Source organism: Steroidobacter flavus, assembly GCF_042651805.1.
Lineage (GTDB): Bacteria > Pseudomonadota > Gammaproteobacteria > Steroidobacterales > Steroidobacteraceae > Steroidobacter > Steroidobacter flavus.
Genome location: NZ_JBHSDU010000003.1, coordinates 979,481 through 1,094,823 on the forward strand (window position 1 = coordinate 979,481; position 115,343 = coordinate 1,094,823).

The following is a 115,343-nucleotide window of genomic DNA, read 5'->3' on the forward strand; positions in this document are numbered from 1 at the left end:
CTCGCCATTCGTTTGAACATGGGCCGCCGCCTGCGATATGGAACATTACTAAACATCGTTAGTTCAACCTCGCAAGCAGCCTCCCGGTTCCGCCCTCCATGGTCATCCTTATCACCGGCGCCACAGGATTTATCGGACGCCGTCTGACGGCGGCTCTGCGTGCGCGTGGGCATCGGGTCATTACGGTCGGTCGACGCGCTACCGATGGCGACTCGATTGCCGCCGATTACACGCGCGATCTGGAGCCGTCGACATGGGCAGGTCGACTGGCAGGCGTCGACGCGGTCGTCAACGCGGTCGGCATCATTCGCGAGCACGGCAACCAGACCTTCGAGAACATTCACGTGCGCGCACCACAGGCTCTGTTCGCGGCATGCGCTGAGGCAGGCGTTGAGAAAGTCGTGCAAATCTCCGCGCTGGGTGCCGATCGCGGCAGCACTGGATATTTCACGAGCAAGCACGCGGCCGATCAATATCTAGCGTCGCTGCCGCTGCGCTGGACGATCGTTCAACCTTCGCTCGTGTTCGGCGCCGGCGGCGCGAGCGCCACGCTGTTCACGCTGCTCGCGAGCTTGCCAATCATTCCTCTGCCTGGCGGCGGCCATCAGCAGGTTCAGCCCATTCACGTCGACGATGCGATTGCCGCCATCGAAAAAATCATCGAAACCTCTGAAATGGAGCGCCGGCGCGTCGCGCTCGTCGGCCCCGAACCCATCGCCTTCAAAGATTTCCTGCAACGATTACGCGCGCGGCTACAATCGTCTCGTGCAAGGTTCGTGAATATTCCCGCCGGCATGATGTACTTATCGGCCTCGGTCGCCGAGCATTTGCCGGGTTCGCTCTTGGATCGAGAAACATTGTCCATGCTCAACGCCGGCAATACGGCTCCGCCCGACGATACGCAGCGACTGCTCGGCCACCCGCCACGAGCCACCGAACAATTGATCGGCGATGAGCAACGGGCAGCGATGCTGATCGCAGCTCAGCTGGCCTGGCTGTTACCGCTGCTCAGATACAGCATCGCGCTCGTTTGGATCTGGACCGGCATCGTGTCGCTGGGCTTGTACCCGATCCAGGACAGTTACGACTTGCTCGCCCGCGTCGGGATCGGCGGCGCGCTGGCGCCAGTGATGTTGTATGGCGCGGCCGTGCTCGATCTATTGGTCGGCGTTGGCACCTTGGTCCTGCGACAGCGCCGATGGCTATGGCTGCTGCAACTCGCGGTCATCGGCGGCTACACACTGATCATCACCTTCAAGCTGCCGGAGTTCTGGCTGCATCCTTATGGGCCGTTGAGCAAGAACCTGGTGATGCTCGCAGCCATCTATCTGCTGTACACGCTGGAAGCGCGTCGATGGAATACCTCGTCGTAAAGTGGCTGCACATCCTGTCGTCGACCATCTTGTTCGGCACGGGGCTGGGCTCGGCGTTCTACATGTTCTTTGCGAGCTTGACGCGCGATACCCGGGTCATCGCAACCGTCGTTCGCTATGTCGTGATCGCGGACTACGCCTTCACGACGCCCACCATCGTCATTCAACCGCTCACCGGCCTCTACTTGATTCACCTCGCCGGCTTCCCGCTATCGAGCACCTGGATCGTCGTGTCCATCGCTTTGTTCTTTCTCGCCGGCGCGGCCTGGCTGCCGGTGGTGTGGATGCAGATCAAGATGCGCGACATGGCAGTGACCGCTGCTGCTAACGGCACGGAGTTGCCACAGCGCTATTGGACCTTTCTCAAGGGATGGGTCGCGCTCGGCATCGTTGCATTCGCGGCGCTGGTCGTCGTGTTCTATTTAATGGTCGCGAAACCCGCCTGATACCGCAGCTGCTTGCGCTCGCCGCGATGTCGCAGCGTTCGCACCAGTTCCTCCAGGATGGGCACGCCGGCCAGGACGGTGAAGCTCGCCAACAACAACACGCGGCTTGAGTCCGGGCGCACCAGAGTGAGCGAGGCGCCACTCAACCCGGCACCGATCTGCTGCCAGTGCAACACCCCGAAGAGGGCGACGGCAACCAGCGGCAATACATCCATGAAGCCATGGATGAGCTGTTCGAATGGCGAGATGTAGCGCTGACCATCCGTGTAAGAAACATCCAGATGGGCCAGCACGGTATGCGCCACGACTGCCACGACCATCGCGCCGAACACGAGCGCATTCGGCTCGAGCAGTGAGCCAGCCGCGATCGCGATCAGCAGCGTCAGGAATTGCAGCAGGTGGAACCAGGACTCGACGCTGCCGGAGGTGTGCTCGATGTCGGTCTGCCGATGACACAGGTAATCGGCCCCGCCCGCCAGCAGCCACAGCGGATAGACGCCCCACCACAGTAGATTTTCCAGCAAGGCAGGCAGACTCATGCTGCTTGAAATTCCTGCCAGGTCAGCCGGGTTCCCCGGGCAAGGAACCATCACGCCGCTGCCACATTCTCTGCACATGCCCATCCGACACAAACCCGGCACAGCGCTGCTGATCCTGGACATGATCTCCGAGTTTCGCTACCCGGACGGCGGGCGCATCGTACGAAGCGCGCTCACGGCTGCTCCGAACATTGCGCGATTGAGAGAACGCGCGCACCGGGCAAAGGTGCCTGTGATCTATGTGAATGACACGGCCGGCAAGTGGGAGTCCGATCAGAAATCCTTTGTCGATCGTTGCATGCAGCCCGACTCCCGCGGGCGGAAGATAGTCCAGCTGCTGGCGCCCACGCCCGAGGACTATTTCATGTTCAAGCCGCGGCACTCGGCATTCTTCGGCACGCCGCTGCACACCCTGCTCGAGCGACTGAAGGTTCACAGGTTGATCGCCACCGGGATCACCAGTCATCAGTGCGTGTTGTTCACCGCCATGGATGCGCACGTTCGTGAGTACGAACTGGTCATCCCGGCGGACTGCGTCGGCGCCGGAGCGGCGGCCGACACTAAACACGCGTTATATATCTTTTCTCACGCACTGATGGCGAAGGTCAGCAGCTCGAGACAGGTGCGCTTCTAAGAGCCGGTCGCATCCGCGAGGAACTCCGCAAGGTAAGGCGCCGTTCGGCTCCGCTTTGACTGAGCGACCTGAGTGGGCAAACCGGTCACGACCACTGAGCCGCCTTCATCGCCCGCGCCCGGTCCCATATCGATCACCCAATCGCTGCCCGCGACTACGCGCATATCGTGCTCGACAACCACGACGGTGTTGCCCGCCTCGACCAGACGCTCGAGCTGGATAACCAATCGCTCGACGTCGGACGGATGCAAGCCGGTGGTCGGCTCATCCAGTACATATAAGGTGTCGCCCTTGGACAAGCGTTGCAGTTCCGTGGCCAGCTTGATGCGCTGAGCTTCGCCGCCGGACAGCTCCGTCGCCGCCTGCCCGAGCCGCAAATATCCCAGCCCGACTTCGCGCAGCACATCGAGCGAGCGATGGATGTGCGGCTCGTCCTCAAAGAACTTCCACGCCGCATCCACGGTCATCGCCAGCACGTCGGCGATGTTCTTGTCCCGATATCGAACCTCCAACGTCTGCGCGTTGTATCGGGCACCGTGACACGTCGGACAAGGCGCGTACACGCTCGGCAAGAACAAAAGCTCGACCATCACAAAGCCCTCGCCTTCGCAGGTCTCGCAACCGCCCTTCGCGACGTTGAAGGAAAATCGACCCGCATCGTAACGACGCGAGCGCGCGGTCTTCGTAGCTGCGAACAGCTTTCGGACGTAGTCGAACAGCCCGGTGTAGGTCGCGAGGTTGGAGCGCGGCGTGCGACCGATCGGTTTCTGGTCCACCCGCACCAATCGCTTGATTCGATCCATGCCGCTGACGATTTTCCCGCCGAGCGTATGCACGACAGTGCGTTCCAGCTCGCTGCCCTCCTCCTCGTCCGGAGCGACCGTTTGCCCGAGATGCGCGGAGACCAGCTCAACCAACACCTGGCTCACAAGCGTCGACTTACCCGAGCCCGACACGCCGGTGACGCTGGTCAACAAGCCCAGCGGGAACTGCGCGTCGAGCCGTTCCAAGTTGTTTCGTGTCACTCCACTCAACTTCAACCACTCACGCGGCGCTCTCGACTCACGCGGCGGCAGCTTGAACTCGGAGAACAGGAACCGCCGCGTATGCGACGTCTCGATCGACGCTAGACCTTTCGGCGGCCCGCTATACAAGATCTGACCGCCATGCTCGCCCGCGGCCGGGCCAACATCCACGATCCAATCGGCATGCCGAATCACATCGAGCTCGTGCTCGACAACGAACAACGAGTTGCCCGCTTGCTTCAACTGATCGAGCGCGGTCAGCAACGCCTTCGTGTCCGCGGGATGCAAGCCCGCCGACGGCTCGTCGAGCACATACACGACGCCGAACAGATTCGATCGCACTTGAGTCGCGAGCCGCAGACGCTGCAGCTCACCCGGCGACAGCGTGGGCGTACTCCGCTCCAGTGACAAATAGCCCAAGCCCAAGTCGAGCATCACCGCGACTCGCGCTTCCAAATCCTGCACGATGCGCTGTGTGACCATCGCCTTTTCCGGATGCTCCGCCTCGAGCTTGCGCCAGCGCGGCGTCGTGCCGGACGCGTACGGCTTCAACAACTTGGCCAGCTCCTTCAGCGGCAGGCCCGACATCTCCGCGATGTCCAACTCGGCAAACTTCACGGACAGCGCTTCGAGCTTCAACCGCTTGCCCTTGCAGAGCGGACAGTCGGTGCTGACCAGGTACTGCGACACCCGCTTCTTCATCAGCGCACTTTCGGTGTTCGCGAAGGTGTGCAGAACGTAGCGACGCGCGCCAGTAAACGTTCCCTGATAACTCGGCTCTTCCTTGCGCTTCAACGCCCGTCGCACCTCACTCGGCTCGTAGCCCGCATACACCGGCACCGTCGGCTGCTCCTCGGTGAACAGCAGCCAATCGCGATCTTTCTTCGACAATTCACGCCAGGGCTTGTCGATGTCGAAGCCGAGCGTCACCGCGATGTCTCGCAAATTCTGCCCATGCCACGCCGGCGGCCACGCGGCGATCGCTCGTTCCCGAATGCTGAGCGAAGGATCGGGCACCATCGATGCTTCGGTGGCATCGTAAATCCTGCCTAACCCATGACAGGTCGGGCACGCACCCTGCGGCGTGTTCGGCGAAAACGACTCGGCATAGAGCAGCGCTTGACCGCGCGGATAGTCGCCCGCCCGCGAATACAGCATGCGGAGCAGGTTCGACAGCATCGTTACGCTGCCTACCGATGAGCGCGTCGTCGGCGAACCCCGTTGCTGTTGAAGCGCGACGGCCGGCGGCAAGCCGTCGATCTCATCCACCTGCGGCACGCCCATCTGATGAAACAATCGCCGTGCATACGGAGATACCGATTCCAGATAGCGCCGCTGCGCCTCGGCGTACAACGTGCCGAACGCGAGCGAGGATTTTCCCGACCCCGACACGCCGGTGAACACCACCAACGCATCGCGTGGAATCTCCACATCGACATTTTTCAAATTGTGCTCACGCGCGCCACGGACGCGGACCCTGCCGTCCAGGCGTGAATCGGTCTTTTTCATTGCTGGATAACTGACTGTGGATGCGATTGGTTTCGCGGCACGGCGCGTCCTACGTCATAAGTAAGCGCCACCTGCGAGACCCGCGTGCATTCTCCCATGAACCGCCCATCTGCCGCGCTGCTCGGCGCGCTCGCGCTAGGGACGAGCGGTCTAGCCTGGGCGGAGCACGACATCGAGTACGTCCAGGAGCATCTGCCCGAAGTCATGATGGACAATCGGTACGCGACGCTGCCGATCTGGAATTTGGGCACCGGCGAGCAGCGCACCGCATTTCAGTTGCAGGCAGCCTATGCTTCCGCGGGCGCCGGCGATCTGAGCATTGCAGGGCCGTTACTCTCGATGTCCGCCACGCGATCGCTGAGTAGCAAGACACGGCTGGGCGCCTTCGGCTTTTACGATCCCTTGCGGCTGCAAGCCGACCACGACAGCCGGCCGTTGCAAACGTTGTTCGCCCCGGAGACACCGATCGAGCGACCGGTGGACGCGGAGTTCAGCAATCTCAATGGCACGGCGAAAGACTTCGGCGCCGGCTTGTTCTGGGCGCGACATCAAGAGGAAGGTCTGTTCGGCGAGCACAACTGGGTCGTCGGCGTGCTATGGCAACGGGTCGACCTGAAGGACTATCGCTTCGACTACGTGATCGCGAGCGGCCCGCAGTCAGGGCTGCAGGGCCAGATCGATTTCGATGCGCGTTACGATCACATCGCTCCGTTCGTCGGATTGGAAGTGCCGCGCGGCCGTGGCGATTGGGTGTTTACTCCGCATGCGTTGTTCGCCTATCCGACGCCCAGACGAGGCATTCAAGGCCACATCACCGGCCCTGATTTCGATATTCACGGCGACACCGCCAGCGCCGGTAACGGCAAACATTTCGGCGATCCGTCCCTGACCCTCGGTTTTACGATCACGTACCTGCCGGCGCATCTGTCCATCGACGCGGGCACGCTGCTCACGCAACAGTTCCTGGAACAGAAAATTCATCCCGGCATCGAGAGCAACTGGTTGCTGTCGGTGTCGTGGGCACCGGGTGCGGGCAAAGCTACTTTCTGAAAATCATCAGGATCAGCGAGATCACGACGCTGACGATGACCATGGTGGTCAGCGGAAAAAACAGTTTGAAGCCCGGCCGGTCGATCATGAAGTCGCCGGGAAGCCGGCCAATGGGCAGCTTCGAAATCCACGGCCAGGCGAGCCCGACCAGCGCGATGACCAGGCCCAGAACGATCAGTGAGCGTTGCATGCGACGTTCTCCGCAGCGCGCTCAGCGATACAGGCTGCTGATGCGCTGAAACCACGATGTGCGACGTGCGGCTTGATCATAGGCGATCGCGCCGGGCACGCGAAGTTGGACCTCGGTGCCCGCATCGCTGCGGCTCCAGATCTCGACGCGTCCGTGAATCTTGCGCGCTCGCTCGCGCATACCCGTCAGTCCCCAGCGGCCGTCCCGTCCGCCGGATTCGAGCACGTCGTCGGGAATTCCGCGACCGTCATCGCGAACATTGATTCGCAACTCGCGCGGCTCGTACTGAACTTCCACTTCGACGGCCTTCGCCTGTGCATGACGGAGCGCGTTGAGCAAGGCCTCGCGTCCGATCCAGTACGCTTCATCGCGCACGATGGGATGAAGCGGGCGCGCGGTGCCGATCTCGACAATCTGCAAATCGATCGTTGCACTCTCGGCCGCGACCTCTTGCGCGACTTGTTTGAACGCTTCCGCCAGGTCGCTCTCGGTCGCCTCGGACGAGCGCAGATCGCGCACTCGGTCGCGTCCGTCGACGAGCACCTGATCGGCTCGCTCCAACGCGCTCTCCATCATCTGTCGCGCCGGCTCCTGCGTCGGGATCCGATCAACCACCGATTGAAAGCGCAGAATCAATCCCTGGAATCCTTGCAGCAGCGTGTCGTGCAACTCGCGGGCAATACGCTCGCGCTCCGCGATCCGCTCGGCCAGTCGGTCGTGCATCTGCTTGGAAACTTGTCGCATGCGCAACTGATACAAGCCGGCCAACAACATCAGCGCCACGGCAATCGCGAGAATCCGGAACCAGTGCGTTTGATAGAACGCCGGCAGGATCGAAAACTCCAGCGACGCGCCCTCTTCGTTCCATACGCCATCGTTATTCGAGCCGACGACACGGAAGCGGTAGCCACCGGGCCCGAGGTTGGTGAAGCCCGCCTGCCGGCGCGAGCCCGCGTCACGCCAACTATCATCCATTCCTTCGAGTTGATAGCGCGCATGAGCGCGCTCCGGAATCGACAGACTGAGCACGGCGAAATCGATTTCAAGACTGCGCGTGCCCACCGGCAGCTGAATCCCAGGCTTGAGCGGCTGCGCGACGCCTTTGATATTCAATGACGTGATCGCGATCCTCGGCACCTGCGAATTGCGAACAATGTGCCGCGGATCGATCCAGACGACGCCATCGTCGGTCGCGAACCACAGCCGACCATCGTCGCCCTGAATCATCGTCGGCAACGGCCGAAGCAGCGTCGGACGTCCGACCAGCCCGTCCAGATAATCGAAGCGATCGAAGCTCACCGCGTACTTCGGATCTTGAACGGCTCGATCCAGCTCCGCCGCCGCGATGTGCAAGATGCCGCCCATCGTATGCAGCCAAAGATCGCCTTCCGCCGTTTCAACGACGCCGGAAATACCGTGCAGCGCTTTCGGATCCGTAGCGCTCACGGACTGAAAGCGATCCGAGTGCAACAGCTGCAAGCCCTTCTCGCCCGCGGCCCAGAGACCGTGCCGACCTTCGAACAGCGCCAGCACATCTCCCAGCGACAATCCCTCGTTTTGCGAGTAGAGATGCATGCCCGACGCATCGGATCTCACCAGCGCATTGTTGGCGTAAGCGATCCACAGCTGCCGGTGCGAATCGGTCAGTAACGTTCGAGGCGCACGGCGCGCTTCGACGCCCGGTGCGTTGGGCAGGTTCGTCCAGCGATTGTTCTCATATTTCCAGAGACCGCCGACGCCTTGGATCGCTGCCCACACCACGCCGGCATCGTCCACCGCCAGTGCTTGAACATCATCGACAACGACGCTGCTCGGCAAGGGCGAAACCAGCTTTGGCTCGCCGTCAATCACTCGCCAGATTCCCTGCGGGCCGCCAAACCACAACGTGCCGCGACGATCTCGATTCGTGGCAGTGACGCGCAGCTGAGGCCCGTGCTCTGACACTTCCTCGCCGCGTAAGCGCATCAACCGATGCGTGGTCGTGCCCGCCCAAACCTCACCATGCTCACCCGGCACCAATGCAAAATCATGCGCGCCATCCGGAAAGGGCGCCTGGATCAACGCGGAGTAGCGAAATCGATCCAGGCCGCCGCTGGTGCCTGCCCAAATGTTGCCCTCACGATCCTCGAACAGCGGCCACGCATAATCGGCACTCAATCCGTCCCTGCGCGTGAATGTTTCTATCGGCGCACCGGCCCGCGACTGTCGATGCATGCCACTGCCGAGCCCGGACATCCACAACACACCGTCGCGATCGAACAGAATGCCGGCCGACTGAATCTCGATCCGGGTCGCCGGCGCGGACTTCTCCCCCGGCCGGCGCAACGGATGAATTGCGCCATCCGCCTCCGCGACCCACACTCTCCCGTCCGGCGCCTGCGCGAAACGTCCTGCGAACCCGATGCGCTCGCCCGTTTCTTCGAACGCGTGCGAGCCCGCCCACAAATAAAACACACGATCCTTCATCGCGACCCACAGCGTGCCGTCGCGATCGAGGAACACCGCGCGTGTTTCTGCTTCCGGCTGAGCAGGATCGAGCGTCACCTTGTGCCAGCGCTTGCCGTCGAAGCGGGCCAGGCCCGTCGACGTGGTCACCCACAGGGTTCCTTCAGCGTCGGCTTGCAGTCCCATCGCCGTACCAAACGGCAAACCGTCCTGCTGGTCGTAGTGCCGGGCGCGGCCGTCCTTTAAAAAGCTGACGCCGTTTTTTTGATAGCCAACCCAAAGTCCGCCGTTCGCGGCGAACAGCGACTGGATGGTGGTCTGGGGAATGACGTCGTCGGGGATGGCTTCGAAGCGCACGCCATCGAAACGATACAAGGCATCGGGCGCGGCCAGCCACAAATAACCGTCATCGGTCTGGGCCAGCGCCGAGATCTGGCCGGGCGCACCTTCGTTGATTGTCCAACTGGTGTGATGAAACTGCTGCAGCGATCGATTCCGATCGAGCGCGCTGCAAGTCAAACTGAACAGGAAAAGAACTAAGGTACAGCTGACGCTGCGCCAGACACCCAACATCGCACAACCCGATGAACACCCGCGCCAAGTCGGGCGACGAGCATATCAGGCGCTCGATCAATAAGCAGACAATTCTGAATCAGGCCTGGCGGTAGGTCTCGGCGCCTTGGGGCTGGGCTGCCTGGCTCGGGGAATTTCGCGTCAGAACGCGTGTTTAGCCGCTTGGACGTGGCTCTATTCGCACCCGGCATCGTGATGGGCCTCTCAATTTGAGGTCTCTGCGCTCGGCATACTGCCGGCACCCATCAAGGAGTGATTCTATGCACAAGCGCGTGGCTGTGAATGGACTGGCTCTGCTCGGCTTGCTTGCGAGCACCAGCGTTTTTGCCGAAACCCACACGGGCTTCTATCTCGGTGCGGGCCTCGGCACTACATCGATCGAGGACGACGATACGGGGTTCGATGGCGACGACACCGGGTTCAAGCTGTTTCTCGGTTACAACGTCTACCCCAACTTCGCGCTCGAGGTCACTTACTTCGACGGCGCCAAGCCGGAGGAGCGCGTCAACAACTTTGCGATCCAGGTCGCCGCCACCGGGGTGAACTTCTCCGCACTTGGCCGCCTGCCGCTCGGCGATATCTTCACGGCGTACGGCAGAGTGGGCTTCGCAAAGTACGATACCGACATCTCTCTCCGCCTGGGCAACCTGCGCGGCTCGGATAGCGACAGCAGCACGGACCTATCCTATGGCATCGGCGGCGCCTTCAATGTCGGAGCGAAGATCGAAGTGCGTGGCGAGTATGAGGTCGTTGACGTTTCCGGCGGCGATTTCAACGTGCTGTCAGTGAGCGGGCTCTACAAGTTCTGATAGGGCTCGGTCAGAACGTCAGTACGATCTTGCCCATGAAGTTGCCGGCGGCCATCGCCTGCAAGGCTTCCTTGTACTGCTCGATGGGATAGACGCGGTCGATGAGCGGGCGCAGGTGGTGGCGGGCGATGAATTCGTTCATGCGGAGGTAATCCGCGCGCGAGCCCACGAAGATTCCTTTCGCGGTCGCTGATTTCTTCAACAGTCCCCATGCGGATAACGAGCCGTCGTAGCCCGTGATTCCTCCGATGATGGCGAGCGTACCCTCGTCCGCGAGGCTGTCCACCGATTGTCCGAGCGTGCTCTTGCCTACTACATCGATTACGAGATCCGCACCGCGTCCGTCTGTCACTCGCAGTACGGCCTTCGACCAGTCGGGTTCCTTGCGATAGTTGATGCCCTCTCGCGCGCCCAGCTTGTAAGCATGCGCCAGCTTTTCGTCCGAACTGCTCGTGACAATCGTTCGCGCACCTGCCGCCACCGCGAACTGAAGTGCGAACGTCGATACGCCACCGGTTCCTTGCACGAGCACCACGTCGCCCTTCTGTGTGTTTACGCGCCCGAGGACTCCGTTCCACGCGGTCAGCGCGGCGGTCGGTAGAGTTGAGGCTTCTTCGTAGCTGAAATCTTTTGCGATCGGCACGACGGCTCGCGCATCGAGCGCCACGTATTCGGCAGCGACACCCTCGATGCTCCAACCGTACACAGCGTCCAGATAGGCTTCTCGATACGGACCGTCGATCCAGTTTCTAAAGTACGTGCTAGTGACTCGCTCGCCCTTCCGGACATCCTTTACTGCGCGTCCGACTGCAACCACTTCTCCCGCGGCATCCGACACCGGCGTCTTCGCCGCCTCAGCGAAGTTTTGCCGCTCCAGACGTGAGAGCTCACCACGGTTCAGACTGATCGCATGCACGCGCACCAGAACTTGATCGTCGGCGATGGTCGGTAACGGAGCCTGAACCAGCGTCCATTCGTAACGCTCGCCGGTCTTCTCGATGACGATCTTGCGGCCCGTGGCTGGGAGCTCGGAGGAGTGAGCGATCGAGGACACCGCCATGCTCACGGTTAAGACTGCGACGCGGAGACCGGATGGTAGTGACAGCATGATGCGCACTGTCTCGTTTCGAGTGGCCCCGAAGAAGAGCCACTTCGAAGCAACCCCGCGGAGCCACTTCAGCGAGCGGCCACAGCCAGGTACTAAGGAACGAGCCACTTCAGCGACTACCTGTGCCGAGGAACAAGCAGCTACTTCAGCTATTGCACCGCTGCGCGGTACAACCAAGCAACCCAGCGATTACTCGGTGGCGAGGCACGAGCGAGCTGCTCCAGCGATTGCTCAGCGGCGCGGCTCAAACGAGCGAGCTCTCTCCGAACTCACCAACTATCTAGTGCCGAAGGCACGCGCGAGCCTGACTAGCCCCTCCGAGATGTCGCGTTCGGTCAGGCTGCTGTAGCCGAATACCAGGCCGCTCCGGCCGGTGCGGCCGACTTGGAAGCGGCTGAGGGAATAAACACCCGTCCCTTGTCGATTCGCGCGCTCAACGATCCGCTCGGCATCGACAGGTGACTGCGTGTACGCCGCGAGATGCAGGCCGGCGGCCGACGGGACCGGCACCAAGTGCTCGCTCAGATGTTTCTGAAGCCCATGAAGCAGCGCCTCCCGACGCCCGCTGTAAACCTGTCGCATGCGACGCACGTGCCGAGCCAACTGCCCCTCGCTGATGAAGCTCGCCAACGTTTCCTGTAACAACGGCGAGCACTGCCCATCGGCATAGTGTTTCGCCGCGAGCAGGGCCGGTTGCGCCCACGACGGCGCAGCGACGAAGCCTAAACGCAAGTCTGGAAACAAGCTCTTAGAGAACGTCCCAACATAGAACACCGACCCCGCCCGATCCAACGTCTGCAAAGCATCCAGCGGCCGCGAGCCGAAGCGGAACTCCGCGTCGTAGTCGTCCTCGATGATCGCGGCATCGTGAGCACCGGCAAACGCCAGCAACTCCGCGCGACGGCGCGGTGACATCACCGCTCCTGTGGGAAACTGATGAGACGGCGTCACGTAGATAACGCTGGCAGTAGTCGGCAACTTCTCGACGATCAATCCTTCCTCGTCCACCGGCACGGGCACGATCTTCGCACCCGCCGCCATGAACGCCATACGCGCACGTTGATAGCCCGGATCTTCCATAGCCACGACATTGCGCTTCGGCGCCAGCAGAATTCGGGCGAGTAAATCGAACGCCTGCTGCGCGCCGCTGGTCACAACAATATCGGCCGCATCGCAAGCCACCGCCCGGGCGAAGGAAACATGCTTCGCGATGGCCTCGCGCAACGAGGGCCGACCGGCGGCCGTCTCGGCGACGGGCGACTGACGAGCAAAGGTCCGCAACGAGCGGGCGGACAAACGACGCCAGGTCGCCATGGGAAACTTGGAAACATCGGGCAAGCCCAATCGAAACTGATAGCGCACCGGACCCGGCGACGGCGCGCCGTCGACGAGCGGGCGTTGCCAGAACTCGCCCAACTGGCGCACCCGTTTAGCATTCGACTTCTGCTGACCAACCCAGCGCGCCACGCGTGGCACAACATCAGCCACATAGGTCCCCGCGCCATGGCGAGTCGTGATGTAACCTTCGCTGAGCAGCAAATCGTAAGTTGCAATTGCAGTGTTTCGAGACACGCCATAGTTACTGGCAAGCACCCGCGTTGCCGGCAACCGCAGCCCAGGCCGCAACCGGCCTTCGAGGATGGCCGCTTTCAATTGCCCGTGCAGCGAACGCAACCGCTCGCCCGATTTGCGGGGCGGAATGCGGAGGGGCAGCTCGAAAACTGGTTCCATCGAAGTTGGCCTTTTTGGCTCTTTCAGGGAGCCGCGTCCAGGCGCATTCTGGCGCGTGTCACCAACCATCAACAAGCTACGTCATGAACAAACTCGCCATTGGCGCCGCAATCTGCGTGGCGCTGCTCGGATCAGCCTCCCAGGCCGCGGACCCCAAGCCCGCAGTAGTCCAACCTCTGCTGACAGAACCGCTGACCGGCATTCCCGGCAAGGAAGTCACGGTGCTGACCGTCGAATACCTGCCCGGCGGCACGTCCCTGCCGCATCGACACGACGCAGATGTGTTCGTCTACGTGCTGGAAGGCGCGGTCGTCATGCAGGTGGATGGCAAAGAGCCGGTCACCGTACGCAAAGGTGAAACATTCCGTGAAAAGCCCACGGACATTCATCGTCAGTCCATGAATGCGAGCAAGACCGAGCCCGCCAAGTTCGTGGTCTTCGTGGTGAAGGATCAAGGCAAGCCGGTGACGCGCCCGGTCGACGGAGCCTGAACACAACGACAGCATTCGCCGCGGCCAGGGACTGGCGCAATACAAACATTGTGATATTGTGCGGTCCGTCTTGGTTGTTATAGACGCTGGCCGTGGCACTGTCGTTCTTCACATCTCATCCTCATCGCCTGCAGCGACGCCTGAGCGTCGTGCTGTCGATGGTGATTTGCGTGTGGATGCTGGCGGCGGCGACCCACTTCCACACGCCGCTCGACGATGTCGATGCGCATCACAGTGCGAAAGAGCTGTGCGGATTCTGCGCTTCTCTTCCTGCCGGCGGCGCCGCCCCCACGGTGTGGACGTTCGTTCCCACCGCTCATCGTCAGCACTTCACGGCGCCCGCCGAGATTCTGCCGACCGTTCCCGCCGTTGCTGCTGCGTCTTATCGCAGCCGCGCGCCGCCTCTCGTTTAACCGTCGCTGATTCCAACTTGAATCCGCAGCTTGGCGTGCCTCCGGGCACCTGAGCCGCTTGGCATGCCATGGGCACGCGTCTCGAAGACGAACCAACGTCTTTGGGAACGCCGGCCCGTGGCCCGAAGACTCACAACGGTGCGACGTGCTCACTCATTCGTTACAAACAATCGTCGGCAGATCCCTGCTGCTGACACCCTTGGCCCTGGCCGGCCCCGCGCTGGCGCAGACAGTCCTGCAACCTGAAAGTCCCACCCAACTGGAGGAGATGCTGGTCACCGCCCGCAAGAGCGCGACCGCGGCGCTGCCGATCAATGTGGCGGCGGATTCGGTCGAGCGCAGTCAGATCGAGGCGATGAATGTCATCAACGCCGAAGATGCCTTGCGTTACGTCTCGAATGTCCAGATCCGCAAACGTTACATCGGCGACGCGAACGGAGCGCCGGCGTCCCGCGGCACGAGCGCTCCGCAAGCCGCGCGCAGCCAGGTTCTGATGGACGGCATTCCCATCTCGAACCTGCTCGGCTCCGGCTTCCTGTACGCGCCCAAGTGGGGGCTGCTCGCGCCGGACGAGATCGAATCCATCGACGTGATGTATGGCCCCTTCTCCGCGCTCTACAGCGGCAACACACTGGGCACGGGCATTTTCGTCACGACCCACATGCCCGAGAAGTTCGAGATGTCGCTCGGCGCGCTCGATGCGTATCAAAACTTCCGCGGCTATGAGACCGACCTGAGCCTCAACAATCGACGCTATGACGCGTCGATCGGCTCGCGCGCCGGCAATGTGTCCTGGGCGATTTACGCCAATCATCTGGAAGCCGAAGGCAACCCCGCCAACTTCCTCACGGTTCCGGTGAGCACAGGCACGCTCGTCACGGGGACGACGCCGGTCGATGCCATCGCGGCCAGCGGCGCGATCCGCGAAATCGACGCTGGCGGTATCGATCGCTATCTGTTCGGCACCTCGAGCACCTTCGACGACACCACCGACGTGGTGAAGGGCAAGGTCAAATGGGACATCGACGAGGACACGCGACTGTTCGCGACGCTGGCCTACCAGGAAGCCAGCTCCCAGCTGTTGAATCACCAATCGTATCTGCGTGACGCCAATGGCAATCAGATCATCCGAGGCCGCGTGCAGATCGGCGATCGCGTGTTCAACTTGAACAACTTGTCCATCCTGCAACTCAACGTCACCGCCAGTCGCAACCTGCTCGCCGGTGCGACGTTGCAAAAACGTTTCGACAATCGCTGGTTGATCGAGGCGTCGGCATCGGGGTTCGACGTGCTCGATGGCGACGTTCGCACCGCCACGATGGCCAATGCTCCGAACGGTCAGGTGAATGAGACCGACGATCAAGGTTGGCGCAACGGCGCGCTCCGCGCGATCTACACCCCCGACGCCGTACATTGGCTGGGCAAGACGCTCGTGCTCGGCACGGACTACGGGCGCTACTGGAATCAGAACAGCGCCTATCAATCGCCGAACTGGCGCGCCGGAATGCGCGGCACGCTCGCCGAACGCAATCGTGGCGAGACTCGCCAGACGGCGTTGTTCGGCGAAAATACCTGGGGCCTCGGTTCCGCCGTGGATGTGACATTGGGCCTGCGTTATGAAGACTGGCAAGCCCGCGACGGCTTGCGCACGCTCGGCGCGCTGTCCATCGATTATCCAGAACGCAGCGAGCAGAAGTGGTCGCCGAAGGCGACGCTGACCTGGCGCACGACACCCGAGCTTACCGTCCAAACGCGGGCGGCCAGGGCCTATCGCTTTCCGACGGTCACCGAGCTCTTTCAGTCGCGCACGACCGGCGGCTATCTCGTGCAGAGCGATCCAAACCTGAAACCCGAGGACGCGACGACATTCGATGTCTCGCTCACTCGTCGGTTCGATCTCGCCGGCGGTCGCGCCAAGGCCTCCGTCGCCGTTTTCTCCGAAGACGTGAAAGACGCGATCTTCAATCAGTACAACGTGTTTCAGCAGGCCACGTTCAACACCAGCATCGGCCGCGTGTTGACCCGGGGACTGGAGCTGAATCTCGCAACCTTCGGCATGTTTGCACAGCGCGTCGACCTCGACGCGAATCTGGTCTATCAGCAAAGCGAGATTCGTGACAATCCCAACAACCCCGCCACAGTCGGCAATGACTTCCCACGCATTCCGAACTGGCGCGGCAAGCTGCTAGCGACTTGGCGTCCGCTGGAGCTGCTTTCGGCGAGCATTGGCCTGGCTTACGAAGGCAAGCAATACAACCTCATCGACAACAGCGACGACCGCTCCGGTGGTTACGGCTACATGAGCGAGTACTTCCTGGTGGACTTGAAGGCGAGCTACCAGCTCACCGGCAATATCGAAGCCTCGCTCGGCATCGACAACGTCACCGACGAGCTCGTCTATTACTACCACCCGTATCCACGGCGCACGTACAGCGCCTCTCTGCGGTGGAGAATGCGATGAACGTACTCGCCATGACCAACGTGCAAAAGAGATTCGGCGCGCACACGGCGCTCGACGGTCTCGATCTGCAGCTGTCCGCGGGCGAAGTCTTCGCCTTGCTCGGCCCGAACGGGGCCGGCAAGACCACGACGATCAACCTGATCCTCGGCTTCCTGAAAGCGGATGCGGGCCTGGTGGATGTATGCGGCATCGATGCCGCACACGAACCGCTACGAGCCCGGCAACACATTGCTTACATTCCGGAACAGGTGGCGCTGTACGCGACGATGTCCGGCCTCGACAACTTGCGCTACTTCACGACGCTCGCCGGCTTGACGCTCGACGCTGGCCGCTCGAGCGAATTGCTCACTGAAGCGGGCCTGACAGTAGAAGCACAGCAGCGTCCTGCTCAGTCCTACTCCAAAGGCATGCGGCAGAAAGTTGGCATCGCCATTGCGATGGCACGCTCGGCGAAACTGTTATTGCTCGATGAGCCCACCTCCGGGCTGGACCCGAGCGCATCGGCCGAGTTCTCACAAGTGGTGAGAGCGGCGGCTGAACGAGGCACCGCCGTGTTGATGGCGACGCACGATCTGTATCGCATCAAGGAGCTGGCGGACCGCGTCGGCGTGCTACATCGAGGCCGCATTGCCGAGGACATCGATCCTTCAGTGCTCGATCACGTCGCGCTGGAGCAGCTGTATATGGAGCGGCTTTCCACATGATGCTGCCCCTGATTCGATTGGAATTTTCTCTGCTGCTCAAAGAGCCGCGAGTACGTTGGATCGCCGCAGCGCTGTGTGCATTGATGGCGCTGACCTTCAGCATCTCGTTCAAGGAAGCGACAAGCACGGCTGCCGAAGCGGCGCGCATGGCGACGGTCGAGCGCGAGCGTTGGCTCAATCAAGATCCGAAGAATCCACACAGCGCCGCACATTACGGCCTGTGGGTATTCAAACCCGCCTCACCCCTCGCGACGCTGGATCCCGGGATCGAGCCTTACGTCGGACGAATGATCCGCATCGAGGCGCATCGGTACAACGACGCGTTGTATCGATCGGCTCAGGAACGCTCGCCGCTATCGAGAGCCGGACTGTCGACCGTCGCGGATGTTACGCAGCTACTCGTGCCGTTGGCGGCACTGCTATTGAGCTTCGCGACCTTCGCCGCCGATCGAGAGCGCGGCACGTTGCGTCTCGCACTCGGCAACGGGATCGCCCCAGGTCGCTTGCTGCTCGCCCGCTTCGGCGCACTGGCAATGGCGACAACCTTGATCGTTGGCACGCCAGCGCTCGTGCTGGGCGCAGTATCTATTGCGGCTCTCGATGCTGAAGGCTGGCATGCGTGGCCACGTCTGGCACTGTGGACGCTGGCACAAGCGAGCTACGCCGTGTTCTTCCTGCTGATCGGATTGCTCGCATCGCTGGTGGCAAGGACGTCGCGTGCGGCGCTGACCATTGGGCTTCTTTGCTGGGTCGTCCTGTGCATCGTGATCCCGCGACTCACCACCGCAGCCATCGAGTCCGCCGCGCCGACCCCTTCGTACGCCGCGACGCGCGCGAAGATCGAAGAACAGATCAAACTTTATAACCGCGCCGATCTGCATCAGGAACGTCAGGAAGCCATCATCAAGCGCTATGGCGTGGCGAACGCCGCCGAGCTGCCCATCGATCTGCGGGGCGCGATGATGCACGATCGCGAGCAACACGATTACTCCGTGTTCGATCGCGAGCTCGGCGCGTTCTTCGCTCGCTTATCCCATCAGGACGACCTGCAAGGCTGGGCCGGACTCGCTTCGCCGTTACTCGCCGTCCAGGCGGCGTCGGCAGGCCTGGCCGGCAGTGACTTTCGTCGTCACAGCGATTTCCTGCGCGCAGCCGAAAACTATCGCCGCGTTTTGTCCGACACCATGAATCTGGACCTGGTCGATCATCCCACGCAAGGCGGGGTGGCCTATCTCGCCGCGCGCGATGTTTGGGAGAAGGTGCCGGCATTCGTGTATCGCCCCGCGCCGTTGTTTCAATCGTTGCGTGAGGTCGCGACTCCTCTCTCATTGTTGGCGATCTGGCTCGCGCTGGCCGCCGTCACCGTCAGCCTCGCCGCGCGAGGGGTGAAGCCATGAACCCGACCTTCCGACGACTATTGCAACTCGAGCTTCGAGAAACGCTGCGCCAGCCGCTGACCTGGGCCGTATTCGGCCCGCTGCTCATCGCAATGTTTATTGGCGCTGCGACAGGCACCGCTCACGTCAAACGGGAGCAGGCCATGCTTCAAACTCTCGCCGCCGAACGAGCCGCGGCGCTGAGCGAAGCAAAGGCCGCCGCGCAGCGTTATTCGATTCCATCGGATTTGAAGATCGAATATCACCGGGACCCTACCGACGCCTTCGGCTATATGAACTGGTTCCTGGTGACGCATGCCGTGAAGCCGCCATTGCCGTTGGGCGCGCTCGCGCTCGGCCAGTCGGATCTGTATCCGAGTCACGTGCGCATCGACTTCAACTCGATCTTTCCCGATGCTGCTTACGATCCGGGCAATCCTCACGAGCTCAAGCTCGGCGCATTCGATCTGGCGTTCGTGCTCATCTATCTGGCACCGCTCGCCTTGATCGCTGTGACAGCGACTCGCCTGACGGGCGAGCAGGACAGCGGGATTCTGCGTCTGATCGCGGCACAGCCCATTGCGCCGTGGACCGTCGCGGCCGCGAAGTACGGCGCCATCGCAATCGTCTCGCTGGCCGTCATCGTCGGCGGCACGGCACTGTCATTAGCAGCACAGAAACAACTCGTGCTCGACCCGTTGATCGGCTTGATCGCGCTGGCGATCTGCTTGTGGGTGTTGTTGTGGATTTCGCTGTCAGCGTGGGTCGCCTCGCTTTGGCGCGGAGCCATTGGATCGATCGTCACGCTGATGTTGATATGGACGACGATGGCCGTGCTGCTGCCAGCCGGCGCCGCGCTGCTGGTCGATATCATTCATCCCGCGCCCTCGCGCATCAGTTATATCGATTCGAGTCGACAGGCCATGGATGGATTTTACGGCGACGAAGCCGAGGTGCATGCGGCGTGGCTCGCTCGCTTCCCTGAGTTTGCACCGGAGGTGGTGAAGAGCGCGGAGGTCAAACGTTTCGCACGAGACGACTACTATCGACGCACGCTATTGCCTCAACGCGATCGATTCGACTCACGCACACTCGCCGTGCAGACCACCAGCGACTGGTTACGACTGCTCTCGCCGGCAATGATGCTGGATAACATGCTGCAAACCGCGGCGGGCACGGACATGCGCCGGCACACGAACTTCCTTGCAGCGGCCGACGCGTACAGTGAACGACTACGGCGATTTTTCGAGCCGTTGGCATTGGCCAATGCGGCTCATCCGCAACGTAGTTGCGAGGACTGCCCAGGGCGACTCAACTTTACCCGTTACGACGACGTGCCTTCGTTCGAAGCGGACGTCGGCGTGAGCGCCGGCCTGCGATGGAGCGCGTGGACCTGCCTGTATCTCGGCATCCTGCTCGTAATTTTTAGCGCCATTGCGAGCCGGCGCCTGCGGGACTGGCCTTTGTGAGAACAGCGATGAGTCTGATCTAGGTCAAGGTGGCGGGCGGGAGGCGGGGCTACGGTAGCGCCATGATGAGCCAATGCCTAACGTGCGATGTCGACCTGCTCCGCCGCTACGATCAACCCGGGCCGCGGTACACGTCATATCCGACGGCGCCTCAGTTCGGGCCGCATTTCAAGGAGGAAATGCTTCGGGAATATATCCGCCGCAGTAACGAGGAGCTGATTCCGCGGCGCCTGTCGTTATATGTTCACGTGCCCTATTGCTCGAGCCCGTGTTTGTATTGCGGTTGCAATCGAGTCATCACGCGGGACCGTAGCGCCGGCACGCGCTACGTCGAACGGTTGATTCGCGAGATCTCGCTCGCCGGTCCGCTGTTCGATCATGACCGCGAGGTCATCCAGGTCCACTTCGGCGGCGGCACACCGAATTTCCTGAGGCATGAAGAGATCGGCGACGTCATGCGCAGCCTGCGCCAGCAGTTCCAGCTCAGCAGCGCCGCGATCCGCGATTTCTCAATCGAGATCGATCCGCGCTTCATCGACACCTCGGATGTCGCGGCTTATGCGCAGATGGGATTGAACCGCGCCAGCCTCGGTGTGCAGGATTTCGATCCGACCGTGCAGCGGGCGGTCAATCGCATCCAAAGCGCGGAGCTTACCGAGAACGTCATCAAAGCCTGTCGCCGTAGCGGCTTCCGCTCGATCAATGTCGATCTGATCTACGGCTTGCCTCATCAAACGCTCGAAGGCTTCGGTCGCACGCTCGACACCGTGCTCGACATCCGCCCCGACCGGCTGGCGGTGTACGGCTACGCGCACATGCCTCACCTGTTCAAGCCCCAGCGTCGCATCGATGCCAGCGCCCTGCCGAACGCGAGCGAACGAATCGCACTGTTATCCCTTGCCATCGAGAAGCTGACGGCCGCAGGCTACGTGTACATCGGCATGGATCATTTCGCCCTGCCCGACGACGACCTGACGCGCGCTTACGATGCCGGCACATTACAAAGAAATTTCATGGGCTATACCACCCATGCCAATTGCGACCTGCTCGGCCTGGGCGTCAGCGCCATCAGTCATATCGGCGACAGTTTCAGCCAGAACCCCCGCGATTTGCCCTCGTGGGAAGGCGCGGTCGACTCCGGACATCTCCCGGTATGGCGCGGCCGTCATTTAGATCTGGACGACCAGGTGCGCGCCGAAGTGATCCAGCAGCTCATGTGCCGGGGCGCAATCGACATCGCGGCCGTGGAACGGCGCTACGACATCAACTTCAACCGCTACTTCGCCGACGCCCTGGCCCACGTGCAGCCGCTGGCGAAAGACGGCCTGGTGACCCTGGAACGGCTGCGGATTTCGGCGACGTCGCGCGGGAGATTGCTCTTGCGTATCATCGCCATGTGCTTCGATCGATACCTCAATCATCGACTCCCGGGCGGGACGTACTCCAACGCAATCTGACCCGCTGCTTCTCGCCGGCAGCGCAAATGTGTGCTGCCAATGAGTGACGCGAGCCGCCGCCGCCCTGTCCCTGGCATCGCCGATGACGGCGACGAATTCCATTTTTGTAGTACGTGCGCGTTTTCGGCCGCCTGTCTCGAGAGCGGCTACGACAAGAGCCTGTTGCGCGACCTGCACGTGCTGGTCGAGCACATCGGCCCGTTCCATGAAGGCGAGCATATTTTTCGCGAAGGCGATCCGTTCACGGCCATCGCGGCCGTCCGTTCCGGCACGGTGAAAACCTATGTGACGGACCACGAAGGTCGCGAGCACGTGCAAGGGTTCTTCCTGCCGGGCGAGGTGATCGGGCTCAACGCCATCTCTCAGGCCCGCTATCCGAGCAATGCCATTGCGCTCGATTCGGTCGTGCTGTGCCGGTTCTCGTTTCCAAACATCGCAGCCCTGGCAACGCGCATGCCCGGCTTACAACAGCAGCTGTTCAAGTTGCTGAGCCTGGATATAGGCAAGGCCGCGCTGTTGTCCGGTAACTTCTCCGCCGATGAACGGATGGCAGCGTTTTTGATCACCCTGTCGCGCCGTTATTCCGCTCGCGGCTTTTCGCCCAACCGGTTCCTGCTCACCATGACCCGCACGGACATCGCCAATTACCTGCGGCTCGCCTCGGAAACCGTCAGCCGCGTATTCCGGCGGTTTCAGGACGAAGGCATGATTCACGTCGAGCGGCGGGAGATCGAGCTCAAGGATCGCAAGCAGCTGGAGACGTTGGCTGAGAATGTGCTTCGGAGCATTTGATTGCGCGCCTGCAGTGGCGCTTCAAGCGCGGACCACATCACGCCCCAGCCTGTGATGCATTGGTCGGACAGCTGGAGCTTGCAAACTACATCGCGGGCAAACGATGTCGAGTCAACTTGCCAGCAGTCAGCCGCTTGATAATCGCCTGACGCACTTCGGCCTGATGCGGGGGAATGAGCTGAGAATCTCCCGCCACGACGTAGCATGCATCGAGACTCGATACAGAACGTCGGAATCCATCGCGTGCCTCATCGAATCCCTGAATCAGAAGGCTGCGACAAGAAATTTGTTGACACCCGTTCTCGCTCACTCCAAAACTATTTGCACAAGCATCAAGGCAGTCATTGCGCTAGGGAAGGCATGTCATCGCTCAGTTCTCTCGCCGGCATCCGCAAACGCCTCGTCTGCATAATCCTGGCCTTGAGCACGATGCTCCAGGGCGTGGCAACGGCGGGACAGTTCGATAGTCGACTCGTACCGCGGGTCGGAGACGTCACGAGCGACGGTCGGCCCGACGTGTACTTGCAGTACAAGCCTGACGTGATGATCCTGTCGCTGGATGATCTGTCGATTCCAGTTCCGGAGACTCGTCGGACAGTCAACGATTTCCTGCTGCAGCAGAATAGTGTCGGCCAGTTCCAGATGGTGACGCCTGTCGACGGCACCACCCGGCAGATGGCACTCAGCCAGTCGGTGGGCTCCGTGCAGCAGGTGCTCGGGGACTACAACGCGGACGGCCGCACCGATGTACTGCTGAAGAATGTCGCTGCCAATACCAATGGCGGGCAGGACATGATCGTGTTCGCGCCGCTCGAGGACGGGGCCACCCCGATGGCCGTCACCAACATCGACGCCACGCGCCAGGCATTCATTCGCGACGTTGCCGGCTGGGTCGAAAACCCCGACCACTTCGATAGCGGACTGTACTGGGTTACCTATACCGGCTACTTCAAGGTGGCCTATTTCAATTGCGGTGGCACGACTTACGCAAGCCTGCAGGACAATCCAAACAACGCCGTGTGCTTCGCGGGCTGCCAGTACCTCGGCTGGAACTGGGCGCAGGGCTCCGTGAGTGTTCAGTACTTCGACCCGACGGGGTTCAGCACCGAGGCGCTAGATCTGCTGGCCAATGTCGCGCCCTATATCAACGCGGATGACACGTTCTCCATTCCCGCCGATGCAGCACAGTCGATTCGTGTGCAGGCCGGCCAGGTGCTCGGCGTGCCGGTCTTCGGCCAGACCACCGTGGACGTGCCGGCGGGCGACTGGGAGGGCGATTGGGAATTCACTCGCTGGCTGACGCGTATCAATCCGTGGGCGATCCTGTCGACGCTGACGATGATTCTGAGCGGCGACACACCGCAGAAGATGGTGTTCTACCGAGTGGCCGGCGAAGCGGAGACCATGAAGGTGCTGGGCCGACAGCAGTGGTCGCTTGACAATCCGAGCGGCTGGGGCGAGATCCAGTTCTGGACTCACATTGTTGACGCACGAAATTTCATGAAGAAGAGTCGCGATTTCCTGCATGAGACCCAGGAGCTCGCCATCCTGGTCGCGATCGTCAGGCAGTCAACCTATGATGCATGCGTCACCCTAAACCTTAGCGACGGTAACAAATATCCGGCCAAGAGCTGTGGCGCCGCCCAGCTGCCGGCGCTCAACTTTGATGCCAAGCAGTTCAAGATCCTGGCGACCGAACGTTCGCCACGCGTGCCGCCGCCCTGAACCCATGCAAACAACCATGATGATGCGCGCAGTACTCTGTGCTTCGCTGGCCGCGAACATTGGTCTAGCGATCTACGCAGCTCAGACGGCCAAATCGCCCAAACCGGCGCACGCCGATGCTCCGGTCGTAGCAGCAAATACAAGTGGCGTCGCCCCAGCGACGACTCAGCCGCAGACGATCACGTGGCGAGAGGCCAAAGATGCGTACTCGCGAGCGAAAGCAGCCGGACTTGATGAGCCGTTAGCAAGGCGCGTGCTGGCTGCGTCGCTGCAAGCGATGCCGGACTGGACGGAGCCCTATTGGAAATCGCCCGTGACACGCGAAACGGAGCGGCAGCAGGCTGAGTTCGATTTCCAAAGCGCTCTCCGGCGCGATCTGGTTGAGCTGGTCGGACCGGGCGCGGTCGATGAGCTCGCGTTCCGGTCGCTGTTTTTTCCGCTCGCGGCGAAGCTGCCGTTTCTGTCGTCGGAACAGCAGATCGGTATTCAGGAAATAAAACTTCAGGAGCAGCGTCGACTGCTGCAGGAGAGCGGCGGCCACGGCGGGTTCCAGCATGCCAGCGCCATCTTCCAGGATACCCTGCAGCAGATCCGGAAGATTTTGAGCGAGGAGCAGTTCTTCGAATATGAGCTGCGCGTCTCCCCGGCGGCTCAGGTGCTGGCCGGCAACGGCTTCGACTTCACCGAAGAAGAGTTCCGCAAGGTGTTCCGCGCCTCTGGCGGTCAATCAGCAATCAGATTCCAGGGCCTGGGTTTCACGCTGACCGGACAGCCCAATGGTAGCGACAAAACACTGGCCGCAATCGAAACTGCACTGGGGCCTCAACGCTTTGCCGAGTATCGGCGCGCTCAGGATCCAACGTTCAAACTTCTGGCCGCGATCGGGGCAGATCGCGGCATCGAACCAGGTGCCATTGATAAGGCGTACGACATCATTGTGGCAACGGCCGCGCGGCGAAACCAGATCCACGCTGGTGGTCCGCTCATGACGGGCGCACAGCGTGAGTCGCTGAAGAATATCGAGTCGGAGCAGCAGGCCGAACTCAGCAAGCTGCTCGGACCGCAGGCACTGGAAGTATTCAACCAAAGCCTGAATCCGCAGTTGCCCGTCATGGGCGGTGGCGCGCTGGTGAGGCCGCGCGGTATAGTCGCGGGCGCCTCCCCGCGATAAGCGCCCTCCACTCGCCAGTACCATGTTTCGAGCCAGCTCCCTACCTCAGCTCGCCACGCCCTGGGAAGATGAGTATGTCGGCCTCAGATATCGAGGTGCGGCTCAATTAAGAGATGGCTCGACGCTGCCGTGCGTGGTTTTTCAAAGCAGAGAGCGCACGGTCGAGTTCATTTCGCGCCGCCTCCGGGAAGAAACCGATCCCCTCACCTACCAGATCCTGGTCCAGTCATATCTCACCGCCAGCGGCGTGAGCGAGCTGGACGTCACGGGCGCCCTCAGTTCCCGATTTGCCTGGCCCACCGAGCTGCTGCAAGAAATTCGTGGCGAGACAATGATGGGCTACACCGCCTTCGTGGCCGAAATGAAGGATGCGCAGGCATTCAATTATCTCGTGGAATCGGCGCGCTTCGAGTTCATCGAGCTGCCGGATGGCTATGAATGGGCGGATATCAAAACCATCAAGAGTGGAATGGTTTATTCCAGCACGCGAGGGATGGAGGCGTTTACCCCAGAGCGGCGCAAGGACACGAGATTTCTTGGCGCCAAGCACTATTTCACCTGTTACGTCACCAACCTGTCCTGAGCGGCGCGAGCACCTGACCTAGATCAGGGCGCCTCCGACACCCCGACCGCATGCTCCCTCCACCAATGAGTGGGAGAGGGTCCATGAACGCGAGTCGAAGGTTATGGGTGGGACTAGGGGTCCTGCTGCTGCTTTCCTTTGCCGTCCTCCTATGGGTAGGCGGCGAAATACACCGGGTGATGCCACCGATTCCATCGGCGGTGGTCACCGAGAACGGCACGACGGTCTACACGCGCGCCGATATCCAGAAAGGCCGGCAAGTCTGGCAGTCCATCGGCGGGCAGCAGCTCGGCTCCATCTGGGGGCACGGCGGCTACGTCGCGCCGGACTGGAGCGCGGACTGGCTGCATCGCGAAGCGGTTGCGTGGCTGGACATCGATACGCAACGTGAGACGTCGCAGCGTTACTCACAATTGCCCGAAGACACGCAGGCAGCATTCGCGGCCCGCCTGAAGCCGCGGATTCGCAAGAACACTTACGACGCGAGCACCGACCAGATCACGGTCTCCGAAGACCGCGCGCTGGCGATGTCACAAGTCGCGGCTCACTACGAATCGTTATTCAGCAACGATCCGCAGACCAAGGAGTTGCGCAAGGCGTACGCGATGAAGGACAACACGGTGTTGACCGCCGAGAACCGCGCCGCTTTGACGGCGTTCTTCTGGTGGTCTTCCTGGTCCGCTGTCACCCAGCGCCCGGGCAAAGCCATCACATACACCAACAACTGGCCGCATGACACGCTGGTCGGCAACGATCCGCCGGGCCACCTGTTCCTGTGGACGGTGTTCAGCGTGTTGTTCCTGATCGCCGGCATCGCATTGCTCGGCTGGCATCATGCGCGTCACAAGGACGAGCCTCCGGCGGAGCTGCCGGCCAGCGATCCGTTGGCGCTGATTCGAGTCACGCCGTCAATGAAAGCCACCAGCAAATATTTCTGGCTGGTGATTGCGTTGTTCCTGACGCAGATCCTGCTCGGTGCGATCACCGCGCACTATCAAGTGGAAGGTCAGGAAGCGTACGGCTTCGCCCTCGCCAACTACATTCCCTATTCGCTCAGTCGCACCTGGCACACGCAGCTCGCGGTATTATGGATCGCGACCGCGTGGCTCGGCATGGGCTTGTATATCGGACCCGCGATCTCCGGGCACGAGCCGAAGTATCAACGGCTCGGCGTCAACTTCCTGTTCACGTGTTTGATCATCATCGTGGTCGGCGCGTTCACCGGACAGTGGCTGGCGGTAATGCAGAAGCTCGGCCTGGACAAGAACTTCTGGTTCGGTCACCAGGGCTGGGAATACGTGGATCTGGGCCGCTTCTGGCAGATCTTCCTGTTCGTCGGTCTCGGTGTATGGCTGACGCTGGTCGGTCGGGCGTTGTGGCCGGCGATCAAGAAAGGCGGCGAATCGAAGTCCATCATCACGCTGTTGTTCCTCTCCACGGTTTGTATCGGCCTGTTCTACGGCGCCGGCCTGATGTGGGGCGAGCACACTCACATCTCCATGGTCGAGTACTGGCGCTGGTGGGTGGTGCATCTGTGGGTCGAAGGATTCTTCGAAGTCTTCGCGACCGCGGTGATCGCCTTCCTCTTCACACGCTTGGGACTGCTGCGCACGAGCACGGCGACGACTGCGGTGCTGTTCGCAACCATCGTGTTCTTGAGCGGCGGCGTGCTCGGCACTCTGCATCACCTGTACTTCACCGGCACTCCGACGGCAGTCATCGCGCTCGGTGCAAGCTTCTCCGCGCTGGAAGTGGTGCCGCTCGCGTTCGTCGGCTTCGAGGCTTATCAAACCTTCAAGCTCGGCTCTGCGACTCCGTGGATGCAACGTTATAAGTGGCCCATCCTGTTCTTCACCGGCGTGGCGTTCTGGAATCTGGTGGGTGCCGGCCTGTTCGGCTTCCTTATCAATCCGCCGCTGCCGCTGTACTACATGCAGGGCCTGAACCTCACTCCGCTCCATGGCCACACGGCGCTGTTCGGTGTCTACGGTCTGCTCGGTGTGGGCTTGATGCTGTTCTGCCTGCGTGGCCTGAAGCCGAATGTGGTGTGGAACGAGCGGTTGCTGAAGACCAGCTTCTGGGCCTTCAACATCGGTCTGGCTTGCATGGCGCTGTTCACGCTGTTGCCCATCGGCATCATCCAGCTCACCGCCGCGATCGATCATGGCTACTGGTTCGCTCGCTCCGCCGAGCTGATGCAGAAGCCGATCATCCAGCTGCTGGTGTGGCTGCGCGTCCCTGGCGACACCATCTTCAGCGTCGGCGCCTTGTCGCTCGCGTGGTTCGTGCTCCGACTGTGGATCGGCCCGAAGCAGGCCAAAGTCGCAGTGCCCGAAGGAGTTCAAGTCGCGAAACGTTGAGACAGTGACATGAACACAGTCACCCTGCCCGCCAGCACATTGCGCATCATCGCGGCTGCCCCCCACCGCTTGATGTTCTTCATAGGCGCAACCAACGTGTTGCTGGCAATGCTCTGGTGGGCTTGGTGGCTGATCAGTGCGCGCTGGCTCGGAGGATCCAGCGCGCTGCCTTCCGCTCCGCCGGGATGGATGCATGCGATTGTCATGCAGTACCAGGTGCTCCCGGCGTTCATGTTTGGTTTCTTGTTGACCGTGTTCCCGCGTTGGATGGCGCTGCCGTCCCTGCGACGCGAACACTACGTGCCGGTGGGCATCGGCATGTTTGGTGGGCAACTCCTCACGCTCGCCGCGCTGGCGGGCTTCGGTAATCCCGGTCTCCTGCTGAAAGCAGGCGCGGTGCTGAACACCGCCGGCTGGCTCATCGGCACCGTGTGGCTGGTGCGACTGGTCGTTCAAGAAGGCGGGCGCACGTGGCACTCGGTGAGCTGCGCTTTCGCGCTGTGCTTCGGGTTGCTCGGCCTGGCGCTCTACTCTGTGTTTTTGTTTCTTTCCGAGCCGCGTGCGGTCTTCGCCGCGATCAAGCTGGGCACGTTCGGCGTACTGCTACCGATTTACTTCACGGTCTGTCATCGCATGATTCCGTTCTTCGCAAGCGCCGCGCTCCCGACTTATCGAGTCGTGCGACCGATGTGGACATTGGCGCTGTTCTGGGTGTTGACCTTGACCCACCTCTGGTTGGAATTACGTCACGGTTACGCATGGCTGTGGGTCGTCGACGCACCGATGGCGGCGATGACCGCCTGGCTGCTCTGGCGCTGGCTGCCGCGCCGGGGACATGTGCCGCCGCTGCTGCTCGTGCTGTTCGCCGGTTTCGCATGGTTGTCGATTGCCTTCGTGCTCTATTCGATTCAAAGCGTGCAGTTCGCGCTGAGCAGTCAGTTCATTCTCGGCCGCGCGCCGGCGCACGCATTGTTCATCGGCTTCTTCGCGAGCCTGCTGGTGGCGATGGTGACGCGTGTCACTCAAGGACATTCGGGACGGCCGCTGGTGCTCGGCAAGGTGGCGGCGTTTGCTTTCGTCGTCATCCAGGCTGTCACGATTACACGCGTCGTGGCCGAGCTCGTACCGGATTCGTTGGCCGGGCAAGCGATCGCTGCAGTCGGCTGGCTCGTGGCGTTCGTACCCTGGGTGTTACGATCGACCTGGATTTATCTCACACCCCGGGTTGACGGTAACAACGGATGATCGAGTTCTATCCCCAGATCAAATCGGTTCACATCGCGGCGGTCATGGCCAGCGGCCTGCTGTTTTTCCTGCGCGGCGCCTCGCTCCATGCCGGCATGACCTGGGCGATGGCCGCGCCGGTTCGTTATTTTAGCTACGCCATCGATACGACGCTGCTGACAGCCGCGTTGATGCTGGCGACCCTGCTCCACCAGTATCCCTTCGTGCACGGCTGGCTGACCGTGAAAGTGGTCCTGCTGGTCGTTTATATCTTGCTGGGCACCTATGCGTTGAAGCGCGGCTCGACCAGAAAAATCCGCATTATTTGCTGGCTCGCGGCGCTCGCCGTGTATGCATTTATTATTACAGTGGCCCGCGCCCACAATCCCGCCGGCATCTTTGCGGCCATTCCGCAGCTGCTCAGTACATCAACGTAAGCACGTGCACCGCGTGACCTAGATCAGGTTCGGCGGCGCTCTCGAGACCTAAGCTGGTGACGAATCCAGAAAAGGTCAAAACCGAGAACCGCCATGAAACGCCTGCTACCCATACTCGCTTGCTCAGCCTCGCTGCTGCTCGCAGCGTGTTCCCAGGGAAACCCTGTACCGCTCGCACAAGCTGCCGCGCCCGAGTCCGACACGGGTGGCTCACGACACGGTGACTTCGGGCCGCCGCAAGGTGAGCCGATCAAGGCCGTGCTGACCAGCCCGCCGAACGTGCCGCCCGCCACCAAGCGCAACTATCCGGCGAAAGTGGTCGTGGAATTGGAAGTCACCGAAGTCGACATGCAAATCGCCGACGGCGTGACCTACACGTTCTGGACCTTCGGCGGCACCGTGCCCGGCAGCTTCATTCGTGTGCGCCAGGGCGACACGGTGGAGTTCCATCTGAAGAATCATCCGTCCAGCAAGATGCCTCACAACATCGACCTGCACGGCGTGACCGGCCCCGGCGGTGGCGCAGCGTCCAGCTTCACCGCGCCCGGTCACAGCAGCCAGTTCACATTCAAGGCGCTCAACCAGGGCTTGTATGTTTATCACTGCGCGACCGCGCCGGTCGGCATGCACGTCGCCAACGGCATGTATGGCTTGATCCTGGTCGAGCCGCCGGAAGGTCTGCCTCCCGTCGATCACGAGTTCTACGTGATGCAGGGTGACTTCTACACCGTCGGCAAGTATCGCGAGAAAGGTCATCAGCCCTTCGACATGCAGAAGGCCATCGATGAGAACCCCACCTATGTGCTGTTCAACGGTGCGGAATCCGCGCTGACTGGACCGCGCGCACTGAAAACGCAGACCAATCAGAAGGTCCGCATGTTCGTCGGTAACGGCGGCCCGAACCTGGTGTCGAGCTTCCACGTGATCGGCGAGATCTTCGATAGAGTTCAGTACGAAGGCGGCACTCGCTTCCAGGAGAACGTGCAGACCACGCTCATTCCCGCGGGTGGCGCGGCCACCGTCGAGTTCCACACCGAAGTGCCGGGCAACTACGTGCTGGTCGATCACTCCATCTTCCGCGCCTTCAACAAGGGCGCGCTGGCGATCCTCGAAGTCGCCGGCGAGCAGCGCGCCGATATCTACTCCGGCAAGCAGCTCGATGAAATGTATATCGGCGACAAGATGGCGAGCATGGCGCCGGTGGCCGAAGCCGTGAAAGCGAGCAGCACGGGCCAGCTCACCAAGGAGCAGCAGATCCAGGCCGGCGCGGTGCTGTTCAAGGGCACTTGCTCCACCTGTCACCAGGACACGGGCCAAGGCATCCCGAACGTGTTCCCGCCGCTGGCGAAGTCCGACTTCCTGCTGGCAGACAAGAACCGTGCGATCGGTATCGTGATGAACGGCCTGACCGGCCCGGTGACGGTGAACGGCGCGACCTACAACTCCGTCATGCCGCCGATGAGTCAGCTCAACGACGATGAGATCGCCAACATTCTCACCTACGCGCTCAACAGCTGGGGCAACAAGGATGGCACGGTCTCCGTCGAGGACGTGAAGAAGGTCCGCGCCAGTACCAAACGCCCTGAAGGCGCGGCGCACTGAGAAAGGACCGGGGATCACTGTCATGCGCAACCTCATGCTGGCACTGCTACTCGCAACGTTGACCGCCAATGCGGCCTCGCCTGAGCAGAGTGCGACAACAGTGATCCCTGGCGGTAAGTTCGAGTCCGTGTTACCGCCGGCGCCCGGTGTGAAAGAAGTGACTCTCAAAACCTTTCAGCTCGACCGCCGGCCGGTCACGAACGCACAGTTCGTGACCTTTCTGAAGACTCATCCGCAGTGGCGCCGTGACAAGATCGCTCGCATCTTTGCGGACGACCAATATCTCAGCCACTGGCAATCTCCAGCCGAACCTCGCAGCGAGGACCTGCAACGCCCCGTCGTGAATGTAAGCTGGTTTGCAGCCACCGCCTACTGTGAGTCACGCGGTGCCCGGTTGCCGACCTGGTACGAGTGGGAATATGTCGCTGCCGCAAGCAACACCGCTCGCGACGGCCGTGACGACCCCGCGTGGCGTCAGCAGATTTTGAATTGGTACTCACGCTCTGGCCGCGACGCCTTGCCGGCCGTCGGCAGCACGCCGGCAAATTTCTACGGCATCCAGGACCTGCACGGCGTGATCTGGGAATGGGTGGAAGACGCGAGCGGCATGCTGGTGTCTTCCGACAATCGCGAACAAGGCGATCCCAACGTGATGCGCTTCTGTGGCGAGGGTGCGCTCACCATGGAACAAAAGGAGAACTACGCGACGCTGATGCGGATCGCGATGCTCTCCAGCATGAAGGCTCGTTACACCGGCGGCGCGATGGGCTTTCGCTGCGCGACCGGTGGGAGGGATGGAAAATGAAACGTTTGTTCTTGGCTCTGATGCTTCTTGCAGCGGTGGTACGCGCCGATGCTCCCGAGTCCGTTTATCAACTCGACGCCACGCTGACCAGTCAGAGCGGCGAGCAACATCACCTCGATAAGCACCGCGGACATCCCGTGCTCGTCACGATGTTCTACGGCAGCTGCCCGATGGCGTGCCCGCTGCTGATCGACACGATGCGGTCCATCGAACGCACCGTCTCCCCGGCCGATCGAGCCAAGATGCGCTTCCTGCTCATCTCCATCGATCCGGACCGCGACACCGTCGCCAAGCTGAATGAGCTGGCCACCAGTCGCAAGCTCGACACGACTCGCTGGACGCTGGCCCGCACTGACGAGACCAGTGTTCGGAAAATCGCCGCCGTGCTCGGCATTCAATATCGAAAGCTACCGGACGGTGGTTACAACCACTCCAGCATCGTCACCCTGCTCAGTGCTGACGGCACGATTGCTTATCAAAGCTCAGTGCTCGGCACTGCCGATCCGGAATTGCTCGCAGTGCTGAAACGCCAGCCCTAGGGCCTGTGAACCCTCATTTGATGGGCTGCGTTGCGCCTCCAATCGCCTGCAGCAAGGCGCAAAGCGCAGCCCATATGTCGATATGGGCAAGCTTTGTAACGCAGCGGCAGGCGATTCGAGGCGCAACCCATTCAATGAATAAATATCCTTATATGGGACGAGCTATTGCGGTTCAGGACGTCGTTGCTCCTCCCTTATGTACAGAGAGTACACGGCGGTCGTCCCGCCTAGCCCTGAACCGCAATAGCTCGTCGCAGCCCATCAAATGAGGGTTCACAGGCCCTAGTCGCGCAGCTCAGGGAAGTCTTCTTCTCGAAATTCACCTGGGGAGCGCTCGCCGACGCGGGCGCGTTCCACTTCCTGACGACGCAACTCGACGCGTCGGATCTTTCCTGAAATGGTCTTCGGTAGCGTCGTGAACTCGATGCGTCGCACGCGCTTGTACGGCGCGAGCACCTGTCGAATGTGACGAAACACGGATAGCGCCGTTTCGCGATTTGCCTCCGCATCCGTCACCAGCACAATGTATGCCTTCGGCAGAGCCAAGCGCAGCGGGTCCGGCGCCGGCACGACGGCCGCTTCGACGATCAGCACATGCTCGATCAGTGCGCTCTCCAGCTCGAACGAACTGATGCGATAGTCGGACGACTTGAACACGTCGTCGGCGCGACCGACGTAGGTGATGTAGCCGTCGCTGTCGCGGCTCGCAATGTCACCTGTTCGATACACGGGACCTTCGAGCCTGCGGACCGCGCCGGTTTCATCTTGATAGCCACGCATCAAGCCGGTGGGTGCGGGGTTCAGGCGCAAAGAGATCTCGCCCTCCTCCGCTGGATTGCCATCCGAGTCGAGCAGCATCACGTCGTAACCTGGCATCGGTCGACCCACCGAGCCCGGTTTGATCGTTTGACCCGGCGAGTTGCCAATCACGCAGGTGGTTTCGGTCTGGCCGAAACCGTCGCGAATCTGCAGGCCCCATGCCCGCTCAACCGCATCCATCACTTCCGGATTCAACGGCTCGCCGGCACCACACAAGTTATTCAACACACCGCGATGAGGGGCGAGATCTTCCTGCACCAGCATGCGCCACACTGTCGGCGGCGCGCACATCGACGTGACGCCGTTGTCCGTCATGGCCTGCAGCAGCGCCTGCGCGTTGAAGCGGCCGATGTTCGCGATGAACACGGTCGCCTCGGCGTTCCACGGTGCGAAGAAACAACTCCAGGCATGCTTCGCCCATCCGGGCGCGGACACGTTCATGTGGATGTCGCCGGGGCGCAGGCCCAACCAATACATCGTCGACAGTGCGCCGATCGGATAGCTGGCGTGGGTATGGGAAACGAGCTTCGGCTTCGACGTCGTGCCGGATGTGAAATACAGCAGTAACGGATCGTCGGCGCGCGTGACGCCATCCGGGCGGAACTCAGCCGCGCCATTGACCCCCGCCGCCAGCTCGTCGTAGCTCTTCCATCCCAGCTTGCGATTGCCGACGGCAATGCGCGTCACCGGCAACTCGAGGTCGTGGAGTTTGTCAGCGAGCTCGGCATCCGTGATCCAGAAACGCACGCCGCCCAGCCGCACACGCTCGGCCAGGTCATCGGCGGTGAGCAGAGTGGTCGCTGGAATCGTGACGGCACCCAGCTTCATGCACGCCAACATCAACTCCCACAGCGCGGCGCAGTTGCCGAGCATCATCAGCACTCGGTCGCCGCGCTTCACGCCCAACTCGCGCAGCCCGTTGGCGACGCGATTGGATTGCTCTGAAAGCTCGCGGAAGGTTCGAGTCGCGGCATCGATGCCGACGATCTTCAGCGCAACTCGATCGCCGCGCTCACCGGCGGCGAGATGCGCGTCGAACCAATCCAGCGCCCAGTTGAATTCGGTGGGTTGCGGCCAGTGAAAGGATCGAACGGCCGTCGCATAGTCTTCGCGATGTCGCAGTAGCAGGTCGCGAGCCTGCAGAAAAGCTTCGTTCGTCATGTCCGACGTCCCCCAACACACTACGACGACGCCCCATGTCATCACACGCGGGCGGCGTAAGCAATGTGGAAAGGAATGCGGCTCAGTGCAGACTAGAAGGCCGGGCAGCCATTGAACCGCGCGGCACGACCAGCACGTCGCAGCCAGCGGCCTCCATGACCTGGCTGGCGACGCTGCCGATCAATGCTCGTCGCAGGCGACCGCCGCTCGTTCCCATCACGAGCAGATCGGGTTGATACATTTCGACGGCGCGACGGATCGCCCGCACCGGGTGACTATCGCCAATCACGACGCCATAGCGCGTGTGATCGACGCTCGTGCGCCTGAGCAGATCGCGAATCTCCGCCGCCGCTTCGCGCCTGGAGTGATTGACGTACGAGACGACTTCCTGATTGCCCACGCCCGCGGATCGAAGCATGCCCTGATAGGGCGGCTCGCAGACATGCATCACCATCGCCTGCGCTCGTGAGTTCAGGATCAGGGACTCCGCCGCTCGCACGGCCGTGCCCGATTCTTCTGTTACGTCGAGTGCCAACAGCACCTGTCGATACTCCGCGTCAGCGGGCTGAGACGCGATGAGCAACGGGCACTGCCGCGTGTTGAGAATCTTCTCGGCGATCGTACCCTCGAGCACATCGCGCATGCTCCGCTTGCGATGCGGGCCGATGACCAGCAGATCGACACTATGTTTGTCGATGGCATCGATGATCAACCGGGCCGGGTTGCCGGCGCGAACCGCGACTTCCGGCAGCGGGCCGGCGCGCCAGGCCGGAGGCCGAGCGCGCGTAGTGAGTCCGGTGATGGCGAGCTGCAATGCCTTTTCGAGATTGCGCTCGGACGTCATCGGCGAGACCACATGCATCAGAGACAGCTGTGCTTGAAGTTGCTGGGCAAGCAAGCCCGCGCGATCGATCGCCACTTCGCTCTTTGGCAGCAAATCAGTCGCACACAGCAGTCTCGGCATCTCAACGCTCCTTACGGTGAAATCGCTAATGGGTTCCCGTCGGTGCAGCCTGCACCGACTCGATTCGCAAGCGACGCACGCCACCCGGCATGACCCACTCGACTTCATCGCCTTCGCGATAGCCGAGCAGCGCCGTGCCCAGAGGCGCGAGCACAGAGATGCGACGCGCACTCACGTTTGCTTCGGCGGGACTGACGAGCGTCAGCTCCTGACTCGAGCCATTGCTCAGATCCAGGATGCGCAGTGGCTTATGCATCGTGACCACGTCAGCCGCGACCTGCTCGGGCTTGAGCACTTGCGCACGCTCGAGCTCCAGGCTCAGCTCTTCCAAATGCTCCTGATCATGGCCGTTGGCGGCGCGAGCGAGCAGACCGCGCAGCACGCGCGCGTCGGGCTCGGAAATCACGATCGGATAGTCACGCATCATTTACTCCTGAAAAGTTCAGGAGCATGGTGCAACCGATACTAAGTTCGATCAATTAGAATTATTCTTGTCCTTGATTCGATATTGTCGAAGCTTCGGCGCTTCGCGGAGACCCCATGAGCAACGTGATCCGACGGCTCAATTACCAGCATCTGCTGTATTTCTGGTCGGTGGTCCGCACCGGCAGCCTTACACGTGCGTGCGAGGAACTTGCACTCGCGGCGCCAACGGTCAGCGCGCAATTGCGCACGCTCGAAGAGCGCCTTGGCGAGAAGTTGCTAGTGAAATCGGGCCGCACCCTCGTGCCCACCGAAGTCGGCCGGCTGGTCTACAGCTATGCGAACGAGATTTTCGGACTCGGGCAAGAACTGATGGAAGCGCTCGAGCAGCGGCCCTCCTCGCGCCCCTTGAAATTGCTGATCGGCATCGACGACGTGCTGCCCAAGGAAATCGCGTACCGGATCGTCGAGCCGAGCCTGCAGTTGAAGCAGTCGGTGCGTGTGATCTGCCGCGAAGGAACACTGGAGCGATTGGTGGCCGATCTCGCGATTCATGAGATCGATGTGGTGCTATCGGATTCGCCCGTGACGCCGTCGCTCAACGTTCGTGCGTACAGTCATCCGCTCGGCAGCTGCAACGTTTACTGGATGGCAACGCCGACGCTGGCGAAGACGCTGCGTCGTGATTTTCCAAAGTCGTTGGACGGCGTGCCCGCGCTATTACCCACGGATGACACGGCGATCCGCCGCGCGCTCGATCAATGGCTCGATCGACAAAACGTCCGACCGCTGCTGCTCGGCGAATTCGAAGACTACGCGATGCTGCGCGAGTTCGCCCGTGAAGGGCATGGCTTCGCGCCCGTGCCTTCGGTGCTCGAGGCTTCGTTTCGAAAACAGCATGGTTTCGTGCGCATCGGGCTGGCCAAGGGCGTGAAAGCGGAGTTCTATGCGATCTCGGCGGAACGCAAAATCAAACATCCCGCCATCGCCGCGATGACAGACAACGCCCGACAGTTGTTTTCCGAAACTTGAGGCCGCGAGTTGCCCGGGATCGAAACATGATCTAGCCTCCCGGCACCGATGCCTACGTTATTCACATCGCGGTCGCGGACTTTCAGCATGAGCGGGCCCTCGTGGCTCGCGCTCATTGCTGTGGTCTGGTGGGCGGCGCTGCTGAATCCGACGCAGGCCCGCTCGTTCGCGACCGGCATCTTCGACGGCGTCGACTCGCCTGCCGCTGTTGTTTCAGCGGATCGGCATTTGTCGTTGCAAACGAACGACCGACGCCGGGTCGACCCGGTGCGCTTCGGATATTCGCCCGCTGCCCTCGCCTCGGTCTTCACTTTCGCGCTGTCTCTCGAGCCGATTCAGTGGCTCGCGCCGACATCTCACAAGCCGGCCTCGCGACCGGCGCGCTCCCCCGCTCAACCCAGAGCGCCTCCCGCAAACACCTGAGCGGTGTCATTTCGTTCCGGTAACGGCACTGCTTCGCGCAGTGACGGCCGGCGTGCGCGCACACGTCGCGCAGATCGAGCGGGAGAGATTCATGGTTCCTTCCAAATGGAAGCTCGTGTTGTACGGGCTCGTCATCGTCATTGGTAGTTTGATTGCGTTACCCAGTCTGCTTACTTCTAAACAACTGGAGGCGTGGCCCGACTGGCTGCCGCACAAACAAGTCGCGTTGGGTCTTGATCTGCGCGGCGGCGCGCATCTGGTACTCGAGATCGATGAACGCGCCATGCAAAAGGACATCGAGGAAGAAGGTCTCGATGCTCTGGGCGCAACCGCGCGGCGGCAGTCGGCACTTCAGCAAAGCATCGAGATTGTTCGACGTCGCATCGACGCCATCGGTGTCGCGGAGCCGACCGTGCAGGCGCTGGGCACCAATCGCATCCTGGTGCAACTGCCGGGCATGCAAGATCCCGCGTCGATCCGAACTCTGTTGGGCAGCACGGCGAAGCTGACCTTTCATCGGGTCGAGTCGTGGGGTGCGCCGAGCAGAAGCGCGCCACCCATCGGCACCATCCGTGTTCCCGCGCCTGACGAGGGCATCGATTACATCTTGCAACAGCGGCCGATGCTTCAGGGCGAGCGGCTGGTCCAGGCCAACAGCGGCATCGACAATCAAACCGGTCGGCCCGTGGTGTCGTTCCGCTTCGACGACGCCGGCGCCAAGCAGTTCGCGAAAATCACCATCGATAACGTCGGACGCCAATTCGCCATCGTGCTCGACGGCAAAGTGATCAGTGCGCCGGTCATCGAGGAACCGATCATCGGCGGCTCGGGACAGATCTCGGGTAACTTCACGGCGGCCGAAACCAGCTCGCTATCCGCACTGTTGCGAGCCGGCGCGTTGCCTGTGCCGCTGCAGATCGTCGAAGAGCGAATGGTCGGGCCCGATCTTGGCAGCGACGCAATCCGCATGGGCGCGGTCACCGGCGCCGCGGGTCTGCTGTTCGTGCTCGTGTTCATGACGGTGCTGTATCGAGGCTGGGGCGTCGTTGCCAATCTGGCGCTCGTCATCAACGTTACGTTGACGCTCGCGGCTTTGACGCTACTCGGCGCCACACTCACGTTGCCGGGTATCGCGGGCATCGTGTTGGGCATTGGCCTGGCCGTGGATGCGAACGTGCTGATCAACGAGCGCATCCGGGAAGAAACACGTAATGGCAAGTCCGCCATCGCGGCACTGACCAACGGATTCGATCGGGCCTACGCGACTATCATCGATTCGAACGTCACCGCGCTGATTGCGACGGCGTTGTTGTTCTGGTTCGGTTCCGGCCCGGTGCGCGGCTTCGCGGTCACCATGGCGCTGGGCATCGCAATCTCGATGTTCACGGCAGTCACCGTCGTGAAATCGATCATGGCGATGTGGCTCAAATGGCGGCGACCGAAACAGTTCGTCATCGGCTCGCTGTTGCCCGCGCGCTGGCGCAGCGCTACGCCGAACTTCGAGTTCATGCGGGCGCGTTTCGTCGGCCTCGGCGTATCGCTGGTGTTGTCGGTCGCTTCGCTGATGCTGTTCGTCAAACCTGGCTTGAACTATGGCGTCGATTTCACCGGCGGCACGATCATCGAAGCCTCGGCACCCGCGGCCATGCAGGTCGCGGAGATTCGCGCCGGACTCGAGCAAGCAAATCTCGGCGAAGTGAGTCTTCAGCAAGCCGATGGCAATGGCACGACCGTGCTGGTCCGCATTCAACAGCAGCCAGACGCCGATGCCTCGGCGCAAACAGAGGTTGCCGAGCGCGCCAAGGCGGCCATTCTCGAGGTCGAACCGACAGCAAGCTTCGATCGAGTCGACATCATCGGCCCGAAGATCAGCGGCGAGCTGACGGATGCGGGCATCCTGGCCGTGTTGTTCGCCAGCGTCGCGATGTTCATTTACATCTGGATTCGCTTCGACTGGCATTTCGGCGTGGGCGCCATCGCGACACTGGCGCTCGATACCACCAAGATTATCGGCTTCTTCGCGCTGACCGGCCTGGAGTTCAACCTGACCGCCATCGCCGCGTTGCTGACGTTGATCGGTTACTCGGTCAACGACAAGGTCGTGGTGTATGACCGCATGCGCGAGAACCTGCGCCTGCATCCGGACATTCCGTTACGCCAGATCATCGATCGAAGCATCAACGAAACGCTGGCGCGCTCGCTGTTCACATCGGTCACCGCATTCCTTGCCATGTTGCCGATGGCGATCTGGGGTGGGGCAACAGTTGCTAGTTTCGCCGTGCCCATGGTGTTCGGCATCGTCGTGGCGGCGAGCTCGTCTGTATTCATTGCCGCGCCGATCCTGTTGTTCCTGGGCGAGCGGATCAAACATCGCCCCGCCCTTGTACAGGAGGCCACTCCATGAGTGCCGTTCCTATGGGACAATCGCGGCATGTCAGTGCCCGCCCCCAAGCCAACGCGCATCCTGCTCGTCGAAGACGATGTGCAGCTCGCGTCGCTGATCGGCGAGTACCTGCGCGAACATGAATTCCAGGTGAATGTCGACCATCGCGGCGACTCCGGGGCTGAGCGTATCTTGCGCGACGCCCCGGATCTGGTCGTGCTGGATGTATTACTGCCTGGCTTGAATGGCATGGATGTGTGTCGTCGGGTGCGCGCCGAGTATGCGGGGCCGATTCTGATGCTCACGGCGCGCGACGACGACATCGACGAAATCATCGGGCTCGAGCTGGGTGCCGACGACTACGTGAAAAAGCCGGTCGAGCCACGGGTGCTACTCGCCCGCATCCGCGCGCTGCTCCGACGCACCAGTCAAAATTCCGTCACAATTCCTTCGGAGCCGAGGTGCTTTTCGTTCGGCTCGTTCAGCATCGATCAGACAGCGCGTCGCGTGACGTTGGCGGGCGAATGCGTCGAGCTGACGACGGGTGAATTCGATCTGCTATGGCTGCTGGCCAGCGCAGCTGGCACGGTGCTGAGTCGCGACGTGATTCTCGCGAGCCTGCGCGGCATCGATTACGACGGCCTCGATCGCTCCATCGATATCGGCATCTCCCGACTGCGCGCTAAATTGCAGGACACGGCCACGCCGCCCGCGCGGATCAAGACCGTGCGGGGCAGAGGTTATTTGTTCGTGTCCGACGCCTGGTAGCCGCTCGTTACAAACCGTTACAGACGGATACCGAGACCTCACTGATCCGGCACGGCCGCTTCCCTACGCTATTCCCAATCGCCGCGCACGCGGCTTTCTTTACTTGAGGATGAAGATGCGTCTGGCCGGCCTAGCAAGACCAGTGATCGTGACCGTATGCGCCTTTGGAGCAGCAACCTCTGCAACGTACGCCGCTCAGGGAGATGAGGCGCTGGAGGAAGTCACAGTGACTTCCAAACGCATCACACGCTCGACCGAGCCCACCGCGCAAACAACGAAACTGCTTGCCGTGCCCGGCGGCTTCGGCGATCCGCTCCAGGCCATCTATAGCTTGCCCGGCGTCGTCCCGACCGAAGAAGCAGGTGGCGCGCCTGCGGTGCGCGGCTCAGGACCGGATGACAACGCATTCATCGTCGACTTCCTGCCGGCGAGCTACATCTTCCACGACTTCGGCCACAGCATTTTCAACGAGAACTTGATTCGGGATTTCGGCTTGAAAGCGGCGGGCTTCGGCTCGCGCTACGGCCGCGCCACTGGCGCCGTGTTCGATGTGAGTTTGCGCGATCCGCGCGTGCAGCCACTCAGGACCACGATTGACGCGAGCATGTTGAGAGCCGGCGCTCTGCTCGAGGGCGGCGTCGGCGAAACTCAATCGTTCTACGTCGCGGCGCGCATGAGCGTGATCGACAAGCTGCTCGAAGCCGCGGACTACGAGCCTGACGAGGAAGACGACCTCACATTCGACCAGTTCCCCAAGGATCACGACTATCAGGCGAAGTATCTGTGGCGCCTTGGCTCGTATCATCGCGTGGAAGTTTCAGCCATCGGCGCTCGCGACGAAGCAGCCGCGACCTTCGGTGCTCGCTCCGACAACGCCCTGCTCGATCCCGGCATGACCGGCCGCGCGTCGCTCGAACGAGAATTCAACAGCCAGGCGGCGCGTTGGATCTTCGAGAACGGCGCGCATCGATTGCAGACGGCCTTCGGTCACGTCGCGGAGTCGCGCCTGAACAAACAGGGTAACGGCGCCGAGTTTCTGAGCATCGACACCGACGAGTGGACCTTCCGATCTCAATATGACTTCCAGTTGTCCAAGTCGCACACGCTGGGCGCGGGCGTGGAGTATCAACAATCCACGTACGACTACGGCATCCGCGTGCGCTATCGAAGCTGCTCGATTTTCTCTCCCGAGTGCGAGACCGAGCATGGCGAACTGACCGAAGCCAACGACGAGCAGGAAATCAAAACCGCCGATGCCTTTCTCGAAGACATCTGGACGCTCGCACCCGGCCTCACTCTGACGAGCGGCGTGCATTTCGCACGCAACGAATATCTCGACGAGTCGCACGCGGAGCCTCGCGTCGCCGCTCAGTGGCAAATCAATCCGGCGCTGGAGCTGCATGCCTCGTGGGGCAAATATCATCAGCTGCCCGAGATCGATCAGATCGTGCCCATCTTCGGCAACCCGGCGCTGGAATCGCCTGAAGCCGTGCACTATGTGTTCGGCGGCACGGTTCGACCCTTCCGGTTGTGGTCGATCACGGCCGATGTGTACTACAAGGATCTGAGCAAAGTCGCAGTCGACGTGCCCGCCCCGACATTGTATGTAAATGAAGCAACCGGCAAAGCGTATGGCGCCGAAATCCTGGTGAATCGGGATCGCGGCGATCGTTGGTACGGCTGGCTGTCGGTCAGCGCCGCGAAGACCGAGCGTCGCAACGAACTCACGGGCGAATCGATTCCGTTCGATTACGACGTGCCGGTGGTCGCGAACCTGGTGCTCAACTATCGCATCAACGCCCATTGGGAAGCCGGCTTGCGCTGGAATCTGCGCAGCGGCATGCCCTACACGCCCATCGTCGGTAACAAGCCGAACCCGGATTATCCTGGCTATTACCTGCCGGTGTACGGCGAGCTCAACAGCGAACGCGCCAAGGCGTATCACCGCCTCGACCTGCGCATCGAGCGCAAGTTCGATTACGGCCGCGTCGAAGGCAGCTATTATCTGGACATCATCAATGCGTACGCGCGCAAGAACGGCGGTGCCGTGAGATACGAAGCAATCGCAGGCTCGTCCGAGTACAAGCTGGAAGAGGAAGAAAGCTTGCCGTTCTTCCCGTCGTTCGGCATCAAGATCTCGTTCTGATGCGTCGACTGCTCCTGTCGCTGTACGTGGTCATCGTCGCCGCGACCGTCGGCTCGGTGCTGAGCTTCGGCTGGCTGTGGACTCACGGGTTGCGGACCGAACTGGCCCGCAGCGCCGAGCAGACGGCGCTCGGCGCTCAATCCATCATTGAAAGCGAGGTGCACGGTGTACCGGTGGCGCAGTGGCCGGAGCGCATCGAAGCCATCCGGCCGCATTTCGGCTACGAGGTGAGACTGTTCAAGCTCGGCGACATCGAGGGCTCCGAGCGCAACCGTCACCGCCTCCAGCAAGGCCTGCCTGCGCTGGATGAAGGCAACGAAATCCGCTACATGCTGCTGCCACTGCGCGGCTCGGACTACGTCGTCCGGGTCGGCATCGAGGAGCAACCTCAGGAAACCGCGATACGAAGTGTCGAAGGCTTCTTCTATTTGATGGAGCGGCACCTCGCCCCTCTCTCTTCCCAAGAGCGCATCGAGTGGCTGCAAGCGAGGGAGCGGGAGGTCAAGTACCCGATTCGCAGCGTGCCGCTCACCGAGATCCCTGATGAAGCGTCCCGCAGTCGCGTGCGGGCGGGCGAGCTCGTCGTGTTGGACTTCGAGACGCCGGAGGAGCGCTACTACAAACAACTGGCCGGCGAAGATCGCGCCCTGCAGCTGGGCCCGTTTCCTCGCTACTTTCTGGAACGAATCATCGAGTACCTGATCTGGGTGCTGCTTGCCTCGACGCTGGGCGGGGCGTTGTATTTCTGGGCCCGGCCGCTGTGGCGAGACATGCTGGCGCTGGAGCGCGGTGCGAACGCCATCGGCCAAGGCAAGCTCGATACGCGCGTGACCGTCTCGACACGCTCGGCAATTCGCGGCGTCGCCGATACGTTCAACAGCATGGCGCAACGAGTCCAGGAGCTCCTGAGAGCGCAGAAAGAAACGACCGATGCGGTCTCACACGAGCTGCGAACACCGATCTCGCGGATGCGCTTCGGTGTCGAAATGCTCGAGCGCACGACGGTCGCCGAAGACCGCGAACGCTATCTGCAGACGATGCGCAACTCGCTGGACGAGCTGGAAGCGCTGGTCGATGAATCTCTCACCTACTCCCGACTGACCAGCGCCGCGCGCCGGCTGTCACCGCAAGTCGTCAACCTTGCGGACTGGCTTGCGGAGATCGTCGATGACGCCCAGCAATTCGCCGGCGACATTCGGTTGCTCAGCAACGTTCAGCCGGAGAATGCGGTCGCGAATCTGGATGCCAAGCTGGTCGCACGAGCGTTGAAGAACATTATTCGCAATGCCTTGCGCCACGCGCGCACGACGGTGAAGGTCGTAATCCACCAGGACGCGCAGCACACGAGCTTCATCGTCGAGGACGACGGTCCGGGCATTCCTGCCGAACAACGCGCGGCGATCTTCGAGCCCTTCTATCGCATCGACAACAGCCGTCAACGCGGATCAGGCGGTCACGGCTTGGGACTGGCCATCGTGCAACGGATTTGCGATTGGACGAACGCGGAGATCAGCGTCGAGGATTCGCGGCTCGGCGGTGCGTTGTTCAGACTGCGCTGGAAGACGAGCGAGATTACGCGAGTGAATCTATAGCCGCTTGCTTTGCTTTCGCTTCGCCGGGCGAGTTGTTCTCGCACCGAGCACGGATCGTAAGCTCGCCGCCTGCGTCTCCAGATATTGCCAGAGCTGATTCGCGACCGGCCCTTGCGGCCGATCTCGTCTTCGCGCCACGACCAGCTCTTCCGTCGCACCGGGCAAATGACGGCCGGCAATCGAGAGCGGCCGAACGAATATATGCAAACCGTGCTCGACTTTATCGGAAGCGGCCGTTGCGAATGAAGAACTCGACGGGGATGACCAGTTCGATACGCTCGCCCTCGACGCTTTCGGGCGGGCTGGGCAAGGGACTCGCACGGTGCGCGAGCTGTACCGCTTCCTCGTCGAGCATCCGAATGCCCACGGAGCGTTCGATGCGTGCGTCCAGCACCCGGCCGGTACGATCTATGGTGATGTGAACATAAACCGTGTCTTCGTCCTTGTGGCGGAGTGCCGCCGCCGGATATCGCTTCTTGCGCTCGAGCGCCGCGAGCACCTGCGCTTCCCACGTCTGCTCGGCCTGGCTCAGCTCGACGCCACTGCCTCGAGTCTGTGTCGGTGGCTCCGGATCACTGGGCAAACTCGGCTGATCGGGCGACTCCACCAACTCCGTTGCGTCGTCGGATTCGTCCTGAATGTGGATGGAGTTCATCAGCTCCGCATCGTTGGGAAGCGATGGCGCCGCCGGCGGCTGGATCTTGATGGGCGCGAAGGGCGTCACTTGTGGCAACCGAACCGACAAGGGCGGCTCGGGAGCGGGCGGCGTCGAAATGAACCGAACTTCCAGGGCCGAAGCTTGCGGTTCCTTGCTCGGACTGCTGAGTAAATGACCGAAGGCGACTGTCCCCACCAACCCAAGGTGGAATGCCACGGACAGCACGGACGCCACGAGTCTTTGGACGCGCGAATGCGCCTGACACATCGGAGCTGGATCTCGCCCGTTCATTTGATCGGCGCTGGAGGCTACCCAACGATGTTGAAGGACCTGTGTCGCTATTACGACTGGATCAAGACATCGTAGCCGCCGTATTGACGACGCAATGGTGCATTCGAAGCCGTCAGCACCGCAGGACGCGACAACACTCGCGTCAAGCTGAACCAAACATCGCGGATTCACCGGGCGAAGATGCTATCTGTCTTCTGCGCTCACGATATCTCACACGCGACAAAAAAAATCACGCGATCAAAAACGGGGTGAGATTCGAAACAGCGCAAGCGTTCGCGCTGATGTTGTCGCGAGGTGCGCGAGTGAAGTGGCAAGCGAAGGGAGGAGAATGGCGCGCCCGGAGAGATTCGAACTCCCGACCTCATGGTTCGTAGCCATGCGCTCTATCCAACTGAGCTACGGGCGCAGCACTGATTTGGCCGACGGCTCGCAGCCGCCCATCCGTCCGCCGCGACCTTGGGCCGCTCATTCGCATGAGCCGGATCCCGGGGGCGGCAGGGCCATTCGCACACGGGGCTGGAGCCGGCGGCCGTTTCGGGGCCATCGCGGCGCTCGGGGTTTTCCGTAGCAGGATCAGTAAGTTACCGACGCCTGCCCACCCTTTGCCAACCATCCGCTGACGTTCTCGGACGCATCCGGGTTACCGGACTGTCGCCGCGAGGGCGCGCATCCTACCACAACAATCGGCAGATGCAGCTACTCGTGTATTGGTAAGCAGCAAATTCTTCGCGCCGCCCGGGCGGGCCCATTCACGCCCGGGCGACGGGCACTCTCGCCATCGGCGCAGGCCCAACCTCGACCGCGAGCACAGCGCTGAACACATTCGAGTGTCGGCGATCTGTACATTTGTATAGTCGGTGGCGCTAGCCGAATTTTCCGACAGCAATACATCACAGCGATTGATTGCGATGCCTGTCGTTCTGCCTCATCATTCACCCGCTTTTTTGCACGAGTTTGCTGAGGGAAGATTATGGCTGCGCGGGTGAGCGCCTCGAAGGCAAATAAGAAAACCGAAGTGCAGTCGCACAAGCATGAATTACGAACCGAGGTTCAGGAATTCAAGCGGCGGCGGATTCTGGAGCAGTCACGCGAATTGTTTTTCGCGCAGGGCTATGAAGCGACCACTCTCGATACTATCGCCGCCGAGCTGAAAGTCACCAAGCCGTTTCTTTATTCCTACTTCCGGAACAAGAGCGAGATCCTCAACGCCATTTGTGAGATCGGCATTCGCTCGCCGCTGGCCGCGCTCGACGAAGCACTGTCGACCAAGTTGCCACCCGGGGAAAAGCTGCGGCTGGCGATCGAGCGCGTCACCTCGGCGGTGCTGCAAAATCAGCAGTGCATCGTGGTCTATCGGCGCGAGGAGATGAATCTCGAGCCTGACGAGTGGCAGCTGCTGGCGAAGCTGAAATCGGAGTTCGATCACAAGCTGTCGTCGTTGCTGGTGGAAGGCGCGAAGCGCGGCGAGTTCGCCTTCGACGATCCGGACTTCACCGCGCTGTCGATTGCCGGCCTGCTCACCTGGGCGGCACTGTGGTGGCGGCCGATGGGTCGCTGGTCGCAGACCGACGTGGTCATGCACATGATCCGGAATGTGGAGCGCATGGTCGGTCGCAAGGCACGCCCCACCGGCGCGACCTGACTGTAATATCGACTGACAAGCGCTGTTTATTTCGTGCCGACCACGAAGGCCGAGGCGCGCTCCGCGATCATCATGGTCACGCCGTTGGTATTGCACGAAGGCAGACAGGGCATGACCGCGGCATCGATCACCCGCAGTTGCCGAATGTTCTTCACTCGCAGCTCGGGATCGACCACGGACTGTGGATCATCGACCGCGCCCATCCGGCACGTGCCGACCGGGTGATACATCGCGAACGCGCCGGCGCGCACATAAGCTTCCCACTGCTCATCGGTGCTCACGGCCTCGCCGGGCAGATATTCCTTTTGCACGCGGTCCCGCAGTGTCGGGGAGCTGAAAATATTGCGCATGACCCGTGCGCCGTCGATCAACGTTCGAACGTCGGCGTCGGCACCTACTAATGAATGATCGATGACGGGCGCGTCCTGCGGATGCGGCGAGCGCAGCCTGATCGAGCCGCGCGATTCCGGTCGGCTGACATTCACCGCCAGGCTTACACGGTTGGCCTCGGCCAGCAGCACTTTGTCCGCCGTGACTTCATAGCCCAACGGTTGAAAGTGTATCTGCGCGTCGAACGCCGGCAGCCCGGGCCGCGTGCGGAAAAACACGCCCACATGAGAGATCGGCGAAGTGCCTGGCCCTCGCCGGAGCAACGCGAACTGCAGAGCTCGCAGGGCGAAGCGCCATCGTGAATGCGCTTCGACATTCATCGTGCGCATCGTCACGTCGTAGCTGAGGATGATGCCCGGATGCTCCTGGAGATTGCGCCCCACGCCGGGCAGATCGTTCACGCAAGCGATGCCCTGGCGTTCCAGCTCCGCGCGCGGACCGATCCCGGACAACATCAGTATCTTCGGCGAGCCGATCGTTCCCGCCGCGATCAGCACTTCGCGACGAGCACGCGCCAGCTTGGCGACGCCGTAATGATTGAACTCCACCGCCTCCGCGACGTTATTTCGGACCCGCACGCGACACACGAAAGCGCGCTTCAACAATTGCAGTTTCTTGTGCTCGCCGATGGGACGCAAATACCCGCGCGCAGCACTACAGCGCAGCCCGCCCCATTGAGTTGCCTGGTAGTAACCGACACCTTCCTGGACCGGGCCGTTGAAATCGTCGTTTCGTGGAATGCCGGCGGCGACGCAGGCATCGATGAACAAACGATTGAACGGATGCGTGACGCGCAGATTCGCGACACCCAGCAGACCTTTGTCGGAGTGGTACTGGCTGGCGCCGTTCTCGTTGCGTTCGGAGCGCAGGAAAAATGGCAGCACGTCGGCAAAGCTCCAGCCGGTTGCGCCCTGCTGTACCCAGCGATCGTAATCGGCGGGGTTACCGCGCAAGTAGATCATTCCATTGATCGAGCCGCTGCCGCCAAGCACTTTGCCCGACGGCCAGTTGTCGATACGACCGTTGCGCGATGGATCGGGCTCGGTCTCGTATTTCCAATCGTACTGAGGATTGCCGACCAGCTTCGCGGAACCCGCGGGCACATACACCGCGGCGTGACGATCGTCGCCACCCGCTTCGAGCAAGATCACGCTATAGCCTGCATCGATGAGCCGGCGCGCAGCCACGCAACCTGCGGAGCCGCCACCTGCGATTACGTAATCGGCTTCTAATGTTTCGGCGGGATCGTGATTCACGTTAGAACGATTTGGTGAACTGGACGCCATAGCTGCGCGGCGCGCCGAAGCGGGAGAATACATCGCCCAGGAACGGGATGGCGTCGAGACGATACAACTCGTCCGTCAAATTCTTACCAAACAACGCGACTTCCCATTGCTCCGAGCGCGACTGGACGGCCACTCGCGCATCGAGCAGCCCGTAGGAATCTTCGAACACCGTATTCTCGACCAGCCACGGCATCTCATCCTGCCATTGATATTCGACGCGCGTATCGAGCAACAGATCGCTGCTGATCGGCAGCGTGTAATCGGCGCCGCCGGTAAAGCGGAACTCCGGCGTGCGCGCCAGGCGATTACCCGACAGGTCGTTGCCGGCCGAGTCGATGAAGTCACGATACTCCGAATCCAGATACGATCCGCTCAACCACAACTGCAACGTCGCCACCGGCCGCAGCTGCAGCTCCAGCTCGATGCCATCGATTCGCGCCGACGCGGCGTTATCGATGATCAACGACAACCCTGCGTCGTCGAGCTGTTCCACCTGCAGGTCATCGAAAGAGGTATGGAAGACCGCGATATTGGCAAGCACGCGCCCGTCGGCCCAGCGAGTCTTCGCGCCAATCTCATAGGTCCAGGCGATTTCCGGATCGTAAGGAAGCAATGCAGCCGCCTCCGTTCCGGGCTTGCCCTGCCATCCGCCGCCTTTGAAGCCGCGCGCCGCGCTTACATACAACAGCGCGTCCTCGCTGGCACGCCAGTCGAGGCTGGCCTTGGGCGTGAATTCGCTCCAGCTCTTACTGGTACGAATGTCCCAGAACTCCGCACCGAGCGGCGCCACGCAATAGATGAAGTCAGGTTGCGCGCCGAAGTCCAGGCATTCGGACCGGTTGCGATAGTCCTTGTCGTCGTAGGTGTAGCGACCGCCCACGGTCAATGACAGCGCGTCGGTCATCGCCCAGCTCAGTTCGCCATAGACGGCGGAGCTCTTGGTGATGTTTTCCTGATCGTAGATGAACTGGCCGTCGAGGATGTCGCCGACGCTGCCCGGCCCCAGCACCGACAGAAACGACGTTGCGATGCTGTTGTCGATGATGTCGGTGTCTTCGCGCAGGAAATATAAACCCGCCACCCAGCGCAGGGCGCCCTCGCCGTCCGAGCTCAAGCGCAAATCCTGAGTGATACCGACGTACTTCTCGCGCTGACCATTGGCCGCGTCGGTCAACGACGGCGGCGAGCGCGTGCCCACCAAGGAATAGCGGCCGTTGAAGTCACCGTAACGGACGGCGGAAAGATATGTCAGCGTGCGACCGGCACCGAGCCGATAGTCGAAGCGTGCTGTGAGCCCGGCGGTGTCTTGATCTTCCCACTGAGTCCACGGCGCATCGCTCTCGCGCACATTGCTGCTGAGCAGACCCGACCCGACGACCGCTCCCACTGCCGGCACAGAAGGGTCGTCGACCGCTCGCCGCGACTGACCCTGGCTCTCGTTGTGACTGAAATCGGCGATGACGTCGATGTCGAGTGCATCCGTCGGCTGAAACAACAGCGAGCCGCGCACCGCGTAGCTGTCCTGATCGTCGAGCCGTTCACCGAGCAAGGTATTTTGGGAATAGCCGTCGTGCTTGCGATAGTAGACCGCTGCCCGGCCCGCGACGGAATTGCTCAACGCGCCTGTGACATAGGCCGAGCCTTCCCATAAATCGCGCCCGCCGAAGACATCGAACTGTCCGTAAGAAACGGCCACCCGCGCCGATGTTTCATCGCTCGGCCGGGCGGCGATCAGGTTGACGGCACCGCCGACCACATTCTTGCCATACAGCGTGCCCTGCGGGCCGCGCACGACTTCGACCCGCTCCAGATCGAACAGCGGCGGGGTTGCCGTGCCCCGGCGCCCGACATAAACCTCGTCGATGAATGTTCCCACCGAAGGCTCGGCCGCCGATCCGGTCAATCGCAGGGTGCCGATGCCGCGAATCACAACTTCTTGTTGATTGCCGATCTGTTGACCGAACGTGAAGCTCGGCGTGCGCGTCGCCACTTCGGCGAGGTCAGTGATCCCCGCTTTGCGCAGGGCTTCATCGGACAGCACGCTCACCGCGACCGGCACATCCTGCAACCGCTCATCGCCGCGTCGGCGGGCGCTGACCAGGACTTCTTCGATCTGGCCGGTGTCGATCGCTGCTTGTGTTGACGTATTTTCAGCGAGCGCCGGAGTCGCGCCCAGCAGCCAAAGCATGGGCAGCGCAACAGCCCGGGGATCTAACAAACAAATCCTGTCATCCCCAGTCGTGCTGCTCATGTGAACTCCTTTCGACATCCCCGCCGGCGCGGGGGTCGCGACTATATGATCGGTCGGCCGCCACGTACAAGCGCGCGATGATCGCAAGCGATCAAGGAGTCGTCCGTTGGGTGTTTCCCGGATGCCGGGTGCGGCTCTATTCGTGCCAGTCGTTGCGCACGTTGCGGGCGGCCAGCAGGTAGCCCACCATCGCGGGAACGTTTGCTATCAGCACGGCCGAGACCCGGCGTCAGGTTTGTTCGCTAATGTATCGGGTCGGGGCGGCGCCGAACGCCTTGCGGAACATGGCGGTGAACGCGCTTGGGCTGTTGTAACCGACATCGAAGGCGACGGCGGTCACGGGCTCGCCGGTCGCGAGACGTGACATCGCTTCCATCAGTCGCACATGTTGCCGCCAGGTGGCAAAGCTCATCTGCGTCTCGCGACGAAACATTCGAGTGAACGTGCGACGCCCCATGCCGGCGACGCGCGCCCAATCGTCCAACGTATCGGCGTGCGCCGGATCTTCGAGAATCGCGCGACACACTTTGAGCAGGCGAGGATCCAGCGGCATCGAGATGTCGAGCGGAATGCTCGGCGCGCTCGCGATCTCGTCCAGGATCAGTTGCATCACGCGACCGTCGCGACCTTGCTCGTCGTATTCGATCGGCATGCGAACCGCGGCGATGATCAACTCACGCAACAGGTCGGACACTTCGAACACGCGGCAGGCTTCGGGCAGATCGCCCCGAACGCGCTCGTCGATGTAGAGCGTCCGCACCGACACATGACCGCGACAGGCCATCTCGTGCGCGACGCCGCTCGGAATCCACAACGCCCGCTGCGGCGGCAGGATGTAGCTGGCGTGATCGGTCGTGACTGACGCCACGCCAGAGATCGAGTACAGCACCTGGGCGCGCTTGTGCGAGTGGCGCTCCTGGATGGTGCCCGACTCGTATTCATCCGCGAGCGCAGCAACTGGACGCGGCACGTCCTGATAGTCGATGCTTCGCGTGCTACGAGGGGGCGTGCTGGCGGCCGCGTCATTGGACGCCGGCGCACGAGTGAGTGAGCCTTTGACAGCGCTTCGGCGCTGGCCCGGACGAGATGAATGTTGCTCCATGGGCGACGGCACACCAGTGGCTGATTGCTAGCTTCCCCAGACAGGCAGTGATACCACAAAATCGGCCGGCCAAACATTGCGCCGGCACGGAGCCCATGCCATTGGACGATTCAACCAGCACAGCACTCTCGGCGCGCGGTGCCGATCTCGATCCCGACATTCGCCAGTTCATCGCCACTGTCGGCGCGGCGTACGCCAGTTACCCGGATTTCAACAACTTACCGCTGCCCGAAATGCGACGCGCCTGCGAACACGTGCGTGCGCCGTGGGCGGCCGGCGGTCCGGTCATGGCCGAGCGCATCGAGCACACCGTGCCCACGCCAGTGGGAGCGGTGCGTGTGCGCATCCACAACCCGTCTTCGCGCGCAGAGAAGGCTGCGCTCCTCTACATGCATGGCGGCGGCTGGACCACGTTTAGCATCGACACCCACGACCGCCTGATGCGCGAATACGCCGCTCGCGCTGATATCGTTGTCATCGGCGTCGACTACGCCCTGTCGCCCGAAGCGAAATTCCCCGTGGCCCAGCAGCAAATCGCCTCGGCGGTGCGCTGGGTTCGGGAGCAAAGTGGCGAGCTGGGCATTCATCGCGACCGCATCGCTTTGGGTGGCGATTCGGCGGGCGGCAATCTCGCAATCACGACAGCATTGAGACTGCGCGACGAAGGCGAGGCGAATGCGGTCCACGCGGTCGTAACGAACTACGCGGTGACGGATATCTACAGCGAGCCGGAAGCGCTTCAACGCTACGGCTACGAAGGCTACATGCTCGCTGCCGAAGAAATGCCCAGGTACTGGGACAACTATCTGCGCAGCCGAGATGAAGCGAACAATCCGCTCGTGTGTCCGGTGCTCGCCGATCTGCGCGGATTGCCGCCGGTGTTCATGGTCATTCCCGAGTGCGACATCCTCACCGAACAGAACTGGCGGCTTGCCGAGCAACTCAAGCAAGCCGGCGTGAGCGTCACGACATCGTTCTATAAAGGCGCGTCACACAGTTTCCTGGAAGCGATGTCGATCTCCGCCCTCAGCAACCGCGCGATCGATGACACCGCGCGGTGGCTGAAGGAAACGTTGGAGCCGCGCTAGCAATCACAGCCAGTGCGCGGCCTCGCCGGCGCGCACTGAGCGTTACTGCCGATGCGCAGCCTCGCCTGCACACATCGAGCACTCATTGTCGAAGTGCCTTGACCGCCGGCATATAACGATCGCGCAGCTCGGTCTGACGCGTCGTCAGCGAGACTTCCCTGCCTTGAACGAGAACGGTGGTCGGCGCGGACGACGGCTCGAGCGGATCGCCGTCCCAGATGACAACGTCGGCGTCCTTCCCGGGCGCCAGCGTTCCAAAGCGATCGGCAATCCCATAGATCTCCGCCGGCGCACTGATGATGGAGCGCAGGCCGTCGACATAAGACATGCCGTTCGCAACTGCCAAGCCCGCGCCTTCGCGAATCGACAATCCTGCGTTGTAACTTTGCACGCCGTCGAGACTCATCGCGACCGTGACGCCCGCCTTGCGAAGTAACGCGGGGTTATCCAAACGCGCCCCCAGCTCGTCGAACGACGCCGGCAGATTGGACATCGGGTCGGCGATCACAGCGATCTTCGCAGCGGCCAACTCATCCGCCACTCGCCACCCTTCGGCACCGCCGACGATGACGACGCGAATGCCATACTCACGCGTCAGTCGGACAGCCTGACGCAAATCGGATTCTCGATTCGTGCTGATGACGAGCGGCACTTTGCCCTGAACGATGGACTCGAGCGCAATGCTGTCCGCAGTGCGCGTCGCAGTTGGACTCGCCGCTTTCGCTGTATCGAGCGCCGTTCTGAGCAACTGCCACTGCGCCGACCGCGAGCCCACGGTGGAGTTGGCGCTGCGATTGCTGATCGTGACGAACACCGCCATGCGCGGCTGCTCGACCACATCACCACCATCAAACAAATGCAACAGCGACGCTGACCCTGCGAATGGCGGCGTGTTGCTCGAACTCGGATAACTCAACGCGCGAGTGACGCCATCGGCGCGAGCCAGATCGATCAGCACGGAATTCGGATTGATGGCGTACTGCACGTCGAAGCCCGCGCCCGGTGCGCCGGCCTTCGCTGCATGATCGACCGTCTCCGCCGCCGAGCTGACTTCGATCAAGCCGAGCCGGGTCGCGGGATGCATCAACCCCGGCGTCACGATCTTGCCGCCCGCATCGATGACTCGCATGCTGGCCGGCGGTGGCGTCGGACTCACCGAAGCGATCTTGCCGTCCCTGATGACGATGGTCGCGTTATCGATCGGCGTGTCGGAAGTCAGCGTCCACGCCTTGGCGCTGACGATCGAGAGATTCTGCGCGGAAGCAGCGGCGCTCAGCAGAAGCAACGCGGCGAATGTTTGTAATTTCATTGACGGCCTCCCATCTCCGGGCGGCCCAGCCCGAAATCGGATTCTGGCGAGCGCGCGGGCTCGGCGCTGTCGTAGACCTGGGCTCCGTCGATGAACACTCGATCCGCCTTGGTATAAATAGAGAAAGGATCGCCCGACCACAGCACCAGGTCGGCATTGAAGCCGGCAGCAATCGTGCCGATACGATCACCCAAGCGCAGCACCTTCGCGGGCACGCTCGTGACCCAGGTGATGACGTGTTCGGGCGGCAGATTCAATCCACCGCGTCGACCCGCACCCGCAGCCTTGGCCGCTTCGATCTGCAAACGCTGCCCGACGACGGGCGAATCCGAATGCATCATCGTGCACACCCCTGCTGCATCCGACATGGCCGCGTTCTCGCGAATGGAGTCTTGCAGCTCCATCTTGAAGCCCCACCAGTCCGACCACACGGCAACGCAGGTGCCCGCTCGTTTCAACTCCGCCGGAATCTTGTACGCCTCGGTCGCGTGATGAAATGCGGCGATCTTGAAACCGAACTCCTGCGCCACGCCCATCATCGCGGACATGTCGCTCGCCCGGTAACAATGCATGTGAACGGGAATGTCGCCGTCGAGGACGGCAGCCAGCGTGTCGAGTTTCAAATCTCGTTGCGGCGGCTTCTTGCTCTTGCCGCGCGAGTACTGGCGCCACTCTTCGCGATATTCCTGCGCGCGTAGCAGCGCTTCTCGGATGATGGCGATCTCGCCCTGACGACTGTTGGGCGCCTCGTCCTTGTCACCGAAGAAGCTCTTGGCGTTCTCACCGCAGCTCATCTTCAACGCTTGCACGGCGCCGGGAAATTTCATCGCCCGCACATTGGTCGCGGGCACCGGCTTCACGACCACGGAGCGGCCAGCGAACAACGGCGTCGAGCCAGGCAGCACTTGAATCGTCGTCACGCCACTGCGTAACGCCACGGCGAAGGCAGGATCTTGTGGATTCACTGCGTGCTCGACCCACGTGTCGGCGACGTTCGGATCGCTGGTCTCGGACACATCCGATGCCTTGCGATCGAGCGACGTGAGCGGCAACACGTACGTGCCGTTGTGACTGTGAATGTCGATGATGCCGGGCGTGACCCAACGCCCCTTCCCTTGCACGACGGTCACGTTGTCTCTGGGCAACCCATGCCCGACGGCGGCGATGCGCCCGTCGCGCAATAGGATCTCGCCTTGATCCATGCGACCGCCGGCGCCGTCGAGAATCGTCACATCGACGATCAGCGTGTCGGTCCGCGGCAGCGATTGATAGGTACTAGGATAGGGATCGATGGTGAAAGGCGGCTCGGGCCTCGCGGCCTGCAAGCTCGTTCCGGCAAAAGCGGCAATCAACACCACACCGACGTGGCCCAGGCCACGGAACAAACGTTTTGTCATCAAGCCTTCCAGTGATCGGCCGCCATCGTGGCGGCCGATCTCAACCCCTGTCAGTTGCTGTTAGAAATCGACCGATGCCGACACCACGAACGTGCGCGGCCCGCCGAGCACGAGATAATTGGCGCCGAACGATCCGCCGACCGACGCCCAGTAATTCTCATCCGTGACATTGTCCACGCGCGCCCGGAGCGTGACCTCGCGTTGATCCCATTTGATCGCATACCGGGCACCGACGTCGAGACGCGTCCACGATGGAATCTCGAGCGTGTTGTCGGCGCTGGCGGGCTGCGAGCTCGTGTAGACCACGCGCCCGTCCACGCTCAATGCCTCCAAGATATCCCACTCGACTCCGACATTTCCCTGCGTGCTCGGCACGCCGATGACGTCCTTCCCGTCGTTGGCCGGAATATCGCCGCGGCGATTCTCGGCATCGAGCAGCGTCACACCGCCCAGCAGGCGCACCGCGTTGCTCAGCTGCCCGTACACACTGAGCTCGATGCCCTGATTGCGCTGCTCGCCCGACTCCTTCACCACATTGCCGACCAGAATGGTGCTCGGCTGATTGATGCGGAAGATTGCGACGCTGCCGCCGAGCGTGCCGCCATCGTACTTGGCACCGACCTCGTATTGCTTGGACTTGAAGGGATCGAAGATTTCGTTGGCATTCGCGATCGCTACTCCGCCGATCACCGCCGGAACCTCCTCGCCCTGGAGCAAGCCCTCGATGTAATTCGCGTACAGCGAGATGTGCTCCCAGGGCTTCACGACGACGCCAAATACGGGCGTCACCGTGCTCTCGTCGTAAGCGGACAGCTCCGAACCATTGTTGTAGTCGTAACTGTTTTGCTCGATCTTCTGATAACGCGCACCGAGCGTGACCAGGAATCGGTTCTCGTCGAAGGACAACGTATCGGCCAGCGCGAAGCTCTCGGTCTTGGTCCTTGTCGTCGTCCGCGGCGCGGATATCACGCCACCGACGAAGAAATTGGCCGCGGGCTCCGCGAGCTGCACGGGATGATACAAATCGAACGCGAGTCCGCCGAATGGCGACAGCGCAAAGGCGTTCTTCGAATCCAGATCGAAGTACGACACGGATGTCACGAGCCGATGCCCCACCGAGCCAGTGTCGAACTCGAACCGCACGCCCGCATCGCCCGTCTTCACCAGATCTTCGCGGTAGTTCTCGAAGCGATACGTGGTGGCGGCTCCGCTCGGCGCCGCTGTTGGATTCGCCAGGTTGTTGTGCTCTTCGCTGTCTCGAAAGCCGGCCGCGAGCCAGGCACTCACGCCTTCGGTGAAGTCATATTCGCCGCGCGCCACCCCGAAGAAATCCTTCTCGCTGCTGTAGGTCCATTTCTGTGCGAAGTTCGACGAAGAATCCGGCTCGCGTGGAATGCCGCCGAACGGCGTGACGCTCGGACGTGGCGCGTCGATGTTGTGATCTTGATAGCCAAGATCCGCGGACAGTCGCGCTTTGTCGCCGCGATAGTCCATGCCGAGCGAGAACATCGTCAGTTGACGTTTCTGGTCATCCACCGACGTGTCACCATCGCGGCGAACCGCATTCGCGCGAACACCGAAGGCACCGTCGCTGAAGCGTCGCGCGAAGTCGAGCGCACCGTAGCCTTCGACCCCGTTGTCCGCTCCAATCGTCACGCGATTCAACGCACCCGGCGCACGCTTGGGCACGAGGTTGAACGAGCCGCCGATGCCACTTCCACCCGGCGCGGCGCCATTCAAGAAGCTGTTCGCACCCCGAAATACTTCGACACGCTCCAGGAACTCCGCGGCGACGTACTGCCTGGGCAACAGACCATACAAACCGTTGTAACCCATATCGTCCGAGTACACCGGAAAGCCCCGGACTACATACAACTCCTGGAAGTTGCCAAAGCCACGGGCGACGCGCACGCCCGGATCACTCTGCACCACATCCGCGACGCTATGCGCTTGCAGATTGCGCATGAACTCGGCGGTGTAGTTGGTGCTGTTGAACGGCGTATCCATGATGTCCAGATTGCCAAACAAACCCACGCGCCCGCCGCGAGCCACCTGCCCGCCCGCGTAGTCCGGCGGCAGCATCACCTGCGAGCCGGTCACGATGACGTAATCGATGATCTCGTCTTTCTCGGTGGCAGCCTCCTGCGCCGGATCGGCTAATACACTCTGCGCAGTCAACAGGCACGGCGCGAGCCTCAGGAACAAGGAAACATGCCGCGACACAGCGCGGTCTTTGTGATGGGCCAGCATCGACTGATTCCTCTTGAAACCAACCAACGCGGCCAGTGTTAGTCGACGCCCCGATTTCACAATCAGGACTTCCCAGAGCCAAGTTATAAGCGTATGAGGAATCGGATGGGACACTCGGCCAGGATGTTTTGATCCTGCCGCCGTAAGACCCACCCCTGGCCCCTCGTGAACGGGAGGGGGACTATTTTTCTCTCCCTGCGGGAGGGCTTTTTTCCAGAGAAGAATGGAGGCTAGTCACGCCTGCTAAAGGCGCGTTACTACTCCACATCGCGCCCATGACCAACGGCGTGAGCCCTGCATGTCTCGCGATTCGAAGTTTAGTTGGGTTCGGTCGAAGAATCGTGTGACGCCCGCCGCCGCGATGCTTTGAGCCAGCCGGAAGACCCACGCCCTGGCCCCTCCCGTGATCGGGAGGGGGAATATTATTTTTCTCCCTGCGCGAGGCGCTTTTTCCGGAAAAGAATTGGGGCTAGTAGCGCCCACCAAGGCGCCCTTACTGCCCCAACGGCGTGAGCCCTACGTGCCTCGCCGATGCGAAGTTCAGTCAGGGATCGGTCAAGCGTTCGATCGAGGTTCGTTTGGGGTTCGATCAAAGGTTCGATCGGGCTTCGCTCAAGGTTCGGTTGGGGCTCGGTCGAGGTTCAGCTGGAGTTCGACCAGCGTTCGGTCGGGCTCAGGTCACGACTGCGGCACGCAGACTCTGGGCAGGGCTTTGATCTTGGCTGCGGTCTTCTTGAAGCCTTCGATCGCCGCGGGGTCGGGCTTTTCGCCGGCGATCTGTGCATACACGGCCAGGGCCAGGCTGCCGTCGTGGTTGTAGAACGAGATGGCCTGCGTGCGCTGGCCTGCGTCCTTGCCGGGAATATCCGTTGCGTAGATGGCCTTCACGTGGGGCGTGCTGATATGCGTGTGCACGCCTTTGCCGCCGTCCGCGTACACATCCAGTAGGTCTGCGTTCGCATTCTGCGGTTGAGTGATTGGCACCAGGCTTGGGAAGGCGAAGGTGTGTTGCCCGCCTGAGGCGAGCACGAGCTTCACTGACGTTTGCGCGCCCCACGCATCGATGGTCTTCCAAATCTCGCGAACCAGCGACGGCGTAGCTGCCACGCCGAACGACTCGTCGACAGGCAGTCCGCTGGCGACCACCAACTCAGGCCAACCGAAGGCACGCGCCGGCACGGGCAAAGGGCGGCCGGGGCGCTGATTGGTGAAGTAGTCGCGCACGGTCGCGATCTGAGCGGTGGACGCGCAAGGCACGGGAGCGTCGGCATGGGCGAGCGACGCGGCGCCCAGGAGCAGCAGGAAGGCAGGGGTGAGTTTCACGCGATGTCCTCGACGGGGGATAAATTCGAAATTATTTCGAAATTATGAACCCGTCAAGACATATCGCCTACCAGTTTGGCGTCGACGGCCGATCGAGCCGTACAGATATCGAAAATCTGAACCCTGATTTCTAGGGCAGCAGGCGGCGCGAATCGACGAATACTTGGCCCGAAGCAAGGCGCGCGAGAGTCCGCGAAGCGCCCTGGCGATAGCCGGTTCAGGCGCCTCAGACCCCGCCGTACCACTGAAAATCGTATTCGTCGGCGACGAAGCTGCCTTTGCCGTCGCCGAGGCGGCGGTAGTGATCGACCAGCTCGATGCGATCGACGTACTTCAGGCTCTTCCAGCCGAGCTGGCGCTCGACTCGCAGCCGGACCGGAGCGCCGTGCGCGACGGGCAGGTCGCTGCCGTTCATGCCGTAGGCCAACAACGTCTGCGGATGCAGGGCTTCGAAATGATCCAGGCTGTAGCTGTCCCACCAGCCGTCGGCGCAATGAATGGCGACCCAACGCGCGGTGGGCTGCGGCTTCACCAGCTCGAGTACGCGACTGAGCTGCACACCAGTCCACTGAGCAATCGCGGTCCAACCGCGCTCGCAACTGTGAGCAGTAATCTGCGTGCGCGCCGGCAATGACTGCAGATCCGCCAGTGAGAACGACATCGGCTTATCGACGAGCCCGCCCACCGGCAACCGCCAATCGGCGAAGCGACCGTGCAGCAGCCGCTGATAAATCTCGCTCTCCGGCATCGTAGTGCCGATGGCGGGAAAGTTCTTCGAGATCTCACGCGTCGTGAACTCACGCGCCAGCGGGTTATTCCGCAAAAGGAAACGATGAGTAACGCGCGACAGATCCTCACCGACCCGATGCAGCTCATTGGAATATTTGCTCGCAGTGCCCGCCAGCAAGAGGCCGCCTGCGGAGACGCCACCGACAATCAGCTTACGTCGCGAAATCTTGCTCATGACGGCTCCTCGATCCGGAACTTGCCGGTAATCATGGAGCGGATCTCATTGACGAAGCCGACCACGAAAATCATCACCAGATGAATCACCAGGAAGCCGACCAGCGCGCTGGCGCAAATGAAATGAATGAAGCGCGCCGACTGCCTGCCGCCGAACAACGTAAACAATTCGGGATAAGCAGCCGTGACCGCCGGCGACATGGTCAAGCCAGTGAGCAACATCAACGGCAGCGCCACGAAAATGACCAGCAGATACGCAAGCTTCTGCAACACATTGTAGGTGCGCACCGCCTCGCCGGTCGGGCGCACGAAACGCAGATGATCGCGGATCTCTTGCCACAGATGCGCGGGCGTCAGCTGCGCGAGGCGCGGCAACATCTGGCGGTAGAAGTGACCGTTGAGCAAACCGGAGAGCAAATAAACCAGACCGTTTAGAACCAGCAGCCACGCAAACAGGAAATGCATGCCGCGGCCCCAGGCCGTGTAATCGAAGTTCGGCTCCATCGGCAACGTGAGCGCGGCCGGATCGCCGAAGTAGCCTGTCTCACCCCAATAGAACTCGGGATGCGCATACAAGATCGCGATGCCGCTGGGCACGAGGAACAGAAAGCTCAGCGCATTGATCCAGTGCGTCACGCGCACCAGCCGGCTATGACGCTGAATCTCAACGGTCGAATTCATGCTCCCGCCCCGCTACTTGAGGTTATAAACCGCACGGTTGTTCTTGTAGAGAATCATCCGTGCGCCCTCCAACGCTTCCTCTTCGCTGAGCACGCCCTCGCTCACATACACCGCCAGCGCCTGGCTGAGGAATCGCTTACCCCAGCGCGCCGCCAGCCAATACAACTCCGGCAAGTGATACGCATCGCTGCCGAACAGAATCTTCGACAGCGGCACCGCTTCCATGATCTCGAGATACCGACGCACCAGGCCCTGGTGAATGAACGGCGTCATCAGCGACAGCTCGAAATAACAATTCGCGTACAGATGACTCAACCATGCCGCCTCGCTGACCAGCGGATAGCCGGCGTGGATGGGAATGATCTTGGGCATGCGCATCAGGCCGTCTTTATCGAAGCGCACGAACTCTTCCAGATAATACGGCTGCTGATTGCGCAGGATGACACTCGGCGCCTCGCCGTCGCCGGCATGGAACTGCATGGGCATGTCGCGCTCCAGACATTCCTCGAGCGCAAGCGTCAGCATGTATTCGAGGAACGTTTTGCCCTGACGCGCCTGAACTTCGCGATCGTCGAAAGGCTTGGCCTGCGCAGCCCGCAGCTCTTCGTAGGACTTCGCCGCAGCGGCCGCGTCGTACACCGGCTTGATCACGCCGATCGCGGGCAATAGATAAGACTTCATGCCGTACGAGCGATCGCCGAAGTTGCCGGTGCCGTCGAGCGCATCGCGCACGCGCTTCACGAAGGTGTCGCGCATCTCCTGGAACGGCAGCTTCTTTTTCAGCAACTCATATTGAATCGTCTCGACGCGCGCGATGAGCCGGGTGCGCGTCGGCTTGATCGCCTCGGAGAACTTGCGAACGCCGGCGGCGTCGAGACCGTCGGCGTAGCCGGTGTCGATCATGACGTTGTCGAGCTTCACGTCCTGGAACAGCGAATTCACATAGGCGTAGTAGTTGTTCTGGTGGGCGTTGCGCGCTTCCATCACCGCCTCGAAGCGCGGCTCACAGCCCAGGAAGGACGCCATCTCCTTGACCATGAACTTGGTGAACACCGATTCGCCGAAGTGATTGTTGATATACGCGAGCTTCTTGCCGACGTTGTAGCGACGATCGAGATCGGCGCGCGTGCGCTCATCGCCGGCGTGCCATTGGTCGTAGACGCCCTCTGGAAAATAGTTCGGGCCGGGAAATGCCGAGAGCGCGAGCCGTTCGATGAAACTGTCGCGCGTCATCACCTTGTCCCGATCCGAGATCGGATGACAGTGCGTGTCGTCGACCGGCATGTCGCGGATCGTCTCGTAGAGACGCGCTGCGACCGGATCGGTTTTAGCAAGCTGCCGCGACACGTCGCTGCCACCGGCGGCGGTGGCTCCGAAAGCGGGCAAAGCGCTCAAGCCGAGCGCGCTGGTGGCAAAGAAATCTCGGCGGGTCGGCATGTCGGACCTCGTGGGAGCCCAAGCCCGATTGTGCTGATGGAATTTCTACATTTCAACAGGGTCCTGACGAACCCGTAATAATCTCTTCAGCGGCGGGCGCAAGCATCCAGCGGTCGCAAAACCGCCCGAGGCGTCGATTACTTGCGGGGAGGATGCTCCAGCAGCTGCTGGACCGCCTTCAACACGGCCATGGCGCGGAAGGGCTTGCGGAGGAACAGATCGTAGTCGGTAGCAGTCTCGCGCACCGAGACTTCCTCCAGGGAGCTCATCATGATGATGGGCAGCTTGGCGAACGTCGCGTTGTTACGGATCGCGGTCAGGGTCTGCGTGCCGTCCATGATGGGCATCATGTAGTCGAGCATGATGAGATCGGGCGTCACCTCGTTCAGGCGCGCCAGGGCCTGCTTACCGTTGATCGCGGTGGCGACCCGATAGCCTTCGTCCTCGAGGATGGACTGCACCACCTCGGCGACGCCGAACTCATCATCGACGACCAGCACGGTTTGCATGCCTACGCCTTACCGCGACGGCGAGCGGTGACGCGTCGTCCTTTCGCTGCATTTTTCTTGTTGGCCGGCGCAACGGCGTCGGGGCGCTCGGTGCTGAAGCCGGACAACACGCCCTCGGCGGTCTTGAAACTGTCGACGAAGCGCAGACCTTGCGAGCCGATCTCGAATTCGCGCAGCTTGGGATCGAAGCCGCCGCCGCGCACTTTCATGATCGAGATCAGGCGGCGCAATTGCCCCTGATACTCCGAATATCGCAGCAGGATCATGTTCTCGGTGACAGCCGAAATGCCGGTGGTCGGCACCAGCAACTCCGGCCCGATCAGATTCTGTGTCTCCATCGCGCAGATCGTCGTGACGCCCAGGCTGCGCAGCTCATTGGCCAGCGCGGCGAAGAACGGGCCGAGCCGCTCGTTGGTCTCGGCCGTGCCGGCGAAACCGCCCCAGCCGTCGATGAACAGCCGCTTCACTTTGCGACGGCGGACCGCTTCGATCAGCTCGTTGCCCAGGCTGTCGAGGATGCGCTCGAACGGCGGATGCCACAGAATTTCGAGATGCCCGGCCGCGACCCGCGACTTCAAATCGATGCCGATGAGCCCGGAGTTGGCCACCAGCCGGTCCGGCGATTCATAGAAACCGAAGTGTAGACCGGGCTCGGCCTTGCTCGAGCTCTGCAGGAACGCTGTGCCGAGCAGGGTCTTGCCCGAGCCCGAAGGACCGAGCAGCAAGGTCGAGGAGTCGGCGATCAGCCCGCCGCCCGTCATGGTGTCCAGCTGGGTCACACCGGTGGAAATCCGGCCGGCGTTGGCGATGCCGGTATTACGCAGGAAGCGCGACTCCGGGCGCGGATGCACGAGCAGACCGTCATCGGTGATCTGAAACGGATGCCGGCCGCGCAAGCTGGCAGAACCACGGAATTTGCGCACCTCCAGCTCGCGCTGACGGCGCTTGCCGTAGGGCATGTCTTCAAGTGTGATCAGGCCATCCACCATGGTGTGTTCCGGGTGGTATTCGCCTCTGCGGCCGTTCGTCAGAAGTAGCGTGCAACAGCCCGCGATGGCGGCGTGTGCCTGCAACTCATGGATGAACTTACGGAACTCCCGATCCGAGGTGCTGGTTTCCTCGACCGCGATCAGCCCGTCGAGAATCAGCATGCTGGCGTCGTGCGCACGCATCTCCCGGCGCAACAGATCCATCATGCCCTTCAGCCCGTTCTCCTCGAGCACGCGGAACGCGCTGATGTAATACACCTGCTTCGGGATCATGCGAGCGTCGTAAAAGCTCATCTGCTCCAGGTGCTGGAGCATGCGCGCGTGATTCTCGGCGAGCAGCGTGACGAACAGTGCTCGCTTGCCCTGACGAGCGTGATGGAAGCAGATCTGATTGGCCAGAATCGTCTTGCCGGCGCCGGGCGTGCCGCGGACGATGTAAACGGCGCCTTCGAAGAAGCCGCCCTTCAATATCTCATCGAGCCCGGGTACGCCGGTGGCGATGCGATCCAGCCCCGGCTCGCTGACATCTTTGTTGCTCACGTGACCGCGGGTCCCCTTTTTCCCCAAACGCGTTCTTACGCGATTTTAGCGTGAGCCGTCACGTCGCGTGGCAGTCTTACCGTGAACGTCGAGCCCTGACCGGGTTCGCTCTGCAGCGTCATGGTGCCACCTTGAGCCTGAACGAGCTTGCTCGACAGCCATAAGCCGATACCGAAGCCGCCGCTGCGGGACGCCGCCAGGCCACGCTCGAATCTTTGAAAGATGCGCTCCCGATCGGCGGGAGCCACCCCGATACCGCGATCGATCACCCGGACTTCGACCCAGGTCGGAGCGCTTTCCAGCTCGATCCGCACCGGCTGGCCATCGCCGTAGCGGATGGCGTTGGATAGCAGATTGTCCAGGACCTGTTCCGTGGCCAAGTGGTCCCAGGTCCCATCGACGGGCCCGGGCAGGTCACAGTGCAATGTCGAGCCGGCGCGAGTGGCCAGCTGCTCATACTTGCGCACACAGGCGCGGACCAGATCACATAAGTCGAAGTTGATCGGCTCGAGCGGGACATCCTCGGCATTCAGACGAGTGATCTCGAGCAGCGTAGTCGCTCGACGGACGTAGTGGTCGACGGCCACCTCGAGTGTTTCGAGCCCTTGAAGCAGCGCTGGCGACGCGAGCTCACGACGTGCGCGCGTCAGGAGTAGCTGCACCTGCCCGACGATCGGTGTCATCGGGTTGCGCAACTCATGAGCCGCGATGGCGATGAACTCATCCCGAGCTGCAATCGCCGCGCGCAACTCTTCAATGAGGCGCTCTTGATCGGTGGGCGATGGTTCGGTCATCCCAATCTTTGGGGTCCTGGTAAAACGTGCGCGCGATTATAGGCAAGCCCTCTCGCGGTGCGCCCGACTTTATCGGGTACGATAATTACCGACAAAATACACACGGCTCTTATATAAGAATCCGGCGGTATCCTCTTTGTTCGATAGCGATGCGAGTAAGCGACGATGTTTCATTGGCGACTGTGGCTACACGCCAGTCGCACCTTCTGGTGCCTGCTTCCCTTCCTCACGCCGAGCGCGGTTCGAGCCGAGACTCATGCTCAATGCGAGCAACAGTTCGCGCCCCGTAGCGGCGAGCCCGGCAAAGATGTCATGTGGGTCGCGACCATCGATGAGCTGGTCACCTCCATGCTGCGCGCGGCCGGTGTCACAAACAAGGATCGAGTCATCGATCTCGGCTCGGGCGACGGTAAAATTCCTATCGCGGCGGCCAAACAGTTCGGCGCAAGCGCGCTCGGCATCGAGTACAACCCACAGCTGGTCGAGCTCGCCCAATGTCACGCGCGGGTCGAGCAACTCACCGACAAAGTGCAGTTCAAACAAGGTGACATATTCAAGACCGACTTCAGCACCGCGACCGTGCTCACGCTGTATCTCGGGCCGACCCTCAATCTGAAACTGCGCCCGACCATTCTGAACATGCGTCCCGGCACGCGCGTCGTGTCCAACACCTTCGACATGGGCGAATGGCAACCGGACGAAGTGATCGGGTCCGCCGTCGGCAATACGCGAGCCTTGTTATGGATCGTGCCGGCGCATGTCGCGGGGGAATGGCGGTTCACTGAAGTCGGCGGCACCGCGAGCTTCAACGTCGAGCTTCGGCAAAATTTTCAACGGCTCGACGCGTCGCCCGCCAACGGTGCGCAGCTGGCGGTTCGCGAAGGTCGACTGGATGGCAATCGAGTGCAGATCGTCGTGTCGGGGCTGGACCGGCAGCCGACGAAACTGATCGGCGAGGTGAGCGGCGAGCGAATTCTCGCCGCTGATGTGAAAGATGGCGGCGTAGTCCGCCGCTTCGTCGGAACGCGACTGTAGAGCTATTGCTCCGGCAGGTTTGTCTTCAGCCACGCGACGATCTGTTCGTACATGTCGCGTATGTTGGCGGGCGACTGCCGGAGTCCGTGATCTTCACCCCAATAACGCAGCAGCTTGGCGCGCTTGCCTTGTCGATACAGTCCGAAGAAAAACGCTTCGGCTTGAGTCATCGGACCTCGGATGTCCTGCTCCCCATGAATCATCAGTAACGGCGTCTCCACGCGATCGACATAATTGATCGGCGAGTTGCGCCAGTAGTGCCACTGATCCTCCCACGGCGGCACGCCCATGCTGACCTGGCCTTGCTCCGACAGCCCCCAATTCACCGACTTCTGATGTTCGATACCGGGATAACCGCGCGCCGTACGATCGAACTCGCCATAGGCGGCGACCAGATCGGTCAACCCCGCCATGGCAATCGCCGCTTTGAAGCGATTGGTGTACGTGACCAGCGAGTACACGCTGTAACCGCCATAGCTCTGCCCCATCACCGCCAGCCGGTTCGGATCGGCGATGCCCAGCTCGATCAGCCGATCGAGCGCAGGCATCACGCCTTTCGGCAGATCGATGTAGTCGTCGTTCTTCTGGCCATCGGGCCGCAGCGGCATACTCGGCACGAGCACGACGTAACCCAGCGCAGCGTACAAGCGCAGGTTGTATTGACCGGGCGCGTTCAAATCAAAAGCGTCGTCCGCAGAGCCGCGCACCGTCGAGCCTGCGTACACCCATGTGAGCACCGGATACTTTCGTCCCGGCTGATAGTTCGGCGGCACCAGCACCGCACCTTTCAGCTCCTGACCATCGATGCCGCGATAGTCGATGAGCCGCGACTCGCCAGGATCGACATTCGCCCAGTGCTCATTGAGCGCCATTATCTTCTGGCTCTGCCCGGACTTCACATGCAGCGACCACAGGAACGTGCCGGTGAAATTCACATCATGGAACAGCGCCAGCGAATGCTCCGCGTCGTACTTGCGGAACTCCGCCTTGTCCGTCGGCGGCTTCAGCGGCTGCACGGTCGCCTTGCCCTCGATCAATGTCACATGCACCAGAGGTCGCACGCCGTCATTCGCGCGCCCGGCCACGATCATTTCGGACGTCGGTCGATTCGATGCATCGATCGCACTCGGCCAGATCACATTCGCTCCGGCGGGTAATTCACTCGCGAGCTTGGTCGCCTTTCCGGAACGGAGATCGAGCGCCCACAACGCATCGTCTGCTATGCCGACGTAACGTGCTTTATCGCGCGTAGCAAACAACGCGTCCGGAGGCGTTTTCATTGACGCCGTCAGATTCACCGGCGCACGACCGCGAGAGAACGCCCACCAGTCGGCGCGCGGCATGGGCAGACCACGCATCTTGGCGCGATACCAATCCCAAGGTGCCAACTCCTCCGCGCTCTTGAGCGCACGCGCCACCAGCCGACCATCATCCACGAAAAGTACCGACGAGGAGCCGGGCAGGCCTGCGCCGACAGCAGAGGCGGCAACCGATGTTCCTTCGGGACTGATGCGCGTCATCGACAAGTCGCGCGGCGACACGCTCATCAATGTCAGCGCCCGCGTTTGCGCGTCGGACCGCGCTCGCATGGCGATGACACTGCTATCCGGCGACCACGATTGCAAATCCATCGGATACTTCGCGCTTGCCGGCAGGTCTTCCACCCAACGAGCGACATGACCCTGCACATCCGCGAAGCCGAGTTGCTTACGCATTTGCCAATCGGAATATGGATACGCGAACGACTTGCCGTTCTCGTGCGCTATCGCGCCTTTCGATGCCAGCACCGCGATCGACCTCCCATTCGGCGCGACCGAGATTTGCAAATCGCTTTCGAAGGGATGCAGCGGCACTTCAGCGACGGTGCGGGCGGTGCCGCTCTTCGCATCGATCACCTGCAACGACGCGGTCGGCGATGGCGCCGGAGCGACACCACTCTCGGACTCCGTCACGGTGGCGACCTTCCCTTCGCGCAACTCGGTCAATGTCGTTCCGGCGTGCGAGAGCGCTCGGGTGTACGCGTCCATGATCCCAGAAACCGCGCCTTCGGGCAGCACGATCGCCAGCAGCGACGTGTCGTCGAGCCAGATGAATGGCGCGTTCTCTTCGTTACTGCAGCGTGCGGGGTCGCGCTTCTTCTGTCCCTGCAGTTCGACGCGATACATCGCCGAGCCGCCCATGGTTTGAGATGCGATGGCGCGTGAGGTCAAACGTTTGAATCCACCACCTTCGCGCTCCCAAACATACAGACGCACATTGTCGCCACCACGCGGCTCGCCGCCTTCAGGCTTGGTCGACATCAGCGCGAGTCGCGAACCATCCGGCGACCAACTGGCGCACCAGAAACCGCTGGCATCCGCACCTCCCTGGGTAATGTTTGTTCGCTCGCCAGTCCGACGCGAGATGAGCCACACATCGGCGCGCGTGACATCCATTTCATAGAACGATCGACCGTAGACGCCGTTCTCGTCGACGGGGCGGATCACGGTCGCGGCGATCCACTCGCCATCGGGAGACACGGCGGCTTCGCTTAGCACGCTGTTCTTGAACACATCGTCGAGCGTGAGCCCGGCCCGCGACGGCGTCGACGACGCCATCGCTTGCATCGAGCACGCGAGCGCGAGCACCGCGCATGCACCGAAGATTGATCTCATGAGCTCGTCCTCAGAAGCGGATGCTGATGTCGCCGTAGATGTAGCGGCCGCGAATGTCACCCTGAGCGCCGTCGAAGCCGTAGCCCGGCGACGTGGATGCGGAGAACTGCGGCTCGCTGTCGAACAGGTTCACGACGCCGATCGCCACGCGCAGTTTCGAAAGCAGGCCGTCGCGGAAGCTCGAGTCCTGCCCCAGATCCCACGCGGTATTGAGATCCCACAGCACGCGACCGCCGATCTGGAGATATTGGCCGTTGTTGAGCGGGTTGTAGTCCCGATATTTGCCGACGTAACGCCCCATGAGCGATGCGGACCACGCACCGAGATTCCAACCGGTACCTGCGGTCGCTCGCAACTTCGGCACCCAGATGTCGGTGTTGGCCTTGGCGAGATAGTCGTCCACGCCGATCGACGGATTCAACAAGGCGTCATAGCGTGTGTAGCGAGTGGCTCGCAGGCTCGGCGACCAGGTTCCCATCGCGGTCTCGACGCGATAGCTCACATCGAGATCGATGCCTTCGACCCAGATGTCGCCGAGATTGAGCGCCGAGTAATCGACGTCGAGAACACGACCTGCCAATCCGTCGCTGCCCGGTGCCGCACGCGTCACACGCTCAGGAAACAAACTTTCGTTGTTGAGGATGAGCTGCAAGCTGGGAAACGCGCTGATGCGATCGGTCATCGACACCTTCCACCAGTTCAATGCAGTCCGAAAGCCGGAGTCCGTCGGATTCCACACCAGACCGACCGACACCGAGCGACCGGTCTCCGGCTGCAGCGACGCGTTGCCGCCGGCTTGGTACGTGTAGCCATTGATGAATTCGTTGTTACGACGAGGATCGGTCAGCGTCGACGTGCTGATCAGGCCTGACAATCCCGGCCCGTAAACGGTGTAGAGCTCCGGAGCGCGAAACGCCTCAGCGTAGGCCGCCCGGATCAGCAGGCTTTCAAACGGATACCATTCGATGCCGAACTGTGGCGTGGTCGCATTGCCAAAGTCGCTGTAGTCATCGCGACGGAGCGCCGCGCTCAACGTCAGCATTTCACTCGACGCACGCGCCAGCACCGGCACTCGCACCTCGGCGAACGCGGCTTTGTTGTTACGACTTACATCGAAGTTGCCGCGCAGCCCGATGTTTTCATATTGCTCGCGACCGTACTCGGCGCCGACCGCAACCGACAAATCACCCGCCGGCAACGTGAACACACTGCCACGGAGCACGGCGTTTCCGCCCGTCGTCGTATTCCACGAGTTGCGAGGCGAGCGAATCACCAGTCCGCTGCTCATGTAGCGCATCAGCACATCCTGAGAAGCCGGCGCGCCGCTGGTAAACAGATTCAACGCGGTCGCTGGATCGGTCGAAGACAGCTCTGGAGGCACGAACGACGGATTGCCGTTCACGAACGTCGTCCACGAGTTGTCACGCGCGCCCCAGACGTTGGTCTCCCACTGCCAATCGCCTGCGATATCGCCGTGCGCACCGAGCACCGCACGCGAGACCTTCTCGTCGACCGTCGATGCCGGATTGCCGAGCAGGGCGCTATCGAATTCGTAGTCCACCCGCACGGCCGTGCCAAACGGATTGTATGGATTCGACGCCGGCACCAGCGCCCGGCTCAGATACACCACGGGAAAGAACTCGTGGTGCAGACGACTGAACTGCAGCTCCGCGAACACGGTCGTGTTCTCGGTCACTTTGAAATCGCCGGTGGCCATCACCGAGTAGCGATCGGCGGGAAAGATCAAACTGGTGTTGAGATTCGCCGAGCCGCAACGATTCACCGTGCCATCAGTGCTCGCGAAGTCGCTGATCGTGGGCGCGCCGGTAATGCCTTCAGGAATGGCAGCGGTCGTGGAGTTGAGTCCCGGCAAGTTGGCGGCGGTGGCCGAGTACACAGTACCGGGATTGCACACGGTTGATCGCAGATCTCGCCACCCGCGACTCGTGAAATCTAGATTGCGCGTGGTGTCGCGCTCATCTTTGAACAACGCCGTGCGGTCGTAGTATTCGCCGACGACTAAGGCGCTGCCTCGTTCCCAGCTCCGCGCCCAACCCGCCGAGAATGTGCGATCACTGATGCCATCCGCGAAACCGGACTTGGCACTGACTGTCGTCATGTCCACATCTTTGCGCGTGATGATGTTCACGACGCCGGCCAGCGCGTCGCTGCCGTAAATCGCCGACGCTCCTTGCGGCAGAACATCGATGCGCTCGATCGCGGCTTCCGGAATGGCGTTGAGATTGGCGAAGCTGCCATCGGTGGTGGCGCTGACAGGGAGCCTTCTGCCGTTGACGAGCATCAAGGTGCGGCCAGCAGGCAGACCACGCAGCTGCACGGTCGCCGTGTGCGGATACGATCCGTTCGGCGCTTCCACCATCGACGCACCCGAGACTTCAGGCAACGTGCGCAAGAATTCAGCGACGGAGCTTTGACCGCTGCGTTGAATCTGCTCGCGACTGAAGACGAGTACGGGTTGCGCACCTTCATCGCCCACGCGGCCCAAGCGCGAGCCAGTCACCTGCACGGTTTCGAGCTCGACGAGCTCCGGTGCGGTGCTCGTTATATTTTTCTCACCGCCACCCGACGTCAGATCTTCCGCAAAGTTGGCGCGTGCCAGATGAAATCGATGCCAGAATCCGGAGCGTTCGGCGGCCTGTGGCTCAGCGGCCGTGCCCGATGCAGGCAGCGACACAGGCAGGATGGTGACCGTGCGCTCATCCAACACTCGAAACGTGAGTCCGGTGCCTTCGAGAAGCTGACGAAGCGCTTCTTCAGAGGTGAGATCGCCCGACGCGCCCGGCGAACGCAGCTTGCGCACATCTTCGGACAGATAGATCAGCTCGATACTACGGTCCCGCTCGAGGACCCGCAGTGCCGAGCCGAGATCCTGTTCAGCGATGTTGGTATTTTTTCGAATCGCGGCGAGCGCGTTCGGAGTGGCGGAAAAGCCGACCGCGGAAATACACAGCGCGGCGGCAAGAGCAGTTGCACGCATGAATAACCTCACATCCCCCGAGGGTTGGCCAGTGCCGTCGTCCAGGATTGGCGAACGGTTCATGCGGGCCTAAGAGCATCGAGCAGCCGCGAGTGGCTACTGCGACGCCGAAGTATTTTTCAAGGTGAGGCGGATCTCCTCCTGAGTTTCCACGACCGACAGGTCGAAGCGCTGACTGAGAAATGTCACCAGGCGCTCCGGCTTGTTCGCATCGAACGTGCCGCGAATATGAAATCCTTCGAGCGACGCGTCGTTGATGACGAAGCGGCGCACGTTGTAACGATTGAACTCCTCTATGACCTCGGTCAGCGGGGTATCGTCGAAAATCAGACGTCGATGAGTCCAGGCCACCGCGCTATCAACGTTAGCGCGTTCGGTGCGGGGCGCGACGTTCGATCCCAATGTGACTCGATCGCCAGCGGCGAGATACGTCGGCTGAGTCGCGTTCGGTTGAGTCACCGCGACTCGTCCTTCCACTACCGTCACGACGATGCCGTGCTTGTGATGATTGACGTCGAACTGCGTGCCCACCGCTTTCACGCGAGCACCGTCGCTGACCACGATGAAAGGCCGTGACGCATCTTTGAAGACCTCAAAGAGCGCCTGGCCTCGCGACAGCTCCACTAAGCGCTCGTTTTTCGAAAAACGCACGCGGAGCTGCGACTGTGAGTTGAGCTGCACGACCGAGCCATCGGCGAGCGCAATGGAGCGTTGCTCGCCGATTCGGGTCGAATAGGAATCCGGCCGCGCCACCGCCCACCAGGTGAGCGTGCCGGTCGCCAACACCACGGAAGCTGCGATTGCCAGCCTCTGCACGAGCGAGCGAGGCTCGCGTCTGACAGGTGTCGTGGGCTTGCTCGCTGCGAGCGGGACTACATTGCTTTCGGAGGTAACGCGGGCGATGAGCGCGTCGAGCTCGGCGTCGCGCGGTGCTTTGAGCCGCGATGACTCTTCCCACGCCGCGGAAATCTCCAGGAACGCCTGGACGTGCTGCGGCGAACTGCGCAGCCAGCGATCCAGTTGCACTCGTTGCTGAGCATCCAGCTCTCCCTCGCTGAGCTCGATCACCCAGGAGGAGGCTTCTTCCAGAATGCTGGCGCTCAGCGCCCGGCGCGACGAATCCCTGCTCATGGCTGTTCCTGATCGATCTCGCGCAAGTGATCGCGCACATGAATGAGCGCCTTGGCGAGATATTTTTTCACTTGGGCCCGCGAGACTCCGAGTCGGCCCGCGATCTCCTGGAGCGGCATGCCGTGGCACCGACTCAGCACCAGCGTGAGATGCGCGCGGGGCGAGATGGCTTGCAGACTGCGATCGATGACCTCGAAGGCCTGCTCCGTCGCAACCTCGGTGGCCGGATCGACTTCCGCCACCGGCGAGAACTCGAACGCCATCTCCGCCGTCGCCGCGAGCTGCGGCGCATGCGCCTGCTTCAGAGCGTGCTGCTGAAGCACGTGGCTGGCGATGGTGTAGAGATAGGCCTGAGGATTGCGGATGCTTTCGTGGTCCTCCAGACGCAGCAGGCGGAGGAAGACCTCCTGCATCAGGTCTGGCGCATCGGCCGCGGCGTTACGCAGCCGCGCGGCCAGGTAACGGCGCAGCTGTCGACCGTGCTGCCGTTCGACCGACGCCAAGAAGGCCTGTTTAGAGTCCTGGACCAACACCGCTTCCACAGACGAGGGGCTCAGCGGCGTAAGAGCATCGCGGCCGGGCCAATGGCTACCGGCCAGGTGAATTTTTTCGAGGCGGGAGAGATGTAACCAATTGTTACAGCTCCGGGGATGGCCAAAACACAAAAGCCCTTTTGCGAGGGCTCTCTGTGTATATGGCGGAGAGTGAGGGATTCGAACCCTCGATGGGCTTTTGACCCATACACCCTTAGCAGGGGTGCGCCTTCGACCACTCGGCCAACTCTCCGGCGCCTGCCAGGGCGTACCGCCCAGGTCAGTGAAGGCCGGCAAGAATACTGGCCGAGGCCCGCTAGGTAAAGGGTCGCAAGCAGAACGCGCCCACAGCGTTCGCAAGGGCCCTCGCGGGAGTGGCGGGCCACGTCACCCCGCGGACAAGCTACTGCGTAAGGATCTCAGGAGCCCGCGCCGGTAATGGGACGCTTCGCTGCGCCACCACCCGCCGCTTGTTCCTCGCGCTTGATGCGCTCGTAGATCTCCTCACGATGTACGGCAACCTCTTTCGGCGCATTCACGCCCACACGAACTTGGTTACCTTTGACGCCTAGGACGGTCACTGTGATGTCGTTACCTATCATCACGGTCTCACCGACGCGCCTTGTCAGAATCAACATGGTTCGCTCCTTGCTGTCAGCCGAATGATCGAGTTGCGTTTGCCGGCGGTGGAATCACCGCCCTCCCACAGCGCACGCACCTTTCATTCGAAATCGAGAGTAGGTCAGCTGCTCGGGTAATGGGGATCGGGATTTCCCTGAATATCGAAATTACCCTCACAGGAAAGACAATATATTTTTTAATATGTTCGCACTATTCAATTCTCGGTGCACCCGAATTTTCCCCAGTATCCAAAAAAATCTACTTCTGGGTTTCGGACCTACATAATGCGGCGAAAACACGCGCGAATGCAGTAGACCAGCTTCAGTGCGGAGCTGCACTTCGCGCATTCACTGTTGACAGTTTCAGGCTGACTTTGCCGATAGTTTGGATTCGATCCAATTCGATACACCTGCCAGGGCATCGTCCAGCTTCGCCGGATCGTTGCCGCCCGCTTGCGCCATATCGGCACGACCGCCACCGCGACCGCCGACCTGTTGCGCAACGAAGTTAACTAAATCACCGGCTTTTACCTTCGCCGTCTGATCCGCGGTCACGCCCGCAATCAACACGACTTTGTTCGCGTCGTCCACCGACGCGAGCACAATCGCGGCCGAGCCCAGCTTGTTTTTCAGCTGATCCACGGCATCACGCAAAGCTGGCGCATCGGCGCCGTCGACTCGCGTAGCAACAACTTTCAAACCGCCGATCTCGACCGCGGCACTCGACAGGTCGTTGCCTTGTCCACTGGCGAGCTTGGACTTGAGCGCGGCCACTTCCTTTTCCAGCTTGCGGCTGCGATCCAGCAGCTGTCGGACTTTGTCCTCGACATCGTCGCGACCCGCTTTGACCAGCGTCGCCACATCGCGAAGCACGCGATCGGTTTGCGAAATCCATTCATAAGCGCCCTGTCCGGTGACAGCTTCTATGCGCCGAATGCCCGCGGCCACGCCGCCTTCGCTGACAATCTTGAACAAGCCGATATCGCCTGCACGGCTTACATGGGTGCCGCCGCACAGCTCGGTGGAAAATCCGCCGAAGCTCAATACACGCACTCGATCCTCGTACTTCTCGCCAAACAGGGCCATTGCCCCTGAGGCCACTGCCGCGTCGTAGTCCATCAGCTTGGTCTCAGCGGGCGCATTCGCGCGAATCTCCGCGTTCACCAGCTCTTCGATCGTCTTCAACTCTTCCGGCGTCACCGCCGCGAAGTGCGCGAAGTCGAAGCGCAGACGATCGGGCGCGACCAGCGAGCCCTTCTGCGTGACGTGCGTGCCGAGCACTTTGCGCAGAGCTGCGTGCAAGAGGTGCGTAGCTGAATGGTTCGCCATCGTGGCGCGCCGACGATTGCCATCGACGCGCGCTTCGATGCGAGCACCGACGCGCAACTCACCTGCTTTCACGCGACCGACGTGCGCGAACGCGCTGCCGATTTTTTGGGTATCGACAACTTCAAATTCAACGCTAGGACCGGTTAACGTGCCGGTATCGCCCACCTGACCGCCGCTCTCCGCGTAGAACGGCGTGTGATCGAGAATCACTTGCCCTTCCTCGCCCGCACGCAGCACGTCGACGCGCTCCTTGCCTCGAAGCAATGTCACGACGGTGCCCGCGTCGCTCAGGTTTTCGTACCCACTAAAGTTAGTCTTGTCATCCAGCGAAACGCCGGCACGCAGATCGACACCGAATTTGCTGGCGGCCTGGCTCTGCTTGCGCTGCTTCTCCATCGCCGTTTCGAAGCCGGCTTCATCGATCGTGAGACCGCGTTCACGCGCAATGTCCGCGGTGAGATCCGAGGGGAAGCCGAACGTGTCGTACAGCTTGAACACGGTGTCGCCGGGAATTTCTTTACTGCCTCCGAGCGCGGCGATTGCCTGATCCAGCAACACCATGCCCTGAGATAACGTTTCGGCGAAGCGCTCTTCTTCCTGCTTCAACACGCGCTCGATCTGCGCTCGCTGAGTGCGCAGCTCGGGATAGGCGTCGCCCATCTCTTGTTCGAGCGCGGCAACCAGCGTGTAGAAGAACGGCTGCGTCTGGCCAAGCTTGTAACCGTGACGAATCGCGCGACGAATGATGCGACGGAGCACATAGCCGCGCCCTTCATTCGACGGGAACACGCCATCCGCCACGAGGAACGAACACGCGCGAATATGATCGGCGATGACGCGCAGTGAGTTCGAGGTTAGATCTTTGGTATGGGTCGCGGCGGCCGCGGCCTTGATCAGATTGACGAACAGATCGATTTCATAATTCGAGTGCACGCCCTGCATGACCGCGGCAGTGCGCTCGAGACCCATGCCGGTATCGACCGAAGGCTTCGGCAACGGCGTGAGCTGACCGTCGGCCGAGCGATCGAACTGCATGAACACCAGGTTCCAGATCTCGATCCAGCGATCGCCATCGGCGTCCGGCGAGCCCGGCGGCCCACCCGGAATATCCGCGCCGTGATCGTAAAAGATTTCCGAGCACGGTCCGCACGGGCCGGTCTCGCCCATCTGCCAGAAATTGTCGGAGCCGCCGCCCGGCTTGTCGCCGATGCGCACGATGCGATCCGCGGGCACGCCGACATCCTTGTTCCAGATGTCATAGGCCTCGTCATCGGTGTGATACACCGTGACCATCAGCAGCTGCGGATCGATGCCGAGATACTGCTTGCCGATGACGAAATCCCACGCAAAGCGGATCGCGTCCTTCTTGAAGTAATCGCCGAAGCTGAAGTTGCCGAGCATCTCGAAGAAGGTGTGATGCCGGGCCGTGTAGCCGACGTTCTCGAGATCGTTGTGCTTGCCGCCCGCGCGCACGCAGCGCTGCGAGCTGACCGCGCGACTGTAGTTGCGCTTGTCCTTGCCTAAAAATACGTCCTTGAACTGCACCATGCCGGCGTTGGTGAACAGCAGGGTCGGGTCGTTGCCCGGCACCAACGAGCTGGATGCCACGATCTGGTGGCCACGCTCACGGAAAAAGTTCAGGAACAGCGCGCGAAGATCGGCGCTCGACAGGCGCTTGGCAGTCATGAGGAACCGTCAGGAATGATCGGGATCGAATCCTTCGCCCGAAGTGGTCTCCCTGTCCGGCTCGATATCCATGTCGGGATCGAACTTGAGGGCGGCGCGGATTTGATCGCTGTTAAAACCGCGATATTGAAGGAAGCGCGCCTGCTTTGCACGTTCAGCGGCGGTTTTAGGTAGTTCCACGCCAAACTTGCGGCGCCGGGTTTCGGCCGCAAGCCCGTTCCAATCCTGCTCGCCCCCGGCGATTTCCTGCTGGATCTGCGAGTCCGTGACGCCCTGCTGACGCAGCTGAGCGCGGATGCGCACCGGGCCTTGCCCGCGGCGGGCATGGTGATGGACATAATTCGCGGCGAAGCGCTCGTCCGAGACCAGCTTCTTTTTGCCCAGCTTGTCGAGCACCGTGGCGATGCTGGCCTCGGGATGGCCCTTCGCCGCCAGCTTGCGCTTCAGCTCCTCGGTGGAATGCTCACGGCGCGACAGTAAGCGCACCGCGGCAACCTCGACTTCCTTGTCTTGCTTCTTGGCGCGCTCGGCCAGTTGTTCTGGCGTCAGCGCTTCGTCATCGGCCGCCGGAAAACCAGCGGCCTCAAACAATTCCCGCGTGCGACTGGTCTTAGACCGCCTCACCCTTCACTGCCTTGGTATCCGGCAACAGCTTTTCGCGAATCTTGCCTTCGATCTCGCTCGCGATCTCGGGATGCGTGTCGAGGAAGGTGCGGGCATTTTCCTTGCCCTGGCCGATGCGCTCGCCGTTGTAGCTGTACCAGGAACCCGACTTCTCGACCAGGCCCTGCAATACACCGATATCGATGATTTCGCCGTTACGCGAAATGCCCTTGCCGTACATGATCTCGAACTCGGCTTCGCGGAACGGCGGCGCGACCTTGTTCTTGACCACTTTGACGCGCGTCTGGTTGCCGACCACTTCCTCGCCATTCTTGATGGCGCCGATGCGGCGGATGTCGAGACGGACCGACGAGTAGAACTTCAGCGCGTTACCGCCGGTGGTGGTCTCGGGGTTGCCGAACATCACGCCGATCTTCATACGGATCTGGTTGATGAAGATGACGATGGTGTTGGAGCGCTTGATGTTACCGGTGAGCTTACGCAACGCCTGCGACATCAGGCGGGCCTGCAGGCCGACGTGCGCATCGCCCATTTCACCTTCGATTTCGGCCTTCGGCGTCAGCGCCGCGACCGAGTCGACGACGATCACGTCGACCGCGCTCGAGCGCACCAGCATGTCCGTGATTTCCAGGGCCTGCTCACCGGTGTCGGGCTGCGACACCAGCAGTTCCTGCACGTTCACGCCGAGCTTCTCGGCATACACCGGATCGAGCGCGTGCTCGGCGTCGACGAATGCAGCGGTGCCGCCGGCGCGCTGCGCTTCGGCGATGACCTGCAGGGTCAGCGTGGTTTTACCCGAGGATTCCGGGCCGTAGATCTCGATGACTCGACCGCGCGGCAAACCGCCCACGCCGAGCGCGATGTCCAGGCCCAGCGAGCCGGTGGAGACCGCTTCCACATCGTAAGTGGCGCTCGCGTCGCCCAGACGCATGACCGAGCCCTTGCCGAATTGTTTTTCGATCTGGCCGAGCGCGGCGACTAGCGCCTTCTTACGATTTTCTTCCATCGGAGGGACCTGTGTTGATTAGTGGTGACTCAGTACGGGCCCAGTATTTTACAAACCGGATGACCGAAACTGGGGGATATCTGTATATTTGCACAGTTAAATGAGATCCGCCACTGTCGGATCCGTGCTAGGCACTACAAGCGACTATTGTAGCGGCCAGCGCTCCAGGACGGAGTAATGCGAGCCGCCGGCGTCGCGCACCGATTCGACCAGCGCGAAGTCGTTCACCTGCTGACGGAGTGTTTGGATCTGCTGGGGTCGCAGGCCACGCGGCAGGTCGCGGGCCAGCGTGATATGGGGGCGATACGGGCGATCGTCCAGGTGTTTCAGCTGGTTATTCAGGCTCACGCGCAGCTTTTCCGCCAGCTCGATCGCGACCGCGGGCGCTGTCGACGTAGTGAGACACAGCACTTTGCGACCCCACGACTCGACGTTGTCGAACTCGAGCTGGAACGCCGGGCTGCCGGCCAACGCGGCTCCCGCTTGCTGAATGGCGGAAAAGAGCGCGCTCGGAATCTCGCCGAGAAACAGCAAGGTGACATGAAAATTCCGCGGCGGTATCAGCCGTCCGCCGCTCGCGCGGGCAACGGACAGTGTCGCGGCCTCAAGTTCCGCGCGAAAGTCATCGCTGGGCCAGAGGGCGAAGAACAGCCGGCGGCGGGCAGCTCCTGCGCATCCATGCGCCCGCTGCATTCGGGCGTCCTGCCCAGCATCGCTGCTCCCCATCAGAGCTTCCGTTGCAGCAGACTCAGCTCGCGCAGCGCTCGCGCCACGGATTGCCGACGAATCGCCTCGCGATCGCCGGTGAAGGTCTCCAGCGCGACTCGGGTCTCGATCTCGTGACCTTCTTTCCAGGCCCAGCCGAACCAGACCGTGCCAACCGGCTTGCCCGGCTGCGCGCCCGCGGGGCCCGCGATGCCGGTCACTGCCAGCGAGATATGACCGCCGAGCGCTTCCAGCGCGCCGATCGCCATCTCGCGCGCCGTCGCCTCGCTGACTGCGCCGTGCGACGCGAGCGTCGAAGGGCGCACGCCAAGCAAGGATTGCTTGAGCACGTTGCTATAAGCCACCACGCCGCCGTCGTACCAGGCGGAGCTGCCCGCGATATCGGTCAACAGCTTGGCGACCCAGCCGCCGGTGCACGATTCGGCCGTGACCAGGCGCCGCTCGGCGTCCAGCAAATCCGCGCCGGCCTGAGTGGCCAGCCGCATCAAATCCTCGTCGCTAGTCATGCCGCGCATGCTTCAGGGTCCTGGGGATGAACGTCAAGCTGGGCATATCCGGATTCGCGCAGGCACAATTCCGTCCTTTGTCGCCCGGGCCCGGGCCGTTGTCGGCTCCAGATCCGGTTTGCCTTCCATAGCGTCATAAAGAGTTACTCACTTAAGCGATGTCCGCCGCCCTGGAATCCCACACCCCGTCCATGCAGCAGTACCTGCGCCTCAAGGCGCAGTACCCGAACGAGCTGTTGTTCTATCGCATGGGCGACTTCTACGAACTGTTCTTCGACGATGCCAAACGAGCCGCGCGCCTGTTGGATATCACCCTGACCGCGCGCGGGCAATCGGCCGGACAGCCGATACCCATGGCCGGCGTGCCGTATCACGCCGCCGAGTCCTATCTGGCACGACTGGTGCGCCATGGCGTGTCGGTCGCGATGTGCGAGCAGATCGGCGACCCGGCGAAATCGAAGGGACCGGTGGAGCGCGCGGTCGTGCGCGTCGTTACGCCAGGCACGGTGACTGACGACGCGTTTCTGGATGCGCGCAAAGATAATTTGCTCGCGTCGCTGTATCGCGAAGGCCAGCGCTTCGGCCTCGCGTGGCTGGAGTTGTCGAGCGGTCGCTTCAGCGTGATGGAAGCCGCGGGCGAAGAAGGCCTCGCCGCCGAGATCGAACGCTTGCGCCCGGCGGAATTGCTGGTTCCTGAATCGTCCGCGCCTGCCGGCATCACGACGCACGTGCGCGAACGCCCCATGTGGCATTTCGATTTGGAAACATGCACGCGCATGCTCTGCGAACAATTCGCGACGCGCGACCTGTCCGGCTTCGGTTGCGCGGAATATTCCCTCGCGATCCGCGCTGCGGGCACGTTGCTTCAATATGTTCGCGATACGCAGAAGGCGGCGCTGCCTCACTTGCGCGGGCTTCGCACCGAAGAGCGCAGCGAAGCGGTGCTACTCGACGCGGCGACTCGACGCAATCTCGAACTGGATGTGAGTTTGACGGGCCGACCTGACTGCACCGTCGCGGCCGTGCTCGATCAAACTGCGACAGCAATGGGCGGCCGCGAATTGCGCCGCTGGCTGAATCGACCGCTGCGCAATCGCGGCGCCGTCGAATTGCGACTGCAAGCGATCTCGACACTGATCGATCGCGCGCTGTACACGCCGCTGCATGATCTGCTCAATCACGTTGGCGATATCGAGCGCGGCCTGGCACGTGTCGCGCTGAAGAGCGCCCGCCCCCGCGATCTCGCCCAACTGCGCGATGCGCTCGGACGGTTGCCCGAGTTGCAACAGCTGCTTTCCGGCATCGATTCGCCGCTGCTGCGTGAGCTTGCTGCGCAGGCCGGCACCTATCCCGATCTCCAAGACGTGCTCGCACGCGCCATCGTGGAATCGCCCCCGCCCATCCTTCGCGAAGGCGGCGTGATCGCGCAGGGCTACGACGCCGAGCTCGATCAGCTCAAGCTCATCAGCGAGCACAGCGATCAATATCTGGTCGATCTCGAAAACCGCGAGCGCGAGCGCAGCGGCATCTCCAACCTGCGCCTCGGCTACAACCGCGTGTCGGGTTATTACATCGAGATCAACCGCAGCTTCGCCGACAAAGTGCCGACGGACTATCACCGTCGTCAGACGGTGAAGAACGCCGAACGTTACATCACGCCCGAGCTGAAAGAGTTCGAAGACAAGGTGCTCGGCGCGCGGGATCGGGCGTTGGCTCGTGAGAAACAACTCTATGACGAACTGCTCGATCTGCTGATCGCCCGACTCGCCGAGTTGCAATCTTCGGCGGCAGCGCTCGCGGCGCTCGACGTGCTTTCGAATCTGGCCGAGCGCGCGGTGAACTTGCGTTACACCCAGCCAGAGCTCTCCGACGATCCGGTGATTAACATCACCGAGGGTCGCCATCCGGTCGTCGAACGTTTCATCGATGGGCCGTTCGTGCCGAACGATCTGCGATTGAGAGAAGACCGACGCATGCTGGTGATCACCGGCCCGAACATGGGCGGTAAATCGACCTTCATGCGGCAGACGGCGCTGATCGTGATTCTCGCGCGTATCGGGAGCTATGTGCCTGCGACGGCCGCGCGCATCGGACCGGTCGATCGCGTGTTCACCCGAATCGGCGCGTCTGACGACCTGGCTGGCGGCCGTTCGACCTTCATGGTCGAGATGACGGAAGCAGCAAACATCCTGAACAATGCGACCAACAACAGTTTGGTGTTGATGGACGAGATCGGTCGTGGCACCAGCACGTACGACGGTTTGTCACTCGCATGGGCCTGCGCGAACCACATTGCTCGCAGCGTGCGAGCGTTCACGTTGTTCGCGACGCACTACTTCGAGCTGACATCGCTTGCGCAGGATTTAGATAACTGCGCGAACGTGCATCTCGATGCGACGGAGCATGGAGAGAAGCTGATCTTCCTGCATACGGTGAAAGACGGGCCTGCGAATCAGAGCTACGGCTTGCAGGTCGCCGCACTCGCCGGCGTACCGCCGAAAGTGATCGGCGCCGCGCGCAAGTATCTGCACGAGCTGGAGCGCCGCTCAGCAGCCGCACAGGGAGTGAAGCCGCAGGGAGAGTTGCTGCTGGAGTTCCCTGACGACGAGGAAGAAGAGGAACATCAAGCCGTCGCCGCTCTTCGCAACGTCGACCCGGATTCGATGACGCCTCGCGAAGCGCTGGACGCGCTTTATCGGCTGAAGAAGTTGGCCGCGGAAAAATAGATCCTAGCGAGCGCTCACGCCGCTATGACGTATCGGCGGCGTCGGGAGTGTCCTAGCTCTTCCCGGCAGCTTCGGACAGCAGGGACCTGCCGAAGCAGCGCTACATGGGCTCGGCGGTGTCTTCAGCGAAGCACTGCTTCGCTCCGCCGAGCGGGTGTACATGGATGTGCACCCTGGGCTTGCGCGGAGCAGGATTGCACAGCGCAATGTACAAGCGGGACGCACGCGATAGCGGGCGGAGGCGGGTGCGCGGTGCCGGGAAGAGCTAGGACACTCCCGGCGACGCGGACCACCAACGGCTCTGTCAGCGCGTTAACGCCGAAATGAACCGTTACGGAGGAACCACCCCGCCTGCTCCGCCACTTCGGCGGAGAACAACATCCCCGTGTGCGACGTAGACAACGTGATGTGATCTTTCGCGCCCGGCAGCAGCGTCTCTTCCACGAGCACGGTACCGTCATGATCCGCGTTCAGGTCCGCGAACAATCGCCCCAACCCCAATCCCATCGACCCCGCGATCACACCAACATCACGGTGCCCTCGCCATTCACGCGGCTCGAACTCCACACACTCCGCATTCACCGCCGCGCCAAGAATCGCTTTTCCAAACGGAAGAATGCGCGCGACACCCTGTGCCGCCTTCGACCCCTGCAACGGTGTGCCCAACAACACCGCCCGGCCCGGCGGCAAATCGTCGGTGAGTTGTAACGCTCGCAGGATCACGAGCCCACCGAGGCTGTGCCCGATGAAATGCAACTCGGGCACATTTTGCCCGTGCGCAAAATCCACGAGGGCCCGCACGTGATCGTTCATGGTCCCGGTCAGCGAGGGATAGGAAAACGCGTGGGCACGAAACTGCCCCTCCGCTTCGAGCCGGTGCTTCAGCACCCGCAACTCGAAACCCGACATCCACAAGCCATGGACCAGCACGACCAGCGGCGTGCCGCTTTGCCTGGAATCGTTGTTCAATTCGCCATTGCCCTTGACAGCGCTGACAGCTATGGTCGCAGCGTGCGCCGATGGGACGCAACAGAAAACTCATGACTCGGGACAAGACAAAGGGGGACAGGATGCGGACAGCGAACATGCTGACGATGGCTTGCGTACTGCTCGGCACGTCGCCCGTGCTTGCGCAATCCACGCCTCCGCCAGCGCCCACAGTACCGGCCGGCGATTGGATCGAACTGTTCAACGGCAAGAGCCTCGAGGGCTGGACCCCGAAAATCACCAAGCACGCGCTCGGCGAGAATTTTGCCGATACCTTCCGGGTGAAGAACGGCCTGCTGCAGGTTCGTTACGACAAGTATCAGAACTTCGACAGCCAGTTCGGCCATCTGTTCTATCAAACGCCGTACAGCTATTACCGCCTGGTCGTCGAATACCGCTTCGTCGGCGAGCAGGCCAAGGGCAATCCCGGCGCCTGGGCGTTCCGTAACAGCGGTGCGATGCTTCACTCGCAAGATCCGAAGACCATGACGCGCGATCAGGACTTTCCCATCTCGATCGAAGGGCAACTCCTGGGCGGCAAGAGCGACGGCAGCGCACGCCCGACGATGAACGTCTGCACCCCCGGCACCGAGATCGTGGTCAACGGCAGTTTGTATCCTGAGCATTGCCTGAACTCGACCTCGCCCACCTTCGACGGCGACCAATGGGTGCGGGCGGAATTTCTGGTGCTGGGCTCCGGTCAGATCACGCACTTCGTGAACGGCGAGAAAGTGCTTGAGTACGCGCTGCCTCAGTATGGCGGCGGCGTCGTGCATAACCACGATCCGGCCGCGAAGCCCGACGGCAAGCTGATCGAAGGCGGCTATATTTCCTTGCAGAGCGAGTCGCATCCCATCGACTTCCGCAAAGTCTCGTTGCTGAACCTGGCGGGCTGCATGGACCCGAAGGCCGGCAACTACCGCGCTTACTACGTGAAATCTGAACCGGCGGCGTGTCAATATGCCCGCCCGGCCGCCACGCCCTAACCCCCTTTGTCGAGTGCTCGCCATGTCCAACCCTCTTCGCGCGGCTGTAATTGGAACCGGTTTCATCGGCACAGTTCATGTACGTTCTGCACGGCTGGCGGGCGCGGAAGTGGTGGGGGTCGCCGCCTCTTCGCCGGAGCGTTCGGCCGAAGCGGCGAAGTCGCTAGGCGTGCCCCGCTCGTTTGCTTCAGGGATCGAAGCGGCGCGCGATAAAGACGTGGATGTCATCCACATCTGCACGCCGAACTCGTTTCACATGGAGGTCGCAAAGGCGGCACTCGAAGCCGGCAAGCATGTGGTGTGCGAGAAGCCGCTCGCTACATCGTTACAGGATGCGCAGGTCCTCAGCGATCTTGCGAAGAGCAAAGGGTTGATCGGCACCGTGCCGTTCATCAATCGCTATCACCCCATGGTGCGCGAAGCCCGCTCTCGCGTGCAGAGCGATGAGACCGGCAAGCTGTATCTCATTCAAGGCTCGTACTTGCAGGACTGGCTGATGCAGGCCGGCGATACGAACTGGCGCGTCGATGCCACCGCCGGCGGCAAGTCGCGCGCGTTCGCGGACATCGGCTCGCATCTTTGCGACGTGATCGAGTGGATCACCGGCGAACGTTTCACTTCGCTGATCGCCACCCTCGGCACGCCGATCGCCCAACGCTCCGCAGCTGCGAGCCGAGTGGCATTCCAAGCCAGCGGCGAAGTGAAAGAAACAAAGTCCGTCGACACCGAAGATGTCGCATGCCTGATCCTGCGCACCGATCGCGGCACGCTCGCGACCCTCACCGTCAGCCAGGTCTCGGCCGGTCGCAAGAACCGCTTGTGGTTCGAGCTCGACGGTGCGCAACAGAGCGTCATGTTCGATCTGGAAAGCCCCGAGCAATTGTGGATCGGCCGCCGCGAAGGCATGTCGCTGCTGATGCGCGACCCATCGCAATTCTCAGCTGAGCAGAAGCGCCTCGCCTGGCTGCCCGCCGGGCACGCGCAGGGCTGGGGCGATTGTTTCGAAGCGTTCGTGCGCGATTCGTACGCCGCGATTCGAGGTCAGTCGCACACCGGGCTGCCGACGTTCGCCGACGGCGCACGCTCCATGAGCATCGTGGAAGCCGTGTTGCGCTCCTCCGCCAGCAATCAATGGACCGCCATTTAACGACCAGGAGACACATCCATCATGATCACGCGTCGTCGCTTTCTCGAGGGCAGCTCGCTCGCTGCATTGGCCGCCATGAGTGGAGTCAGAAGTTTCGCAGCGGGCGACGGCACCGGTCCGCTGGGCCGCCCGATCGGCTTGCAGCTGTACACGGTCCGTGACGTTGCGGCCAAAGATCTGGCTGGCACGCTCGCGAAGCTGCAGACGATCGGTTTTCGCGAAGTGGAGACCGCTGGCTTCTACGGCAAGTCGGGCAAGGAGATGCGCAAGATCCTCGCCGACCACGGCATGACCGCACCCTCCGCGCATTCGAGCATGGGCGATATCCAGAAGGACATGCAGAAGCTGGTCGACGGCGCGGCCGAAGTCGGCGCGAAATATTTCATCTGCGCTTTCCCCTCGCTGCCCGGGAACAAGCCGCCGTCCGCGGCCATTGCCAAGGAAATCACGCTGGACGACTGGAAGTGGAACGCCGAGCAGTTGAACAAGTTGGGCGAAGTTGCGAAGAAGGCCGGGCTGCAGGCCGGCTATCACAACCACAATATGGAATTCCGTACGTTCGACGGCATGACCGCGTTCGATCACTTGCTGAAGTTGACCGATCCAAAGCTGGTCACCATCGAGCTGGATCTGGGCTGGGTGGTTACAGCCGGCCTGGATCCCGCCAAATACATCAAACAGCACGCCGATCGGATTTCGCTGCTGCACGTGAAGGACGTGCGCAAAGACGCGGTGCAGGCAGTGGAAGAGATCAAGGCGCAGACCATCGAAGTGGGTCGCGGCAAGATCGACTGGAAGAGCGTGTTTGCCGCGTGCGATCCGCAGCGCCTGAAACATTATTTCGTCGAGCAGGAAAACTTCACCGGTCCGACCGTCGACGCGGTTCGCACCAGCTTCGAGTATTTGAGCACGCTGAAGTCGTAATCGAAGGAGCCCTCATGTTCAACGCATTTCATCGTGGCGCCCCCTGGATCGCGGTGTTCGCTGCCACGTGCGCCATGACCGCGAGCGCGGACACCGGATCGAAGTCCGAGTGGCAGCCGCTGTTCAACGGCAGAAACCTCGATGGTTGGAAACATGTCGGCCCCGGTGAGTTCGTGGTCGAGAACGGCGTGCTCAAGAGCGTCGGCGGCATGGGCCTGCTGTATTTTCCGGGCGAGAAGTTCAGCAACGCCGTCATCCGCGTCGTGTACAAGGCGCCCGATGACAATGGCGGCGGCAACTCGGGCGTGTTCATTCGTATTCCCGAGCAGCCGACCGAGCCGTGGATGCCAGTGAACAAAGGGTATGAAGTCCAGATCGATGACAGCGAAGACGACTGGCATCGCACCGGCGTGCTGTACTCGTTCACCAAGACGCTGGCTCAGCCCAAGACCGGCGAATGGAACACGATGGAAATCGCCATCGAGGACGAGCGCACCGTCGTCACCGTGAACGGCACCAAGGTCACCGACTTCAAGGAAGGCTCGCCCGTGCCGGAAAAGAAACAGAAGTACGAGCCGGATCGAGGCAAGCGCGCCCCGGGCGGCTACATCGGGCTGCAGAATCACAGCGGGAAAGACACCGTGTACTTCAAGGAAGTGAGCGTCAAGAAGCTCAAGTAGCTTCGAGCGCAGGCGACGCTGCCTGTTTGACAGGCAGCGCGCGTTTCTGCAACCTTCGCGATGTAACCCGTTACAAAACAGCCCGCGGCGAACGGGTGACTGGGGGACCTTTGAATCCGACCACTCTTCGGCTCAGCGTCATGATGTTCCTCCAGTTCTTCATCTGGGGAGGATGGTTCGTCACGTTGGGCACCTTCCTGGGTGCGACCTTCTCCGCCTCCGGCGGCCAGATCGGCCAGGCCTTCTCGACTCAAAGCTGGGGCGCGATCATTGCGCCGTTCATCGTCGGCCTGGTCGCCGACCGCTTCTTCAATGCCGAGCGCATCCTGGGCGTGCTTCATCTGATCGGCGCGCTGCTGATGTATCTGATGTACAGCTCCAGCGGCTTCGAATCGTTCTATCCCTATGTGCTCGGCTACATGATCATCTACATGCCGACGCTTGCGCTGGTGAATTCTGTGTCGTTCCGTCAGCTGACCGATCCGGCGGCCCAGTTCGGCAAGATCCGCGTGTGGGGCACGATAGGCTGGATCGCGGCTGGCTTGTTCATCAGTACGATCGGCTGGGATGCGCAGCAAGCTGTAGCAGCGGGCGCGCTCCGTAATACGTTCCTCATGTGCAGCGTCGTCTCGCTCATCCTGGGCGTGTACAGCTTCACCCTGCCCGCCACGCCGCCGGTCCGCGCCGCGTCCCAGAGCGTGATCTCGCAGGCACTGGGGCTGGATGCTCTGCGCTTGCTCAAGGACCGGAATTTCGCGGTGTTCTTTTTGTCCTCGGTCCTGATCTGCATTCCGCTGGCGTTCTACTACCAGAACACCAATCTGTTCCTCGCGGAAATCGGCGTGACCAATCCCACCGGCAAAATGACCGTCGGTCAGATGTCCGAAGTGTTGTTCATGCTGCTGCTACCGGTGTTTCTCAATCGCTATGGCATCAAGAAGACTTTGCTCATCGGCATGGCCGCGTGGGTCCTGCGCTATGTGCTATTCGCGTTCGGCGCGCAGGATTCCGTGCTGGTGCTGCTGATCGCCGGCATTGCTCTGCATGGCGTCTGCTACGACTTCTTCTTCGTCTCCGGGCAGATCTACACCGACTCGAAGGCGGGAGAGCAATACAAGAGCTCGGCACAGGGTTTGATCACGCTGGCAACGTACGGCGTGGGCATGCTGGCCGGCTTCAAAGTGGCCGGCATGATCTACGATCAATATGCCTTGACGGCCGGACACGACTGGAAGGCGATCTGGTTGATCCCGGCGGCGCTGGCGGCGGGCGTGTTTACGTTGTTCGCCCTTGCGTTCAAACCCGAGTCGATTCAGCGCAGCGGCGTATGATCGAGCATTCCAGAGCCGTTCATAGAAGAGTGCCCCGTGTCCTCCAGTCGAGCCACTTCGATTCGCCAGGTCGCCCGTCAGGCCGGCGTGTCGATTGCCACCGTCTCCCGTGCCCTGACGACGCCGGATAAGGTTTCCGACAAAACCCTCAAAAAGGTGCTCGCTCAGGTCGAGCGAAGTCGTTACAAGCCCAATCTGCTGGCGCGCAATTTCCGCAGTAAGCGCGCCTTCTCGATCGTGGTGCTGGTGCCCAACATCGCCAACCCGTTCTTCGCCGAAATCATTCGCGGCATCGAGCAGGTCGCGCAACAGCAAGGCTATGCAGTGCTGCTCGGTGATACTGAAGGCCGCGAAGATCGCGAGGCTTATTACGTCGGCTTGGTCGAGACGCGTCAGGCGGATGGATTGATCCAACTGCATCCGCGCCTGCCGAAAGCAGCGCGCGGCGCGAATGGCACGCTCGATATACCGCTGGTCAACGCTTGCGAATACATCGAAGACGCCCCCTGCCCTCGCGTCGGCATCGACAACGCCGCGGCCGCTCGTGAAATGACCGCCTATCTGCTCGGCTTGGGCCACAAGCGCATCGGTGTGATCCTCGGTCCCGACTCGAGCCCGCTGACCAGCGATCGACTGCGCGGTTACAAACTCGCACTACGCTCGGCAAAAATCGCATCGGACGACGCGTTGATCGCGCAGGGCGATTTCACCATGAGCTCCGGCAGCACGGCCGCCGAGAAGCTGTTCAAAGCCAAGCAACCGCCGACCGCGATCTTCTGTTTCAACGACGAGATGGCCCTGGGCGCGATCCGTTTTCTCAAGCGCACCGGGCGCTCCGTGCCGCAGGACGTGTCGGTGGTCGGCTTCGACGACATCGAGTTCGCGAGCTTCTGCGATCCGCCGCTGACCACCATCGAGCAACCGACGCGCGAGATCGGTAATAAAGCCATGTCGCTGCTCTTCGACATGCTGAACGGCGGCAAGCCCGAACCGACAATGCACACGCTGCCGATCAAACTGATCGTGCGCGACAGCGCGGCGCCGCCGCCGAGGCGATAGACAACCCACCGACCTGGCTAACCAAGGGAGGCAGGCCATGCCGCTGATCGATACTGCAGGTTTGAAGAAGGAGTACGACGTCATCGTCGTCGGCTCCGGCGCCGCCGGCGGACAAACGGCCTACACGCTGACCCTGGATGGCGCGAAGGTGTTGATGCTCGAAGCGGGCCGCAATTATGTGCCTGAAGTCGAGACGCCGATGTTCAATACACCGGATCAGGCGCCGCTGCGGGGCGCGTCGACACCCGACAAGGAATTCGGCTTTTACGACGCGACCGTCGACGGCGGCTGGCAAATTCCCGGCGAGCCTTATTCGAGCGCCTCGACCGACGCCGATAAAACATTCTGGTGGTGGCGCGCCCGCATGCTCGGCGGCCGCACCAATCATTGGGGCCGCATCTCCCTGCGTAACGGCCCGTACGATTTCAAACCGAAAACTCGCGATGGGCTCGGCTTCGATTGGCCGATCTCGTATGAAGACGTCGCGCCGTATTACGACAAGGTCGAAATGCTCATTGGCGTGTACGGCGACAACAACGGGCTGGAGAATACGCCCGACTCGCCCGCCGGTTGCTTGTTACCAGCCCCGAAGCCACGCGCGGGCGAAGCGCTGATTCAGAAGCATGCGAAGAAAACCGGCGTGCCTGTGATTGCCGTTCATCGCGCCGTGCTCACTCAGCAGTTGGATTTCAAACGCAACGCCGCTCTGCTTCATCCCGGTAATCCTCGCGCGCAACAGATCGTCGCGGATAGCATGCGGGCACGCGCCCCGTGCTTCTGGGCGACGGAGTGTGGGCGCGGCTGCTCGATCAAAGCGAACTACCAATCGACAACGGTGCATCTGCCGCCCGCCATGGCGACCGGCAACCTCGACATTCTTCCCAACGCGATGGTGCGAGAAGTCGAGATGGGCAAGAACGGTCGCGCGACGGGTGTCGTTTTCATCGATAAGACCTCTGGTAAAGAGGTGCGAGCGAAGGGACGCATCATCGTGCTCGCGGCGAGCGCGTGTGAGTCGGTCCGTATTTTGTTGAACTCGAAGTCCGCGCAGTTCCCGCAAGGTCTCGCGAACTCGAGCGGCAAAGTCGGCAAATATTTGATGGACACGGTCGGCGCCAGCGTCACCGGTCAGATCCCCATGCTCGAAGACGTGCCAGCGCACAACGAAGACGGCGCCGGCGGCGAACATGTGTACGCGCCGTGGTGGCTGTACAAAGAACAAATGGCCGGCAAGCTCGACTTCGCGCGCGGTTATCACATCGAAATCGGCGCCGGTCGCGGCATGCCGAGCTTCGGCTCGACCGCCGGCCTCGCCAACTTCGTCGGCGGCTACGGCAAGAAATTTAGACAGGACATGCGGCGCTACTACGGCTCGTTCATCAGCCTGGTCTGTCGCGGCGAGATGATTCCCAACGAGGACTCGTACTGCGAGATCGATCCGCAGAAAAAAGATCAGTACGGGATTCCGACGCTGCGCTTCCATTGGAAATGGTCCGAGCACGAGAAGCGGCAGGCGCTTCACTCTCACCAGGCGTTTTCAGAAATCATCCAGAACATGGGCGGCCGCGTCACCAGCAAACAGGACCTGCTGCCCGGCGGCTTCATCATTCACGAAGTCGGCGGCGCCATCATGGGCAGCGATGCGAAGAGCTCCGTCGTCAATCAGTGGGGACAAAGCTGGGACGTGAAGAACCTGTTCATCACCGACGGCGCGCCGTTCCCTTCCAACGCCGACAAGAATCCGACGCTGACCATCATGGCGCTCGCCTGGCGCAGCGCCGACTACATGCTGTCCGCCCTGAAGCGGAAGGAGCTGTGACATGGACCGGATCAACGATTCGATGCGCGTCGATCGCCGCACGGCCCTCAAGTGGGTGCTCGCCGCCAGCGCGGCTCTGCAGCTGCCTGCAGGCGTGTCGCTCGCTCAGGACACTGCAAAGACTGTCAGTGGGTATGGCAAGGATCCCAACCTGCTGAAGATTCATCAGATCGGCGAGCTGTGGCCGCTGACCTTGAATGAACATCAGCGCGCTACCGCGACGGTGCTGAGCGATTTGATCATTCCGGCCGACGAGGGCTCGCCGGCGGCGTCGAAAGTCGGCGTCGTCGATTTCATCGACGAATGGATCAGCGCGCCGTATCCGAACAATCAGAACGACAAGCCCGTCATCGTTCAAGGCCTGGCCTGGCTCGATCAGGAGTCGCAGCGTCGCTTCAAGAATCATTTCTCCGCGTTGATGGAGAAGGAGCGCGTCGCCATTTGTGACGACCTCAGCGCGGCGAAGCCTGCCGCTCAGTTCGAACAGGCCGCGAAGTTCTTTGCGCGCTATCGCTCGCTCACCGCGGGCGGCTATTACACGACGCCGGTCGGGATGAAGGATCTGCGATACGTTGGGAACGTGGCGATGACGACGTTCGATGGGCCGCCGGCGGAAGTGCTGAAGAAGCTCGGACTGGCGTAGCCGCTAACGCAGCTTCACGTGGTCGGCGCCGATGCTTTTTCTTCTTCGATCCAGTGGAGCGCGTCGTCGAGGTCCTGCATCAGCTTGTCACGCGCATCGCTGAATCCGTGGTCCTCTGACTCGACCGAATAGAGCCGCAACGTGGCTGTATCCGCGCCGAGCAGTTGACGCGATTCGGCGGCGGGCACATACGAGTCGTTGGTCGATTGGATCACCGCGAACGGCGTTGCGCCGAGCAGCTTCAACGCTCCATAGAGTTGAATGCGATCCTCACTGTCCACCTGGATGCCTTGCTTCCGTTCGCTTTCGGTCGCGTGCAGATAATCCGCTTCACGGGTCAGGGCGATTGCCACTGCGCCTTTGAGACCATCGCGCAGCTCCGGATGCACTGCTGTGAACGCAACGGCGGACGCACCTCGCGAGAATCCGACCATGACGATCGGCGTCGAATCGGGCAACCCCAGATGCCGCTTCGCCTGCGCATACACGTCCTTCAGCCCCTCCGCCGCGCGGGCGGTGCCCACCCGCACCGATTCAGCCACCCCATCGATGGCTTCAGGCGCGCTGAAACCCGCGAGCGTATAGCCCTCGTCCGCAAGGTGTGCGAACACCGCTCGGCTGGTGCCAAACCAACCGTCGTCGCCGGTGACGAACAGGACCAGGTAGCCGGGATGCCGATCTTGATCGGGATGAACGTAGGTTGCGTGGATGTCGCGGTGTGGCGCATGCACCGGTTGCACTGTCACCGTGTACGCACCAGGCTTCGAGGAAAGCCGGGCGCCCAAGCTGGCACATCCGGCAAGAGCAATCAGACCCACTACAGCGAACAGTGTTCTCACCTGCATGATCCCGAGCGTACGCTTCGGCGATTCACGAAGGGATCGGCCTTCTCCTCTCATCCAGCTCAGTAGCAATCCCATTGGAGCAGCCACTCTCCCTCGACCTCGAAGACATACAAGTTACCATTGTCTCCGACCATCCACCGAGGCTTCTCCGCCGACGCAATCTGCAGAACGAAGTGCTTCCCTCCCGGCTCCACCGCCGATTGAATCCAGGCAGGCCATCCCCCGATCTTCGTGAACGGATGACTTTGATACTTGCGAGAGTAGGCATCGCCAGCGCTCGGGCGGCGCATGAACTTCTCATGCTGACGGTCGTCCCAGGCTTCATCCCAGGACGGCGCATCGTTCTCCGCCCGACTCCAGCGAATTGGAAACGGACGCAGAAGCGCTGCCTCCGGTGGCGTGGCGCGCGGCTCCAGACCACTACTGTCCGTGCGCACGATCAACTGCCAGCCCTCGCCGTTCTTCGCCGGCAGATTCAACGGCAGCTCCTTTGCATCGACGAACACCTGCACCATCGCGATGCCTTCGAACTGCGGCGGCTTATACGGCAACTCTTCGACGGCTACCTGGAGCAACGGAATCATCAGCCCGTTTTTGGAAACCGGCCAACTCTCTGCCGGAGGCAAAACAAACTTCCCTCCAAACCACGACGTCCTCGGCTCCGCCGGCGGCCGAAATCCCCCGATCTCCGCGATCGACACCGGGCGAAGCTTGCGATCGACGGCTTCGAAGGCTTGTTGTTTCAGAAGATCGGTCATGACCGCTTGATCCTTCCAACGACCATACGAAAGCCGAGCATGACCGCCCCAGGCAGCAAACACCCAATCAGTGCGAGCAGACTGTACTGAACAAGCAGGTTCAGCGGGAGGCCCGAGTGCTGGTGGAGCGGCGTCAATGCATACACAACCATCGCAGGCACCGGCGCGAGCGCTGCAGTCCAGAGTATTCCCAGGCGAGCCGCACGCAGGCTATGACTGAAGAAAGCGATCGGGATCAGGAATGGAATCGCTATCACCGCACCTGCGAACGGCGGCATTGGAAGGAAAGCCGCCCAGCGCGGCATGTACACGACCTTACTGAATGCAAACAAATCGAACCAGGCCACCATGGCGACAGCCAGCGCAACCGCGCTCACGCCCAACACTATTCGGTCCCTATGCACCCGCTCCTCCTTGGATACTGAAGCCTCAGGCAGATTTCGGCGAAACATCACGTTTCCGCGCAAACCTCGAATGTTAGATTACGCGTGGCTCGTGGAATGCTGTTTCAAGCTGTCGGGTCAGCGTCGCCGTCACTCGAAAACTCAAATGCGACAATGACGGCGGCATTCACCTCAACCGAGCTTGGACCGAACGCTTTGCCATCGCCGCCATCGCCGCCGACCAGACCCCGGCTGGTGTGACCGCGAACTTTGAGTTCCAGCGAGTCGGGGTTCACGTCCTCGATGTGCAACACCCGCCCTAGCGCAACGCCCGCGGCCCGACAGTAATTCTCAGCTTTTTCCCGCGCAGCAACCACGGCCAGCCTGCGCACTTCGGAGCGCACTTCCTTGATCTGTTTGGTCTCGAAAGCAACGCGCTCGATCTCATTCGCGCCGGCTTCAACCAAGGCACAGACGATCTGCTCGACCTGATCCAGGTCAGGCACCTGGACGCTGAATCCGATTCGAGCCTCATAGCCGGCGTGCTTCTGCTGGCCGTTGATGTAGTGATGCACCTGGGCCAGGGTGATTCTCGATGCGCCGAAGTCGGCGACTTTGAGACGACTCAGACATGCCTGGATGGACTGAGCCGCCTGCCGGGCGGCTGCAAAAGCCTCATCGGGCTTTTGCTCGAGTCGAGAAACGGCGCAGGTGATCGACGCGACATCTGGCGCGACCCGCAACACAGCCGAACCGAAAGCAGTGACACCGAAGGGAGATGGAATCGCCTGCTGAGGTGAGCCGTACATGCTTAGATCTCCCAGTGCGCCGCCTCAACTCCACGCATACAAAACCGCTTTTCCGTCCTTGGCCGCGCGACGATAGAAATCTCTCAAATCGACGAAGAAAGATTTGAGGATCTCAAGATTGTCCGGCTCGTCGCCCCAACCCTCGGGATAGATATAGGCGGCATCCATCGCGGCGACATCATAGTTCTTCGCCAACTTATCGATATCGACAGCGTCGAGCAAAGATGCAAATCGCTTCACTTCGGCAGCCGTATGGACCCTGGGTTGGCCGTACGGCAACTTCACTCCAACGGGCTTGCCGCCCATGATGAGCTTCGACAGAGGCTCATCCGTGCTGCCCGCGGATTTTGCCAGCAGCCAGTGAATCCCATGCCACGCCTTATCCAGATACAACCGATCGGGATTCTGGCCTTCGAAGAGCGCTTGGGTGAGCGCGACTTCGCTCTTCACCAGTTCCGGCACTTGCGGCTCAGGCATAGCAACCAAGTAGTACACGACACTTGCGTGCACCGGCCATGCGAACATGAGAATGAAAACGTAAAGCAACGATCGGATCATGCGACTCTCTCCGCTGTCTGCGTGCATCGCCTTCAGTCCAGGCGGGCTCATCGGGGTAACACACTGTCTTTATATGTTCGCCACCTGCTCATCGATTCTTCGGCAGCAGCACCTGGCTCGAACATGCCGCTCTCCGACGCTGTATCGAACGCACGAAACCCCATGTGAGCGAGGATATCCGAAATGACAGCGGCGGCTGTATTTCCTCCGCGCACATGAAATGCGAACCCCTGAACGATGGGCGCGTCTCCCAGATTGACTTCGATGCTGAATCCCGGCCCGTCGATCAACCCCCAGGCGGGATCCGTGAAATTTGCGAAAGGCACGACCTCGCAGATCTTTCGAATGATCTCGGTACGCTGACCTAGCGCCGCCGGCACAAAATCACGCGGGATGTCAGCAGGCGATACAATCGATGGCGGCATGTCCTGGACGAAGATGTCCCAACTCATACTTCTACTCCTCAGCGCAGCCGACACGTTTGCAAGGTCGTCACCTCATCCCAGTCCACGGTCGATCTTTCGAGGTCATATGATGTAGACAGGCACTGCCATCAAGCGCCGTCGTGACTCAACGATCTTTCAATTCTGCGATCGGGCACCAGCCACAGGATCGTTCCCAAAACATACAGCACCTGCGCCACCCACACCCAAAAGAAGGTCGAGACGATGGCGAGCAGATACAGCAGCGGCGAGAGCTTGCCCTTCCAGTCGTTACCGACCATGGCTTTCAGCGACGACTGAGGGCCCTGCACCTTGATGATCGTCCGCTGCAGAATTGAGTAAGCGATCGCTGCCGCCAGGAGCACGCAGCCGTAGAGCGCGGAAGGAGCTGCCTCGAAGTGATTCTCCCCCATCCAGCCGGTGACGAACGGCAATAGCGACAACCAGAAGAGGAGGTGCAGATTCGCCCAGAGAATGCCGCCGGTCACCCGCGAGCACGCGTGCAGCATGTGATGATGGTTGTTCCAATAGATGCCCACGTAGATGAAGCTGAGGACGTAGCTGCCGAACACCGGCACGAGCGCCTGCAACGCTCCCAAGGTAGGGCTATGGGGCACTTTCAGTTCGAGCACCATGATCGTAATGATGATCGCGATGACGCCGTCGCTGAACGCCTCGAGCCTGGTCGTGCCCATGTTTCCCCCGGACTTTGCAACCGGTTGTCAGGCGTCACTCTCCACCCGGCGCCGGAGTACGACATGGGTGGCCTTCTCCGACGCAACGAACTGAACGCATTCGTATCCCAGGGCGCGCACGTCCACGCCTTCGAACAATCGCTCGCCACGGCCCAGCACGACCGGCGAGATAGCGATGTGCAGCTCGTCGATGAGGCCCGGACGAAGATATTGACGGAGGGTGTTTGCTCCGCCGCCGATGCGCACATCCATGCCGTTGGCTGCATCGCGCGCCCGGTCGAGCGCCTCGTGAATACCGCCGGTGACGAAGTGGAAGGTCGTGCCGCCTTCCATCTGGAGGGGCGGGCGCGCGTGATGCGTCAGGATGAAAGTTGGAACGTGATAGGGCGGGTTAGCTCCCCACCAGCCTTTCCAGTTCAGGTCGGGCCAGGGACCGCGGATCGGTCCGAACATGTTTCGTCCGAGAATCCAGGCGCCCACATTCTTGAAGCTGCGCGCGGCGAAGTCGTCGTCGATCCCCGTGGTGCCACCGTCGGCGCCCAACACGATCCGTCGGAACGTACGTGTCGCGACCAGCCACTGATGCAAATCGGTCCCGCCGACGCCCAGCGGATTCTCGAGGTCCTGATCGGGACCGGCGCCGTAGCCGTCGAGAGAGATAGTGAAGGCATCAACCCGGACCCGCGTCATCGTCGATCCCCCAGGGAGAGCGTGTGCGCCTCAAATGTTTGAGGCGCCAATCAACTAACGGGCGTTAACCCTCCACCTTCACCGGCAGCTTCACCCGAATATGCAGCTCCTTCAGCTGCTCTTCGGACACACCCGTCGGTGCGCTGGTCATCAAGTCCGCAGCCGTCTGCGTCTTCGGGAACGCGATGACGTCACGAATGGAATCCGTGCCCGCCATGAACATCACGATGCGGTCCAGACCGAACGCGATACCACCGTGCGGCGGCGTGCCGAACTTGAGCGCTTCGAGCAGGAAGCCGAATTTGATCTGGGCTTCCTCGGCGGAGATGCCGAGCAGATCGAACACCGTCGACTGCATTTCCGTGCGGTGGATACGCACCGAGCCGCCGCCGATTTCGGAGCCGTTGAGCACCATGTCGTAACCCTTCGACAGCGCGTTCTTCGGATCGGCACGCAGAGCGGCCGCGTCTTCGATGCGAGGAGCGGTGAACGGGTGATGGAGCGCGGCCCAGCGCTTCGCATCCGGGTCCCATTCGAACATCGGGAAGTCGACCACCCACAGCGGATGCCAGCCGGTCTTGGCCAGCTTCAAGTCGTGGCCGACCTTGATACGCAGCGCGCCGATGGCGTCGTTCACGACCTTCGCCGTATCCGCGCCGAAGAAAATCAGATCGCCGTCCTGCGCGCCGGTGCGCGACAGGATGCCGGCCACCGCGTCGTCGCTCAGGAACTTGAGAATCGGCGACTGCAGGCCGTCGCGGCCCTTGGCTTTCTCGTTCACCTTCACATAGGCGAGGCCCTTCGCGCCGTAGCGTCCGACGAACGTCGTGTAATCGTCGATCTCCTTGCGCGACAACTTGCTGCCGCCTTCCGGCACGCGCAGCGCGGCGACGCGACCGTCCGGGTTCGAGGCCGGGCCGGCAAACACTTTGAAATCGCAGCCCTTGACCAGATCGGCGACGTCGACCAGCTCGAGCGGAATACGCAGATCCGGCTTGTCCGACGCGTAACGACGCATCGCTTCGGCGTAGGTCATACGCGGGAACGGGTTCGGCAGATCGTCGCCGAGCACGGTCTTGAAGATGGAGCGGATCAGCGCTTCCATCAGTTGCATGATCTGCTCTTCGCTCAGGAACGACGTCTCGATATCGAGCTGAGTGAATTCCGGCTGACGCTCGGCGCGCAGGTCTTCGTCACGGAAGCAGCGGACGATCTGATAGTAACGATCGTAGCCCGCCATCATCAGCAGCTGTTTGAACAGCTGCGGCGACTGAGGCAGCGCGAAGAACTGACCGGGATGCGTGCGGCTGGGCACGAGATAGTCACGCGCGCCTTCCGGGGTCGCCTTCGTGAGCATCGGCGTTTCGATGTCGATGAAGCCGTTGCTGTCGAGATAGTCGCGCATGGCGCGCGTCACCTGATGACGCAGGCGGATGCGCTTCTGCATGACATCGCGACGCAGGTCGAGGTAACGATACTTCAGACGCAGCTCTTCGTTGACCGGCTCGTCGTGATGGAACGGCGGGGTCTCGGAGCGGCTCAGGATCTCCAGCTCCTTACACAGCAGCTCGACCTGGCCCGAGGCGAGGTTGGAATTGGCGGTGCCAGCCGGGCGGGCGCGGACCAGGCCCTTGATGCGGATACAGAACTCGCCGCGCAGACGCTCGGCGTCGGCGAAGGTGTCCTTGGCATCGGGGTCGAACACGATCTGCAGCAGGCCTTCGCGGTCGCGCAGGTCGACGAAGATCACGCCGCCATGGTCACGCCGGCGGTGCACCCAGCCAGCGACGCTGACTTCCTTGCCGATAAGGGACTCGTTGACCTGGCCGCAATAATGGGAGCGCATGGAAAAAGGCTCGGGACGTAGGGAGCGCGCGATGTTACGGAGCCCCCCGAGGCGGCGCAAGGCAAGGACTTCCGGGGGTCGAGACGGCCAGCCGGGCCGGATTGCCCGGCGCCCGGTGGGTAGGCGCCTTCCGGCGCTGGCCGCGCCACCGCTGGCGCGGGGCGCTTTCAGATCACAGACAAGCGGCGCCGGTCAGGCGCGGGGCGATTACCGCCGTTTGGCTTTCTTTTTCGCCGGCGCAGCCTTCTTCGGGGCCGGGCGCTTGGCCGGGGCCTTGGCGGCCGGCTTCTTGCCCTTGGCCGGGGCGGCCTTGGCGGGAGCCTTCTTGTCGGCGCCGGTCTTCACCTCGGCCTTGGACTCGGCCTTCTTCTCGGCCTTGGCCTCAGCCTTGTCAGCTTTGGTGTCGCTGGAGGACTTGCTGTCCTCGGCCTTCTCGGCCGGCTCTTCGCGGTCGGCGAGGTTGCGCTTGTCCTCGCCCTCGGACTTGAAGTCCGTCTCGTACCAGCCGGCGCCCTTCAGGCGGAACACCGGAGCGGAGATCAGCTTCTTCAGCGTCGGCTTCTTGCAGCTCGGGCACTTTTTCAGCGGCTCATCGGAAATCTTCTGCAGGGTCTCGACGTAGAACTTGCAGTTGGAGCATTCGTATTCGTAAAACGGCATGGTTGTTCTCGGTCACAAACAAGGCGACTCGGCGTCGGCGCATCATAGAGGCGGACGCCGAATCTTCAAGTTGTTGCCGCTAGAAAATCAGCCCCGAGCGAATGCCAGCTCGCCATCCTTGACCGTGACACGCACCTTCGAACCGGGGCCGAACTCGCCCTTGAGGATGCGTTGAGCCAGCGGATTCTCCAGCTGCTGCTGAATGGCGCGCTTCAACGGCCGGGCACCGTACACCGGATCGAAGCCGGCTTCGGCCAAGCGATCGGTGGCCGCTTGATCGAGCTGCAGCTCGATATCCCGCTCCGCCAGCCGCTTCCGCAGATACGCCAGCTGAATGTCCACGATGGCGCGCAGCTGCTCCCGCCCCAGCGGATGAAACACCACGATGTCGTCCACCCGGTTGATGAATTCCGGGCGGAAGTGCTGCTGCACGCTCTCCATCACGGCTTGTTTCATCTGGGCGTAGTTCGCCTCGCCCGACAGTTCCTGGATGGCATGCGAGCCGAGGTTCGACGTCATGATGATGACGGTGTTGCGGAAATCGACCGTGCGGCCCTGACCGTCGGTGAGACGACCGTCGTCCAGCACTTGTAACAGCACGTTGAACACGTCCGGATGAGCCTTTTCGACCTCATCCAGCAACAGCACCGAGTACGGCCGACGACGCACGGCTTCGGTCAGATAGCCGCCTTCCTCGTAACCGACGTAGCCGGGAGGCGCGCCGATCAGGCGGGCCACGGAATGTTTCTCCATGAACTCCGACATGTCGATGCGGACCATGGCCTCTTCGGTATCGAACAGGAATTCCGCCAGCGCCTTGCTCAGCTCGGTCTTACCGACACCGGTCGGACCGAGGAACAGGAACGAACCGTTGGGCCGATTCGGATCGGAGAGGCCGGCACGCGAGCGACGGATCGCATCGGACACCGCCTGCACGGCTTCGCGCTGACCGACGACGCGCTTGCCCAGCTGCTCTTCCATGCGCAGCAGCTTTTCCTTCTCGCCTTCCAGCATCTTGGAGATGGGAATGCCGGTCCACTTGGAGACGACTTCGGCGATCTCCTCATCGGTGACTTTGTTACGCAGCAGTTTCTTTTGATCCGCCTGCTGTTCGGCCGCCGTGGCCTGAGCAAGTCGACGCTCCAGCTCGGGAATCTTGCCGTACGCGAGCTCGGACATGCGCCCGAGATCCTGCGCACGACGCGCCGTTTCCAATTCGAGCCTGGTGCGCTCCAGCTCTTCCTTGATGCCGGCGGCGCTCTGCACGGACGCCTTCTCGGCCTTCCACACTTCTTCCAGGTCGGAATATTCCTTTTCGAGCGCGCTCAGCTGTTCGTCGAGCGCCTTCAGGCGCTTCTTCGAGGCTTCGTCACTCTCCTTCTTCAGAGCTTCGCGCTCGATCTTGAGCTGAATGATCCGGCGCTCGAGCCGATCCATGGCCTCGGGCTTGGAGTCGATCTCCATCCGAATGCGCGAGCCGGCCTCGTCGATCAGGTCGATGGCCTTGTCCGGCAGCTGCCGATCGGTGATGTATCGATGCGAAAGCGTGGCCGCCGCGACGATCGCCGGGTCGGTGATTTCCACGCCGTGGTGAACTTCGTAACGTTCCTTCAAGCCGCGCAGGATGGCGATGGTGTCTTCCACCGACGGCTCGTTCACCAGCACTTTCTGGAAACGACGCTCGAGCGCGGCGTCCTTCTCGATGTACTTGCGATATTCGTCGAGCGTCGTCGCGCCCACGCAATGCAGCTCGCCGCGAGCGAGTGCGGGCTTGAGCATGTTGCCCGCGTCCATCGCGCCTTCGGCCTTGCCGGCGCCGACCATGGTGTGCAGCTCGTCGATGAACAGGATGACGCGGCCTTCCTGTTTGGCGAGATCGTTGAGCACGGCTTTGAGCCGTTCTTCGAATTCGCCACGGAATTTCGCGCCGGCGATCAGCGCGCCCATGTCGAGCGAAAGAATGCGCTTGTTACGCAGGCCTTCGGGCACTTCGCCGTTGACGATACGTTGCGCGAGACCTTCGACGATGGCGGTCTTGCCGACGCCGGGCTCGCCGATCAGCACCGGGTTGTTCTTGGTACGGCGCTGCAGGACCTGCACGGTGCGGCGGATCTCGTCATCGCGGCCGATGACCGGATCGAGCTTGCCCTGCTCGGCACGCTCGGTGAGATCGACGGTGTATTTCTCGAGCGCCTGACGGCTCTCTTCGGCATTGGCGTCGTTGACCTTCTCGCCGCCGCGCAGCTCGTCGATGGCCTGCTCGATGGAGCCTTTCACGGCGCCGGCATTCCGGAGCACCGTGCTGATCTGGCCTTTATCTTCGAGGGCTGCGAGCACGAACAACTCGCTGGAGATGAACTGATCGCCGCGCTTCTGCGCGAGCTTGTCCATCACGTTCAGCAGACGGCCCAGCTCGTTGGAAACGTGCACTTCGCCGGCCGTGCCTTCGACCTTGGGCAGCTTGTCGAGCGTTTCTCCCAGCTGCGAACGCAGCAGGTTGACCTTGACGCCGGCCTTGTCGAGCAGATGTCGGACCGTGCCGCCCTGCTGATCGAGCAGCGCCACGAACAGGTGCGCCGGCTCGATGTACTGATTGTCGCGACCCACGGCCAATGACTGGGCATCGGCCAGGGCCTGCTGGAATTTGCTGGTGAATTTGTCCATTCGCATCTGAATTCTTCCCGGGCGCAGCCCTGCAATTGGCGCCTCTCAACCTTGCCAGCGATCTGGGGAGAAAGGTCGGGGAATTCAACTGTGTTCCTGACCAAAGAACACCCCGGACTTCTCCGGGCGGGCTACGGGTCAGTGCGCCAGGCTGTGGCTGACGTAGATCACCGCCACGCCGAGCACGATATACACCAGCTGCCAGACGCCCGAGCCCGGGTCGACCTTGCGGTGAAGGCCGGGAATGAGGTCGGCGACCGCAATGTAAAGAAAGCTCGATGCCGCCAGCACGATGGCGTACGGCAATACGCCCTGAACCTGGGCCAGCGCGAAATACGCCGCCACGCCCCCCACCACGGAAGTCACGCTGGTGAGCAGATTGAGGGTCAGAGCGCGCAACGGCTTCATGCCGCCATTGAGCAGAATGGCCAGATCGCCGACTTCCTGTGGGATCTCGTGCGCACACACCGCCATGGCGGTCACGATGCCCAAATGCACGTCGGTCATGAAGGCCGCGGCGATCAGCACGCCGTCGAGGACATTATGGAAGCCGTCGCCGATCAGGATGAGCATGGCCGAGGCCTGATCGCGGCGCTGGTCGTGCGTGCCTCCATGAGCGTGTGCGTGCACGTGGTTGTGGTGGTGCCCGTGGACATGCGCGTGCGGTTGCGGTTCGGGGTTCACGTGAACCTCGCACACGTCGGCATGGCAGTGCCGCCACAGCACCATCTTTTCCAGCACGAAGAACAGCAGCAAGCCGCCGAGCAGGGTCATGCCCAGTTCGTGCGCTTTGGAAACACCCGCGGCTTCTACGGCATGTGGGAGTAGACCCAGCAGCGCGGCGCTGAGTAAGGCGCCGGTCGCGAAGCTCACCAGATGCGGAAGGACGCGCGTGCGCACCCGGTCTGGCACGACCAGGAAAATGGAAGCTGCCAGCGCGCTCAAGAAGCCGCCGATGGCAGTAAACAAAATGATCCAGCCGAGCAGATGCATGTTTCGGAGATTCGCGAACCGGCCGCTTGCCAGTCACGCCGCAGCAGACTCGCGAGCTAACAGACGATGTTGGTTATGACCGGGCAGGTTATCACGCGTGTCAAGCGGGCCGGCCGTCGCGCCCGGCGTCCTCGCCCTCGAGCCAGCGGTCACCTGACCATACAAACACCGATCATGGCATCGCGGTCGCCGTCCCCGCTTGTCGATGCGTGCTACGGCTCGATACGTACTACGGCTCGATGCGTACTACGGCTCGATGCGGGCTACGGCTCGATGCGTGCTATGACTCGAGCCAGACCAGCGTGGCCATGCGGCCAGTGCGGCTCGCGCGGCGGTAGGAAAAGAAACGTTCGCTATCGGCGAAGCAGTTAAAGCCGCCGCCGTACACGGCGGTCACGCCCAGCCTTGCCAGTTCGTTGCGGGCCAATTGATACAAGTCGGCCTGCCAGCGACCGCGTGCGTTGCTTTGAAACGCAGTGGCGTTTTCGGTCGCTAGTTTCAAGAAGGCTTCGCGAACGTCGTCGCCAACTTCGAACGCCTCCTGTTCGATGGCGGGGCCGAGCCAGGCCATCAGCTTCGATGGCTGAATATCGAGCGCTTTGATCATCGCGCCCAGGACGCCGCCAGCAAGGCCGCGCCAACCCGCATGAGCCGCGCCGACTCGCGTGCCGTCGCGATCGCAGAACAGGACGGGTAAACAGTCAGCAGTCATGACGACGCAAACCGCGCCCGCGCCGCGAGCAACGGATGCGTCCGCCGTCGGCGGCGCTGCCGGCGTCGCGCCTTCGGCGCTCGCCGGGTTGTTTGGGGAGCGGCTTGCGCCGGCCGCTTCGCTCGAACCCGCGCCCTTGCCGATAATTGAGCCGCCTGCCTTGGTTTCGCTCGAACCCGCGCCCTTGCCGATAATCGAGCCGCCTGCCTTGGTTTCGCTCGGACTCGCGCCCTTGCCGCTGGTCAAGCTCGCATCCTTGGCGTCGCTCGGCCTCGAACTAGAAGCATTGCGGAAGCTCCCAGCCACGGCGCCACTGGTCGCATCGACGACGTTGATCCCGTGCACCTGATTCAACCAGATCGGCTCGGCCGGCAACTTCAACGCGGCCCGAACCAGCCGCCGATTCTCCGCGACGGCCGAAGGCTCGTCGCCGACGTGCGAGCCGAGATTCAGGCTGGAAAACGCCCCCTCGCTCACCCCGCCCGTGCGCAGCGTCGCGGCTGCTTTCACATTCAGCGGCGCGGGCCAGTTGGGAGTAATCCAGTCAGCCATGACCTTTAGCGCCGTTTAGCCGCGGCGGCGGCCGCCGCCGTGTCGGCAGCGAGTATGCCCAGCAGCTCCTGCATATCGGCCGGCAACGCCGCTTCATTCTCGATCGGCTTGCCGCTCACCGGATGCTCGAACGCGAGCCGGGCCGCGTGCAGCGCCTGGCGTTTGAAGCCGCGCAGCGCCGCCACCAACTCGGGCGACGCGCCCTTCGGCAACAACATACGACCGCCGTAAACCTTATCGCCTACCAGCGGATAATGGATATGCATCATGTGCACGCGGATCTGATGCGTGCGCCCCGACTCCAATTTCAACCGCACGTGCGTGTGGCCTCGATATCGAGTCACGACCCGATAGTGAGTCACCGCCTCGCGGCCGTTTTCGCGCACGGCCATCTTCAAACGATCGACCGGATGACGATCGATCGGCGCATCGACCACGCCGCCGCCGGTCATCACGCCGACGCAGACCGCCTCGTACTCACGCTCCACTTCGCGAGCTTCAATCATGCGCACCAGGGCCGTATGAGCTTCGACGGTCCGAGCGACGACCATGAGCCCGCTAGTGTCCTTATCGAGCCGATGCACGATGCCGGCCCGGGGGACCTGGGACAGCTTGGCGTCGAAGTGCAGGAGTGCATTCTGCAGGGTGCCGGCCGCGTTGCCCGCGCCCGGGTGAACGACCAGCCCAGCGGGCTTGTTGAGGACCAGCACGTGCTTGTCCTGGTGAACAATGTTCAGCCCGATCTTTTCGGGCTCGACGCTGACCTGGTCCGGCAGGGTGGCGTTGATTTCGACGCTTTCCCCGCCCAGCACCTTGTCCTTGGGGCGCAGCTGAGCGCCGTTCACCCGGACTTGGCCGGCGTCGATCCACTCCTTGATCCGGGTGCGGGAATAGCCCTCGAGCAGGTCGGCGAGCACCTGGTCCAGGCGCTGCCCGGCGTGCTCGAAGGGGATGGTCAGCTGGTGGTTTACGGGTTCGGACATCTTGGGGGGAACTGTAGCTATACTCGCCGCCTCCAAGGGGGACGGATTTGAAAATCCATCCCCGCCACGGCGTTACTGCCGGGCGGCACGAGTACTAGAATCGCTTGCAAAGGGCCTGAATTCTCGCATGCGGATCCTCTTCTTGACCACGGCGGCGCTGCTGGCGCTGAGCCTCACCGGTTGCGGCAACAAGCCCAAAGAGCAGATCGGCAATGCCGACAAGCTCTATGAGATGGCCAAAAAGGCCTCCGATAACGGCAATTATCGCGACGCCACCCAGTACTACGAGCAGCTCGAGGCGCGCTTCCCGTTCACCAACGCGGCCCGCCAGGGGCAGCTGGACCTGATGTACGCCTACTACAAGAACCGGGAGCCGGAGGCGGCCATCGACCAGGCGGACCAGTTCATCCGTGAGAATCCCGCCCACCCGCGCGTCGACTACGCCTACTACATCAAGGGCCTGGTGCAGTTCGAGCGCAACCCGAACTTCCTGGAGCGCTGGTTCAACGCCGACCTGTCGCAGCGTCCCCCGATCGACGCGCGCAAGTCGTTCCAGTCCTTCCAGACCCTGGTGCAGCGGTTCCCGAACAGCGAATACGCCGAGGATGCCCGCAAGCGCATGATCTTCCTGCGCAACCGCCTCGCCTCGTACGAGGTTTATGTTGCCGGCCATTACCTGGAGCGCGGCGCCTACGTGGGCGCGATCAATCGCGCCAAGTACGCCATCGAGAACTACGACGGCTCACCGCAGATCCGCCAGGCGCTGGAAATCATGGCCGAGTCGTATCGCCGTCTGGGCATGACCGATCTCGCCGCCGATACCGAGAAGGTGATGGCCGAGAACTACGCGCAGTTGAACGAGCCGCAGGTCGAGCCTGAGCAGCAGAAGAAACATTGGTGGAAATTCTGGTAGCAGGCTCCTGCTACCGAACACCGGGCAACTTCAGACCTTGGTCTTGTAGCCAGAAGTAATCGGATACCGCCAGTCGCGACCGAACGCCCGGTCGCTGATTCTCACGCCGGGCGGCGCCTGGCGACGTTTATATTCATTGCGCTTCACCATCTCGAGCACGCGACCCACAGTCGCGCGATCGAAGCCGCGAGCGGCGATTTCGTCGACGGACAAGTTGTCCTCGATGAACAATTCGAGAATGGCGTCGAGCACGTCGTACTCGGGCAGCGAATCCGAGTCTTTCTGATCGTGACGCAGCTCCGCCGACGGCGGACGCTCAATGACCCGCTCGGGAATCACGCGACCGATGGAGTTGCGGTACTTCGCGAGCCGATACACCAGCATCTTGCTGCAATCTTTGATGGGGGCGAACCCGCCGGCCATATCGCCGTACAGCGTCGCATAGCCCACGGCCATTTCGCTCTTGTTGCCGGTCGTGAGCACCATGCGGCCGGTCTTGTTCGAAATCGCCATCAACAGCAGGCCGCGGCTGCGCGCCTGAATGTTTTCTTCGGTGGTGTCGGGCTGCCGGCCGGCGAACACGTCCTTGAGCGCGTCGAGCGCGGTCGCGAACATGCCTTCGATGGAAATCACGTCATAGCGAACGCCGAGCGTCTTCGCTTCTTCAGCGGCGTCGTCGAGACTCCATTGCGAGGTGTATCGCGACGGCATCATCACCGCGCTCACCCGATCGGAGCCGAGCGCATCGACGGCGATGGCCAGCGTCAACGCCGAATCGATGCCGCCGGAAAGACCGAGCACGATGCCCGGGAAGCGATGTTTGCTGACGTAGTCGCGCACGCCGAGCACGAGCGCGTTGTAGACGCTCGCTTCTTCGGACAGCGGCGGCTCGATGTGCGCAGGCTGCGGCACGACCTTGCCGTCGACGAGATCCACCTCGACAGCAAACAAACCTTCGATGAACGGCGGAACCCGTTGCACGACTTCGCCCTGCGCGTTCATCACGAACGAGCCGCCATCGAACACCAGTTCATCCTGACCGCCGAGCAAATTCACATACACCACAGGCAAGCCGGTGTCTTTCACGCGCGCCCGCACGACATCTTCGCGACGCTCTTGATAGCGCAGCGAATAAGGCGAGCCGTTGATGACGACGATGAGCTGTGCGCCGGCGGCTTTCGCGGCCCGCGCGGGATTCGGTTCCCAGATGTCTTCGCAGATCAGCAGCGCGATGCGAATGCCTTTCAGCTCGAAGATGCAGGTGTCGCGACCGTGCTTGAAATAGCGCTTCTCGTCGAACACGCTGTAGTTCGGCAGCTCCTGCTTGCGATAGGTGGCAATAGTCTCGCCATCGCAAAGCACGGCCGCCGCGTTGTAGATGCCTTCCTCGGCGTACTCGGGATAACCGGCGACGACAGTGATGCCGCTGGTTTCATTGCGCACGCGATCCATCGCTGTTTTCACCTGCCGGCGCAGACCGCTATGAAACAGCAGATCCTCGGGCGGATAACCACTGAGGCTCAACTCGGGAAACAACACCAGGTCGGCGCGCATGTCGTCACGAGCTTGCGCGGACGTGTCGATCAACCGCTGGGCATTACCCGCGACATCGCCGACGAACAGGTTGAGTTGGGCCAGCGCGATACGAAGAGAGGCGGACATGGCCTGATGATAGCGCTTGCGGAAAGGAGCGATCTGCGGGCGAAATCCGCGGCGGCCGAAACCGCCGCGGACCTGAGCTCATTACTTCTTGCGAGCCGGAGCCTTGCTCTTGGCCTTGGCGGGCGCGGCTTTCGCCGGCGCGGTCTTCTTGGCCGGAGCCTTCTTCGCCGCGGCCGCAGCCTTCACCGGCTTTTTCGCAGCAGGAGCGGCCTTGGCAGCCGGCTTCTTCGCTGCAACCTTGGATTTGGCAGCGGGCTTCTTCGCAGCCGGAGCCGCCTTCTTCACAGGCAACGACACGACCTTCGCCTTCTTACCGCCCTTGGCCAGCTGTTCGATGATGGCCTTGCCCAGATCGGCCGGGCTCTTCACCGTGCGCACGCCAGCGCGCTCGAGCGCGGCGAATTTGTCAGCCGCGGTGCCTTTGCCGCCGGAAACGATGGCGCCAGCGTGGCCCATGCGCTTGCCCGGAGGCGCCGTGACACCGGCGATGTAGGACACGACCGGCTTGGTGACATTCTCGCGAATGAATTCAGCGGCCGCTTCTTCATCGGCTCCGCCGATCTCGCCGACCATGATGATGCCTTCGGTCTTCGGGTCTTCCTGGAATCGCGCCAGCACGTCGATGAAGTTCATGCCGCGCACCGGATCGCCGCCGATGCCAACGCAGGTGCTCTGACCGAGCTTGGCATTGGTGGTCTGGAACACGGCTTCATACGTCAGCGTGCCGGAGCGCGACACGATGCCGATCTTGCCCGGCTTGTGAATGAAACCCGGCATGATGCCGATCTTGCACTCGCCCGGGGTGATGATGCCGGGGCAGTTCGGGCCGATCAGCAGGCTGCCGTAAGCGGCGAGCGAGGCCTTCACTTTCACCATGTCGTTCACCGGAATGCCTTCGGTGATGCACACGATGAGCTCGATGCCGGCGTCAGCCGCTTCGATGATGGCGTCGGCGGCGAACGGCGCCGGCACGTAGATCATGCTGACGGTCGCGCCGGTTTCCTTCACTGCTTCACGCGCGGTGTTGAATACCGGCAGGTTGAGATGCTTTTCGCCACCGCGGCCCGGCGTCACGCCGCCGACCAGCTTGGTGCCGTAAGCAATACATTGCTCGGAATGGAACGTGCCTTGCTTGCCGGTGAAACCTTGGCAAATAACGCGCGTGTTCTTGTTTACGAGAATAGACATGGTAGTGCTGAATATCTGTTAACGGTTGAACGAAGCGCGCCTTACTTCGCCTTGGCGGCGGCGACCACTTTCTTGGCCGCATCGGTAAGGTCCGCCGCCGGCGTGATCGCGAGGCCGCTGTCGGCCAGGATCTTGCGGCCGAGCTCGGCATTCGTGCCTTCGATGCGCACGACCACCGGCACGCTCACGCCGACATCCTTCACCGCGTGAATGATGCCTTCTGCGATCATGTCGCAACGGACGATGCCGCCGAAAATGTTCACCAGGATGGCTTCGACGTTCTTGTTCGAAAGAATCAGCTTGAACGCTTCGGTGACGCGCTCACGAGTCGCACCGCCGCCCACGTCGAGGAAGTTGGCCGGCGCGCCGCCATGCAGCTGCACCAGGTCCATCGTCGCCATCGCGAGACCCGCGCCGTTCACCATGCACGCGATATTGCCGTCGAGCGACACGTAGTTCAGCTCGTGCTCGGCCGCCGCGCGCTCCATCGCGTCTTCCTGGCTGGCATCGCGCCACTTGGCGAGCTCCTTCTGACGGAACAGCGCGTTGTCTTCGATGTTGATCTTGGCGTCGAGCGCCACCAGCTTGCCTTCGCCGGTCACGATCAGCGGATTGACTTCGAGCAGCGCGCAGTCCTTTTCGAGGTACAGCTTGTAGAGCGCCTGCGCGATCTTGCCGAACTCGGCGATCTGATCGCCTTCCAGCTCCAGACCGTACGCAATCGCGCGAGCGTGCGAGGGCATCAGGCCGGTGGCCGGATTGATGTTCACGCGGGTGATTTTCTCCGGCGTGTGCTCGGCGACTTCTTCGATGTCCATGCCGCCGGCGGCGGAGGCGATGAAGGCGATGTGGCCTTTATCGCGATTGAGCACCAGGCTCAGGTACAGCTCGCGCGCGATTTTCGAGCCCTGCTCGACGTACACCTGGCGAATCGGCAGACCTTCCGGGCCGGTCTGATGCGTGACCAGGCGCTGACCGATCATGGCCTCGGCCGCCTTATCGGCCGCTTCCGGCGAATCCACCAGCTTGACGCCGCCGGCTTTGCCGCGGCCACCGGCGTGAACCTGTGCCTTGACGACCCATTTCGATCCGCCAAGCTTGCGCGCGGCTTCGGCAGCTTCGCTGCCGGTGGCAGCCACAATGCCTTTCGGGACCGGGATGCCGTAACTGGCGAACAACTCTTTCGACTGGTATTCGTGCAGGTTCATGGGGCTTTAGATGCGCTGGCGAAAATGGGCGGTACTGAATTCCGGACTGGTCGGTTCCGCGGGGTTAAAATCGCGACGGTGAAAATAACGACAGTCAAAGGCCGCGTATTCTGGAGGAATTCGGCCGGGATGCAAAGGCACGATCACTAAGAAATGTCCTCGGAGCCCTCATTGAAAATCGGTGAACGGCCGCAGGCGGAGCCGCCGGCCGAGCCCACCCCCACGTTGCCCTGGGGCTCCTCGGAGGAGCTGGCCTGGCGCGTGCTGGCGCTCGTCAATCTGTTTCGGCTGCTGATTCCGCTGCTGCTGATGGTGCTGTACTGGACGCTCGAGCCGCGGCTGGTCGGACAAGCGAATGCGCGGCTGTTTTTCTTCACCAGCATTGCGTACTTCCTGTTCGCCGCGCTGTCGATTCCGACGCTGCGGCGGCGCTGGCCCGATCGCATGTGGCAGACCGCGTTCAATGTCGGCGTCGACGTACTGGCGATTTCGTTTCTGACCTACTCCAGCGGCGGCATGAACAGCGGCCTCGGCGCGTTGCTGGTGCTGCCTATTGGTGCAGCGAGCTTTGTCGTCGGACAGCGACTGGCACTGATGTTCGCGGCGGTCGCGGCGCTGGCACTTTTGTTACAGCAGGCTTTCACGACGCTCGCGGCTCGCAGCGATCCGGCGGATTTCGCATCGGCGGGCATCGTCGGCGCGCTGATGTTCATCGTCACGCTCGGCGTCGGGCCGCTCGCGCGCAGCCTGCGTGAAAGCGAAGAGCGCGTGCGCCAGCGCGAAGTCGACGTCGCCAATCTCGCCGAGCTGAATCAATTCATCGTTCAACACTTGCGTGAGAGTATTTTGGTCGTGGATGACCACGATATGATTCGTCTGATCAACGAATCGGCCGCATCCATGTTGAACGGCCATGAAGTGGCGGCCGGCACGCCGCTGGGCGAAGTCTCGCCGCGCTTGTTGTATTTGCTCGATACCTGGCGTCGTCACTCTTATGACTGGCAGTTGAGCTCGCTGTCATTGCTCACGTCCGACGGCAGCAGTCTCGTGCAGCCGCACTTCGTCTCGTTGCGCAGTAACGGCGGCGGCGGACCGACGCTGATTTTTCTCGAAGACACGACGCTGATCGCCGAGCGCGTTCAGCAATCGAAACTGGCCGCGCTCGGCCGGCTCAGTGCCAGCATCGCGCACGAGATCCGCAATCCAGTAGGCGCGATGAGTCACGCCGCGCAATTGCTCGCCGAAGCGCCGCAACTCACCGCGCAAGAGCGGCGCCTGACTGACATCATCACCAAGAACGGCGATCGCATCAGCCTGATCATCAACAACGTCCTGCAATTGTCACGCAGGGACTCGACGCGCCAGGAGCGCATCGAGCTGAACGGCTGGCTGGAGGACTTCGTCGGCGAATTCCGGCAGACGGCGCAGGTCGATGCCAGCAAGCTGTACATCACCACCTCCGCGCCGGAGCTGGAAGTGCGCATCGATCCGTCGCATCTCCATCAACTTATGTGGAATCTGTGCGAGAACGCACTGAAGTACGGCCGCAACTTCGATTCCAATGATGCGATCGAGATCCGTACCGGCCGCATGGCGACCTCGGAACGGCCGATGCTGGAGGTGCTGGATCGCGGCCCGGGTATCACCGCGACCGACGCAGAACGAATTTTCGAGCCGTTTTTCACGGCCGGTAAGGGTGGCACGGGTCTGGGACTGTTCATCGCCAGGGAGTTGGCCCAATGCAATCGCGCCGTGCTGATTTATGAGCCCCGCTCCGGGGGTGGTAGTATTTTCCGTCTCGTGTTCGCCGATCCTCAACGTTGGGAAACCCAGTGAAGAAGCCCCGCGCGCTCGTCGTGGACGATGAGCCGGACATCCGCGAGCTGCTGAGTATCACGCTCGAACGAATGAATCTCGACGTGACCGCGGCCGACACGATTGCCGCGGCCACGCGTGAGCTGCGCGCCAATGCGTTCGATCTTTGCCTGACCGACATGCGCCTGCCCGACGGCGACGGGCTGAGCCTGGTCGAGTGGATTCAAACGCACAAGCCGCAGACGCCGGTCGCTGTCATCACCGCGCATGGCAACGTCGAGACCGCCGTGCGCGCACTGAAGCTCGGCGCATTCGATTTCATTTCCAAGCCGGTCGACGTGGCGGCTTTGCGCAAGCTCATCGTCGCCACGCTCAAGCTGGGCGAGAGCGTCGAGAGCACGATCCAGCTGCCGCAGGTGAAACTGCTCGGACGTTCGCGCGCGATGGAGCAATTGCGCGAAATGATCGAGCGCGTCGCGCGCAGTCAGGCGCCCGTGCACATCTACGGCGAGTCAGGCACCGGTAAAGAACTGGTCGCGCATCTGATTCACGAAGCCGGCCCGCGCCGCGAAGGGCCGTTCGTACCGGTGAATTGCGGCGCCATTCCCACCGAGCTGATGGAGAGCGAGCTGTTCGGTCATCGCAAAGGCAGCTTCACCGGCGCCGTCGCGGACAAGCAAGGTCTGATTCAATCCGCCGAGGGCGGCACATTGTTCCTGGATGAAATTGCGGATCTGCCGCTGCACATGCAAGTGAAGCTGCTGCGCGTGATCCAGGAGAAAACCGTCCGGCCGGTCGGTGAATCGCGCGAGCAACCTATCGACGTGCGCATTTTGTCGGCGACTCACAAGAATCTTTCGGCGCAAGTCGCGGAAGGAAAATTCCGCGAGGACTTGTTTTACCGCGTGAACGTCATCGAGATCCGCGTGCCGCCGTTACGCGAGCGCCTGGAAGACATCGATGAGCTGGTCGACTCCATCATCACCCGTCTCGGCCGGCAGATCGGCAATCGATCGTTGCGCATCACCGAAGCCGCCTCGAAAGCGCTGCGCGAATATCACTTCCCCGGCAACGTGCGCGAGCTGGAAAACGTGCTGGAGCGCGCGGCAACGCTGTGCGTGAACGGCGTAATCGATGTGGGCGATCTGCAGCTGCGGCCCAAGGTCGCGAACAACGAAGTCCCGATTCCCAGCAGCGTCGCTCCAGGCGAGAAACTCGGCGACGCGCTCGAAGACATCGAACGCGACGCGATCGTCCGCGCGTTGGAGCAGACCCGCTACAACAAGACCAAGGCCGCGCAGCTGCTCGGCATGACCTTCCGCTCGCTACGTTATCGGATCAAAAAGCTCGGGATCGAGTAGCAAGCGAGCGCGCTCGATTCGCCGACCGGCCGTCGCCAATTCCGCTTGTCTCCGCTGAACGTCGGCATCTGACGCAAATGGTCACTTTGCGCCCCGACGTGACCGGGTCAGGCCGAATCGGCAATGTGACTTAACTGCGCAACACCCGCTTCATCCTTTGTAGTAACAGCAACTTACGAGACGGACGCATCGCTGGCACAGCCTTTGCTTTGGTACTCTCGCTGGCGAAATCAGCCGCTGTTGTTTCGAACCCACTGTCTGGAGATTTTTTCATGATGAAGCAGGTCCAAAAGGGTTTTACCCTGATCGAATTGATGATCGTGGTTGCGATCATCGGCATCCTGGCGGCTATCGCCATCCCGGCGTATCAGGACTACACGATCCGTTCGCAGGCCACTGAAGGCTTGAACCTGGCGAGCGCCGTGAAGGCGAGCGTTGCTGAGTACTATGCCGACAAGGGCGCATGGCCGACCGACCTGGTTGGTAACGCTGCTGGTCAGCTGGGCTACACCAACAACCCGAGCGGCAAGTACGTCGCCAGCGTTACGCTGAGCAACCCGGGCACGATCCGTATCACGTACGGCAACCAGGCCAACGCGAACCTGACCGCGACCCCGCTGCTCGACCTGCGTCCGCGCCTGAGCACCAACGGCGACGTGATTTGGGTTTGTGGCCGCGCCACGGCTCCTGCCGGCGTGACCGACCCGACCGTTCCGTCGGCTGTCGATGGCACCACGGTGCTCGCGAAGTACCTGCCTTCGAACTGCCGCACTTAATGTGCCGGCCACTGTAATCGCAGTGAT

At 61.8% G+C, this 115,343-nt stretch carries 93 protein-coding genes, 2 tRNA genes and 3 pseudogenes; 44 read left to right on the forward strand and 54 right to left on the reverse strand.

All coding sequences use genetic code 11. The features are described from left to right. The first annotated feature begins 98 nt into the window (after window positions 1-98). Window positions 99-1,373, forward strand: a complete 1,275-nt coding sequence (locus tag ACFPN2_RS09865) for an NAD(P)H-binding protein (protein ID WP_380596440.1) — start codon at window positions 99-101, stop codon at window positions 1,371-1,373. Continuing rightward, on the forward strand, window positions 1,355-1,819 hold the full coding sequence (locus ACFPN2_RS09870; protein WP_380596441.1) for a DUF2269 family protein: 465 nt from the start codon (window positions 1,355-1,357) through the stop codon (window positions 1,817-1,819). The genes ACFPN2_RS09865 and ACFPN2_RS09870 overlap by 19 nt, the downstream gene beginning before the upstream one ends. On the opposite strand, the gene ACFPN2_RS09875 is transcribed toward ACFPN2_RS09870, so the two are convergent. Beyond that, window positions 1,792-2,358: a diguanylate cyclase gene (locus ACFPN2_RS09875; RefSeq protein ID WP_380596442.1), complete on the reverse strand. Its 567-nt coding sequence runs from the start codon at window positions 2,356-2,358 to the stop codon at window positions 1,792-1,794. The genes ACFPN2_RS09870 and ACFPN2_RS09875 overlap by 28 nt on opposite strands. On the opposite strand from ACFPN2_RS09875, the gene ACFPN2_RS09880 reads away from it, so the two are divergent. Further along, a complete protein-coding gene (locus ACFPN2_RS09880) occupies window positions 2,357-2,992 on the forward strand; it encodes a cysteine hydrolase family protein (protein WP_380596443.1) in 636 nt (211 codons plus the stop codon). The genes ACFPN2_RS09875 and ACFPN2_RS09880 overlap by 2 nt on opposite strands. Here ACFPN2_RS09880 and uvrA read toward each other — a convergent pair. Further along, window positions 2,989-5,526, reverse strand: a complete 2,538-nt coding sequence (gene uvrA / locus ACFPN2_RS09885; RefSeq protein ID WP_380596444.1) for an excinuclease ABC subunit UvrA — start codon at window positions 5,524-5,526, stop codon at window positions 2,989-2,991. The two genes, ACFPN2_RS09880 and uvrA, sit on opposite strands and share 4 nt — an antisense overlap. Window positions 5,527-5,622: 96 nt before the next feature. Here uvrA and ACFPN2_RS09890 point away from each other — a divergent pair, with 96 nt between their 5' ends. Beyond that, the gene (locus ACFPN2_RS09890) at window positions 5,623-6,576 is read left to right on the forward strand and encodes a hypothetical protein (RefSeq protein WP_380596445.1); all 954 of its coding nucleotides are present in this window, start codon (window positions 5,623-5,625) and stop codon (window positions 6,574-6,576) included. On the opposite strand, the gene ACFPN2_RS09895 is transcribed toward ACFPN2_RS09890, so the two are convergent. Both ACFPN2_RS09895 and ACFPN2_RS09900 read right to left on the reverse strand, forming a co-directional pair. Then, window positions 6,566-6,766, reverse strand: coding sequence for a DUF2905 domain-containing protein (locus ACFPN2_RS09895; RefSeq protein WP_380596446.1), 201 nt, complete (start codon window positions 6,764-6,766; stop codon window positions 6,566-6,568). The genes ACFPN2_RS09890 and ACFPN2_RS09895 overlap by 11 nt on opposite strands. A 21-nt stretch (window positions 6,767-6,787) precedes the next feature. Continuing rightward, entirely contained in the window at window positions 6,788-9,784 is a 2,997-nt protein-coding gene (locus ACFPN2_RS09900; RefSeq protein WP_380596447.1) for a sensor histidine kinase, read from the reverse strand. 260 nt (window positions 9,785-10,044) lie between these two features. On the opposite strand from ACFPN2_RS09900, the gene ACFPN2_RS09905 reads away from it, so the two are divergent. After that, window positions 10,045-10,593 (forward strand): outer membrane beta-barrel protein, encoded by a 549-nt coding sequence (locus ACFPN2_RS09905; protein WP_380596448.1) that lies wholly within the window; start codon window positions 10,045-10,047, stop codon window positions 10,591-10,593. A 10-nt stretch (window positions 10,594-10,603) separates the two neighbouring features. Here ACFPN2_RS09905 and ACFPN2_RS09910 read toward each other — a convergent pair whose 3' ends face one another. Beyond that, window positions 10,604-11,647 (reverse strand): zinc-dependent alcohol dehydrogenase family protein, encoded by a 1,044-nt coding sequence (locus ACFPN2_RS09910; RefSeq protein ID WP_380596449.1) that lies wholly within the window; start codon window positions 11,645-11,647, stop codon window positions 10,604-10,606. 330 nt (window positions 11,648-11,977) lie between these two features. Beyond that, entirely contained in the window at window positions 11,978-13,432 is a 1,455-nt protein-coding gene (gene pdxR / locus ACFPN2_RS09915; RefSeq protein WP_380596450.1) for a MocR-like pyridoxine biosynthesis transcription factor PdxR, read from the reverse strand. An 83-nt stretch (window positions 13,433-13,515) separates the two neighbouring features. On the opposite strand from pdxR, the gene ACFPN2_RS09920 reads away from it, so the two are divergent. The 17 genes from ACFPN2_RS09920 to ACFPN2_RS10000 all read left to right on the forward strand — a co-directional run bounded on the left by ACFPN2_RS09920 (window position 13,516) and on the right by ACFPN2_RS10000 (window position 33,041). Further along, window positions 13,516-13,923: a cupin domain-containing protein gene (locus ACFPN2_RS09920; protein ID WP_380596451.1), complete on the forward strand. Its 408-nt coding sequence runs from the start codon at window positions 13,516-13,518 to the stop codon at window positions 13,921-13,923. Window positions 13,924-14,015: 92 nt separating this feature from the next. Then, the gene (locus ACFPN2_RS09925; RefSeq protein ID WP_380596452.1) at window positions 14,016-14,336 is read left to right on the forward strand and encodes a hypothetical protein; all 321 of its coding nucleotides are present in this window, start codon (window positions 14,016-14,018) and stop codon (window positions 14,334-14,336) included. A 145-nt stretch (window positions 14,337-14,481) separates the two neighbouring features. Next, window positions 14,482-16,797 (forward strand): TonB-dependent receptor, encoded by a 2,316-nt coding sequence (locus tag ACFPN2_RS09930; protein ID WP_380596453.1) that lies wholly within the window; start codon window positions 14,482-14,484, stop codon window positions 16,795-16,797. Beyond that, window positions 16,794-17,501, forward strand: coding sequence for an ABC transporter ATP-binding protein (locus ACFPN2_RS09935; protein WP_380596454.1), 708 nt, complete (start codon window positions 16,794-16,796; stop codon window positions 17,499-17,501). The genes ACFPN2_RS09930 and ACFPN2_RS09935 overlap by 4 nt, the downstream gene beginning before the upstream one ends. Continuing rightward, window positions 17,498-18,898 carry a DUF3526 domain-containing protein gene (locus ACFPN2_RS09940; RefSeq protein ID WP_380596455.1) on the forward strand — a complete coding sequence of 467 codons (1,401 nt, stop codon included), beginning with the start codon at window positions 17,498-17,500 and terminating at the stop codon, window positions 18,896-18,898. The genes ACFPN2_RS09935 and ACFPN2_RS09940 overlap by 4 nt, the downstream gene beginning before the upstream one ends. Continuing rightward, complete coding sequence (locus ACFPN2_RS09945) at window positions 18,895-20,346, forward strand: ABC transporter permease subunit (protein ID WP_380596456.1); 1,452 nt, start codon at window positions 18,895-18,897, stop codon at window positions 20,344-20,346. The genes ACFPN2_RS09940 and ACFPN2_RS09945 overlap by 4 nt, the downstream gene beginning before the upstream one ends. Window positions 20,347-20,408: 62 nt before the next feature. After that, a complete protein-coding gene (gene hemN, locus ACFPN2_RS09950; RefSeq protein ID WP_380596457.1) occupies window positions 20,409-21,803 on the forward strand; it encodes an oxygen-independent coproporphyrinogen III oxidase in 1,395 nt (464 codons plus the stop codon). A 39-nt stretch (window positions 21,804-21,842) separates the two neighbouring features. After that, entirely contained in the window at window positions 21,843-22,595 is a 753-nt protein-coding gene (locus tag ACFPN2_RS09955; RefSeq protein ID WP_380596458.1) for a helix-turn-helix domain-containing protein, read from the forward strand. A 540-nt stretch (window positions 22,596-23,135) separates the two neighbouring features. Next, entirely contained in the window at window positions 23,136-24,320 is a 1,185-nt protein-coding gene (locus tag ACFPN2_RS09960) for a hypothetical protein (RefSeq protein WP_380596459.1), read from the forward strand. A 16-nt stretch (window positions 24,321-24,336) separates the two neighbouring features. Next, a complete protein-coding gene (locus ACFPN2_RS09965) occupies window positions 24,337-25,491 on the forward strand; it encodes a hypothetical protein (protein ID WP_380596460.1) in 1,155 nt (384 codons plus the stop codon). 22 nt (window positions 25,492-25,513) lie between these two features. Next, window positions 25,514-26,074 (forward strand): hypothetical protein, encoded by a 561-nt coding sequence (locus ACFPN2_RS09970; protein ID WP_380596461.1) that lies wholly within the window; start codon window positions 25,514-25,516, stop codon window positions 26,072-26,074. An 83-nt stretch (window positions 26,075-26,157) separates the two neighbouring features. Beyond that, window positions 26,158-28,434 carry a nitric-oxide reductase large subunit gene (locus tag ACFPN2_RS09975; RefSeq protein ID WP_380596462.1) on the forward strand — a complete coding sequence of 759 codons (2,277 nt, stop codon included), beginning with the start codon at window positions 26,158-26,160 and terminating at the stop codon, window positions 28,432-28,434. Window positions 28,435-28,443: 9 nt separating this feature from the next. After that, a complete protein-coding gene (locus ACFPN2_RS09980) occupies window positions 28,444-29,679 on the forward strand; it encodes an NnrS family protein (RefSeq protein ID WP_380596463.1) in 1,236 nt (411 codons plus the stop codon). After that, window positions 29,676-30,095: a SirB2 family protein gene (locus ACFPN2_RS09985; RefSeq protein WP_380596464.1), complete on the forward strand. Its 420-nt coding sequence runs from the start codon at window positions 29,676-29,678 to the stop codon at window positions 30,093-30,095. The genes ACFPN2_RS09980 and ACFPN2_RS09985 overlap by 4 nt, the downstream gene beginning before the upstream one ends. Before the next feature lie 93 nt (window positions 30,096-30,188). After that, window positions 30,189-31,697, forward strand: coding sequence for a copper-containing nitrite reductase (gene nirK / locus ACFPN2_RS09990; protein WP_380596465.1), 1,509 nt, complete (start codon window positions 30,189-30,191; stop codon window positions 31,695-31,697). Window positions 31,698-31,719: 22 nt separating this feature from the next. Beyond that, entirely contained in the window at window positions 31,720-32,502 is a 783-nt protein-coding gene (locus ACFPN2_RS09995) for a formylglycine-generating enzyme family protein (RefSeq protein WP_380596466.1), read from the forward strand. Then, on the forward strand, window positions 32,499-33,041 hold the full coding sequence (locus tag ACFPN2_RS10000; RefSeq protein WP_380596467.1) for an SCO family protein: 543 nt from the start codon (window positions 32,499-32,501) through the stop codon (window positions 33,039-33,041). The genes ACFPN2_RS09995 and ACFPN2_RS10000 overlap by 4 nt, the downstream gene beginning before the upstream one ends. A gap of 282 nt (window positions 33,042-33,323) precedes the next feature. Here the strand turns inward: ACFPN2_RS10000 and ACFPN2_RS10005 are convergent, their stop codons facing one another. The 3 genes from ACFPN2_RS10005 to ACFPN2_RS10015 all read right to left on the reverse strand — a co-directional run bounded on the left by ACFPN2_RS10005 (window position 33,324) and on the right by ACFPN2_RS10015 (window position 36,409). After that, window positions 33,324-35,021: an AMP-binding protein gene (locus tag ACFPN2_RS10005; RefSeq protein ID WP_380596468.1), complete on the reverse strand. Its 1,698-nt coding sequence runs from the start codon at window positions 35,019-35,021 to the stop codon at window positions 33,324-33,326. 82 nt (window positions 35,022-35,103) lie between these two features. Beyond that, the gene (locus tag ACFPN2_RS10010; RefSeq protein WP_380596469.1) at window positions 35,104-35,985 is read right to left on the reverse strand and encodes a universal stress protein; all 882 of its coding nucleotides are present in this window, start codon (window positions 35,983-35,985) and stop codon (window positions 35,104-35,106) included. A gap of 25 nt (window positions 35,986-36,010) precedes the next feature. Continuing rightward, on the reverse strand, window positions 36,011-36,409 hold the full coding sequence (locus ACFPN2_RS10015; protein WP_380596470.1) for a GreA/GreB family elongation factor: 399 nt from the start codon (window positions 36,407-36,409) through the stop codon (window positions 36,011-36,013). A gap of 116 nt (window positions 36,410-36,525) precedes the next feature. Here ACFPN2_RS10015 and nhaR point away from each other — a divergent pair, with 116 nt between their 5' ends. The 6 genes from nhaR (at window position 36,526) to ACFPN2_RS10045 (ending at window position 44,752) form a co-directional block, all read left to right on the forward strand. Then, the gene (nhaR, locus tag ACFPN2_RS10020) at window positions 36,526-37,440 is read left to right on the forward strand and encodes a transcriptional activator NhaR (protein WP_380596471.1); all 915 of its coding nucleotides are present in this window, start codon (window positions 36,526-36,528) and stop codon (window positions 37,438-37,440) included. 87 nt (window positions 37,441-37,527) lie between these two features. Beyond that, complete coding sequence (locus tag ACFPN2_RS10025; RefSeq protein ID WP_380596472.1) at window positions 37,528-37,863, forward strand: hypothetical protein; 336 nt, start codon at window positions 37,528-37,530, stop codon at window positions 37,861-37,863. Between the two features lie 91 nt (window positions 37,864-37,954). After that, window positions 37,955-40,267, forward strand: a complete 2,313-nt coding sequence (gene secD / locus ACFPN2_RS10030; RefSeq protein WP_380596473.1) for a protein translocase subunit SecD — start codon at window positions 37,955-37,957, stop codon at window positions 40,265-40,267. A gap of 27 nt (window positions 40,268-40,294) precedes the next feature. Beyond that, window positions 40,295-41,014, forward strand: a complete 720-nt coding sequence (locus ACFPN2_RS10035; protein WP_380596474.1) for a response regulator — start codon at window positions 40,295-40,297, stop codon at window positions 41,012-41,014. Between the two features lie 226 nt (window positions 41,015-41,240). After that, window positions 41,241-43,160, forward strand: a complete 1,920-nt coding sequence (locus ACFPN2_RS10040) for a TonB-dependent receptor plug domain-containing protein (protein WP_380596475.1) — start codon at window positions 41,241-41,243, stop codon at window positions 43,158-43,160. Next, window positions 43,160-44,752: an ATP-binding protein gene (locus ACFPN2_RS10045; protein WP_380596476.1), complete on the forward strand. Its 1,593-nt coding sequence runs from the start codon at window positions 43,160-43,162 to the stop codon at window positions 44,750-44,752. The genes ACFPN2_RS10040 and ACFPN2_RS10045 overlap by 1 nt, the downstream gene beginning before the upstream one ends. 220 nt (window positions 44,753-44,972) lie before the next feature. Here the strand turns inward: ACFPN2_RS10045 and ACFPN2_RS10050 are convergent, their stop codons facing one another. Together ACFPN2_RS10050 and ACFPN2_RS10055 are read right to left on the reverse strand one after the other, a co-directional pair. After that, the gene (locus tag ACFPN2_RS10050) at window positions 44,973-45,635 is read right to left on the reverse strand and encodes an energy transducer TonB family protein (RefSeq protein WP_380596477.1); all 663 of its coding nucleotides are present in this window, start codon (window positions 45,633-45,635) and stop codon (window positions 44,973-44,975) included. Between the two features lie 395 nt (window positions 45,636-46,030). Next, window positions 46,031-46,107, reverse strand: a tRNA-Arg gene (locus ACFPN2_RS10055). 576 nt (window positions 46,108-46,683) lie between these two features. Here ACFPN2_RS10055 and ACFPN2_RS10060 point away from each other — a divergent pair. Then, window positions 46,684-47,343 (forward strand): TetR/AcrR family transcriptional regulator, encoded by a 660-nt coding sequence (locus tag ACFPN2_RS10060; RefSeq protein WP_380596478.1) that lies wholly within the window; start codon window positions 46,684-46,686, stop codon window positions 47,341-47,343. A gap of 26 nt (window positions 47,344-47,369) precedes the next feature. Here the strand turns inward: ACFPN2_RS10060 and ACFPN2_RS10065 are convergent, their stop codons facing one another. The 3 genes from ACFPN2_RS10065 to ACFPN2_RS10075 all read right to left on the reverse strand — a co-directional run bounded on the left by ACFPN2_RS10065 (window position 47,370) and on the right by ACFPN2_RS10075 (window position 52,372). Next, on the reverse strand, window positions 47,370-48,989 hold the full coding sequence (locus ACFPN2_RS10065) for a GMC family oxidoreductase (protein WP_380596479.1): 1,620 nt from the start codon (window positions 48,987-48,989) through the stop codon (window positions 47,370-47,372). Window position 48,990: 1 nt separating this feature from the next. Further along, window positions 48,991-51,270 (reverse strand): TonB-dependent receptor, encoded by a 2,280-nt coding sequence (locus ACFPN2_RS10070; protein ID WP_380596480.1) that lies wholly within the window; start codon window positions 51,268-51,270, stop codon window positions 48,991-48,993. 229 nt (window positions 51,271-51,499) lie between these two features. After that, entirely contained in the window at window positions 51,500-52,372 is an 873-nt protein-coding gene (locus tag ACFPN2_RS10075) for an AraC family transcriptional regulator (RefSeq protein ID WP_380596481.1), read from the reverse strand. Window positions 52,373-52,473: 101 nt separating this feature from the next. On the opposite strand from ACFPN2_RS10075, the gene ACFPN2_RS10080 reads away from it, so the two are divergent. Further along, window positions 52,474-53,460, forward strand: coding sequence for an alpha/beta hydrolase (locus ACFPN2_RS10080; protein WP_380596482.1), 987 nt, complete (start codon window positions 52,474-52,476; stop codon window positions 53,458-53,460). An 82-nt stretch (window positions 53,461-53,542) separates the two neighbouring features. On the opposite strand, the gene ACFPN2_RS10085 is transcribed toward ACFPN2_RS10080, so the two are convergent. From ACFPN2_RS10085 to ACFPN2_RS10130, 10 genes are all read right to left on the reverse strand, one after another. After that, on the reverse strand, window positions 53,543-54,769 hold the full coding sequence (locus ACFPN2_RS10085) for an amidohydrolase family protein (RefSeq protein ID WP_380596483.1): 1,227 nt from the start codon (window positions 54,767-54,769) through the stop codon (window positions 53,543-53,545). Beyond that, on the reverse strand, window positions 54,766-56,166 hold the full coding sequence (locus ACFPN2_RS10090) for an amidohydrolase family protein (RefSeq protein ID WP_380596484.1): 1,401 nt from the start codon (window positions 56,164-56,166) through the stop codon (window positions 54,766-54,768). The genes ACFPN2_RS10085 and ACFPN2_RS10090 overlap by 4 nt, the downstream gene beginning before the upstream one ends. A 60-nt stretch (window positions 56,167-56,226) precedes the next feature. Further along, complete coding sequence (locus tag ACFPN2_RS10095; RefSeq protein ID WP_380596485.1) at window positions 56,227-58,416, reverse strand: TonB-dependent receptor; 2,190 nt, start codon at window positions 58,414-58,416, stop codon at window positions 56,227-56,229. A 678-nt stretch (window positions 58,417-59,094) separates the two neighbouring features. Beyond that, window positions 59,095-59,739, reverse strand: coding sequence for a ChuX/HutX family heme-like substrate-binding protein (locus ACFPN2_RS10100; RefSeq protein ID WP_380596486.1), 645 nt, complete (start codon window positions 59,737-59,739; stop codon window positions 59,095-59,097). 226 nt (window positions 59,740-59,965) lie between these two features. Continuing rightward, complete coding sequence (locus ACFPN2_RS10105; RefSeq protein ID WP_380596487.1) at window positions 59,966-60,703, reverse strand: molybdopterin-dependent oxidoreductase; 738 nt, start codon at window positions 60,701-60,703, stop codon at window positions 59,966-59,968. Further along, window positions 60,700-61,383, reverse strand: a complete 684-nt coding sequence (locus ACFPN2_RS10110; RefSeq protein ID WP_380596488.1) for a cytochrome b/b6 domain-containing protein — start codon at window positions 61,381-61,383, stop codon at window positions 60,700-60,702. The genes ACFPN2_RS10105 and ACFPN2_RS10110 overlap by 4 nt, the downstream gene beginning before the upstream one ends. A gap of 12 nt (window positions 61,384-61,395) precedes the next feature. Next, on the reverse strand, window positions 61,396-62,820 hold the full coding sequence (locus tag ACFPN2_RS10115) for an amidohydrolase family protein (RefSeq protein ID WP_380596489.1): 1,425 nt from the start codon (window positions 62,818-62,820) through the stop codon (window positions 61,396-61,398). 137 nt (window positions 62,821-62,957) lie between these two features. Beyond that, on the reverse strand, window positions 62,958-63,329 hold the full coding sequence (locus ACFPN2_RS10120; protein ID WP_380596490.1) for a response regulator: 372 nt from the start codon (window positions 63,327-63,329) through the stop codon (window positions 62,958-62,960). A 2-nt stretch (window positions 63,330-63,331) separates the two neighbouring features. After that, window positions 63,332-64,858: an RAD55 family ATPase gene (locus ACFPN2_RS10125; protein ID WP_380596491.1), complete on the reverse strand. Its 1,527-nt coding sequence runs from the start codon at window positions 64,856-64,858 to the stop codon at window positions 63,332-63,334. A 35-nt stretch (window positions 64,859-64,893) separates the two neighbouring features. Next, window positions 64,894-65,652 carry a sensor histidine kinase gene (locus ACFPN2_RS10130; protein ID WP_380596492.1) on the reverse strand — a complete coding sequence of 253 codons (759 nt, stop codon included), beginning with the start codon at window positions 65,650-65,652 and terminating at the stop codon, window positions 64,894-64,896. Between the two features lie 165 nt (window positions 65,653-65,817). Between ACFPN2_RS10130 and ACFPN2_RS10135 the strand changes: the two genes are divergently transcribed. Then, window positions 65,818-66,687 (forward strand): methyltransferase domain-containing protein, encoded by an 870-nt coding sequence (locus ACFPN2_RS10135; RefSeq protein ID WP_380596493.1) that lies wholly within the window; start codon window positions 65,818-65,820, stop codon window positions 66,685-66,687. A 2-nt stretch (window positions 66,688-66,689) separates the two neighbouring features. On the opposite strand, the gene ACFPN2_RS10140 is transcribed toward ACFPN2_RS10135, so the two are convergent. From ACFPN2_RS10140 to ACFPN2_RS10190, 11 genes are all read right to left on the reverse strand, one after another. Beyond that, complete coding sequence (locus ACFPN2_RS10140; protein ID WP_380596494.1) at window positions 66,690-69,341, reverse strand: S9 family peptidase; 2,652 nt, start codon at window positions 69,339-69,341, stop codon at window positions 66,690-66,692. 10 nt (window positions 69,342-69,351) lie between these two features. Further along, window positions 69,352-72,339, reverse strand: coding sequence for a TonB-dependent receptor domain-containing protein (locus ACFPN2_RS10145; protein ID WP_380596495.1), 2,988 nt, complete (start codon window positions 72,337-72,339; stop codon window positions 69,352-69,354). Between the two features lie 96 nt (window positions 72,340-72,435). Then, window positions 72,436-73,470, reverse strand: a complete 1,035-nt coding sequence (locus tag ACFPN2_RS10150) for a FecR family protein (protein ID WP_380596496.1) — start codon at window positions 73,468-73,470, stop codon at window positions 72,436-72,438. Further along, the gene (locus tag ACFPN2_RS10155; protein WP_380596497.1) at window positions 73,467-73,973 is read right to left on the reverse strand and encodes an RNA polymerase sigma factor; all 507 of its coding nucleotides are present in this window, start codon (window positions 73,971-73,973) and stop codon (window positions 73,467-73,469) included. The genes ACFPN2_RS10150 and ACFPN2_RS10155 overlap by 4 nt, the downstream gene beginning before the upstream one ends. A 192-nt stretch (window positions 73,974-74,165) precedes the next feature. Continuing rightward, window positions 74,166-74,256: transfer RNA gene (locus ACFPN2_RS10160), tRNA-Ser, on the reverse strand. 166 nt (window positions 74,257-74,422) lie between these two features. Beyond that, window positions 74,423-74,641: a carbon storage regulator CsrA gene (gene csrA, locus ACFPN2_RS10165; RefSeq protein WP_116808221.1), complete on the reverse strand. Its 219-nt coding sequence runs from the start codon at window positions 74,639-74,641 to the stop codon at window positions 74,423-74,425. 345 nt (window positions 74,642-74,986) lie between these two features. Then, entirely contained in the window at window positions 74,987-77,623 is a 2,637-nt protein-coding gene (gene alaS, locus ACFPN2_RS10170) for an alanine--tRNA ligase (protein ID WP_380600092.1), read from the reverse strand. A 24-nt stretch (window positions 77,624-77,647) separates the two neighbouring features. Then, complete coding sequence (locus ACFPN2_RS10175) at window positions 77,648-78,262, reverse strand: regulatory protein RecX (protein WP_380596498.1); 615 nt, start codon at window positions 78,260-78,262, stop codon at window positions 77,648-77,650. After that, window positions 78,249-79,268: a recombinase RecA gene (gene recA / locus ACFPN2_RS10180; RefSeq protein ID WP_380596499.1), complete on the reverse strand. Its 1,020-nt coding sequence runs from the start codon at window positions 79,266-79,268 to the stop codon at window positions 78,249-78,251. Before recA ends, ACFPN2_RS10175 begins: the two co-directional genes overlap by 14 nt. Before the next feature lie 144 nt (window positions 79,269-79,412). Beyond that, entirely contained in the window at window positions 79,413-79,961 is a 549-nt protein-coding gene (thpR, locus tag ACFPN2_RS10185; RefSeq protein WP_380596500.1) for an RNA 2',3'-cyclic phosphodiesterase, read from the reverse strand. A 32-nt stretch (window positions 79,962-79,993) separates the two neighbouring features. Then, window positions 79,994-80,500 carry a CinA family protein gene (locus ACFPN2_RS10190; RefSeq protein WP_380596501.1) on the reverse strand — a complete coding sequence of 169 codons (507 nt, stop codon included), beginning with the start codon at window positions 80,498-80,500 and terminating at the stop codon, window positions 79,994-79,996. A 158-nt stretch (window positions 80,501-80,658) separates the two neighbouring features. On the opposite strand from ACFPN2_RS10190, the gene mutS reads away from it, so the two are divergent. Continuing rightward, window positions 80,659-83,226 carry a DNA mismatch repair protein MutS gene (mutS, locus tag ACFPN2_RS10195; protein ID WP_380596502.1) on the forward strand — a complete coding sequence of 856 codons (2,568 nt, stop codon included), beginning with the start codon at window positions 80,659-80,661 and terminating at the stop codon, window positions 83,224-83,226. Between the two features lie 312 nt (window positions 83,227-83,538). Here the strand turns inward: mutS and ACFPN2_RS10200 are convergent, their stop codons facing one another. Continuing rightward, the gene (locus ACFPN2_RS10200) at window positions 83,539-84,195 is read right to left on the reverse strand and encodes an esterase/lipase family protein (protein ID WP_380596503.1); all 657 of its coding nucleotides are present in this window, start codon (window positions 84,193-84,195) and stop codon (window positions 83,539-83,541) included. A 101-nt stretch (window positions 84,196-84,296) separates the two neighbouring features. On the opposite strand from ACFPN2_RS10200, the gene ACFPN2_RS10205 reads away from it, so the two are divergent. The 8 genes from ACFPN2_RS10205 (at window position 84,297) to ACFPN2_RS10240 (ending at window position 92,802) form a co-directional block, all read left to right on the forward strand. Further along, on the forward strand, window positions 84,297-85,199 hold the full coding sequence (locus tag ACFPN2_RS10205; protein WP_380596504.1) for a 3-keto-disaccharide hydrolase: 903 nt from the start codon (window positions 84,297-84,299) through the stop codon (window positions 85,197-85,199). A 22-nt stretch (window positions 85,200-85,221) separates the two neighbouring features. Next, complete coding sequence (locus ACFPN2_RS10210) at window positions 85,222-86,346, forward strand: Gfo/Idh/MocA family protein (RefSeq protein ID WP_380596505.1); 1,125 nt, start codon at window positions 85,222-85,224, stop codon at window positions 86,344-86,346. A gap of 21 nt (window positions 86,347-86,367) precedes the next feature. Then, window positions 86,368-87,270, forward strand: a complete 903-nt coding sequence (locus tag ACFPN2_RS10215) for a sugar phosphate isomerase/epimerase family protein (protein ID WP_380596506.1) — start codon at window positions 86,368-86,370, stop codon at window positions 87,268-87,270. Window positions 87,271-87,284: 14 nt separating this feature from the next. Next, window positions 87,285-87,950 carry a 3-keto-disaccharide hydrolase gene (locus ACFPN2_RS10220; RefSeq protein ID WP_380596507.1) on the forward strand — a complete coding sequence of 222 codons (666 nt, stop codon included), beginning with the start codon at window positions 87,285-87,287 and terminating at the stop codon, window positions 87,948-87,950. A 110-nt stretch (window positions 87,951-88,060) separates the two neighbouring features. Then, window positions 88,061-89,281 carry a nucleoside permease gene (locus tag ACFPN2_RS10225; protein ID WP_380596508.1) on the forward strand — a complete coding sequence of 407 codons (1,221 nt, stop codon included), beginning with the start codon at window positions 88,061-88,063 and terminating at the stop codon, window positions 89,279-89,281. A gap of 36 nt (window positions 89,282-89,317) precedes the next feature. Further along, window positions 89,318-90,340 carry a LacI family DNA-binding transcriptional regulator gene (locus tag ACFPN2_RS10230; RefSeq protein ID WP_380596509.1) on the forward strand — a complete coding sequence of 341 codons (1,023 nt, stop codon included), beginning with the start codon at window positions 89,318-89,320 and terminating at the stop codon, window positions 90,338-90,340. 37 nt (window positions 90,341-90,377) lie between these two features. Next, window positions 90,378-92,159 (forward strand): GMC family oxidoreductase, encoded by a 1,782-nt coding sequence (locus tag ACFPN2_RS10235; RefSeq protein ID WP_380596510.1) that lies wholly within the window; start codon window positions 90,378-90,380, stop codon window positions 92,157-92,159. A gap of 1 nt (window position 92,160) precedes the next feature. Further along, window positions 92,161-92,802, forward strand: a complete 642-nt coding sequence (locus ACFPN2_RS10240; protein WP_380596511.1) for a gluconate 2-dehydrogenase subunit 3 family protein — start codon at window positions 92,161-92,163, stop codon at window positions 92,800-92,802. Between the two features lie 14 nt (window positions 92,803-92,816). On the opposite strand, the gene ACFPN2_RS10245 is transcribed toward ACFPN2_RS10240, so the two are convergent. The 15 genes and pseudogenes from ACFPN2_RS10245 to rluD all read right to left on the reverse strand — a co-directional run bounded on the left by ACFPN2_RS10245 (window position 92,817) and on the right by rluD (window position 106,393). Next, window positions 92,817-93,641 (reverse strand): alpha/beta hydrolase family protein, encoded by an 825-nt coding sequence (locus tag ACFPN2_RS10245; protein ID WP_380596512.1) that lies wholly within the window; start codon window positions 93,639-93,641, stop codon window positions 92,817-92,819. 65 nt (window positions 93,642-93,706) lie between these two features. Further along, window positions 93,707-94,405 (reverse strand): DUF1963 domain-containing protein, encoded by a 699-nt coding sequence (locus ACFPN2_RS10250; RefSeq protein ID WP_380596513.1) that lies wholly within the window; start codon window positions 94,403-94,405, stop codon window positions 93,707-93,709. Next, the gene (locus ACFPN2_RS10255) at window positions 94,402-94,782 is read right to left on the reverse strand and encodes a hypothetical protein (protein ID WP_380596514.1); all 381 of its coding nucleotides are present in this window, start codon (window positions 94,780-94,782) and stop codon (window positions 94,402-94,404) included. The genes ACFPN2_RS10250 and ACFPN2_RS10255 overlap by 4 nt, the downstream gene beginning before the upstream one ends. Before the next feature lie 131 nt (window positions 94,783-94,913). Then, a complete protein-coding gene (locus ACFPN2_RS10260; protein ID WP_380596515.1) occupies window positions 94,914-95,597 on the reverse strand; it encodes an SIMPL domain-containing protein in 684 nt (227 codons plus the stop codon). Window positions 95,598-95,621: 24 nt separating this feature from the next. Next, a complete protein-coding gene (locus ACFPN2_RS10265) occupies window positions 95,622-96,155 on the reverse strand; it encodes a YfbM family protein (protein WP_380596516.1) in 534 nt (177 codons plus the stop codon). A gap of 47 nt (window positions 96,156-96,202) precedes the next feature. Further along, complete coding sequence (locus ACFPN2_RS10270; protein ID WP_380596517.1) at window positions 96,203-96,607, reverse strand: hypothetical protein; 405 nt, start codon at window positions 96,605-96,607, stop codon at window positions 96,203-96,205. Between the two features lie 101 nt (window positions 96,608-96,708). Then, window positions 96,709-97,293 (reverse strand): TMEM175 family protein, encoded by a 585-nt coding sequence (locus ACFPN2_RS10275; protein WP_380596518.1) that lies wholly within the window; start codon window positions 97,291-97,293, stop codon window positions 96,709-96,711. Between the two features lie 27 nt (window positions 97,294-97,320). Beyond that, a complete protein-coding gene (locus ACFPN2_RS10280) occupies window positions 97,321-97,983 on the reverse strand; it encodes a dihydrofolate reductase family protein (RefSeq protein WP_380596519.1) in 663 nt (220 codons plus the stop codon). 64 nt (window positions 97,984-98,047) lie between these two features. Then, window positions 98,048-99,829, reverse strand: a complete 1,782-nt coding sequence (gene aspS, locus ACFPN2_RS10285) for an aspartate--tRNA ligase (protein WP_380596520.1) — start codon at window positions 99,827-99,829, stop codon at window positions 98,048-98,050. Between the two features lie 207 nt (window positions 99,830-100,036). Beyond that, on the reverse strand, window positions 100,037-100,489 hold the full coding sequence (locus ACFPN2_RS10290) for an FmdB family zinc ribbon protein (protein ID WP_380596521.1): 453 nt from the start codon (window positions 100,487-100,489) through the stop codon (window positions 100,037-100,039). Window positions 100,490-100,576: 87 nt separating this feature from the next. Further along, window positions 100,577-103,153 carry an ATP-dependent chaperone ClpB gene (clpB, locus tag ACFPN2_RS10295; protein ID WP_380600094.1) on the reverse strand — a complete coding sequence of 859 codons (2,577 nt, stop codon included), beginning with the start codon at window positions 103,151-103,153 and terminating at the stop codon, window positions 100,577-100,579. Window positions 103,154-103,291: 138 nt separating this feature from the next. Next, window positions 103,292-104,146, reverse strand: coding sequence for a ZIP family metal transporter (locus ACFPN2_RS10300; RefSeq protein ID WP_380596522.1), 855 nt, complete (start codon window positions 104,144-104,146; stop codon window positions 103,292-103,294). A gap of 280 nt (window positions 104,147-104,426) precedes the next feature. After that, window positions 104,427-104,909 (reverse strand): annotated as a pseudogene (gene pgeF, locus ACFPN2_RS10305) (peptidoglycan editing factor PgeF); the annotation flags it as partial. Window positions 104,910-105,098: 189 nt separating this feature from the next. Then, a pseudogene (locus tag ACFPN2_RS10310) lies at window positions 105,099-105,410 on the reverse strand (laccase domain-containing protein); the annotation flags it as partial. A 5-nt stretch (window positions 105,411-105,415) separates the two neighbouring features. Next, entirely contained in the window at window positions 105,416-106,393 is a 978-nt protein-coding gene (rluD, locus tag ACFPN2_RS10315) for a 23S rRNA pseudouridine(1911/1915/1917) synthase RluD (RefSeq protein ID WP_380596523.1), read from the reverse strand. A 142-nt stretch (window positions 106,394-106,535) separates the two neighbouring features. On the opposite strand from rluD, the gene ACFPN2_RS10320 reads away from it, so the two are divergent. After that, the gene (locus ACFPN2_RS10320; protein WP_380596524.1) at window positions 106,536-107,306 is read left to right on the forward strand and encodes an outer membrane protein assembly factor BamD; all 771 of its coding nucleotides are present in this window, start codon (window positions 106,536-106,538) and stop codon (window positions 107,304-107,306) included. A gap of 30 nt (window positions 107,307-107,336) precedes the next feature. On the opposite strand, the gene ACFPN2_RS10325 is transcribed toward ACFPN2_RS10320, so the two are convergent. From ACFPN2_RS10325 to sucC, 3 genes and pseudogenes are all read right to left on the reverse strand, one after another. After that, window positions 107,337-108,968 (reverse strand): NAD+ synthase, encoded by a 1,632-nt coding sequence (locus ACFPN2_RS10325; protein ID WP_380596525.1) that lies wholly within the window; start codon window positions 108,966-108,968, stop codon window positions 107,337-107,339. A 324-nt stretch (window positions 108,969-109,292) separates the two neighbouring features. After that, window positions 109,293-110,156, reverse strand: a pseudogene (gene sucD, locus ACFPN2_RS10330) (succinate--CoA ligase subunit alpha); the annotation flags it as partial. A 41-nt stretch (window positions 110,157-110,197) separates the two neighbouring features. Next, window positions 110,198-111,364: an ADP-forming succinate--CoA ligase subunit beta gene (gene sucC / locus ACFPN2_RS10335; RefSeq protein WP_380596526.1), complete on the reverse strand. Its 1,167-nt coding sequence runs from the start codon at window positions 111,362-111,364 to the stop codon at window positions 110,198-110,200. A 171-nt stretch (window positions 111,365-111,535) separates the two neighbouring features. Here sucC and ACFPN2_RS10340 point away from each other — a divergent pair, with 171 nt between their 5' ends. The 3 genes from ACFPN2_RS10340 (at window position 111,536) to ACFPN2_RS10350 (ending at window position 115,316) form a co-directional block, all read left to right on the forward strand. After that, window positions 111,536-113,200: a sensor histidine kinase gene (locus tag ACFPN2_RS10340; protein WP_380596527.1), complete on the forward strand. Its 1,665-nt coding sequence runs from the start codon at window positions 111,536-111,538 to the stop codon at window positions 113,198-113,200. Continuing rightward, the gene (locus tag ACFPN2_RS10345) at window positions 113,197-114,540 is read left to right on the forward strand and encodes a sigma-54-dependent transcriptional regulator (RefSeq protein ID WP_380596528.1); all 1,344 of its coding nucleotides are present in this window, start codon (window positions 113,197-113,199) and stop codon (window positions 114,538-114,540) included. The genes ACFPN2_RS10340 and ACFPN2_RS10345 overlap by 4 nt, the downstream gene beginning before the upstream one ends. Before the next feature lie 272 nt (window positions 114,541-114,812). Next, window positions 114,813-115,316, forward strand: coding sequence for a pilin (locus ACFPN2_RS10350; protein WP_380596529.1), 504 nt, complete (start codon window positions 114,813-114,815; stop codon window positions 115,314-115,316). The last annotated feature ends 27 nt before the right edge of the window (window positions 115,317-115,343 follow it).

What these genes read in the sequence shown, in the direction of transcription:
- ACFPN2_RS09865 (WP_380596440.1), top strand. Translation starts at nt 99, where the DNA reads ATGGTCATCCTTATCACCGGCGCCACAGGATTTATCGGACGCCGTCTG.
- ACFPN2_RS09870 (WP_380596441.1), top strand. Translation starts at nt 1,355, where the DNA reads ATGGAATACCTCGTCGTAAAGTGGCTGCACATCCTGTCGTCGACCATC.
- ACFPN2_RS09880 (WP_380596443.1), top strand. Translation starts at nt 2,357, where the DNA reads ATGCTGCTTGAAATTCCTGCCAGGTCAGCCGGGTTCCCCGGGCAAGGA.
- ACFPN2_RS09875 (WP_380596442.1), bottom strand. Translation starts at nt 2,358, where the DNA reads ATGAGTCTGCCTGCCTTGCTGGAAAATCTACTGTGGTGGGGCGTCTAT.
- uvrA (WP_380596444.1), bottom strand. Translation starts at nt 5,526, where the DNA reads ATGAAAAAGACCGATTCACGCCTGGACGGCAGGGTCCGCGTCCGTGGC.
- ACFPN2_RS09890 (WP_380596445.1), top strand. Translation starts at nt 5,623, where the DNA reads ATGAACCGCCCATCTGCCGCGCTGCTCGGCGCGCTCGCGCTAGGGACG.
- ACFPN2_RS09895 (WP_380596446.1), bottom strand. Translation starts at nt 6,766, where the DNA reads ATGCAACGCTCACTGATCGTTCTGGGCCTGGTCATCGCGCTGGTCGGG.
- ACFPN2_RS09900 (WP_380596447.1), bottom strand. Translation starts at nt 9,784, where the DNA reads ATGTTGGGTGTCTGGCGCAGCGTCAGCTGTACCTTAGTTCTTTTCCTG.
- ACFPN2_RS09905 (WP_380596448.1), top strand. Translation starts at nt 10,045, where the DNA reads ATGCACAAGCGCGTGGCTGTGAATGGACTGGCTCTGCTCGGCTTGCTT.
- pdxR (WP_380596450.1), bottom strand. Translation starts at nt 13,432, where the DNA reads ATGGAACCAGTTTTCGAGCTGCCCCTCCGCATTCCGCCCCGCAAATCG.
- ACFPN2_RS09920 (WP_380596451.1), top strand. Translation starts at nt 13,516, where the DNA reads ATGAACAAACTCGCCATTGGCGCCGCAATCTGCGTGGCGCTGCTCGGA.
- ACFPN2_RS09935 (WP_380596454.1), top strand. Translation starts at nt 16,794, where the DNA reads ATGAACGTACTCGCCATGACCAACGTGCAAAAGAGATTCGGCGCGCAC.
- ACFPN2_RS09940 (WP_380596455.1), top strand. Translation starts at nt 17,498, where the DNA reads ATGATGCTGCCCCTGATTCGATTGGAATTTTCTCTGCTGCTCAAAGAG.
- ACFPN2_RS09945 (WP_380596456.1), top strand. Translation starts at nt 18,895, where the DNA reads ATGAACCCGACCTTCCGACGACTATTGCAACTCGAGCTTCGAGAAACG.
- hemN (WP_380596457.1), top strand. Translation starts at nt 20,409, where the DNA reads ATGATGAGCCAATGCCTAACGTGCGATGTCGACCTGCTCCGCCGCTAC.
- ACFPN2_RS09955 (WP_380596458.1), top strand. Translation starts at nt 21,843, where the DNA reads ATGAGTGACGCGAGCCGCCGCCGCCCTGTCCCTGGCATCGCCGATGAC.
- ACFPN2_RS09965 (WP_380596460.1), top strand. Translation starts at nt 24,337, where the DNA reads ATGATGATGCGCGCAGTACTCTGTGCTTCGCTGGCCGCGAACATTGGT.
- ACFPN2_RS09970 (WP_380596461.1), top strand. Translation starts at nt 25,514, where the DNA reads ATGTTTCGAGCCAGCTCCCTACCTCAGCTCGCCACGCCCTGGGAAGAT.
- ACFPN2_RS09975 (WP_380596462.1), top strand. Translation starts at nt 26,158, where the DNA reads ATGAACGCGAGTCGAAGGTTATGGGTGGGACTAGGGGTCCTGCTGCTG.
- ACFPN2_RS09980 (WP_380596463.1), top strand. Translation starts at nt 28,444, where the DNA reads ATGAACACAGTCACCCTGCCCGCCAGCACATTGCGCATCATCGCGGCT.
- ACFPN2_RS09985 (WP_380596464.1), top strand. Translation starts at nt 29,676, where the DNA reads ATGATCGAGTTCTATCCCCAGATCAAATCGGTTCACATCGCGGCGGTC.
- nirK (WP_380596465.1), top strand. Translation starts at nt 30,189, where the DNA reads ATGAAACGCCTGCTACCCATACTCGCTTGCTCAGCCTCGCTGCTGCTC.
- ACFPN2_RS09995 (WP_380596466.1), top strand. Translation starts at nt 31,720, where the DNA reads ATGCGCAACCTCATGCTGGCACTGCTACTCGCAACGTTGACCGCCAAT.
- ACFPN2_RS10000 (WP_380596467.1), top strand. Translation starts at nt 32,499, where the DNA reads ATGAAACGTTTGTTCTTGGCTCTGATGCTTCTTGCAGCGGTGGTACGC.
- ACFPN2_RS10005 (WP_380596468.1), bottom strand. Translation starts at nt 35,021, where the DNA reads ATGACGAACGAAGCTTTTCTGCAGGCTCGCGACCTGCTACTGCGACAT.
- ACFPN2_RS10010 (WP_380596469.1), bottom strand. Translation starts at nt 35,985, where the DNA reads ATGCCGAGACTGCTGTGTGCGACTGATTTGCTGCCAAAGAGCGAAGTG.
- ACFPN2_RS10015 (WP_380596470.1), bottom strand. Translation starts at nt 36,409, where the DNA reads ATGCGTGACTATCCGATCGTGATTTCCGAGCCCGACGCGCGCGTGCTG.
- nhaR (WP_380596471.1), top strand. Translation starts at nt 36,526, where the DNA reads ATGAGCAACGTGATCCGACGGCTCAATTACCAGCATCTGCTGTATTTC.
- ACFPN2_RS10025 (WP_380596472.1), top strand. Translation starts at nt 37,528, where the DNA reads ATGAGCGGGCCCTCGTGGCTCGCGCTCATTGCTGTGGTCTGGTGGGCG.
- secD (WP_380596473.1), top strand. Translation starts at nt 37,955, where the DNA reads ATGGTTCCTTCCAAATGGAAGCTCGTGTTGTACGGGCTCGTCATCGTC.
- ACFPN2_RS10035 (WP_380596474.1), top strand. Translation starts at nt 40,295, where the DNA reads ATGTCAGTGCCCGCCCCCAAGCCAACGCGCATCCTGCTCGTCGAAGAC.
- ACFPN2_RS10045 (WP_380596476.1), top strand. Translation starts at nt 43,160, where the DNA reads ATGCGTCGACTGCTCCTGTCGCTGTACGTGGTCATCGTCGCCGCGACC.
- ACFPN2_RS10070 (WP_380596480.1), bottom strand. Translation starts at nt 51,270, where the DNA reads ATGAGCAGCACGACTGGGGATGACAGGATTTGTTTGTTAGATCCCCGG.
- ACFPN2_RS10075 (WP_380596481.1), bottom strand. Translation starts at nt 52,372, where the DNA reads ATGGAGCAACATTCATCTCGTCCGGGCCAGCGCCGAAGCGCTGTCAAA.
- ACFPN2_RS10085 (WP_380596483.1), bottom strand. Translation starts at nt 54,769, where the DNA reads ATGAAATTACAAACATTCGCCGCGTTGCTTCTGCTGAGCGCCGCTGCT.
- ACFPN2_RS10090 (WP_380596484.1), bottom strand. Translation starts at nt 56,166, where the DNA reads ATGACAAAACGTTTGTTCCGTGGCCTGGGCCACGTCGGTGTGGTGTTG.
- ACFPN2_RS10095 (WP_380596485.1), bottom strand. Translation starts at nt 58,416, where the DNA reads ATGCTGGCCCATCACAAAGACCGCGCTGTGTCGCGGCATGTTTCCTTG.
- ACFPN2_RS10105 (WP_380596487.1), bottom strand. Translation starts at nt 60,703, where the DNA reads ATGAGCAAGATTTCGCGACGTAAGCTGATTGTCGGTGGCGTCTCCGCA.
- ACFPN2_RS10110 (WP_380596488.1), bottom strand. Translation starts at nt 61,383, where the DNA reads ATGAATTCGACCGTTGAGATTCAGCGTCATAGCCGGCTGGTGCGCGTG.
- ACFPN2_RS10115 (WP_380596489.1), bottom strand. Translation starts at nt 62,820, where the DNA reads ATGCCGACCCGCCGAGATTTCTTTGCCACCAGCGCGCTCGGCTTGAGC.
- ACFPN2_RS10120 (WP_380596490.1), bottom strand. Translation starts at nt 63,329, where the DNA reads ATGCAAACCGTGCTGGTCGTCGATGATGAGTTCGGCGTCGCCGAGGTG.
- ACFPN2_RS10130 (WP_380596492.1), bottom strand. Translation starts at nt 65,652, where the DNA reads ATGACCGAACCATCGCCCACCGATCAAGAGCGCCTCATTGAAGAGTTG.
- ACFPN2_RS10135 (WP_380596493.1), top strand. Translation starts at nt 65,818, where the DNA reads ATGTTTCATTGGCGACTGTGGCTACACGCCAGTCGCACCTTCTGGTGC.
- ACFPN2_RS10140 (WP_380596494.1), bottom strand. Translation starts at nt 69,341, where the DNA reads ATGAGATCAATCTTCGGTGCATGCGCGGTGCTCGCGCTCGCGTGCTCG.
- ACFPN2_RS10145 (WP_380596495.1), bottom strand. Translation starts at nt 72,339, where the DNA reads ATGCGTGCAACTGCTCTTGCCGCCGCGCTGTGTATTTCCGCGGTCGGC.
- ACFPN2_RS10150 (WP_380596496.1), bottom strand. Translation starts at nt 73,470, where the DNA reads ATGAGCAGGGATTCGTCGCGCCGGGCGCTGAGCGCCAGCATTCTGGAA.
- csrA (WP_116808221.1), bottom strand. Translation starts at nt 74,641, where the DNA reads ATGTTGATTCTGACAAGGCGCGTCGGTGAGACCGTGATGATAGGTAAC.
- recA (WP_380596499.1), bottom strand. Translation starts at nt 79,268, where the DNA reads ATGGAAGAAAATCGTAAGAAGGCGCTAGTCGCCGCGCTCGGCCAGATC.
- thpR (WP_380596500.1), bottom strand. Translation starts at nt 79,961, where the DNA reads ATGCAGCGGGCGCATGGATGCGCAGGAGCTGCCCGCCGCCGGCTGTTC.
- ACFPN2_RS10190 (WP_380596501.1), bottom strand. Translation starts at nt 80,500, where the DNA reads ATGACTAGCGACGAGGATTTGATGCGGCTGGCCACTCAGGCCGGCGCG.
- mutS (WP_380596502.1), top strand. Translation starts at nt 80,659, where the DNA reads ATGTCCGCCGCCCTGGAATCCCACACCCCGTCCATGCAGCAGTACCTG.
- ACFPN2_RS10205 (WP_380596504.1), top strand. Translation starts at nt 84,297, where the DNA reads ATGCGGACAGCGAACATGCTGACGATGGCTTGCGTACTGCTCGGCACG.
- ACFPN2_RS10210 (WP_380596505.1), top strand. Translation starts at nt 85,222, where the DNA reads ATGTCCAACCCTCTTCGCGCGGCTGTAATTGGAACCGGTTTCATCGGC.
- ACFPN2_RS10215 (WP_380596506.1), top strand. Translation starts at nt 86,368, where the DNA reads ATGATCACGCGTCGTCGCTTTCTCGAGGGCAGCTCGCTCGCTGCATTG.
- ACFPN2_RS10220 (WP_380596507.1), top strand. Translation starts at nt 87,285, where the DNA reads ATGTTCAACGCATTTCATCGTGGCGCCCCCTGGATCGCGGTGTTCGCT.
- ACFPN2_RS10235 (WP_380596510.1), top strand. Translation starts at nt 90,378, where the DNA reads ATGCCGCTGATCGATACTGCAGGTTTGAAGAAGGAGTACGACGTCATC.
- ACFPN2_RS10240 (WP_380596511.1), top strand. Translation starts at nt 92,161, where the DNA reads ATGGACCGGATCAACGATTCGATGCGCGTCGATCGCCGCACGGCCCTC.
- ACFPN2_RS10250 (WP_380596513.1), bottom strand. Translation starts at nt 94,405, where the DNA reads ATGACCGATCTTCTGAAACAACAAGCCTTCGAAGCCGTCGATCGCAAG.
- ACFPN2_RS10260 (WP_380596515.1), bottom strand. Translation starts at nt 95,597, where the DNA reads ATGTACGGCTCACCTCAGCAGGCGATTCCATCTCCCTTCGGTGTCACT.
- ACFPN2_RS10265 (WP_380596516.1), bottom strand. Translation starts at nt 96,155, where the DNA reads ATGATCCGATCGTTGCTTTACGTTTTCATTCTCATGTTCGCATGGCCG.
- ACFPN2_RS10270 (WP_380596517.1), bottom strand. Translation starts at nt 96,607, where the DNA reads ATGAGTTGGGACATCTTCGTCCAGGACATGCCGCCATCGATTGTATCG.
- ACFPN2_RS10275 (WP_380596518.1), bottom strand. Translation starts at nt 97,293, where the DNA reads ATGGGCACGACCAGGCTCGAGGCGTTCAGCGACGGCGTCATCGCGATC.
- ACFPN2_RS10280 (WP_380596519.1), bottom strand. Translation starts at nt 97,983, where the DNA reads ATGACGCGGGTCCGGGTTGATGCCTTCACTATCTCTCTCGACGGCTAC.
- aspS (WP_380596520.1), bottom strand. Translation starts at nt 99,829, where the DNA reads ATGCGCTCCCATTATTGCGGCCAGGTCAACGAGTCCCTTATCGGCAAG.
- ACFPN2_RS10290 (WP_380596521.1), bottom strand. Translation starts at nt 100,489, where the DNA reads ATGCCGTTTTACGAATACGAATGCTCCAACTGCAAGTTCTACGTCGAG.
- clpB (WP_380600094.1), bottom strand. Translation starts at nt 103,153, where the DNA reads ATGGACAAATTCACCAGCAAATTCCAGCAGGCCCTGGCCGATGCCCAG.
- ACFPN2_RS10300 (WP_380596522.1), bottom strand. Translation starts at nt 104,146, where the DNA reads ATGCATCTGCTCGGCTGGATCATTTTGTTTACTGCCATCGGCGGCTTC.
- rluD (WP_380596523.1), bottom strand. Translation starts at nt 106,393, where the DNA reads ATGTCCGAACCCGTAAACCACCAGCTGACCATCCCCTTCGAGCACGCC.
- ACFPN2_RS10325 (WP_380596525.1), bottom strand. Translation starts at nt 108,968, where the DNA reads ATGTCCGCCTCTCTTCGTATCGCGCTGGCCCAACTCAACCTGTTCGTC.
- sucC (WP_380596526.1), bottom strand. Translation starts at nt 111,364, where the DNA reads ATGAACCTGCACGAATACCAGTCGAAAGAGTTGTTCGCCAGTTACGGC.
- ACFPN2_RS10350 (WP_380596529.1), top strand. Translation starts at nt 114,813, where the DNA reads ATGATGAAGCAGGTCCAAAAGGGTTTTACCCTGATCGAATTGATGATC.